The organism is Ruegeria sp. CDSB022, assembly GCF_059611145.1.
Map to the genome: position 1 here is coordinate 840,834 of NZ_JBXWOZ010000001.1, position 114,812 is coordinate 955,645.

Consider the following 114,812-nt stretch of genomic DNA (forward strand, 5'->3'; position numbering starts at 1 on the left):
AACCAGATGCGCAATATCGGCCTGGAAGTGCCATTCGCTGAACTTTTCGCCGGGCGCCTCTCTCAGGTCAAACTACAGAAACCCGCGGCCGAGGATCTGCGGTGGCGCATTCTGTTGCTGTCAGATCTATATGAAACAGCGGCGTTGTCGGCTCCGGACAATTCTGAAGAAAGTCAGTTTCTGGCTGCGCTGGCTCAGGGTGATCCGGGGCGCGCGCCCTCCCCTTCGCCGCTGGCGGATGCCATCGCAGAGGGGTTTGCATGGGCGGCGCCGGTGCCAACCGATATCAGCAACATGCTGGACGAAGGCCGCCTCGGTGAGGCGCTTCTGGAGACGATGGTCCTGTTTGCCCATGGATCGCGGGGAAATCTGGTCGACCTGACAGCAGCCATGGCAACCCTGCGCCGGGTCGGTCTAGAAGATACCGCGCGCCGCGCCGCGCTGAACCTGCTGATCCTGCAGGGCAGGTGACCATGACGTCTCCGGGCTCTGACGAAATCTGGATTTCGATCTTTCTGGAAGCACAGGCCGCCGAGTTAGGCGCTGCCCAAAATACGCTTGTTGCCTATGGCCGCGATCTCAAGGATTTTTCGGCCTGGCTGCGGCGCCGGAAAATTGGGTTTGCCGAGGCCGACGCCAAGCAGGTTGAGGATTACCTGATCAGTTGCGACGCACAGGGATTGGCTCAATCCACCCGCGCGCGCCGTTTGTCTGCTATAAAACAGATTTATCGGTTCGCATTCGAGGAAGGTTGGCGTTCGACAAACCCCGCGATCAAGATCAAAGGCCCAGGACGGCCAAAGCGGCTGCCGAAAACTCTGGATGTATCCGAGGTGGACCAGTTACTGGCTGCTGCGCGCGAAAGCGGGCGAAACAACATCGAAAAGCTGCGCAATACCTGTCTGATGGAAATCCTGTATGCCACCGGGATGCGTGTCACTGAACTGGTATCGTTGCCGGTGTCATCGGCGCGCGGCGATCCGAGGATGCTCTTGGTATTGGGAAAAGGTGGCAAAGAGCGGATGGTTCCACTGTCCCCACCGGCTCGACAGGCGCTTTCGGCATGGTTGGCGGCTCGGGATGAGACTGACGAAAAGCGTGTTTCAAAGGGTGGGCAGAGTTCCCGATTTCTTTTTCCCTCACGTGGCAAGGCCGGGCATCTGACTCGGCATATGTTCTATCATCTGATCAAGGAACTGGCGGTTCACGGTGGGGTCTCGCCCGAAAAGGTTACACCGCACACCTTGCGTCACGCTTTTGCGACACATCTTCTTGCCAACGGCGCCGATTTGCGATCGATTCAAACATTGCTTGGTCACGCGGATGTGGCGACCACAGAAATCTATACTCATGTCCTGGAAGAACGGCTGGCTGAACTGGTGTTGCAGCATCACCCATTAGCTAAAGATCCAGTTGAAAAGGGCTAACTCCTTGATCCAGTCAAGCCGCGCCCCCATAACAGACGCAGAAACACAAGCAGCTAAGGACCGATGGAACCCTCAACTTCTCTGATCGACGGCACATTCTGGCTTACGTCCGGTGCCATATTGCTATTGCTCTTCTTATCGGGGTTTTTCTCGGGTTCTGAAACGGCTCTGACGGCCTCGTCACGCGGCAAGCTGCGGGCGCAGGCGGACAAAGGGTCGCGCGGGGCGCAGAAGGCGCTGGACATCACCGACGACAACGAACGGCTGATCGGATCGGTTTTGCTGGGCAACAACCTGGTCAACATTCTTGCGGCCTCGTTGGCCACAGCGATGTTCACGCGCCTCTTTGGCGAAAGCGGCGTAGCATTGGCAACCCTGGTCATGACCTTGCTGGTTCTGATCTTTGCTGAAGTTTTGCCCAAGACCTATGCCATAACCAATTCGGAAAAAGCGGCATCCGCCGTTGCTCCGATCATCAGCGTGGTTGTCACCCTATTCTCACCGGTCGTTTCGGCCGTACGCCTATTGGTACGGGGAGTTTTACGCCTGTTCGGTGTACAGATCGACCCGGACAGCAACATTCTGGCCGTGCGCGACGAAATCGTTGGGGCCCTGCATCTGGGCCATTCCGAAGGCGTGGTCGAGAAGGAAGACCGTGACCGTATTCTGGGCGCCTTGGATCTGGGTGAACGTGCGGTTGAAGAGATCATGCTCCATCGTTCGAATATCGAGATGGTTGATGCGGATGACGCTCCCGAGGCGATCCTGAAACAATGCCTTGAAAGCCCCCATACACGCCTGCCTGTCTTTAGGGACGAACCAGAAAACATCGTTGGGGTTGTTCACGCCAAAGACCTGTTCCGCGCTATGTATGCTCATGCAGGAAGCAGCGAACGTGAAAACAACCGACTGAAAGAGTTCGATGTCTCAAAGGTAGCGAACGCCCCTTATTTTGTTCCTGAAACGACCACTCTGGACGATCAGATGCGGGAATTCCTGCGGATGCATAGCCATTTTGCGCTGGTGGTCGACGAATATGGTTCACTCAGGGGTCTAATCACGCTTGAAGATATCCTCGAAGAAATCGTCGGCGAGATTGCTGATGAGTTTGATATTGATGAGGACGTCCCGGTAACGCGAACCGAAGACGGCCAGTACCTTGTTGAAGGCGCCATGACGATCCGCGATGTAAACCGCGCGATGGAATGGTCTTTGCCCGACGAAGAGGCCAATACCGTGGCCGGTCTGGTCATCCACGAAGCGCAGATGATCCCGATCACGGGTCAGGTATTCTCGTTCCACGGTTTCAGATTCGAAGTCGTCGCGCGCGAAGGCAACAGGATCACAGAGCTGAAGATCCGTCCCCTCTGATCCTCTCGCCGCGACAGCCTATGTCGTGAACGGAACAGTATCCCTGGTTCTGCGATTGCAGGCTTTGACTATATCGCAAGGGGAGACTGTGACGTGAAGACAACAACTCAGGTAGCTGTAATCGGTGGCGGCGTTGTCGGGTGTTCGGTTCTTTATCACCTGACCAAGCTGGGCTGGTCGGATGTGATGCTGCTGGAGCGGTCCGAATTGACCAGTGGCTCGACCTGGCACGCGGCGGGTGGTTTCCACACATTGAACGGCGACACCAATATGGCCGCACTGCAAGGCTATACGATCCGGCTGTATAAAGAGCTGGAAGAGATCACCGGCATGTCCTGTGGCCTGCACCACGTTGGCGGCATAACGTTGGCCGACAACCGCGACCGGTTTGACATGCTCCTGGCCGAACGTGCCAAGCACCGCTTTATGGGGTTAGAGACCGAAATCGTAGGCCCTGAAGAGATAAGGAAAATCGCACCGATCACCAATACCGACGGCATCATCGGCGCGCTCTATGATCCGCTGGACGGGCATCTTGATCCGTCCGGAACCACCCATGCCTATGCCAAAGCGGCGCGGATGGGCGGCGCAACAATCGAAACCCATTGCATGGTGCACGAAACAAATCAGCGCGCCGATGGCACCTGGGATGTGGTCACCAACAAGAGCACGATTCATGCTGAACATGTGGTCAACGCTAGTGGGCTCTGGGCGCGCGAGGTTGGCGCCATGGCCGGTGTCTATTTCCCGCTGCATCCGATGGAACATCAGTACCTGGTCACCGACTCGATCCCCCAAATTGAGGCAATTATCGACGCAGGTGGCGAACATCCCCATGTCATGGATCCCGCCGGCGAAAGCTATCTGCGGCAAGAGGGACGCGGTCTGTGCATCGGCTTTTATGAACAAACCTGCAGGCCCTGGGCTGTCGACGGCACCCCGTGGGATTTCGGTCACGAGCTTCTTCCCGATGATTTCGACAAGATCACCGATAGTATTGAATTCGCTTATCGCCGCTTTCCTGTTCTGGCCGAGGCTGGTGTGAAATCGGTGATCCACGGGCCGTTTACCTTTGCACCGGACGGCAATCCTCTGGTCGGGCCGGTTCCGGGGTTGCGCAACTATTGGTCGGCCTGCGGCGTGATGGCCGGGTTCAGCCAGGGCGGCGGCGTTGGTCTGACACTGGCGCAATGGATGATTGAGGGCGAGCCAGAGCGCGACGTCTTTGCGATGGACGTGGCGCGGTTCGGGGATTGGATCAGCCCGGGCTATACCCGTCCAAAGGTCATCGAGAACTATCAGAAGCGGTTCAGCGTCTCTTATCCGAACGAGGAATTGCCGGCAGCCCGCCCAGCCCGCACAACGCCGATGTATGATATCTTTACCGATCTTGGTGCTGTGTGGGGTCAGCAATACGGGCTTGAGGTGCCCAATTACTTCGCCCAGGGGGATGAACCCGGCTATGAAACGCCCTCGTTCCGCCGATCCAACGCATTCGATGCCACCGGGCGCGAAGTTCGGGCCGTGCGATCAGGTGTTGGCATCAACGAAGTGCACAATTTTGGCAAATACCGCATTGCTGGACCTGCTGCCCGCGATTGGCTGGATCGGATCATGGCGGGTCGAATCCCGAAACCGGGCCGCGTGTCGCTAACCCCGATGCTATCACCAAAGGGCAAGCTGATCGGTGATTTTACCGTTTCCTGTCTTGATGAGACCGAGTTCCGTCTGACCGCCTCCTACGGCTCTCAGGCGTTTCACATGCGCTGGTTCCTGCAAAATGCGCAGAATGGCGTGACTGTCGAAAACATCAGCGATCGGCAGAACGGGTTCCAGATCGCAGGCCCAAAAGCCACGCAGGTTCTGGCGGCCTGCACCCGTGATGACCTGAGCGGATTTCGGTTCCTCGATCTGCGCCGCATGACCGTTGGGATGACCGACTGTATCGTCCAGCGCGTCAGCTATACCGGCGATTTGGGGTACGAGGTCTACTGCGATCCCATGGCACAAAGGCAGTTGTGGTGGACCTTATGGCAGGCCGGGCAAGAACGCGGCATCGTCCCCTTTGGTATGCGCGCGATGATGAGCCTGCGACTGGACAAATTCTTTGGCTCCTGGATGCGAGAGTTCTCGCCCGATTACACGGCCGCGGAAACCGGTCTGGATCGGTTCATTTCATTCTCTAAGAACGCCGATTTCATTGGCCGCGCAGCTGCCGAGGCTGAACGCGCCTCTGGCCCTGCCCGTCGACTGGTCGCGTTCGAGGTTGATGCCGAGGACGCTGATGTCAACGCGTATGAGCCGGTTTGGCTGGGCGGAAAGGTCGCCGGGTTTTGCACTTCGGGTGGCTATTCACACTATGCAGGCAAGTCCATTGCCATGGGGTTTCTGCCAACAGACCGCGCTGCGGACGGGCTGGAAGTAGAAATCGAAATACTTGGCCAGTTGTGCAAGGCACGCGTGATCTCAGAACCGTTATTCGACGCCGATGGCGCGCGTATGAGGGGATGACACTGCTTTCATACGTCTGCATTGTCGGCGCATGACGCAAATACCCATCATCCTTCTGGCCGCCGGACAATCCCGGCGTATGCGAGGCGCAGATAAGCTGCTGCAAGAAATTGATGGCTGCCCGCTGCTGCTCCGTTCCGCCCAGACGGCACGGGCTGCATCGTCGGTTATTGTTGCCCTGCCGTCCAAGCCTCATCCCAGGTACGACGTGTTGCAGGGGCTGGACCTGCATCTGGTCGAAATCGCAGATGCGGAAGAAGGTATGAATGCCAGCTTACGAGGGGCCCTGTCTGCTGTTGGGCAAGAGGCCGAAGCCGTCATGGTTCTGCTAGCTGACCTGCCTGAAATCACTCTGGATGACCTTCAGACGCTGATCAAGGCAACTAAGGCGTATCCGGATAAGCTGATCTGGCGCGGGTCGACCGCGTCAGGACAGCCTGGCCACCCTGTGATCTTCAGCCGTCTCCTGTTCGATCAGATCAGCCGCCTGACCGGAGACGAAGGCGCACAATCTGTGGTTCGGGACCATCCGGACAAGGTCCATCTATGTGTGCTCCCCGGCCAACATGCCGTGCTGGATCTGGACACGCCCGAAGCATGGGATATCTGGACCAAAAATCGCAACAGTTAAAACGAGTACGGCCCGGTCAATGAAGACCGGGCCGGTTACCCAATTAAGGACTACCACTTTTCACTGATCCTGAAAGCGCGTCCAGAACACACTAGGCATTCCGAATATTCCGCAACCGAACCTAAACAAGACCCCCTCGTTAACATGCCGCTCAGCGCTTCCAGAGACTGTGACAAGCCGTTGGCACCCCCTAGTGCCGCCGACTTCCCTTCGCTTGGGCAAGACCATCGTCACCTATCAGATGCTCTCAAACAACGTAAAATTGGCCTAAACTTGCATTTTCTGATGTATCAGTTTGGTTTTTACGCAACATTTCTCTCAATGTGTTTCTACTATAGGTTGTTCGTCCGAGAAAATCTAAATGCAAGTACACTCCATTTATCACAGACCATATATATAACATGTTCATAATATGATATGTTTCCGGCAAATTCAGCCTATGACATCAGATCTACTCACAACCAATGGCTGTGTCATAAATCCATCAATTTCTGAGCGCTCGCTTTGTTTATCAAACAGATTTAATTCAACTAAAATCATCATTTGACTGCCGAACAGGCAACAATCCACCGATTCTCACCTTATGATTCGGAAGAATTCCGCGAATCTTTGCCACCCGACGCCGGGATAGAGCCTCTCGTTTGTGGCAAAATTAAGATTTATTAACCAACCAATCAGGAAAGTCACAGACTGATGCAGCATCTCTTGATCCAAGGCGCGGCCAGTGTCGCGTGCTTCAATCAGGAGACCAAAATGAGCATCCGTAAATCCTCTCTTCTTATGCCACGCACATCAAACTGGATAGGCGTCTCAGCGCTGAGTGCGGCATTATTGGCGACGACCGCCCTGCCCTCGAAAGCTGACGAAGCGCTGGCTGATTTAGTTGAGAGCGTGTCACCTTCTGTCGTGACCATCATCGCGGAACAAAACGCCGCCAAGGGCCCGGAAAATGGACAGCAGTTTGATTTCGAAGGCCAACCATTCGGTGAATTCTTCAAACGCTTTGGCGTGCCTGAAGGGTTCGATGCCCCCCGTCGTGGTCCTTCTCAGGGTTTGGGGTCAGGTTTTGTACTGGATGAAGCCGGGTACATCATTACGAACCATCACGTGGTCGACGATGCAGCGACCGTGACCGTGCGCCTGAATGATGACCGAACTTTTGAGGCTGAGGTGATCGGTACCGACCCGTTGACCGATATCGCGGTTCTCAAGATCGACGCGGGCGAGCCACTTCAGGCCGTAAAGCTTGGCAATAGCGATGTGATCCGTGTGGGCGAGGATGTCGTCGCCATCGGGAACCCGTTTGGCCTCAGCTCGACCGTGACGACCGGGATTGTATCGGCCAAGGACCGCAATATTTCGCAGGGACCTTATGCCGAGTTCATCCAGACGGATGCGGCCATCAACAAAGGCAATTCCGGTGGCCCGCTGTTCAACATGGATGGTGAGGTTATCGGCGTGAACTCGGCCATCTATTCCCCGAGCGGTGGGTCGGTCGGGTTGGGTTTTGCCGTCACGTCGAACATTGTGGACCATATTGCCGCGGATCTGCGCGATGATGGCCAGGTCAGCCGCGGTTGGCTGGGTGTGTCAATCCAGAATGTCAGCCCTCAAATCGCAGCGGCGATGGGAATTGATGCCTCAAACGGCGCATTGGTTTCGGACGTTGTTGCCAACAGCCCTGCCGAAGGCATCCTGAAACAGGGCGACGTCATCCTGACCTTTAACGGCGAACCCGTCGCGTCCAGCAGCGACCTGCCGATCCTTGTCGGGACAACCAAGGTTGGAACAGAAAGCACGCTTACAGTTTTACGCAACGGCAGTGAGCAAGACATAAAGTTGACGATCGGACAGCATCAGTCCGCATCGGCCGAAATGGAAAAGTCAGTGGATGAAGGCATTTCGGGCACCGCCCTGGGCGTCACCGTTGCACCACTAACAGAAACCAACCGTGCGGAACTGGGCGTGGCCGAGAATATTGACGGTGTGATCGTCACGGACCTGAAACCGGACAGCCCTGCAGCCAAAGCCGGTCTTCAGCGTGGCGACGTGATCGTGAAGCTGGGCAACCAGGACACGGCCACTCCTGACGCGCTGAAAGACGCGCTGGACAGCGAAAAAACTGATCCCGCGCTTGTCCTGATCAACCGTGGCGGCAACCAGATCTTTGTTGCGGTGGAAATCGCCTGATCGAACACCTGCGCGCGCCACGTGATGGGGAGATCTGGCGGGCGCCTCTCTGGCATGATTGAATTGTCCGCAATCTGCCGGAGCAGCCGGGTGCGCAACGACGCACCCGGCATCTAAACCGGTCAAATCTTGTACTTTGTTTGAAAAATTGTGTTTAAGTTCCGGTAGAAAGGATTTCAGATCATGAGCCGACGCCTGTTGATCGTTGAAGATGATGAAGACACCCGGGAATTCATAGCAAAAGGGTTCAGCGAGGAAGGATATGTCGTCGAACAGGCCGCGGATGGGCGCGAAGGGCTGTATCACGCCACAGATGGTGGCTTTGACGCCATCGTTCTGGACCGAATGCTGCCCGGTCTAGACGGCCTGTCACTGATCAAATCCATGCGCGCCGCGGGTCTGAAAACTCCGGTTCTGATGTTAACCGCAATGAGCGCGGTCGATGAGAGAGTCAAAGGCCTGAGGGCCGGTGCAGATGATTATCTGGTCAAACCGTTCTCTTTTCAGGAACTGCATGCGCGGATCGAAGCTCTGTTAAGACGCCCGCAGGAATCTGAGGAAAACCCAACCCTGACCTGCCGCGATCTGGATATGGATTTGCTGACCCGCAAAGTCACCCGCAACGGGCGAGAGATTACCCTGACACCGCGTGAATTTCAGATTTTGGAATTCTTCCTGAGACGCAAGAACCGCGTAGTGTCACGCACCATGTTGCTGGAAGGTGTCTGGGATTATCATTTCGACCCGAACACCAATGTGGTTGACGTCCATATCTCGAAACTGCGCCGCCAATTGGATGAAGGCGGAGAGATCCCGTTGATTGAAACAGTCCGGGGCGCAGGTTACATGATATCTGATGGATAACCTACGGCTTTCGTTCAATAATTCCAGAACGCGTTTGGTTCTGGCCAGCATGGTTCTGAGCACATTGCTGACAGCCACCGTGCTGGCCCTTGTCTATGTCACCGCAAATCGCAGTATCGAAAGCGAAACCCGCTCGGTGGTTTCCGCGGAATTGACCGGTCTGGCCGATGAATACGAAAGGCGCGGGCTCATCGGTTTGCTGACAGCCATCGAACGCCGTATTCCCACCGCCTCTGAACGGGATGCCCTCTATTTGTTGACCGACCGCAACGGGACGAAATTGGCTGGCAACCTGAGACAATGGCCCGATGACATCACTGCCGGAAGTGGTTGGGTCCAACTAGAGCTGCGACGCTCGGACAGCGAACAGCTGGTGCCAATCTCGGCTGCATCCATTCGTCTGCCGGGCGGAGAACGCCTGCTTGTCGGGCGGGATGCGCTGGCACGACAGCAGTTTGACCGTGTTCTTTTACGCTCGGTCGGCTTCGCGCTGGCAATCGCGCTGGCGCTGAGCGTCCTGACAGGCTGGCTGTTTACCAGGCTCGTCTTTTCGCGCCTGTCTGACATCGCCTCGACCGCAGAAAATATCGTTTCAGGCGACCTGTCGCGCAGGATGCCCTTGCGCGGGACCGGTGATGAATTCGATCAGGTTTCAGGTACGCTCAATACGATGCTGGACCGGATCGAGGAGTTGGTCAGCAATCTAAGGACAACCTCGAATTCGATCGCGCATGATCTACGCTCTCCTTTGTCGCGGTTGAAACAGCGGGTCGAATCCCTGTCAGATAGCCGCAAATCCGAACAGGATCGCGAAATCGACATCGCGCGCGCGACGACCGAGGTTGATCATGTCCTGCGGGTTCTGGGCCAACTGACTGAGATTTCGCGTGCCGAAGCAGGTGTCGGGCGAGAGCAGTTCGAAGATGTCGACCTTAAGCAACTCGTGGCGGACGTGGTCGAGCTCTATGATCCGGTTGCCACGGATCAGGGCGTAACACTTGAAGTTACAGGGTCAACTGCCCCCCTTCCCGGCCACCGCCCCCTTTTGTCTCAGGCACTGTCCAACCTGTTAGAAAATGCTCTGCGATACGCGCCTGATGGTTCGACCATCACGATCAATATTTCGGATGACGGCCTGTATACCAACCTCAGCGTGCGGGATCACGGCCCCGGTGTACCACAGGACGATCTGGCCCGTCTGCAGATGCCATTTGTGACACTTGATCCCGCCCGGACCGAGCGCAATGCAGGTCTGGGCCTGGCTTTGGTCGCAGCTATATCGCATATGCACAAAGGCATGTTCCACGCCCGCAACTGTGATCCGGGCCTTGAAGCCACTATTCGTCTGTCGCGCAAACCCTGATCCGGTGATCATGAACCGCAAAGGTAAAAAAGGATCGGGTGACAGTAATTCTGACACCGGTTAAAACGTCGATTATGTCTGACCCGATCTCAACTATCCGTAACCTCGGCCCGGCCTATGAACAGGCTTGTGCGCGTGCCGGTATCCACTCGGCCCAGCAACTGCGCGAGATAGGCCCCGACGCGGCCTATGCAAAACTCTTGCAGGCTGGATCGCGCCCTCATTTCATCGGCTATTATGTTTTGGTGATGGGGCTGCAAGGCCGCCCCTGGAACGATTGCAAAGGCGAAGAGAAAAAAGCCCTGCGGCAAAGGTTCGACGCAATCAAAGCCAGCAACGGTACTGCGCCGCAGACGAAGATGATTGCCGACTTGGATGCGATCGGCGTCCGGGTATCTTCGGACGATTTGAAACCCGCATAGAAAAAGCCGCCCCCGACCCCGGGAGCGGCTTTATAGGCTTGATCTTAAAACAGATTAGCCGACCAGTTCGATGCCCGAGAAGAAATAGGCAATCTCAACCGCTGCTGTTTCCGGTGCGTCTGAACCGTGGACCGAGTTCTCGCCAACCGATTCAGCGAACTCGGCGCGGATGGTGCCGGGGGCCGCATCTGCAGGGTTGGTTGCGCCCATGACTTCGCGGTTCTTGGCAATGGCGCCTTCGCCTTCCAGAACCTGTACAATAACCGGCTCGGACGACATGAATTCGCACAGTTCGTCATAGAACGGGCGCTCGGCATGGACGTCATAGAACTTGCCAGCTTGTGCTTTGGTCATGTGAATGCGCTTTTGCGCAACGATGCGCAGACCGGCCTCTTCAAACTTGGCGTTGATCTTGCCAGTCAGGTTGCGGCGGGTTGCATCGGGTTTGATGATCGAGAATGTGCGTTCCAGTGCCATGTCGGCCTCTCCTTAAAAATAGGGCGCGGGGCCCGCGCCGAAATCCATCGCGGGCCGCGTATCATGGTCTGTAGCTTATGAAAAGTGTTATGATGCCCTGCTCCGGCGCTTTGCCGGTCACAATGTGCTGGGCAACGGGTCCAGACTGTCGATCCGACGAACATAGAGCACGGCCAGAAGGCCGATAAAGCTGCACCCGCACATCATGCCAAGCACAAGAAAAGGTCCGTTTTCAGGGCTGACAAAGGCGCCGGTGATCGTGGTCAGAACCGCCCCCAGCGCAACGATCATTGCACCTGACAGGCCCGCCGCGCTGCCTGCCAGTTTGGGACGAACCGACATCACGCCCGACGATGCATTGGCGTTGGTCAGTCCATTGCCGAAACCGACACAGATGGCCGAGCCGAAAAAGACCCAAACCGTACCAAGCCCGACCCAAAACAGAAGCAGCCCGCAAAGCGGCCCTGCCGTGGCCACATTCCGCCCTATCAGGATCATCGTTGTTAACTGCGTCCGCGCCGCCAATCGGCCAGTGACAAAATTCCCGACCATGAACCCGCCGGTGATAATGCCGATCCCAAGACCCAGCATCGCGGGGCTCAGATCAAACCAAGCAGCTGCAACCAACGGTGCACCGGTGATAAAACTGAAAAAACCGCCGATCGAAAATGCCGCGCATAGGGCATAACCCCAAAACCTGCGGGCGCGGAACAGATGCGGATATTCCTTCAGCTGCGCCGCGAATGTTGGGGCGCGGTTTATATTGGTCTCTCCCATATCAAACCACAGCAAAGCCAGCAGACCGGTGCCAAGTACGGAATACAGAACAAACCCCGAGCGCCAGCCAAACAGCATGTCCAACGCGCCGCCCAACATCGGTCCCAGCATTGGCGCCAACGCCATAGCCATTGCGACATAGCCCAGCTTGCTGGCCGCCTCGTTGGGGGGATAGCGGTCGCGGATTGAGGCGCTGGACAGCACAGACCCGGCGACGACCACAGCCTGAATGAGGCGAAAACCCAGAAACACCCAGATTGACCCAGCCAGCACGCAGCCGATGGATGCGACCACGAAGATCGACATGCAGATCAACAGGACCGGCCTGCGCCCATATCGATCCGACAGAGGACCCATAATCAGTTGCAGCACAGCAGAAACCGCCAGATATCCCGCAACCGCCAGATTCATAAGGCCGTAATCCACCTGAAAGTCCACGCTCATATGCGCCAGCGATGGCAGGAACATATTCAGCGTCAGCACCGACAACGCCGTGGCAAAGACCAGCGTGACCAACGACGGAGGTGTTCGGGCTGTATGCATGATGGAACCGTGTGAAAACTTCAGGCAAAACAGCGCTAACACATTGAATGCCGGTTGAACATGCAAGCTGCTGGCGGCGGCATAACGGCTCTGCTAAGAGCAGCATATGTTACGGATTCAAGACATCACCTATGCCGTTGAAGGCCGCCCTTTGTTCGAGGGCGCAAGCGCAACCATCCCCGATGGCCACAAGGTTGGACTAGTGGGGCGCAATGGCACCGGCAAGACCACCCTGTTTCGCTTGATCCGGGGGGAACTGGCGCTGGAATCGGGCAGTATTGCTGTCCCGAAACGGGCGCGTATTGGTGGCGTGGCGCAAGAGGTGCCCTCGTCCGATGCCTCACTGATCAATACCGTTCTGGCCGCCGATACCGAGCGCAGCGCACTGATGACTGAAGCCGATAGTGCCACGGACCCCGGACGCATCGCCGATATTCAGACCCGGCTGGCCGATATAGACGCCTGGTCGGCCGAAGCGCGCGCAGCCTCGATCCTCAAGGGGTTGGGGTTCGATGACGAGGATCAGCTGAAACCCTGTTCGGACTTTTCCGGCGGCTGGCGCATGCGCGTCGCGCTAGCAGCGGTACTGTTCTCGCAGCCTGATCTGTTGCTGCTGGACGAACCGACCAACTATCTGGATCTGGAAGGCGCTCTGTGGCTGGAAAGCTATCTGGCGAAATACCCGCACACAGTGATCATCATCAGCCATGACCGCGGATTGCTGAACCGCGCTGTGGGGTCGATCCTGCATCTGGAAGACCGCAAGCTGACATATTACGCGGTGCCTTACGATAAATTCGCGGAACGCCGCGCCGAACGTCTGGCACAGGCGGAATCGGAAAACACCAAGGCGAAGGCGCGCATCGCGCATCTGCAAAGCTTCGTGGATCGCTTTCGCTATAAGGCGTCCAAAGCAGTTCAGGCCCAGTCGCGCCTGAAGATGATCGAACGCATTCAGTTGGTCTCGACCCCGCAAGAGGCTGCTCTGCGCGCTTTTTCCTTCCCCGAACCCGAAGAACTGTCTCCCCCGATCATTCAGATCGAAGGCGGTGTAACGGGATACGGCGAGACCGAGGTGCTGCGCAGACTGAACCTGCGCATTGATCAGGATGACCGCATCGCGCTGCTGGGCAAGAACGGTCAGGGCAAATCGACCCTGTCCAAGCTGCTGTCTGATCGTCTGCCGTTGATGGCTGGCAAGATGAGCCGCAGCACTAAGCTGCGCATCGGCTATTTTGCACAGCATCAGGTGGATGAGCTGCATGTGGACGAGACGCCCTTGGATCATCTGCGCCGATTGCGCCCGAATGAAGCACCGGGCAAGTGGCGCTCGCGTTTGGCCGGGTTCGGATTGAATGCCGATCAGGCAGAAACCAAGGTCGGGCGGCTGTCCGGCGGACAAAAGGCGCGCCTGTCGCTGCTGCTTGCCACCATCGACGCCCCGCATATGCTGATTCTGGACGAACCGACCAACCATCTGGACATCGAAAGCCGCGAGGCGCTGGTTGAGGCATTGACCGCCTATTCCGGGGCTGTAGTGCTGGTCAGTCATGACATGCACCTGCTTTCGCTGGTGGCGGACCACCTCTGGCTGGTCTCGGACGGATCCGTCAAACAGTTTGACGGGGATCTGGAATCTTATCGGTCCCTACTGCTGGGCCGCGACAAACCTGTTAAGGAAAAGCCGCTGACGGCCAAGCCCAAACGCCCATCGCGCGAGGCGGTTCTGAACCTGCGCGCCGATCTGCGCAAATGCGAGGAACGGATCGAGAAATTGACGGATATGCACGAAAAGCTCTCGGCCAAACTGGCGGACCCCAGTTTGTATGAAGACGACAAGATCAACGACTTGGCAACCTGGAACCGGAAATTTGCCGAGGTGGTCGAGGCCATGCAAAAAGCCGAGGCGCTTTGGGTGGTTGCAGCAGAGCGGCTGGAACAGGCGGAGACCGCAGCATGATGGATACAGCCTTTCTCATAACCTCGTTTACAACATTGCTTGTGGTCATTGATCCGCCAGCACAAACGCCGATCTTTGTGGCCCTGACACAAGGCATGGATCGGCATGCGCGCTATACAATAGCGGTGCGCGCCTGTCTGACAGCGGCTGGGATTCTGGCCATGTTCGCCGCATTCGGCGAGGCGGTTCTGGGCTTTATTGGCATCTCGATGGAGGCGTTCCGCGTTGCCGGCGGCGTTCTGTTGTTCCTCACAGCGCTGGACATGCTGTTCGAACGGCGCACCAAGCGTCGCGAAAACAGCGCCGAAGAAGAAGAGCATCCCGATCCTTCGGTATTTCCGCTGGGTATTCCCCTGATTGCAGGACCCGGCGCGATTGCCACAATGATCCTGCTGGCCGGGCAGCATCCGGGCATAGAGGGTCTGGCCGTGGTGATCGGCATGATGCTGATCGTAGTGGCGATGGTGTTCGTCACCTACCTGTCTTCAGGCGCGGTGGCACGAATTCTGGGCAAGACCGGGCTGAATGTGCTGACCCGCCTGTTGGGCATGCTGCTGGCGGCCTTGTCAGTTCAGTTTATCTTGGATGGGCTAAAAGCCTTTGGATTTGCGTCATAAATCCCCATATTGGATTCGAGTGACGCAGTAAGGTAGCGGTATGGACGGCGACAGCATTGCAAATCTGGCCTATCTTGGATTGCTGGGCGCAGCGGTCGTGGCCTGGTTTATCTCTCAGAACCGGCAAAGCCTGAACAAAACGTTGCAACAGGCTCTGGCCTGGGTGTTTATTTTTATCGGCATCATTGCCGCCTATGGACTATGGGGCGATATCCGCAGCACTGTGGGCCCTGCCCCGCAGATGACCGTGACCGGCGAAAGCATCGAGGTGCCGCGCGCCTATGACGGGCACTACTATCTACCGGTTCTGGTCAACGGAGAGCCCATCACCTTTTTGGTCGATACCGGCGCCAGCCAGATTGTGTTGAACGAGGCGGATGCCAGACGCATCGGTGTTGACCCCGATCAGCTGAACTATTTCGGGCGGGCCCTGACGGCCAATGGCGAGGTGCGCACCGCCCCGATACGGCTGGACAGCCTTGAACTGGGGCCCATCACGGATCGCAATGTCTCGGCCTGGGTGAATGAAGGGGCGCTGGATCAGTCCTTGCTGGGCATGGATTACCTGCACCGGTTCTCGAATATACAATTCGCGGATGGGCGTCTGATCCTGTCGCGCTGATACCCTCTCGATATTGAGAACATAATAAGAACATGCTAGAGTAATAGCATGTCCACACACCTTCTTGGCCGCAAACCCGCACGACAAATGGCAGGGCTGAATCTCCATCCGCAGATCACCCTGCAACTGGCCCGCGTGCACGAGGCCTGCGGCCCCGCCCGGCGCAGCTTTGCCATGTGGTTGGCCGGTCAGGCACAGGGGCCGGTTCTGTGGATTTCCCCCGCGTGGGAGGCCAGCCAGTTGCACCCCGGTGGGATGATGGCCTTTGCCGATCCGGCCCGGTTCCTGTTTGCCCGCCCCAACCATGCCGAGGATCTGCTGTGGTGCATGGAAGAAGCGTTGCGCAGCGGGGCAACCCCACTGGTGATCTGCGATCTGCCCGAGGCGCCCGGCCTGACGCCGGTCCGACGGATGCATCTGGCCGCGGAACAAGGCGGCACGATGGGGCCAGCCCCGCTGGGCCTGTTACTGACCCCTGGCGATGGCGGCGCACAGGGGGTTGAAACCCGCTGGCACATGGCTGCGGATCATCACGCCGGGGTTCCCTGCTGGACCCTGACCCGCCGTCGCGCCCGCGCCCTGCCCCCGGTCAGCTGGCAGGCCACCCAGACCAAGACGCATGCCGGGCTGAACCTGACGCGGATCAAGGCCCAAGATGTGTATTGGGGGGAATAAGTTACGCGGCTCACGGCACTTGTGACTAGCCAAGTGCTACATCCAACCCTAGCGTTCCGGTATGAGCCATCCAATCCATGACAGCCGCTATTCTTGGCTTCGCCTTCTGATCACCCTCGCAATCGCTACGGTGGCGAATGTGGGCATGTGGGCGGTAATCGTCGTGATGCCCGCGATCGAGGCGCAATTCAGCGCCGGTCGGGCCGAAGCCTCATTTCCCTATGTCTTGTCGATGATCGGGTTTGCACTGGGGAACATGTGGCTGGGGCAACTGGTTGATCGGTTGGGCGTGACCAAGGCACTGATCGGTGCCGCCCTTCTGAGCGCGGTCAGCTATCTGTTGGCAACATGGGCGCCGAATATGCTGCTCTTGTCACTGGCCCATCTGCTGTTGGGGTTGGGCACGGCTGTTGGTTTTGGCCCTCTGATCGCGGATATCTCACACTGGTTCATGAAACGCCGCGGGATTGCGGTGGCGTTGGTTGCCAGCGGAAACTACCTGTCCGGGGCGATCTGGCCAACGCTTCTGTCAGGCATCCTTGCACGTGAGGGATGGCAGCAGGTCTATCTGACGCTGGCGGTCATAACGCTGCTCGTTGTCATCCCCCTGTCTCTGCTGTTGCGCCGGCAAGTCCCGATCGAGGCCCATCAAACCGCCGCCGCCAATGCGCAGATCAACGCGCGCAGCGTGGGAATATCGCCGCGCAGCTTGCAATACGTTCTTGGTCTGGCCGGAATCGGTTGTTGCGTGGCCATGTCGATGCCGCAGGTCCATATCGTGTCCTACTGCGTCGGGCTCGGATATGGCCCGGCGGTCGGGGCCGAGATGCTCTCGCTGATGTTGCTGGGCGGCGTGGTCAGCCGAGTGATCTCGGGGTTGGTCGCCGACAAGCTGGGCGGGTTGATGACATTGCTGGTCGGCTCTTTCCTGCAATGTATCGCCCTATTTCTGTTCCTTCCCTATGACGGGATGGCCTCACTTTACATTATCAGCCTCATGTTCGGTCTGGCGCAGGGCGGCATTGTCCCCAGCTATGCGCTCGTCGTACGTGAATATATGCCCCCGCAAGAGGCCGGAGCACGCGTTGGCTTTGTCATGATGATGACCATCATGGGCATGGCACTGGGCGGATGGATCTCCGGGTGGATATTCGACTTAACCGGAAATTATCAACTGGCCTTTATCAATGGCATCCTCTGGAACGGGCTGAACATCGCTATCCTGCTGATGTTGCTAAGGCGATCGCGGCCCCGCAGGCAGGAGGTCATGATATGACCCAACTGACAAGGCGCGCTGTACTGTCCGGGTTGACCGCCCTTCCATTTGCGCACCCGGCTCTGGCCGGGTTGCGTCCCTATGAACTGGTCCGCAATGGCACTTCCGTAGATTTTACGTTCGAGCTTTCCGGAATCACACAGTCCGGAACCATGCCGATACGATCTGCAGATATCCGAATTGACACGACCGACCTGGCCAACAGCCGGGTGGATGTTTCGCTGAACGTTGCCAAGGCGCGAACCAACCTGCCCTTTGCCCGCAAACCCATGCTCAGCGCTGGGGTTCTGGACGCCACAGGATTTCCCACAATTCATTTCACCTCGACCGATATTCAGCTTGGCGAAGGTGGACGTATCTCGAACGGGGCCGAGATCACAGGTGATCTGACCTTGCGTGGTGTAACGCGACCAATCACATTGCGCGCCAATATTTTTCGCCCGCCCGGCAGCGCCCGAGACAACTTGAATAACCTCTCCATCCAACTCAGCGGTTCACTGAACCGTCACGAATTTGGCGCCTCGGGTTATTCCGACCTCGTAAAGGAAACTGTTGGCCTTGATATCCGGGCCAAGATCAAAAAGACTGGATAGATCAAAAACGACGCCACAAAGTCGATAAGCCGCGCGCACCGCGCTGTAAATATCGCAATCTGAGCCCATCATGCGCACGATCATTTCCTTTGCCGCCCTATTTCTTTCCGTCATTCTGCTTCAACTGTCCACCGGTGGCGTTGGCCCGCTGGATGCGATTTCCGGCCTGACCCTGAATTTCACCACCGGGCAAATTGGTCTGTTGGGCTCGGCCCATTTCGTTGGCTTCTTTGTCGGATGCTGGTGGGCCCCGCGCCTGATGGGAAGCGTCGGCCATTCGCGGGCATTTGCCGTTTGCACAGCTTTGGGCGCAATGGGGTTGCTGGGGCACACCCTGACGGACAACGCTTATATCTGGGCGGCCCTTCGGATCGCGTCAGGCGCCTGTGTCGCCGGGTGCTACACAGTGATCGAGGCCTGGCTGAACGCAAAAGTCACGAATGAGACGCGCGGGCGCGCCATGGGCACCTATCGCATCGTCGATATGGGCGCGTCCCTCTGCGCCCAGCTGATCATCGCAGTTCTGCCACCAGCATCATATGTCTCGTATAACTTGCTGGCGATCCTGTGCTGCGCTGCCCTGTTGCCACTGACCCTGACGCGCGCCAGCCAGCCCGAAACGCCCGACGCCCCGCGGCTGCGCCCGAAACTGGCCTGGAACAGCTCTCCTCTGGCGGTGGCCGGGGTGGTGGTTGCCGCATTAAGCTCGGCGTCCTTTCGGATGGTCGGCCCTGTTTACGGGCAAGAGGTCGGGCTTGGCGTCGATCAGATCGCGTTTTTCCTCGCGTCTTTCGTGCTGGGCGGCGCGTTGGCGCAATATCCGATGGGATGGCTGGCCGATAAATACGACAGGCGCTGGGTACTGATCTGGCTTTCGGTTGCCGCCGTCCTGAGCTGTGGAGTGACCATGGCCGCCAGCAACACCGGAACCGTCGGCGTCATGCTGGCCGCGTGTTTGTTCGGCTTTACGACCTTCCCGATTTTCTCGGTTTCATCCGCGCACGCCAATGACTTTGCCACAACCGAACAACGGGTCGAGCTCTCTGCCGCGCTGATGTTCTGGTATGCGCTGGGTGCGATTGCCTCGCCTTACGTGTCATCCACTTTGATCCAATCCTTTGGACCCGGCGCGCTTTTTGCCTTTGTAGCGCTTGGCCACGTCTTCCTGATCATCTTTGGACTGGCGCGGATGCGCTCACGTCCGACCCCCGAAGAGCGCACCAACTATGTCTATTCGCCACGAACTTCTTTTACTATCGGGCGCCTGTTGAAACGGTCGCGCGAGAAGCAGTAAAAAGGGCCGGGAAATTCCCGGCCCATTCTTTTAGTGTTCGGTTCGTGGTTTCTGATCAACCACTTCTGCCTCATCGGCTGGTTTAACAGTGGGCTCTAGCGCGCCGTTGACGATGCCCCCGACCCCGTTTTCCATCGACAGGCCCAGCTCTTCGCCCAGCTTTTTCAACGCGGGCATCTGAACGGCCATGCCCATGATCGAATCCAGCGCCTGGTTCACCACCGGCTTGTCGCCATTGGCGCCTCCGCCACCACCGGCGGCACCGATCCCGCCAACCTGATGGATCTTGATCGAGTCGATCTTCTCCGCGGGCTTGACCATTTCCGCAATGATCGTCGGCATCGCCTCAATCCGGGCCAGATCAACCTTCAGACGGATCTGATCAACGGACAGGGCATTGTCAGACTCGACAATCGCGCGCTTACCTTCCGCTTCGGCCAGCATGTCGTTCTTCTTGGCCTCGGCGCGGATGTTCAGCGCATCCGCTTCGGCTTGCGCCTCTTCGCGGCGCGCCTCAGCACGGTCAGCGGCGGCCTCTTTCTCGGCCTGGGCGGCCAGACGGATGGCTGTGGCCTGACGTTCCGCCTCACGCGTCGCTTCGATCAGAACGATCTGCTTCTGTCGCTCGGCCTCGGCCACCTGACGGGCGGTAACCACCGCTTCGGTCGCTTTGGTCGCCTCAGCGCGGGCCAGATCGGCAGAGGCACGGGCGCGGCTTTCCTCTTCGGATTTCTGCGCGATGATGATCTGACGCTCTTGCTCGGCAACCTCCAACTCACGCTCTTTCGAGATCTCGGCCTCACGGATTTTACGCTCGCGTTCAATGTCAGCCGCTCGAATTGCTTCCTCGCGCGCAATCCGGGCACGCTCGGTTTCACGTACAGAATCCTCGGTCCGCGCGGCGATCTCGGCCTCTTGCGCCACGCGCAGGGTTTCGATCTGTTGCGTCTGTTCGATGCGCGCCTGCTCTTCGTCCTTGTCGATCAACAGCTTCTGACGCTGAGCTTCCATCGCTGCACGGCGCACTTCCACCTCGGCATCCGCATCAATCTGCGCGCGCTCTTTTTTCGAGGTCGCAATCACCTCGGCCAGCTTGCGCATACCCACGGCGTTAAAGGCGTTGTTTTCATCAAGTGCTTCGAACGGGGTCTGGTCCAGCGCGGTCAGCGAGACCGATTCCAGCGACAGGCCGTTTTTCAAAAGGTCTTCGGAGACCGCATTCTGCACCTCTTGCACAAAGTCAGCGCGGTTTTCGTGCAGACCGTCCATGGTCATCTGCGCGGCCACGGCGCGCAGACCGTCGATCAATTTGCCTTCGATCATTTCCCGCAGCTGTTCGACGTCGAATGTACGGTCGCCCAGGGTTTGGGCCGCGCGTGCGATGCCCTCTTCGGTGGCCATGACCGAGACATAGAACTCGACCCCCACGTCAACACGCATCCGGTCTTTGGTGATCAAAGCGGCCTCGGCGCTGCGCTGCACCTCAAGACGCAGGGTCTTCATGTTGACGGGGCTGACCTCATGCAACAGCGGCACGACGATGACGCCACCATCCATGATGACTTTCTTACCACCAGCACCGGTTTTCACCAGGCTCACCTCGCGGGTTGCGCGGCGGTAGAGTCGGGCCAGTACAAGGCCGATGAACATAACGACCGCTAAAATGGTCACAACTGTGACGGCTAGGAATGTAAGTTCCATGCAAATTCCTCCGAGATTGGGGTTTGAAATTTAGTTAGTTTGACAAGCCGACCAGAACGAACCGGTCTTGCCGTCGGTCGCGCAGGACAAGCACTTCAGTGCCCTGTTCCAGCGTATCCTTGTCCTGCAGGGGCTCAGCGCGCAGGTAATGCGCATTGCCAAAGCGATCCATGACCCGCACTTCGGCCGGGCGGCCACGCGATGCTGTCCCTTGCGAGATGAAACCGCGACGGCGGGCCAGCATCCGTTCGGACATAGCCTCGGTCTCGGTTTTCGGCAGCAGGCGGGCAAAGACCGCGCTAAAGCCACGCGCAAACCAGATGCCTAAGGCCCCAGCCGGGATCGCAGCCATCCATGAGGGCAGATCAAAGCCCATCACATCACGCAGGCCCAGCTGCAAGCCGATGCCAGACAGGCCGAAACCAGCCAGCAGAACCACCAGCCAGATCATGGACGGCACTTTTCCAAAGCCCAGCCAGCTTGCAGGACCGTCCGAGGTCACAACCGGCGTTTCCGCCGCAACCTCGGCCAGCTCGAACTCACCCAGATCGACATCCGCATCCAGATCAAGTTCGAAATCACCGATGTCCAATTCCGGAGCGTCAACCAGATCAAGGTCAACGTCGCCCTCGCCCGCCATCAGGCTTCCACCCAGCATCAGCGCCACCAGTTCCAGCCCCAAAAGGCCAAACAACAGAGCAATCGCGATGGTAAAGGGCACAAATGCACCCTCGAGTAGAAAACTGAACATCAGTGGGCCGTCTCCGTTATTGTATACGATGGTATGCAGTAAATATGGGGAGTCATGACAAAGTTTCAAGAGGTTGTGATTCTATATTTCAACCTATGGGTAATTGACACGGTGACACAGCGGCAGTCGGGAAACCCGTTCTTTGGGGATTTTTCCGTGCATGGGGCCGGAAAGTTGCATCCGTGCAAAAGCCGGGCTTTTGCTGGGCTGTGACATAAGATAGACGGGCCTGCAGTTACATACGCGGAAACGGAACATGGCTCGGATTCTCATCACCTCGGCGATCCCCTACATCAACGGGATCAAGCACCTCGGCAATCTGATCGGCTCGCAACTGCCCGCCGACCTGTATGCGCGGTATCAGCGCGGCCGGGGGAATGAGGTCATGTTTCTCTGCGCCACCGACGAACACGGCACCCCCGCCGAGCTGGCCGCCGCCAAGGCAGGCAAGCCGGTCGCCGAATACTGTGCCGAGATGCATGGCGTGCAGGCCGATATCGCACAGCGCTTTGGCCTGAGCTTTGATCACTTTGGCCGCTCATCCAGCCCCCAGAACAAGGCGCTGACCCAGCATTTCGCTGGCAAATTGGATGACGCCGGGTTGATCCGCGAAGTGAGCGAGAAACAGGTCTATTCCCACGCCGATGGGCGCTTTCTTCCTGACCGCTATATTGAAGGCACCTGCCCCAACTGCGGGTACGACCGTGCACGTGGCGACCAGTGCGAAAACTGCACCAAGCAACTGGATCCGACCGACCTGATCGAGCCGCGCTCGGCCATTTCCGGTTCGACCGACCTTGAGGTGCGCGAAACCAAGCACCTGTATTTGCGCCAGTCATCAATGAAGGATCAACTAAACGCCTGGATCGACTCCAAGACCGATTGGCCGATCCTGACCACCTCGATCGCCAAGAAATGGTTACATGACGGCGACGGCCTGCAAGACCGTGGCATTACCCGCGATCTGGACTGGGGCGTGCCGGTCAAGAAGGGCGATCAGGACTGGCCCGGCATGGAGGGCAAGGTCTTTTACGTCTGGTTCGACGCGCCGATCGAATACATCGCCTGCGCCAAGGAGTGGGCTGATGCGACCGGCAAGCCGGATGCCGAGTGGGAGCGCTGGTGGCGCACTGACAAAGGTGCCGATGACGTGCGCTATGTTCAATTCATGGGTAAGGACAACGTGCCTTTCCATACCCTGTCCTTCCCGGCGACCATTCTAGGTTCGGGTGAGCCGTGGAAGATGGTCGACCATCTGAAATCCTTCAACTACCTGAACTATGACGGCGGCCAGTTCTCAACCAGCCAAGGTCGCGGCGTGTTCATGGACCAGGCGCTGGACATCCTGCCTGCCGATTACTGGCGCTGGTGGCTGCTGAGCCATGCGCCCGAAAGCAGCGATAGCGAATTCACCTGGGAGAACTTCCAGCAATCGGTGAACAAGGATCTGGCCGATGTGTTGGGCAACTTCGTCAGCCGGATCACCAAGTTCTGCCGCTCAAAATTCGGCGAGGCGGTGCCCCAAGGCGGCACCTATGGCGACCGCGAGCAGGCCCTGATCGAAGAGCTGACCCGCCGCGTCCGCGCCTATGAAGGGTTCATGGAGGCAATGGAAGTTCGCAAATCCGCCCAGGAATTGCGCGCCATCTGGGTTGCCGGGAACGAGTATCTTCAATCCGCGGCACCCTGGTCGACCTTCAAGGAAGATCCAGAACAGGCCGCGGTACAGGTGCGTCTGGGTCTGAACTTGATCCGGCTCTATGCCGTGCTCAGTGCGCCGTTCATTCCCGAAACCACCGCCCGTATGCTGAGCGCGATGAACACGATGGATACCGCCTGGCCTGACGATGTTGCGGCGGCCCTGTCCGCCCTGCCCGCAGGCCACGACTTTGCCGTTCCCGATGTTCTGTTCGCCAAGATCACCGACGAACAGCGCGAAGACTGGCAGGACCGTTTTGCAGGTGTCCGCACCTAAGACACCCGACCGGGAAAAGAATACAGGGGGCTTTACGGCCCCCTTTTTTCATTTTGCGTTTGATCCAGATTGCCGGAAACGCCCTTGCCAGATCAGGAAACTAGCCCTGGCCGATTTGCGTAAACCTGCCGCCCTACAGAAAAATATCCTTGGGTAAGCGATTGCCTTACGGGCTAACACGCTTGAGAAACCTACCAAAACCAGCCATCCTCACAAAGAGTTTAGGCGACTCGGACCGCTGGCGGCGACCCGAGTTGTATCCAGTTTTTGTTTCAATGGGGCTTCTGCCATGATCCTTGCATCAACACTTTTCAGCTTTCGACCGAATGACCCCATAGCCAAATCCGTTTGGTATGCCGCAGCTTTGGCCCTGTGTGGGTTGGTGGTGCCAGCTGCCGCGCAGGATAAAAGTGACGCCCCACCGCCCAAAGTGTCCATCGCAGCGGCCTACACGCAAGAAATCACGGACGAGGCGACTTTCATCGGTCGAGCTGAGGCGCTGAACAAGGCCGATATTGTCGCCCGGGTCAGCGGATTTCTGGACAGTCAGAATGTTGAAGACGGCGCGATGGTGAATGAAGGCGACCTTATGTTCACGATCGAGCCGGACCTGTATCAGGCGACACTAGATGCACGGAATGCCGATCTGGACCGTGCCGAAGCAAATCTTGAGCTCGCCAAAGTTGACCTGGCCCGGAAGGAAGAACTTTACAAACGCGATGCCACTCCGGAAAGCGAACGGGATATCGCCCGTGCCAACGAACTTGTGGCCATTGCCGAAGTCAAAGCCGCGAAAGCCGCGATCCAACAGGCTGAACTTGATCTGAGCTATACTAAGGTCCACGCACCGTTCACCGGCCGTATCGGGCGGGTCGCTATCAGCGTCGGGGACGTTGTTGGCCCGAACAACCCACCATTGGTGAATATCGTCAGCGAGGCACCAGTGTATGTGAATTTCTCGTTGAACGAAAAACAGTTTACCTCGGTTCTTGAACAATATGGCGAGAATGCATCGTCGCTGGCCGAAAGCCCCAAAAGCCCGAATGTGCATGTAACGCTGCCCAATGGATCGGACTTGGGCGAAACAGGTTCGATTGTTTTCGTTGACAACCATATCGACCCGCTAACTGGAACGATTGCAATGCGGGCCGAATTCACAAATGCCGACCGGCTGATCCTCGATGGTCAGTTCCTGAGCGTTCATATCGAAGCCCTGGAGCCGACCTTGCAGGTTCTGATCCCGCAGGCGGCCTTGTCGCGTGATCAGCGCGGTGATTTCGTTCTGGTCGTTAACGATAAGCAAATGGTCGAACAGCGCTATATCACCACCGGCGACAATGTCGGAACTGCTGTGATCGTTCTAGACGGCCTGCGCGAAGGGGAAAGCGTGATCGTCGAGGGCCTCCAGCGCGTGCGCCCGGGTGTGGCAGTGGATGCTGTCACCGCATCCGAGCAGCCGGGAGAGTAACAGATGTTCTCATCCCTGTTCATCAGCCGGCCCAAGCTGGCCCTAGTTATTTCGCTTGTCCTGACGATCATGGGCGGGATCGGCTATATGGTTCTGCCGGTCGCCCAGTTTCCTGATATTACGCCACCGGTCGTCAGCGTTTCCGCCACCTATACCGGTGCCAATGCCGAAACGGTCGAGAACACTGTCGCCGCGCCGATCGAGGCGCAGGTCAACGGCGTGGATGACATGATCTACATGACGTCCACCTCTTCGGATAACGGATCGTATTCGTTGAATATTACCTTCGAAGTCGGCACCGATCCTGACATTGCATCCGTCAACGTGCAGAACCGCGTTGCGCAGGCCATGTCTTCGCTTCCGTCAGAGGTGACTTCGTCGGGTGTCGTTACGCAGAAGGCATCGACCAATATGCTGATGCTGGTCACGCTGACCTCACCCAAAAGCACCTATGACAGTGTATTCTTGTCGAACTACGCTTCGATCAACCTGAAAGATGCGTTGGCGCGGGTACAGGGTGTTGGTAAAGCCGACGTTCTGACTAACCTTGAATATGCAATGCGGATATGGATGGATCCCGACAAGATGACCGCCCTGTCGATTTCACCGGGTGATGTCATAAACGCTATCCGAGAACAGAATATCGAAGTGTCTGCCGGTTCGATAGGCTCGCCGCCGGTCCCTGAGGGACAGACATTTCAATATACGATCAAGACCAAGGGCCGGCTGACCTCGGCCGCTGAATTTGGCAATATTGTCATCCGTACTGGTGATGCAGGGGCAATCGTACGCATAAGGGACATTGCCAGAACCGAACTTGGAGCGCAGTTCTATTCGGCTTCGGGTTATTTCCAGGCAGAACCCGCAACGGTTATCGGTATCTATCAAGCCCCCGGTGCCAATGCGTTGGCTGTTTCAGATCGTGTTCAGGCCGAATTAGACCGGCTGTCGCGTTCGTTCCCAACAGATGTTGAATATCAGGTTCCGTTCAACACGACCGACTTCGTGGAACAATCTCTGAACGACGTGGTTTCCACCCTGATGCTGACGTTCGTTTTAGTGATTTCGGTCGTATTTGTCTTTTTGGGCAGTTGGCGTGCCACGATCATTCCGGCGGTTGCTATTCCTGTTTCGCTGATCGGGACGTTCGCGTTCCTGCTGGCGTTTGGGATGTCCCTGAACACAATTTCTTTGTTCGCGCTTGTACTGGCCATCGGGATCGTGGTCGATGATGCCATCGTGGTGGTTGAAAACGTTGAACGCATTATCGCCGACGAAGGGTTGTCCCCGCCTGAGGCGACACGGAAAGCGATGGGCCAAATCACCGGACCTGTCATCGCAACCACACTGGTTCTGCTGGCCGTTTTTGTGCCCGTAACCTTTATGCCTGGCATCTCGGGGCGACTGTATTCTCAGTTTGCAGTCACCATCTCGACTGCGGTCGTGATTTCGTCAATCAACGCTTTGACCTTGTCTCCGGCGCTTTGCGGATTGGTTCTGCGCGCACGCTCAGGTCCGCCCAAGGGTATTTTGGCCCTGTTTGAGCGTTTCATCGGAACGCTGCGTGACGGTTATGTTGTCATTGTCCGAAAACTGTTAATTCTGCCAGTCGCCGGACTGGGCGTCATCGTTGTTCTGGCCATGGGTACAGGGACGATCATGTCGAACACATCAAGCGGTTTTATTCCGCTTGAAGACAACGGCTATCTCTTTGTAGACATCCAGTTGCCAGATGCGGCAACACTGGAACGAACCGAGACTATCGCAGGTCGGGTCGACGACCAAATCCGCGATATCTCGGGGGTCGCCAGTACGGTTCTGATCAACGGGTTTTCGCTGCTGAACGGCACAACCACAAATGGAGCGACCGTTTTTGTGAACCTCGACAACTGGGACGAGCGGCAAGATCCCGACCTGTCTGCCGATGCCATTCTGGGCAAGGTTCTGGCGATTGCAAATGGCGAATCCGCAGCTTCGATCGTGGCCTTCAACCCGCCACCGATTCAGGGCCTCGGCATGTCAGCCGGTGTGGAAATGGAGGTTCAGCAAGTCGGGGGCGGTACGCCTCAGGATCTGGCCTCGGCCGTTGGGTCCTTCGTCTATGCTGCAAACCAGCGACCCGAGATTGGTCAGGCCTATACAACATTCCGGGCCAATGTTCCTCAGCTATTTGTCGATCTGGACCGTGAGAAAGCGAAAACCCTGGAAGTGTCTGTTGCTGAGATTTTCCAGACGATGCAAGCCCAGCTAGGCTCGTACTATGTGAACGATTTCAACCTGTTCGGCCGCGTCTACCGCGTGATGATTCAGGCCGAGGGGAGCTATCGGAACAAGGTCGAAGATATTTCGAACCTGTATGTGCGCTCGACCAAGGGCGATATGGTTCCATTGGGTACGTTGATCGACGTGGAAAACGTGTTGGGGCCAGTCCTGTTAAAACGGCATAACCTGTTCCGTTCGGCAACTGTTACAGCTGTACCTGCGCCAGGGCTGTCCAGTGGCGACGCTATCACTGTGATGACAGAAGAATCCGCCAACGCCCTACCCTCGGGATACGCGTTTGAATGGACAGGTACCGCGCAACAGCAGCTTGCATCCGGCAGCCTTGTGATCATTATCCTCGGGCTTGCTGTCCTGTTCGCCTATTTGTTCCTGGTGGGGCAATACGAAAGCTGGTCGATGCCGGTGTCCATTCTTCTATCGGTTATTGTTGCCCTATTCGGGGCGGTTGCGGCGGTGGCCATCGTGGGTAGCGACATAAACCTGTACACGCAGATCGGGATGATCATGCTGGTGGGGCTTGCGTCGAAGAACGGTATCCTCATCGTTGAATTCGCAATGGAACAGCGTGCCAATGGCCTTTCGATCAAAGATGCTGCAGCCGAAGCCGCCCATCAACGATTCCGCGCGGTGATGATGACCGCCCTCTCCTTCCTGTTGGGTGTTGTACCGTTGCTTGCCGCGAACGGCGCGGGAGCGGCTAGCCAGAAGGCCATCGGTGTCGCCGTCTTTGGCGGAATGCTGGCGGCGACTCTGGTTGGCGTTATCCTTGTGCCGGTACTTTACGCCCTGATGCAGGGGCTGAGGGAATGGCTCAAAGGGACAAAGAACGACCCCGACCCTTCGGAAGAAGCCGCATAAATCAAAAAAAGCCCCGCCAAAAACGCGGGGCTTTTCTTTAATGGGCCAGGCGCTTTTCGATCCAGCGCTGGATGGCAGCGATCTGATCGGCATCAAGTCTTAGGCCCAGCTTGTTTCTGCGCCAGATGGCATCTTCAGCGCAGCGCACATATTCCTTGGTGACCAGCCATTCCATTTCGCGTTCGGTCAGCGTCGCCCCGAACTCTTCCCCCAGATCCTCAGCGGTCTTTGCATCGGCCAGAATAGCGCGCGCCTCGGTTCCATAGGCGCGCACCAGCCGTTCCGCCCATGTGCGATTCAAAAAAGCATAGTCGAATTCCAGACCGGCAATAAGGTCTTGCACTGCGCTAACGGGGAAATCGCCACCCGGCAAAGAAACTCCAGCGGTCCATGGACCGGGCAAATCCGGGAAGTACTCAGCGATTTTCTCAAGCGCACTTTCGGCCAATCTGCGATAGGTCGTAATCTTGCCGCCGAAAACATTCAAAACCGGAGCACCGCCAAGCCCATTGACCTTCAGAGTATAGTCTCTGGTCGCGGCCGTTGCGCTGCTGGCCCCATCGTCATACAGAGGGCGCACACCGGAATAGGTCCAGACGATGTCTTCGCGGGTCACAGGCTGCTCAAAATATTTTGACGCAAACGCACACAGATATTCCTGTTCAGACTCGGTACAGACTGGAGGAACCGATGGGTCTGGGTGATCCTGATCAGTTGTTCCAATAAGGGTGAAATCTCTCTCATAGGGAATGGCAAAGATGATGCGCCCGTCTTCGCCCTGAAAGAAATAGCATTTGTCATGGTTGAATAACCTGTGGGTTACGATATGGCTGCCGCGGACCAACCGAACCCCCTCGCGCGAGTTCACGTGGATTTTTTCCTGGATGATATCGCCAACCCAGGGCCCACCGGCATTGATCAACATCTTTGCCAGGACGATACGGGTTTCGTCATTTTGGTTATCGCGGATCGTCACATGCCAAACATCATCCACCCGCTCGGCTGAAAGAACTTCGGTCCGAACCAGAATATCGGCGCCACGGGCCTCGGCATCACGGGCATTCAGAACTACCAGACGGGAATCTTCGATCCAGCAGTCGGAATACTCATACGCGGTCTCAAACCTATTTTGCAGCGGGACACCTTCAGGCGCGGAACGCAAATTCAGCGCAGAGGTCCCGGGTAGAATTTTCCGCCCTCCAAGGTGATCGTACATGAACAGGCCAAGACGGATCAGCCAGGCTGGACGACGACCACGCATCCAAGGCATCACTGTACTCAGCAGCCGTGAGGTCGGAGTGTCCGAGTCAAATCGCATCCCATCGTGGTAGGGAAGCACAAAGCGCATCGGCCAACTGATATGAGGCATTGCCCGCAGCAGCGTTTCCCGCTCAATCAGCGCCTCGCGGACCAACCTGAACTCAAAATATTCCAGATACCGTAGGCCGCCGTGGAACAATTTGGTCGAGGCCGAGGACGTGGCCGATGCCAAGTCGTTCATCTCGGCCAATGTCACCGACAATCCCCGCCCGGCCGCATCACGCGCGATCCCGCAACCGTTAATACCGCCACCGATGATGAATAGGTCAGTAACCTGGCCAGTCTGCTGTGCCATTTGCAGGTCAGTCCTTTTGCTGAAAACGTGCGGCAATTAACCCGCTCGATACTCGGTTCGTCAATGTAGATTTTCGTTTTTTTTCGCTTAACGAACAAGAATAGTGATTTTTTGTTGTTGTACAAACAATGCTTGATTTCTGCCGGTTGCAATATTGCGAAAAAAGGAACAAAAACGAAAGAACCCAATAACCGGAGCTTCCCTTGTCTCTTTCGTTCCGCCAGTCAGACATCATAGAAATCGCCAAGCAGAATGGTCGCGTCATGGTCGAGGATCTGGCGTTGCAGTTTGGTGTCACGGTCCAAACGATCCGGCGCGATCTTTCCGAGCTTGCGGAATTGGGCAAGCTGGACCGGGTTCATGGCGGCGCGGTCCTGCGATCCGGCGTTTCGAATATCGGTTACGAGGACCGGCGCGCCCTGAATGCTGAAATCAAGACCCGTATCGCACAGGTTTGCGCTGCCAACATACCGGATGGTGCATCGCTTTTTTTGAACATCGGTACATCGACCGAGGCTGTCGCGCATCAGTTGCTAAACCACAAAGATCTTATGGTGGTGACAAATAACATGAATGTCGCGCGTATCCTGGTGGAAAACACGAACTGCCAGATCGTCGTCGCCGGTGGTGTTCTGCGCCGGTCGGACGGTGGTCTGATCGGCAACCTGACAAATTCAACGATTGAACAATTCAAGTTCGATTATGCGGTAATCGGGTGTTCCGCACTGGACGCCGATGGTGATCTTCTGGATTTCGATTTCCAGGAGGTCCGTGTCAGCCAGACTATCATTGCACAGGCCAGACACAGCTTTCTGGTTGCCGATCATTCGAAATTTCAGCGCTCGGCCCCTGCCCGTATTGCCTCGATGTCCGAAGTTGACGTTTTCTTTACAGATCAACCTCTTCCAAGTGGGCTTGCACGTAAATGCAAGGAATGGGGAACGCGGGTCGTATACAGCGGCCGAACCACCGGAGATTCGCATTAAACGCGTAATTCCAAACGTGGTTCTTGTCATAGGCGACCGGCCCTGACAGTATCGCAACATATTGCAATCAGTGCACGGCAAGGGGGAGATCCGGGCCATGATCGCGCTTTTATTTGCGTTACTCACAGCCACTATGGGGCTGAATTATTATAGAAAAACCAAAGCGGCCAATGTTGTGTTCTTCATTACCATGGCCCTAAGTGTTTATTGGCTGAAGTTTCATGCCACCAGCCAACTGACCATTCAGCTGTAGGAGGCCACAATGACACCCGAGCTTTCCCGCACCCTGAACGCGTTGGGAACCCTGGCGGTCAGCCTCGTTCTTGTGCTGGCCTTCGGATACCAGCTGGCGCTGAACGAACTGCCCTGCCCGCTTTGCTTATTGCAACGGGTCGGGTTCGTAGCGGTGGGCGTTGGTTTGGGCCTGAACCTGCTATACGGAGCCCGGCCGCAGCATTATGCGTTGATGTTGCTTGCGGCACTGTTTGGGATCAGCGTTTCCGTTCGCCAGATCTTGCTGCATATCGTACCGGGTACCGGCCACTATGGTTCGCCTGTTTTTGGGTATCACTACTACACATGGGCCGCGATCTGCTTTTTTCTGATCCTGCTGGGCACGGCAAACATGCTGCTTTTCGACCGTCAATATCAGGACACAACCGACGATCAACCACGGTTCGGGGGCAATACGCTGGCCAAAACCGCGTTCTTTGTGATGCTAGGGCTGGCCGCGCTGAATGCGGGGTCGACCTTGTTGGAATGTGGCCCAGGTATCTGCGCTGACCCGCCGACAAGCTACAAATTGATTGACGAACTGGACACCAACAACTGAGGATGGATAAACCTTCCCTCATGGAGGCATCGGAATGGGACTACTGGGGCAGCCGCTAGGCTATTATGACTATCTGACATTTATCGCACTTATACTGCTGCTGGCCGCTGTAATGGCACTGTTTCTGTTCATAATGGGACTGCCCGGCCGCATCGCAATCAAACGCAACCATCCGCATGCTGAGGCAGTCAAGATCATGGGCTGGATGGGGTTTCTGGCTGTCGTTCCCTGGATTCACGCCTTTATGTGGGCTTTCCACGATGCAGCCACTGTCGATATCCGCCGTATGCCTGATGATGAACGCGATGCGATACGGAAGGATATCAAACGGTTAGGCGGTGATCTGACCGAAGAATATCGCGATCCACTGGACCCGGACGAAACACAAAAAAGCTAAGGCTAAAGGAAGTCCCACAATATGTTTGTCGCTCTTGGCATTACGCTTTTCTACATCATTTTTGTCTGGCTGATCTTCTTCAAACTACAATGGCTTAAGTTCAGCATCGCCTGGGGCATCGTTTCCTTCTGGGTGGGTGCTCATCTGTTATTGATCTTTATGGTTGCGCTGCGGTTCTTCCAGCCATTTTCGATCGACAGCCACGTGGTCCGCTCAACCATACAGATCGTACCGCGCCTGACTGAACCAACCATCCTTTCCGAGGTTCTGGTCGAGCCGAATACAGAGGTGAAGAAAGGGGATCCGCTGTATCGGTTCGACGACACCGTCTTTGCGCTTGAATTCGAAGAGGCATCCGCACAGTTGGTTGCAGCCCAGCAGAACGCCAAAATTCTGGAACAGGATGTGATCGTCGCGGGTGAAGCCGTCGAGCGAGCAAACGCGCAACTGGCATATGCACTGACCCAGCAGGCACGGTATGAAAACCTTGTCCCTGCGGGTGGTGCCCGAGAGGATGAGCTGGATCGCTGGAACGAGCAGGTCACGGAAGATCAGGCCAAGATAAAAGAGGCCGAAGCCAATCTGGAAAAGGCAAAGCTGGCGCTGGATTCGCAGATCGACGGGGTCAATACCGGAATCGTTCAAGCTCAGGCTCAGTTGGAAAAGGCCCGGTACTTTCTGGACAATACTACGATCTACGCGCCCGAAGATGGTATGATCGTTTCACAACAGGCACGCCCGGGTCTGGTTGTCGGTGACATCCGATTGGGCGCAATCGCCAGCTTTGTGACCAAGGAAAACCCCTATATTCTCGCCACTTACCGGCAGCAGAACCTGAAATTTGTGAAACCCGGGCAACAGGTTGAGGTCGCGCTGGACTTATATCCCGGAGAAATCCTGACCGGCAAAGTCGAGGCAATCTGGTGGGCAACCCGCCAGGGTCAATATCTGCCATCAGGCCGCCTGCCCGGATTTGAACTGCCAAAAATTCCTGGACATATTGCCGTGCAGATTTCGGTCGAAATTCCAGATGGCCACGTCTTTCCCGCCGGTGGACATGCCGCGGTGGCAATCTATACCGGCCAGGGCAAAAGCTTTGAGTTCCTGCGGCGCATCAATATCCGCCTCTATTCCTTCGCAAACTTCATCCGACCACTGGACATTTAAGGACACGCTGTATGACACGGGCCAGGCTAAACCGCAGTTTGATGGGCACAGCCCTGTGTGCCGCGCTGCTGGTGGGATGCGCACCTGTCGGTCCTGATTTTGTGCGACCGAACTCTCCGGTCGTGAAGGAATGGATCGAGGTAAACAACCCCTCAGTCGGTCCCAGCGGCCTCACCTCGCGTAGTGCCCCTGTGGCAAAATGGTGGGAGACCTTCAACGACGCCACTTTGAACCGGTTGATCGCCGAAGCCTATGCCCAGAACCTGGCGCTACAGGTGGCCGGTGCGCGCGTATTGCAGGCCCGCGCACAGCTTGGGATTGCCTTTGGTGAGCTTTACCCCCAATCGCAGGCCATCGGAGGTTCGATCGAGCGGCGCCAGATCAGCGACAATATCGGACCGATTTCCGATATCAATCGGATCATCCCTCTGGATACTGAATTCTCGACCTCGCAGGTTGGCTTCGACGCCCAATGGGAACTGGATGTGTGGGGGCAGCAACGCCGGGGTGTGCAGGCCGCACGATCCAATCTGGCACTTCAGGTCGCTAATTACGATGACGCTTTGGTCACGCTGACCGGCGATGTAGCAGCGTTATATGTAAGCTTCCGCGCGCTGCAAGAAACCCTGTTCGTGGCACGAGAGAATATCAAGCTGCAACAGGAATCGGTTGATCTGACGCAACTGCGTTTCAACAACGGCGTCACCACTGAACTGGATGTGCAAGAGGCCACCGCCCTGCTGAACAATACCATGGCGCTGGTGCCGGAGATTGAAAGCGATCTTCAGCAGACCAAGAATGCTTTGGCTGTTTTACTGGGAACAACACCCTCGCGCATGGCCGGGTTGCTGGGTAATTCCGGTCGTATCCCTTCGGCCCGATCCAACGTCGCCGTTGGAGTACCAGCGGAATTGCTGCGCCGACGCCCGGATGTACGCGCCGCAGAACTGGCCGCTGCCACACAGTCTGCGCAAGTTGGGATCGCGATTGCTGACCTGTATCCCCAGTTCATCCTGTCCGGTTCGATCGGCCTGCAGGCCTCGGGCAGTCAGGACCTGTTTTCATCCGCCAGCAATACTGGGCTGGCCAGTGCCGGAGTGGTCTGGAATGTGCTGAATTATGGGCGGATCAAGAATAATGTCCGCGCCCAGGACGCAGCTTATCAGGCCTTGATTGCGAACTATCAAAACACCGTCCTGACCGCCTATTCCGAGGTTGAAAGCGCCATGGTCGCCTATGCGCAATCACGCAAACAAGTGACATTCTACCAAAACAGCGTCACCGCATCGCGCAAAGCTGCCGAGATCGCGGTGAACCAATACCGGGATGGCATCGCCAGCTATTCCCGCGTTCTGAACACGCAAACCGCATTGCTGCGATCACAGGCCAATCTGATCGAAGCCCGCCAGCAGGTCTCGAGCAATCTGGTTGCAGTCTACAAAGGTTTAGGCGGTGGTTGGCAAATCCGGCAAAATCAGGAGTTCCTGCCGGAAACCGTGCTGGCCGAAATGGCCTATCGCACCGATTGGGGAGACCTGCTGCAACAGGCTCCGATCCAAGCCAGCCTGAACTGAGCGCTATTTCGTCAGACCGCGCAAGCCGCCCGAAATCAGAATGTTGACCTCGTAGAGAATACGCGGCGCGGCCAGTCCTCCGGGGCTGGCCAAATAGTTCGGGCTCCATTCTGGTTCGAATTTCTGCTTGAACGAGCGCAGCCCCTCGAAGTGATAAAACTGTTCGCCATGTTCATAGACAAAGCCGCCAATGCGGTTCCACAGTGATGCCAGTTGCCGGTTTTCGATCCCGGAAAACGGTGCCGCCCCCAGCGAGAACCAGTGGAACCCCTGCTCGGCGCCCCATGACATCATCTCGGCAAACAGCGCATCCATAACAAAACTTGGGCTATCTGGTTCATACCGCATCAGATCCAGCGACAGTTCTGATTTTTGCCCGCCCTGAAACAGGTTAGCAAACGCGACGATCTCACCTGTTTCGCCATTCCGCAGCACCGCGTGGTCGAAATAGGACAGATAGGTTTCATCAAATCCGCCAAGCGCAAAACCTTTCTCGGCCCCAGCCTTTTGCGCCAGCCAGTCATCCGAAATCTTGCGCAACTCGGGCAGGATCAGGGTTAGTTCCTGTTTTGGAATAATCTCGAAAACATACCCTTCGCGTTCGGCCCGGTTCTTGGCCTGACGGAACCGCTTGCGGGATTTTCCGTCCAGCGAAAAATCTTTCAGCGGCACCCGCGCTACTTCGCCAATTTTCAGGATCGACAGGCCAAGGTCTAGAAAGGTCGGCAGGTATTTGGTGGAAACGCTGTAGAAGGCACAAAGTTTACCCTCACGGTCCGCCATCTCGCGCAGCTGCCATATCAGCTGTTTACCGGCGGTTTCATCCCCTACTGGCTCACCTTTGGTGACCAGTGCGTTGCCGGTATCGGCATAAGCCAGAAAAGCGGTTTCATCCGGCGCGATCAGGAACTGCTTGTCCCCGGTCAGGGAAATCTGGGATTCTGTGTCTTCGCTTTCCATCACCAGACGTTCGACTACTTCGGGGATTTCTGTGCGGGCTGGAACAGGAATCTCGCGCCCGAACAGTGAGCTAACGGCAACCACTCCAAGGATGACCGCAACCACAAGGCTGGATCGTAGGAACCGCGAGGCGTCGCCGTTCCAGGCAAACTCCCACCACAGGGCATTTTGATATTCGACATGGGAATAAGAAAACAGACCCACCCAAAAGATCACGGCAAGCAATGCAAGAACGCTGACCAGCCAGGGTATGTTCAACCTGAAGATCGACGCGCCGCTAACCCGATAGAACGCATCCCGGAACATGGCCAGCAGAACGATGCTACCCACCATGCTGAGCGCTTCGTGCGTATCCAGCCCTTTGGTCAGCGAAGCGACAAAACCGGCCAGCATCAACAGCATGGCCACAACCCAAGCCCGGTAAAGCTTGCGAAACAGCCCCCGTGATACAAGGATCAGCAAGACCCCTACCGCGCTTCCGGCCAGGTGGGACGCTTCGACAAAGGACAGGGGCAGGAAATCCCGTAGCACACCCAGGTTACCGCTGCTTGCAGGCAACGCGCCGGAGACCAGAAGTATCACACCGGCCACTGCGGCCACACCTGCGGCCACCATGGGCACGATCGGACGGATCACTCGATAAACCCAAGTGGCTGCACCAGTAATATGTCGACGATGGGTCAATGCTGATGCCACAGCGATCGAGAGTGTGGCGATGAGGAAGGGAAGAAACGTATAAACAAGGCGATACAGCAACAGCGCGGCAATGACATCCGACCGGCCTGACGCGCCAAGTCCCGCGATCATAGTCGCCTCGAAGGCGCCAATTCCACCCGGCGCATGGCTGAGGATACCGACCGCAATCGCGCCAATAAAGATGGTGAAGAAATAGGGGTAGCCGATCCCAAGGTCTGTCGGCAGCAGCACATACAGAACCATCGACGCACCAAACACATCGCCCAAGGCCGCCAGCGTCAGCAACCCGGCCAGTTTGCCGCCGGGAAGGTTAAATCCAACCCCGCCATAGGCCAGCCTGCGCCCGCCTTTCGACAGCCAGATGAACAGCGTTGCCAGAGCGATCAAAAGGCCCAATCCTATGACCGTCTCGACCGTATCGCTGATTGGCAAAACCTTCGATATCCCGTCGGGATGAAAGGTCAGCAAAGCCCCTAACAGCAAGGTCATGCCGGACCAGAAAGCGATCCACGAGGTCGCAATAACCCCAGCGACACGCCCCAGATCCAGCCCCAAAGATGCGTAGATCCGATACCGGATCGCCGTGCCCGTGATGTAGGAAAACCCAAGGCAGTTTGACACCGCATAACCACAGGCCCCGGCCATGCCCGCAACCGGCAAAGGAACCTCACCGTCGGCAACGCTCTGGACTGCAAAGACGTCGTATAAAGACAGGGAAACAAAGCTAAAAGCGGTCCAGCACAAGGCGATGAACAACAGCGTCCAAGAGGTGTTCGCCACATCCGTCTGAACGGATGACCATTTCACATGTGCAGACAGTTCATGCAGCACGGTCAGGGCGACCAGCATGACGATTACGGGAATGGCGATTCTGACCAGGGGTCGTTCCAGAAAACCGGATACTCTTTCGGCAAGTCTGATGGCCCAGAGTTCTTTGCCTGTATCCTGATCAGTCATGTGATTTCCCTGTTTCAGGTTTGCAGCTGCCTTTGCGCGGGTGGCGAACGCATCGCAACTTTTACACATATTCCTTGCTGCTCAAAGCACTACAGCAATCAGACGCGGCCTTTCCGAGTAGAAAGAAGCAAGTTGGTTTCGGATCGCGTAATCCCTTCGATCCTGCGGATGCGAAACAGGATTTCATCCAGTTCGGCCAGGGTCTCGGTCCCAATCTCGGCAATCAAGTCCCAACCGCCATTTGTCGAATGGACAGCCCGCACCTGTGGCATGGCGGCAATTTGGGCCATGGTGCGCTCGGTGCCGCGCCCTTCGATTTCCAGCATCATCAACCCTCTGACCGGGCTTTGCGCCACATCCTGCCGTGTCAGAACCGTAAAGCCCACAATCTCGCCGGATTGCTTCAAACGTTGCAGACGGCTGCGCACTGTTGTGCGTGTGACTCCCAGTGTTTCAGCCAGTTCCGAGAGTGAAGCACGGGCATCCCGATGCAGAGCGCTGAGAAGCTTGCCATCCAAATCGTCCATTCAATACTTCCGTTATGTCACTTGCGGTTCCATTTTGAGCATTTTGATCCCTATCCGCAAGCCACATTGCCGGAGTAGTATTCCATATGGATACAAACAACGTAATTCTGGTTGGCGCCCCGATGGATTCGGGCAAGCGTCGACAGGGCTGCCGGATGGGCCCCGATGCCTATCGGGTTGCGGGGCTTCAATCAGCTCTTTCCGATCTCGGTCTTCACCTACGGGATCTCGGCGATATCACACCTGACATTCCGGATATGTCCGAACATTCGCATCTCTTCGCCCTGCCCGAGTGTATCGGCTGGACCAAGGCTCTCAGCCGTGTCGCGCAGGATATTGCCCCACAAGGCCTGCCAATTTTCATGGGCGGCGATCATGCGCTTTCGATGGGCACGGTTTTGGGCATGGCACAGCACGCCGAGCGGATCGAACGCCCACTGTTCGTTCTCTGGCTGGACGCGCATAGCGATTTCCACACACCCGAGAGCACCGATAGCGGCAACCTGCACGGGACACCCGTAGCCTATTTCACCGGACAGCCCGGATTTGACGACTTCCCACCGGTTTCATCGCCAGTTCCGACCGACCGGGTCGGCATGATCGGTCTGCGCTCGGTCGACCCAGCCGAACGGGCTCGGCTGGAACAGGATCGCGCAATGCTGGCCGATATGCGAAGCATCGACGAAAACGGCATCAAAGCACCGCTGATGGCCTTTCTGGAGCGGGTCCGGGCAGCGGATGGCATCCTTCATGTTTCGCTGGATGTGGATTTCCTTGATCCGTCCATTGCTCCTGCAGTTGGCACAACAGTTCCAGGTGGCGCGACCGAACGCGAGGCTCATCTAGTGATGGAACTGCTGCACGAAAGCGGTCTTGTCTGCTCGCTGGATCTGGTAGAATTGAACCCGTTTCTGGACGAACGCGGCCGCACTGCAAAATTGATGGTGGATCTGGCCGCCTCATTGCTGGGCCGCCGCATCTTTGACCGCCCCACCCGGAGCTTCTGATGCAATCTCTACAAGCCCCACCAGCCGTTGTGATGATCCGGCCCCATGCGTTTGCTTCGAACCCCGAGACACGCGACGACAATGCGTTCCAGACCTTGGCCAACCGCTCGGCAGCGGCCACGTCTGTCCAAGCACGCGATGAACATGATCAGGCGGTGGCGCTGCTGCGCGATGCGGGTATTAAGGTTCATGTCTTCGACGATTTCGGAGACCTCGACACACCAGACAGCGTATTTCCGAACAACTGGTTCTCGACCCATCCCGGCGGACATGTGGCAATCTATCCGATGTTTGTGCCGTCGCGCAGGCGCGAACGTCGCGCCGACGTCATAGAAATGTTGAAACAGGAGTATCGTGTTCAGGACGTGATCGATTATTCCGGGCTTGAACAGGACAGACTGGCGCTGGAAGGCACCGGAGCGATGGTTCTGGACCACATTGGCCGCGTGGCCTACACGGTCAAATCCAACCGCGCCGACCCCGTTCTGTTGGAGCGTTTCTGCACCCATTTCAACTATGAGCCCATCGCATTCGAGGCGCATGATGCCGCAGGACGTGATGTCTATCACACGAATGTTCTGATGGGCATCGGCTCCAAATACGCGCTGATCTGTCTTGATATGATCGCGGACCCCGAACGCCGCGCGACAGTGAAAGCCAGGCTGGAAGAATCCGGTCGCACGGTCATCGACCTGACCCATGATCAGATCGCTGAATTTGCTGGCAACGCCATCGAACTGAGCGGCCTGAATGGTCCCGTGCTGGCGCTGTCCAGCCGGGCACTTGCCGCCCTGACCCCGGAACAAATCGCTACAATCGAAGCCAGCGCGACACCTCTGCCGCTTTCGATTCCCACCATTGAAACTGCCGGTGGATCCGTGCGCTGCATGATTGCGGGCATCCACCTGTCCTGCCGATAGGAGCCCCTAATGCAACCATCTGAAAAGGCCCTGGTGCCGTTTGTGTCTGTCGACAATATGATGAGACTGGTCCACCACATCGGCGTCGAACGTATGATCACCGATATTGCGGCGCAAATCGAAGCTGATTTCAAACGGTGGGAAAGCTTTGACAAAACACCCCGCATCCCTGCCCACTCGCCGCATGGGGTGATTGAACTGATGCCAACCTCAGACGGTGAGGCCTATGGGTTTAAATACGTCAACGGCCACCCCAAGAACACCTCCGAAGGCCTACAGACCGTTACCGCATTTGGATTGCTGGCAGACGTCTACACAGGCTATCCGACCCTGCTGACCGAAATGACCATGCTGACTGCATTGCGCACCGCAGCAACCTCTGCTCTGGTCGGCAGCTATCTTGCGCCCAAATCGGCCTCGACCATGGCAATGATCGGGAATGGCGCGCAATCCGAATTTCAGTGCCTCGCCTTCAAGGCCATGTGCGGGATTGATACTGTTCGCTTGTACGATACCGACGCGGCTGCTACCGAAAAATGTGCGGCCAACTTGGCGGGCTCTGGCCTCTCGGTCGTGAAATGCAAATCCCCTGAGGACGCCATCGAAGGCGCGCATATCATCACGACCTGCACGGCGGACAAGAAAAATGCCACGATCCTGACCGATAACTTGGTCGGCCCAGGCGTCCACATCAACGCGATCGGCGGCGACTGTCCTGGCAAAACCGAACTGCACAGGGATATCCTGCTACGCTCTGAAATATTCGTCGAATACCCGGAGCAAACCCGTATTGAGGGCGAGATTCAGGCCCTTGAAGACGATCATCCCGTCACCGAGTTGTGGCAGGTCATGACGGGTCAGGCCGAGGGTCGCAAAGATGATCGTCAGATCACGTTGTTTGACAGCGTAGGCTTCGCGATCGAGGATTTTTCAGCCCTGCGCTACATCCAGTCCGCAGTCCGGGGCACAGATTACTACGAACCCTTGGACATGCTGGCAGACCCTGACGACCCGCGCGATCTGTACGGAATGCTGATGCGAGCGAAATAGAGATACTCTGCCCCCGTGCGCCAGCCGGGGGCAGGTATCACCAAAGATTGACTTCGCCAGATGCCAATTACCCGGCCAGCGAAGGCAGGTACAGAACGATGCCCGGAAAGGCGACCAGCAGCGCAATCGTCACGGCGTCGGCGATGAAAAACGGCGTCACGCCCTTGAACACGTCCTGAACGCTCAGATCAGGGCGGACGCCGGCAACGACAAAGCAATTCAAACCGATCGGTGGCGTGATCAGGCAGAACTCGGCCATTTTCACCACCAAAATACCAAACCAGATGGCGCACATCGGACCGGACATCCCAAACGTACTTTCCGCAACGGTGACGGCCTCGCCCCCGTTCAGCGCCATAACTGCCGGATAGACAACCGGCAGAGTCAGCAATAGCATCCCGATGGCATCCATGAACATGCCGAGCACCGCATAGGCCAGCAGGATGCAGATCAGGATCAGCATGGGTGACATTGTCAGCGACGTGATCCAGTCGGAAAACGCGCTTGGCAAATCGGCGAAACCCAGGAACCTGACATAGATCAGCACGCCCCAGATGATCGAAAAGATCATCGCGGTCAGTTTGGCGGTCTCAAGCAGTGCGGATTTCAACTCTGCCCATCTCATGCCGTGGAACAGCGCGAAGCAGAACACGATAAAGGCACCGATTGCCCCGCCTTCGGTTGGCGTGCCCCAGGCTTTTTCACCAAACGGGTTATAGACGAAGCAGATGATGATCAGGATCACCGCAACAATCGGTAGGGCACCAGGCAGCGCGGCAAAACGCTGTTTCCAAGTAAAGCCAGTGACCGGCGGGCCGACATTTTTGAACACAACGGCGATGCCGACGATCAGCAGACCATAGATAACCGCCGAAAACGCTCCCGGTATGAACCCGGCGAGCAGCAGTTTGCCCACATCCTGCTCTACGATGATCGCATAAATCACAAGGATCGCCGAGGGCGGGATCAGTGAGGCCAAAGTGCCACCTGCAGCAACTACGCCCGCCGCAAATTGTTTGTTGTACCCGACCTTCAGCATTTCCGGGATCGCGATCCGGGCAAATACCGCAGATGTCGCGACCGATGCCCCCGAGACCGCAGCAAAACCAGCGGTGGCGAACACGGTTGCGACCGCAAGCCCACCCGGAACCCATGCTACCCAGCGCTTGGCGGCCTCGAACAGCGCGCGCGTCAGGCCTGCGTAGTAGGCAAGGTAACCGATCAGGATAAAGGTCGGAATCAGGCTGAGCGTATGGGCTGCAACCTTGGAATGCGGCACTTGCCCTGCGGTTTTTACCGCAACGGTCAGCGCCTTGCCGAACCGGTCGGGATCATATCCGAATTTGGCCCAGAATATCCAAACCAGACCGATCAGCCCCGCCAAAGCCGCGGCAAAAGCCACACGCATTCCGGTGATAACCAGAACCAGCAGACCACCGGTGACCCAAAGGCCAATCTCAATCGAGTCCATTTACTAGTCCTGCCCTTCGAATTGTTCGGCTTCAGCGGCAGCCTGCGCAGCAGCGTCCTGTATCATCGGCACCGCAACTGGGTTTTGTAGGCCCAGCACAAAGGCCCATCCATAACCCCAGATTTGCAGCACAAGCCGCAAGCAAAGTACCGAAAACGCAATAGGTGCCAGTAACTTGGCAGGCCAGAGCGGGATGCCAATGTCGATCGAGCTGTCCCGGCTCCACAGAGGTGCGCCAAAGTCGAATGATCTGTCGAAATGGGACCAGCTGCCCCAGACCAATGCCAACATGAGCACCAGGATGAGAACGACCGAAATCAACTCGAACAGCCACAAAGCCCGTCCGTGTAGCCGCGAAATGACAATATCCATCCGGATATGGCCCCCATCGCGTTGTACGTAAGAGATACCTAGAAACGCAATCAAAGGCATGGCTTGCTCGATCCAATCGACATAGCCCGGCAATGGCGCGTTATAGGCGTTGCGCCCGCTCACCGAGACAACTGCCAGCACCATTAACCCGAACACGGCAATTCCGCTGATCAGTGCAAGCGTACGCTCGGCCCTTAACAGCAGCTGGTCCAGCCTGCTCAGACGGCTATCATCTGCAAGCACCGTCGCCTGTCCTGCCATTCCGCTGGCCCTTTCTGTATTGGAATCAGTGTCCGGGTACCGCGCTGGGTACCCGGAACGCGTGATCAGTTCCCGCCACGCTGTTGTTTCAGCGTCAGTTGAACAAGATCATATAGATCCTGCGCAGGCAGACCCTGCGCGGACATGTCAGCGATCCACTGCTCGCGGATCGGATCAGCAGCCTTGGTGCGGAATTCCTCCAGCACGGCTTCGTCGATCTGAACTTTCTGCACGCCTTTTTCGGTCAACACACCATCCCACTGCTCCAGCAGACCGCCGTAATTGGCGAGATAATGGGCAATGGCCTCGTCGACAGAACTGTTAAGCGCTTCACGATGTTCCGCAGGCAGCGCTTCGTAGGCGTCGATATTGACCACAACCGGACAGTTTACAGTGCCGGGGTTCAGGTTGGCCGTCCACCAGTCGGCTTCGTTGATAGTGCCGAAAGACAAATGTGCGTGCTGAGCAAAGGCCACTGTATCAACAACACCGGATTCCATCGCATTAAACGCCTCGGTCGCGGGCACCGATGTTGGAACACCGCCAACGGCCTCAAACGCCTTGCCCAGCCCGCCAGTCGCACGTACACGCATGCCGTCAAAATCGGCAAGCGTTGAGCGCGGATCACCGGTTCCAACGATATTATACTGGGGCATTGGCGACGTCATGATGATCCGGGCATTCCACTGAGCCATCTCATCCTTAACGGCGGGATGATCATATACAGCGTGGCTGACGGCCACCTCTTCTTCCAAATTGTTCACGCCCAGGAACGGCAGTTCAAGTACAGTGATCGCCCGATTTTTGTCGCGGTGATAGCCTGCGCAGAACTGCGCCATTTCGAATGCACCGATCTCAATCCCGTCCAGATTCTCTTTCGGCTTTGACAGCCCGCCATAGCTGACATTGATCGTGAATTCGCCACCGGTTTTTTCGCTGACCAGTTCAGCCAGTTTCTCGACATGTTCGGTAAAGGCCCGGCGTTTGCCCCAGACCGAAGCATTCCATTCTGTTGCTGCAGCTTCGGTAACGAATGCAACAGTCAGGGCGGCGACGGCGGCACCGCTCAACATTTTAGTCATAGTGATTTCTCCCATTGATGCGCCCCCTTTTTTGGGTCGCTTGAGCGTAAAGCTAGCGCCAACATCGATATGTGCCAACCCCTGCCAGACCACCCACCAAAATCTGCAATCCGCCCGCCAGCGCTAACAATCATAAGGTGTATATGAAATGTGTAAATTTCACGGGCGAGCACTTTGAAAACAGTTGAAATGTGGTTAACATCTATATTGCTGTTTTAAATATGTTTTTTTACTATCTTACGATTTCCTTTACAAATCCCCCAGACGGAATGAAATTTATTAACAAATAAACCCTGCTATTTCTGTAATTTATTTCTTTGTTTTCTGATCTCCGTATTATCCTGCATCGGGAGGAAACAGGTCGACATTGCCTGTTCAGCGGGCAAGATTGTCCCAGTGAATTTAAGTCCAGAGGGAGGAACCTCAGAATGACAACCGCTGCTCAGGCAGATGCCAAAGTTTATCCGCCATCCGCAGAAATTTCAGCGCGTGCGCATGTCGATGCCAAGAAATACGGCGAAATGTACACGGCTTCTATAAACGACCCCGTTGCATTCTGGGGCGAACAGGGCAAACGCGTTGACTGGATCAAACCCTATACCCAAGTGAAAGACGTCAGCTATGATTTGGGCTCGGTCGGGATCAACTGGTATGCGGATGGCACTCTGAACGTTTCAGCCAACTGCCTGGATCGTCATCTGAATACACGCGGCGATCAGACTGCGATCATCTGGGAACCTGATGACCCGAATGAACCCGCCCAACACATTACCTATGCCGAACTGCACCGCCGTACCTGCCGGATGGCAAATATCCTGGTTTCCATGGGCGTGCGCAAAGGCGACCGTGTGGTCATTTATCTTCCGATGATCCCCGAGGCTGCATATGCGATGCTGGCGTGCGCACGTATCGGCGCAATCCACTCGATTGTTTTTGCAGGGTTTTCCCCCGATGCCCTGGCTGCACGCGTCAACGGATGCGACGCCAAGGTTCTGATTACAGCTGATGAGGCCCCTCGCGGCGGCCGTAAGACACCTTTGAAGTCAAACGCAGACGCGGCCCTGCTGCACTGCAAGGACACGGTGAAATGCCTGGTGGTCAAGCGTACCAACGGCCAGACCACATGGATCGACGGGCGCGACTACGACTATAACGAGATGGCGCTCGAGGCGGATGACTATTGCGCGCCTGCGGAAATGGACGCCGAAGACCCTCTGTTCATTCTGTATACCTCCGGTTCGACCGGTCAGCCAAAAGGTGTCGTGCACACGACCGGCGGATATCTGGTCTATGCGGCAATGACGCATGAGATCACCTTCGATTACCATGAAGGCGACGTCTATTGGTGTACCGCCGATGTCGGCTGGGTGACCGGCCACAGCTATATTGTCTATGGCCCGCTTGCCAATGGCGCGACCACGCTGATGTTCGAAGGTGTTCCGACCTATCCGGATGCATCCCGCTTTTGGCAGGTCTGTGAAAAGCACAAGGTCAATCAATTCTACACGGCCCCTACCGCTTTGCGCGCCCTGATGGGGCAAGGCAATGAATGGGTCGAGAAATGCGATCTGAGCGATCTGCGCACGCTGGGCACTGTGGGTGAGCCGATCAACCCGGAAGCGTGGAACTGGTACAATGACGTTGTCGGCGGTGGGCGCTGCCCGATCGTGGACACCTGGTGGCAAACCGAAACCGGTGGTCACCTGATGACCCCCCTGCCCGGTGCCCACGCGATGAAGCCCGGCTCGGCCATGAAGCCGTTCTTTGGCATCCAGCCTGTGGTTCTGGACCCGCAATCCGGGGTCGAGATCGACGGCAACGGCGTCGAAGGCGTGCTGTGCATCAAGGACAGCTGGCCCGGCCAGATGCGTACGGTCTGGGGCGATCATGAACGGTTCGAGAAGACTTATTTCTCGGACTACAAAGGCTACTACTTCACCGGTGACGGCTGCCGCCGGGACGAGGATGGCGATTACTGGATCACCGGACGTGTGGACGATGTGATCAACGTCTCGGGGCACCGCATGGGTACGGCCGAGGTCGAAAGCGCTCTGGTGGCACATGCTGCCGTGGCCGAGGCCGCGGTTGTGGGCTATCCCCATGATATCAAGGGGCAAGGCATCTATTGCTATGTCACCTTGATGAATGATCGCGAACCCTCGGACGAGCTTGTGAAAGAGCTGCGCACCTGGGTTCGGACCGAGATCGGACCGATTGCCAGCCCGGATGTGATCCAATGGGCTCCTGGCCTGCCAAAAACCCGCTCGGGCAAGATCATGCGCCGTATCCTGCGTAAGATCGCCGAGAATGATTTTGGATCGCTCGGTGACACATCGACCTTGGCTGATCCGTCCGTGGTCGACAACTTGATCGAAAACCGCGCAAGCAAGTGAGGATGTGATGGACGCTGCCACGATCACTACACCCACCGTACTGATCCTTCTCGGCCCCCCGGGCGCCGGGAAGGGTACACAGGCCCGTATGCTCGAAGACAAGTTCGGGCTTGTCCAACTCAGCACGGGTGACCTGTTACGGGCGGCAGTTGCCGCGGGAACCGAAGCCGGAAAAGCCGCCAAAGCTGTCATGGAGGCGGGTGATCTGGTCAGTGACGATATCGTAATTGCAATCCTGCGGGATCGTCTGGCCGAACCGGACTGCGCCAAGGGCGTCATTCTGGACGGCTTCCCCCGCACCACGGTTCAGGCACAGGCGCTGGACGCGCTGCTGTCAGAGACCGGTCAGCAGATCAACGCAGCCATCAGTCTTGAGGTTGAAGACGCTGAAATGGTGATCCGTATTTCCGGCCGTTACACATGTGCCGGATGTGGCGAAGGGTTCCATGATCGGTTCAAAACGCCCGCAGTCGAAGGCAAATGCGACAAATGCGGCAAGACCGAGTTCAAGCGCCGCGCAGATGACAATGCTGAAACCGTCGCCTCACGGCTGGCTGCCTATCACGCGCAGACCGCGCCGCTGATCACTTATTACCAAGACCATGGCGTTCTGAAAGGTCTGAACGCCATGGGCAATATCGAAGACATCGCCGGCAATCTGGAACGGATCGTCAGCGACACAATGAACTAGGGGAATATGACCCGCCCTCAATAAGGGCCGAATTCCTAAAGGAAAACTTCAAAGGACCCGCTCTGGCGGACCAGAGAAGTCTTGCCTGATGCCACCTGGCATCAAGCATATCGAAAAGTGGCCCCGCGCGCTGGAGGGTTAGGACAACGGGCCGCTCAAAGAGGAAGCGAAGGAGGAACCCGCGATGGCGGATCAATCAACACACTCCGCGCAGACTGCCGAAGCCGATAAGGGCTATTGGCAGGCCAACCTGCGTCTTATCTACATCAGCCTGGTGATCTGGGCGCTGGTGTCGTTTGGATTCGGCATTTTGCTGCGTCCACTTCTGTCCGGCATTTCCGTCGGCGGAACCGATCTCGGCTTTTGGTTCGCGCAACAGGGATCCATCTTGGTCTTTCTGCTGCTGATCTTCAACTACGCCTGGCGGATGAACAAGCTAGACGCTGAATACGGCGTTGAGGAGGAGTAAGACCCTATGGACCAGTTTACCATCAACCTGCTGTTTGTGGGCGCGTCCTTTGCGCTTTACATCGGCATCGCGATCTGGGCCCGTGCTGGGTCCACATCAGAATTCTACGCCGCCGGTCGCGGCGTTCACCCGGTCACCAACGGTATGGCGACAGCGGCAGACTGGATGTCTGCAGCCTCGTTCATCTCGATGGCGGGCCTCATCGCCTTTACCGGCTATGACAACTCGTCCTTCCTGATGGGTTGGACCGGTGGTTATGTGCTGCTGGCGCTGCTTCTTGCCCCTTACCTGCGTAAGTTCGGCAAGTTCACCGTGTCAGAGTTCATCGGCGACCGCTTTTACAGCCAGACCGCGCGTATCGTGGCGGTGATCTGTCTGATCGTAGCGTCTGTGACCTACGTGATCGGCCAGATGACCGGCGTTGGCGTAGCTTTTGGCCGCTTCCTTGAAGTGTCAAACACCACCGGGTTGTTAATTGGTGCAGCCGTTGTTTTCGCCTACGCGGTGTTTGGGGGGATGAAGGGCGTGACCTACACACAGGTCGCTCAGTACTGCGTGCTGATCACCGCCTACACAATCCCAGCCATCTTTATTTCCCTGCAACTGACTGGCAATCCGGTTCCGGCTCTGGGTCTGTTTGGTGATACCGCCAGCGGTGAACCGCTGCTGACCAAGCTGGATGCGATCGTGACCGAGTTGGGCTTTAACGAATACACCGCCCACCACTCGGACACGCTGAACATGGTGCTGTTCACGCTGTCGCTGATGATCGGTACGGCCGGTCTGCCGCACGTAATCATGCGTTTCTTCACCGTGCCGAAAGTGGCTGATGCCCGCTGGTCTGCCGGTTGGGCGCTGGTGTTCATCGCACTGCTTTACCTGACCGCCCCTGCGGTTGGCGCAATGGCCCGTCTAAACATCAGTGACATGATGTGGCCAAATGGCGGCATCGAAGGTGGCGCCGTATCCGTCGAAGATATCGACAACGACGCCCGTTATGACTGGATGGCCACATGGAAGAAAACCGGCCTGCTGGACTGGGAAGACAAGAACGGCGACGGCAAGATCCAGTACTATAACGACAAGAATGCCGACATGCAGGCGCTTGCGGAAGAGAAGGGCTGGGTCGGAAACGAGCTGACCAAGTTCAACCGTGACATCCTGGTTCTGGCCAACCCCGAAATTGCCAACCTGCCGGGTTGGGTGATCGGTCTGGTCGCTGCCGGTGGTCTTGCGGCTGCTCTGTCGACCGCTGCGGGCCTGTTGCTGGCGATCTCGTCCGCTGTGTCACACGACCTGATCAAAGGCGCGATCAACCCGCAGATTTCGGAAAAATCCGAGCTTCTGTCGGCGCGGATCGCAATGGGCGTGGCCATTGTTGTGGCGACATATCTGGGCCTGAACCCTCCGGGTTTTGCAGCGCAGACCGTTGCCCTGGCGTTTGGTCTGGCAGCTGCCTCGATCTTCCCGGCGCTGATGATGGGGATCTTCTCGACCCGCATCAACAACACCGGTGCGGTTGCTGGTATGCTGGCTGGTCTGACTGTGACCCTGGTCTACATCTTCCTGCACAAGGGCTGGTTGTTCATTCCGGATACCAACTCGTTCACGGATGCTGATCCTCTGTTGGGTACGATCAAGTCGACTTCGTTCGGTGCGATCGGTGCATTGGTCAACTTCACTGTCGCCTATGTGGTGGCTGGCATGACCAAGGAAACCCCGCAAGAGATCAAGGATCTGGTCGAAAGCGTCCGCATTCCCCGTGGCGCGGGTGCCGCTCAGGATCACTGAGTAGAGATGCGGCCCCTGAGCACCTTGCCAAAGGCCGTGTCTTTCGACTGACTACTCCCGCCCGGCATTCCACCGGGCGGGATTTTTCGAATAGAAACCGAGGAGTATCCGATGCCCCTGCCCCAAGCCGAGATCACGCGGTTTCTGAAATCCGTTCACCCTTATGACGCCCTGCCCGCCGATGATCTGGCAACGCTGTCTGATCAGATCGAAGTTTGGGAGGTCGAAGAAGGATCCCCGGTGTATCAACTGGGCGCGCCCCTGCCCGGCGTATTCGTGATTTACGAAGGACAGGTTGAAATCACTGACAGGAACGGCGCGATTGTCTCTCATCTGGGGCTGCGCAATTCTTTCGGGGAACGCGGTTTACTGAAAGACGGTAAAGCCGCGACCAAAGCGCAGGCGCACGCAAACTCGGTTTTTCTGGTGATCCCGCCCAACCTGATCCGAGACCTCATTGACGAACATGAAATCGTCGCCAAATTCTTTGATCGGACCCGCACGGAACGCTCCAGCCCCCAAAGCCTTGCAACCAGCGCTATCGACGTTCTGATGGCACATAACCCCGCAACCTGCCCCCCTATTACCACCGTTCGCGAAGCGGCGCAGATGATGAGGGACAGACATATTTCCTCTCTCTGCATCACCGAGGGGGACATTCTTTTGGGGATCGCCACCTTACGAGATATCTCGGGCAAATACGTTGCCGATGGGATGTCTGTGGATACCCCTGTATCGGCAATAATGACGGCAAACCCGGTGACGCTGTCGCCGTCGGATATCGGATCGGATGTTCTTCACATCATGATGGAGCGCGGCATCGGCCATATTCCGGTATCCGAAGCTGGGCGTCTGGTCGGAATTGTCACCCAGACAGACCTGACCCACTATCAGGCGGTCAATTCCGCCGAGTTGGTGCGCCGGATAGCAAATGCGCAAACCGCGCAGCAGATGGCAGAAGTGACCGAAGAGATTCCCCAGCTTCTGGTCCAGCTTGTCGCTGCCGGAAATCGCCACGAGATCGTTACGCGCCTGATTACCGATATCGCCGACACAGCCACCAGACGTTTGCTGGCAATGGCGGAAAAACAGCTTGGACCACCACCTGTGCCTTACCTATGGCTGGCCTGTGGATCGCAGGGACGACAGGAACAAACCGGGGTGTCGGATCAGGACAACTGCTTGATGCTGGATGACAAAGTAACCGATGACGACCTGCTATATTTCCAGGCACTGGCAAAAATCGTGTCGGACGGGCTGGATAAATGTGGGTACTTTTATTGCCCGGGCGACATGATGGCGACAAATCCACGCTGGTGCCAACCGGTAAGTGTCTGGCGTGATTATTTTCGCGGGTGGATCGCCAAACCAAACCCCGAGGCGCAGATGCTGGCCTCGGTCATGTTCGACCTGCGCCCCATTGGCGGCGCATTTCACCTGTTCGATGACCTGCAGGCCGAAACGCTGGCCGCGGCCCAAGCGAATTCAATCTTTGTGGCACATATGATCTCGAACTCGTTAAAGCACACGCCGCCGCTGGGCCTGTTACGCGGGTTTGCCACGGTACGCTCGGGTGAGCATCGCAACACGCTGGATCTAAAGCATAATGGCGTGGTGCCTGTGGTTGACCTGGCCCGGATATACAGCCTTCAGGGGCAACTGTCCCAGGCCAATACACGTGCCCGCCTGAAAGCAGCTGGGGCGGCAGGCGTCCTCAGCCCCTCAGGTACCCGCGACCTGCTGGACGCTTACGATCTGATCGCCGAAACGCGGCTGGACCATCAGGCCCGTCTGGTGAAAGGCAACAAGAAGCCGGACAATTTCCTGCCCCCTTCCGATCTTTCGGACTTTGAGCGAAGTCATCTGCGAGATGCCTTTGTCGTGGTAAAAACAATGCAATCGGCGGTCGGCCACGGTAAAGGAATGCTGGGCTAAACCCTCAGGAACCTTGGAGAGTATTCATGTTCTTAGAACTGATCGGCACGATATTTGCAGGCGTCGCCCTAGCCGGCATCGTGATGGTGATCAACAAACTGACAGGTGGACGCCTGCCTCGTTGGTCCGCACCAGTCGCGGCGGGCATTGGCATGATCGGGATGACGATCAACAGCGAGTATTCATGGTTTGACCGCACGCGCGATACGCTTCCAGATGGTCTGATCATCATTCAAGAGGTCGAAAGCCGCGCTTTGTACCGTCCCTGGACCTATGCGATGCCCTTTGTTGATCGTTTTGCCGCAATCGACACCCTATCTGTGCGCACCAATGACCAAGTGCCTGAGCAACGCCTCGTTGAACTGTATTTCTTTGGTCGCTGGGCACCGGTTTCAAAATTGCCGGTCGCTGTGGATTGCGACAAGAACCAACGCGCCAATCTGGCGGATGGGGCAGAGTTTGGTGACAACGGCCAGTTGCTGAACGCCGATTGGGTAACAGGCTCTACCAACGATCCGATCATCGAGGCCACTTGCGGAGTGTAACATGCTGACCCGATTAAGCCTGCGCCTGCGGATTTTCCTGTTCTTCTGCCTACTGGCGGTCGGCGGGGTTGCCGTCAGCTCGGTTGCGCTTTGGGTCAGCTACAGGCGGGCGGCGGATCCGGCCCTTTTTGACGCGTTTATCTTTGCAGAGATCGTCATCGGGTTCGGTCTGCTGGCCCTGATCGCCGCTGTCTGGCTATTGTTCGACGATAATGTCGCCAAGCCGATCGAAAGGCTTTCCGCTGAACTGCGCGCACGAGCGCATGCCGGTGTCAGCCGCGACCTCGATCTGCAAGCCGCGCGGTATCTTGGCGACCTGGCCCCTGCGGCTGCCGGTCTGGCCAACCAACTGTCCGACAAGACCATGGGCGTGGCAGAGGCTGTCGCTGCTGAAACCGAGCATCTGGCTGCGGAACAGCAAAGGCTTAGGGCGCTTTTGACTGAAATTCCTGTAGCCATATTGCTGGCTAGCGCCTCTCACAGGCTCGTTTTGTATGACGGACAGGCGGCCGAGGTTCTGGCACAGATTTCGCATCCACGCCTGAATGCGCCACTGTTCGATTACTTCCAGCCAGACGCGCTGCAGAAAGCCTATGCTAAACTGACCAAGACCGGGATGGAGGCATCCTGTTCGCTGACCAGCATTGATGGGGCGCAGACCTATTCAGCCCGCATGAAACCGCTGGGGGAAACTTCCGGCTATATGCTAATCCTAGATGACAGCGCCGCCAATATAGCGCCTGAGGCTGCCAGACCTCTGGTCTATGACTTTGGTTTGCTGAACACATCCACCGACCAATCATTCGAGACATTGCCTCTGCGCGAGCTTTGTTTTGTTGTCTTCGACACCGAAACCACAGGCCTGCTGCCGCACAAAGACGAGATCGTCCAGATCGGCGCAGTCCGTGTGGTAAATGGACGGATGGTCGAAGGCGAAAGGTTGGATATGCTGGTGAACCCGGTCATGCCGATCCCTGCCGCCTCGACCAAGGTTCACAAGATTACGGATCGAATGGTCGAAGGCGCGCCGGAAATCGCCGAAGCCGGGCGTATCTTTCACGAATTCGCGCGAAATGCTGTAATCGTGGCTCATAATGCACCTTTTGATATGGCGTTTCTACGACGCCACGCCGACCGTATGAAAGTTGAGTGGACGCATCCCGTACTGGATACGGTCCTGCTATCAGCGGTCCTGTTCGGCGCCAGCGACACGCACACTTTGGACGCGCTGTGCGAACGGCTGGACATTACAATTCCGCATGAGCTGCGCCATACGGCATTGGGTGATGCAGTTGCCACCGCCGAGGCGCTGGTTCGGATGCTTCCGATGCTGCAAGCGCGCGGGATGAATACGTTTGGCGAGGTCATCGAAGCAACCCGCCGGCACGGTCGTCTGCTTGAGGACCTGAACTGAGGGCGAAATATGCACCTCAGGCGCAGCTTTTCATGGACAATCCCGACTTGCCGTGGCACCTGAGGCGCGGCCACAGAATGAGCGTGAGATGACGGACCGCACCTTCACCCCAACCCCGGACAACAGCACCGCGTTTCGCGAGGCATTGGGGTGTTTTGGAACCGGCGTCACCGTTGTCACCACCGAAACTGCGCTGGGGCCCCGCGCAATCACGGTCAATTCGTTTTCCTCGGTCTCGCTGACGCCTCCGCTGGTGCTGTGGTGCCTGGCGAAGGATTCAAACCGGTTCGACGCTTTCAAAGACTGCGATCACTATTCGATCCATGTGATGGCTGAGGAACAGCAGGAACAGGCCCTAAAATTCGCGCGCGAGGGTGCGGATTTTTCACATGCCAACTGGGCCGCAGATCACCGTGGTCGCCCTCGTCTGGCGGATTGTCTGGCGCGGTTCGACTGCCAGCTTCAAGCCCGGCACGAGGCAGGGGATCATCTGATCATCGTGGGTGAAGTCGAACAGGCCATGTACCGCACCGGCAAAGGCCTGATCTTCAAACGCGGTCAATTCGGCGGCTTTGCTGATCTGCTATAAGCCCTATTCGTCCAGCGATCCGTGGACCGCCAGCGCCTCAAGCTGGGTTTCCTGCGGTGTGATGATGCGAAACGCCTCAAGCACCCCGGTTTCAGACAGCTCGCGGGCGACGGTCAGCAGAGTATTGGCGGCGTGTTCATCACATAGCTCTGCCATATGCGCGATCTCTTCCTGCGCAACACCCAGGGCGGCCTCGACCGATGGGGCCCCGTAGAATTGCACGAAATGTTCCGCCAAATTCCGGGCAATCTGGTCGATCTCGGCCTGTTCAACCTGCGTCACCGCTACAAAGGTCACCCGGCCGAATGTCTCAACCCCTAACCAACCATTCGCAAAGGCCTGGCGGGCTTTACCCTCCAAATCGCCTTCGCCCCAATTCGAAAACTCGAACCCGCCTGAAATGCACCACTCACCCGTTCGCGCCGGAGAATGAAACACATTCGTGTCGCTTTCATCGAAATGGATCGCACGGGCCAGTTTCATCATCCGTTCTCCAGTAAGTCAGTCAGCGGGTGCAGGCGGGTGTCCGCACCATTGCGGATAAGCATGCCAAACCGTTCATCAGTGCCCAAAAAGACCCCGATCTCGCCGAAGGGTTCGCCAACACCACGCAACAAACCCAACCATTCGCTGTGCAACGGCGCGTTGCCGTCTTCTTGCCAACGGTTGAGCCAGGTCAGCATATGGCGTGACCAGCTTTCAATCAGCTGGACAGGCTGGACCTCGGCACACCCTTCATCATAGAGCGCTGTGATATCCGGGGTCTGGCCTGGCGCAGTGCTGGTCTGTATCAAGGCCAGCTCCCAGCCGACAATCAACCAGTCAGGCTCAATCTGAGGATCTGAAGTCGACGCAGCAACCTGAAACTTGCCGCAGGTCGCACCATTCACACAGATAGGGCCACCCCAGTCCAGATGAACGGCAACCTCGGGCGGGGCCAGAGCGCCCAGCGCATTCTGAAACCCAACTCCGCAAAGCGGCAACATCACCATGGCATCCTGCAATGGAACCTCAGGTGCAAATACAATGGCAACGCGCAAACGGTTGGCCTGAATGTTGTAGACCACCGTTCCGGCATCACAGCCCAGCGCTGCCATCGCCTGGGCGCGTTCGAACGGGTCTTCCCCGCCCTGAACGCCATGTCCAGTCAGCAACGGAGGAAAGACCGGCTGGGTCATGCATTGCCCTTGGTGATCATGTCGCGGGCAATCTTGCGGAAAGCTTCGGCCTGTGCGCTGTCCGGCTTGCTGACAACGATGGGCGCGCCCCCATCCGCCGCAACCCGGATATCCAGATGCAGCGGAATCTCACCAAGCAGCGGAATGCCCAGCGCCTCGGCCTCGGCGGCGACGCCGCCATGGCCGAACACATGTTCCTCATGCCCGCAATTCGAACAGATATGGGTCGACATATTCTCGATCATTCCAATAATCGGCGTCTTGAGCTGATTGAACATATCGATCCCTTTGCGCGCGTCGATCAGGGCCACGTCCTGCGGGGTCGACACCACGATGGCCCCGTCCACCTTGAACTTCTGGCTGAGCGTCAGTTGCACATCGCCGGTGCCCGGCGGTAGGTCGACAATCAATACATCCAATGCTCCCCACTGAACCTGCCCCATCATCTGCTGAAGCGCGCCCATCAGCATCGGACCACGCCAGACGACCGCCTGCCCTTCGTTGGTCATCAGTCCCATCGACATCATCGTGACGCCATGATTGCGCAGCGGCAGGATCGTTTTGCCATCCGGGCTGGCCGGGCGGCCAGAGACACCCAGCATCCGAGGCTGTGAAGGGCCATAGACATCAGCATCCAACAACCCGACACGCCGCCCTTCTGCAGCCAAAGCACAAGCCAGATTTGCGGATACGGTGGATTTACCGACTCCGCCCTTACCGGATGCAACGGCGATGATCCGATCGACACCCGGAACGGCCTGCGGACCTGTCTGAGATGGTTTCGGCTTGGGCTTCAGTTCAGGCGGGGCCTTTTCGGAATGCGCAGTCATCATGGCGGAAACCTTGTCGACCCCCTCCACCAACTGCGCAGCCTGCTCGGCGGCGGCGCGCACCGGCTCCATCCGCTCTGCCTGTTTCGGATCAATCTCAAGCACAAAGCGCACTGTATCGCCATCGACATTCAACGCGCGGACAACTCCGGCGCTGACGATATCCTGGCCTGAAACCGGATCGGTGATTTTCTTCAGGTTCGCCAGAACCGCGTCACGAACACTCATGCCATTACCCTTTTGGTTTGCCCGGTCGTTGGGATACGTTTCATTGCATGTGTCTCCGTCTTTTTTTCGTTCATTTGACGCATTCGGGCGCAGGCCGATAAGCTGCCTTTATGCGGGTTACCTTCTTTTGCCTGAGCTTGCTGCTCTCTGCTACCCCCTCTTGGTCGCAAGAGGCGCTGGGGCTTGCCGCCCCGGATGAGGTTACAGACTCTGGTCTGTTGCAACATATTCTTCCGCGTTTTTCTCTCAAGACCGGGATACGCGTCGTTGCAGACGATTCCGGCGCTATGGCTTTGGGCGGTTCACCGCCAGGTGATCCGGTATTCGAGCGTCATGGCGTCACCTATCACCTGCGCATTGTGGACGACCCAAGGCAGATTCGGTTTCGGGAGTGGCTGCTTTCTGACATCGGCAAACGCACCGTTGAAAGCTTTAGCCCCGATAGCGGCCCGTCCTATTCGGCCAGTTTCACTGTCGAAGCCGCAACAGAGGGTCCGAAGATCGAAGGCGACGCTGTCCTGGGTGCGGAATTGTCGATGACCCATTGCGGGCGGTGCCATGTGATCGGTCCAGAGAACCGAATGAACGGGCTTGGCTCCACCCCCTCTTTCGCCGTGCTGCGGGCTATGCCGGACTGGTCCGAACGGTTCGAGGCCTTCTTTGCCCTGAACCCTCATCCCGCTTTCACACAGATTGAGGACATAACCCCACCCTTCGATCCTCTGCGTCCCCCTCCAATCCACCCGGTCGAGATGACGCTAGAGGAGTTAGAGGCCATTCTGGCCTTTGTCTCGGCCATCAAGGCAGCAGATCTGGGCGCGCCGCTACAGCTTCAATGATCCTTTCTTTTCGAGAAATAGTCCTCGGTCGTGACGACTTTGGGTTTCGGGTTTGACTGAAACGGGTTGTCCTTGTGTTGGAACTGCGCGTTCACGCGACAGTTGTCACACATCTGGATCATGCGCGCCTGCTCGGATGTCGCAAACATCGGATGCGTACCAGACAACTTTTCCATGATACGTTCGACGGTCGATTTGACACCAAAGAGAGCACCGCATTCCACACATGCAAAAGGATCTTCTTCGTTCAACACGTCCTGAGACAGGGCCGCATCACTTAAATCCAGTTGCGGAACCAGAGTTATTGCATTCTCGGGACAGATTGTCCGGCACAGACCACATTGCAGACAGGCATCCTGTTGAAAGTTCAGCTGCGGCATATCCGGGTTGTCGGCCAAAGCGCCTGACGGACAAAGGGACACGCAGCTGAGGCACAATGTACAGGCGTCCGTATCCACCGCGATGGCCCCATAGGGTGCATTCTCGGGCAAGGGCAACGGGGCTGCGGCCTGCGGGTTCAGCGCCTGTGCGGCCAGTCGCGTAATCTGCCTGCGATTTCCCAGCGGCAGAACCGGGTCGGCCAAGGGGGGCGGCACCTCCTGCGCATATAGCAGGTCGGACAGCGCATCGGGATCAGCCTCATCGATCAGTGCCAGACCGCCCGCGCCAGCGATCGCCTGCGCCAGCGCCAGTTCGCGGTCCAAGGCATCCCTTTCGGTTGTTGGGGCTAGCAGCACATCAACCCGCGCAAACCCATGCGCCAGCGCGGCCAGCATCTCGGCATGGCCAAAGCCCGAGATCACGTTCAGCTCCAGCGGGATCACATCCGCTGGAATCCCGCGTCCGAAACGGGCGGACAGGCGGATCATTTCGGCCCCATGCGCGTCATGCACCAACAGCCGGGGTGCTTGCCCGCCTGCACGCCGGTAGGTGCGCGACAGAATGTGCATCCGTGACAGCAGCGCAGAAACGGGCGGATCCTCGTAAGTTATCGCGGTAGATGGGCAAACCGCCGCGCATTCTCCGCACCCTGCGCAAACCATAGGGTCGATGGCTACATGTTCGCCCGCAGGGGTGATCGCCCCCGTCGGGCAGATATCCAGGCAATTCGTACACCCGACCTGTTCGGCACGGGAATGCGCACAGAGGGATTCTTCCAACCGGACATAGAGAGGCTTTTCAAATGTCCCGACCAGTTGCATGGCCTCAAACGCCAGCCGTTCGACAGCGACCGCATCTTTGGGATCAGCTCGCAAATACCCTTCGCGCTTGGCTGGGGCCTGAACCAGAGGCGTGCCGCCGGTCAGATCCACAACCATATCGCATGAGGAGTTCGCCCCATCGCGCGGTTCGGTCCAGCCAAAGGCCCCGCGCCCACCGGGTTCAAGCTGTTGCAACGCATCCAGCTTTATCGAAAACCCGCCCAGCGCACCTTTCACAGTACGAACGCGCCCGCGCACCACATCAAAGCTGCGCGACATGGGGTCCATGTCATCAGTAGCCAAGACCGTCACGGCCAACTGGTCCGACAGGCGTTCTGCCACTTCAAAGCTCAGCGCGCCGGGCCCGACGATGAAACACGTCCCTTCGCTGACCACATCGACACTGGGTGTGATCGGCTGAGGCAACACCGCCTCAGCAGCCAGCGCGGCCATTTTGGGGGCAGCATCCTGCCCTTGTTCAGACCACCCAGCACGATCGCGAAGATCGACAAACCCTGGCACCTCGACACCTAACTCATCGGCCAATGCCAGAAAAACATCCTGCTCTTGTGTACAGGCTATTACGACTTTGCCCTCTTGCAGCGGCTGTGCGACGCTTTCCAGTTCTTTCGTACATAATGCGGTGTGAATTCTGGAACAGGCGACGTCGCAGGCTGACGATATTTTCTCGGCGTCAACGACTTGCGATCCCGCGCAGTCACATAGCAGCAATCTTGTTCCCATAACCTCCCCCGGATGTCCTCCCCAGTCCAAGGTAAGCTTAGAACCTCTGAAGAAAGTAGCAATGCCCGTGGGGGTCGGATCGCCGGAACAAAGCCCGATAAGAGCCGCGAGGACCGTAAACAATCGGTGAAGGGTGCATATTCGACCACCCAAGGACTTGGCAGGAAGCTACTTTGTGTACCATAGTAGACCCTGAGGAAGGCAGGGGAGAGCTTTCCAGGGAGGACTTAGTGGCCAAGGCCGCCAGCCAGATTGAAATGCCAATCGGCGTCGTCGTGCGCAAAACACCCGGGGTTACACGCTGGGCGCAATGGAACTGGCGCGCCGTCGCCGTGCTGCCCGGCGCTGGACCGGCCGATTGGCTGGAGATGCGGCGCGAGGGTGAAGCGGTCGAGTACCACGCGGCCACCCTACCCCTGACCCTTTGGTCAGATGAGGCCGAAGCCTACATGGTCAACCTGTCGGACGGGCAACCCTCGATCTATCTGGTCCTGCGCGATGCGCTGGATGGAACACAGCCGATGGACGCGGTGCTGGTGACCGCCTCACCCTTCGAAGGACAGGACTACGCCGATACCGGCGAAGAGCTTGTCGAGAAAATCCCAATGACTGATGGGCTGATCGCTTGGGTACGTGATTTCGCACTGGAGCATCATCGCAACGAAGTCTTCGTCAAGCGCCGCCGTGATAAGAAACGCACCGATCTGGTTGAGGACGGCAAAGGGGATGTACGCATCCGGCAAGACTCGGATGTTTTCCGCGCCCCGCGGAGGATTGTGCAATGACAGAAACCCGCGATTTCTGGTCGCGCCGCAAAGCCGCCGTTCAGGCTGAGGCCAAAGCCGAGGTTGTAGCAGCACAAGAACAGGCTTTCGCTGAACAGCGGGGCGAGCTGGAAGAAAAGACTGACGCTGAAATTCTGGCAGAATTCAATTTGCCCGATCCTGATCAGTTGCAAGTTGGTGACGACGTATCGGGCTTTATGGCCAAGGCAGTTCCTGACCGGTTGCGCCGCCGCGCCCTTCGGCAGCTCTGGCGTCTGAACCCGGTTCTGGCCAATGTCGATGGGCTGGTGGACTACGGCGAGGACTATACCGACGCCGCCTGCGTGATCGAAAATATCCAGACCGCCTATCAGGTCGGCAAGGGAATGCTGGCCCATATCGAGGCTTTGGCCGCTCAGACCGAAGAGGAAGACACTGACCAGATCCCTGAGGTTGAAGAAACCACGCAAGAGCCTGAGTTGCCCGAGGTAACCGAGATGCAATCGTCAGAGCCTGTAGTGATTTCTGAAATCGACGACCCGGAAGAGGCAGAGCTTACGCCTGCCCCACGCCGCATGAAGTTTGAATACGAAGGATAACCGTATGACCGCAAGCAACGCGCAAAACCTGGACGTCTCAGCCGAGGATCGTCTGCGCGCGGATTTCTATAACTTCCTTGGGCTGCTGCTTGCGGCGCCTCCGGATCAGATGCTGCTGTCTCAGGTTACTGGTCTGACCGGCGATGAAACCGATCTGGGTCAGGCTATCAAGGCCATGTCGCGGGTCGCCAAGGTGACCAAACCCGCGGCTGCCGAACGCGAATTCAATGCCCTGTTCATCGGGCTAGGACGCGGAGAACTGCTGCCCTATGCCAGTTTCTACCTGACTGGTTTCCTGAACGAAAAACCGCTGGCGCAACTGCGCAACGACATGGCGGTTCGTCAGATCACACGGGCGCAGAACGTGTTTGAACCCGAAGACAATATCGCCTCGTTGATGGAGATGATGGCGGGCATGATCGTCGGACGCTTTGGCGCGCCCGCCTCGCTGGAAGATCAAAAAGCGTTCTGGAACAAGCATATCGGTCCCTGGGCCGCACATTTCTATTCAGATTTGGAAGCCGCGGAAAACTCGGTTTTCTATGCCTCGGTCGGCACCGCGGGTCGGGTTTTCATGGAAATCGAGCGTGAAGCCTTTCGAATGACGGCGGGATGATCCCGCCATTCGCCAGCGCCCCAAAAGGCGCTAGATCGCAATTGGGAAAGGAGGATCCCATGAGCAAAACCAAGGAAGAAGGCGCCACGCGCCGTGACTTCTTGAAACTGGCCGGAACCGCAGCGCCCGCTGCAGTCGCCGCCGCCAGCCTGAGCGGACAAGCCGAAGCAGCCGAGCTACCGACGGATGAAACCCGCATTCAGGACACCGCGCATACGCGCGCATATCTGGACAGCGCCCGGTTCTGAACCCCGGACGTTGTCACCACCCGACTGACGGTTGCGATTGGCCCTGACGTCGGCACCAACAGGACCAAGCCAGCCATGGAAAACATGGCCAGCAAGGGAGGAAAGAAATGCTTAGGAAAAAGACCAACGGGGTTGCGAGACGCTCCCAGCGGACAAGTATCCTGTCCCAGGTCGGCGAGAAAACCGTCGATCGCCGCGCATTCCTGCGCGGATCGGGCCTGACGATCGGCGGGTTGGCCGCGATCAGCGCCACGGGTGGAACCGTGACGCCAGCCAGTGCCCAGTCAGCGGCCAATCAAGCCGTCGAAAACATCAAATCCATATGCACGCATTGCTCGGTCGGCTGTACCGTTGTGGCCGAGGTGCAGAACGGCGTCTGGATCGGGCAAGAACCCGGCTGGGACAGCCCTTTCAACCTGGGTGCGCACTGCGCCAAGGGGGCCTCGGTCCGTGAGCACGCCCATGGTGAACGCCGCCTGAAATATCCGATGAAAAAGGAAGGCGGCGAGTGGAAGCGCATCAGCTGGGAAGAGGCGATCAACGAGATCGGCGACGGCATGATGAACATCCGCGAGGAAAGCGGCCCGGACAGCGTCTATTGGCTGGGCTCTGCCAAGCACAATAACGAACAGGCCTATCTGTTCCGCAAATTCGCCGCCTATTGGGGCACGAACAACGTGGACCATCAGGCCCGTATCTGCCACTCGACCACTGTTGCAGGTGTTGCGAATACATGGGGCTACGGCGCCATGACCAACAGCTATAACGACATTCACAACTCCAAGGCTATCTTCATCATCGGTGGCAACCCCGCCGAGGCACACCCTGTCTCTCTGCTGCATGTTCTGCGCGCAAAAGAACAGAACAACGCGCCGCTGATCGTCTGCGACCCGCGCTTTACGCGCACCGCAGCGCATGCGGATGAATATGTCCGGTTCCGCCCCGGCTCTGACGTCGCACTGATCTGGGGTATCCTCTGGCACATCTTCGACAACGGCTGGGAGGACAAGGAGTTCATCCGCACCCGTGTCTGGGGCATGGATCAGATCCGTGAAGAGGTCGCCAACTGGAACCCGGAAGAAACTGAGCGTGTGACCGGCGTACCCGGATCACAGCTTAAGCGCGTGGCGCGCACCATGGCCAACAACCGTCCTGGCACGGTGATCTGGTGCATGGGCGGCACCCAGCATACCAATGGCAACAACAACACACGCGCCTATTGCGTGCTGCAGCTGGCGTTGGGCAACATGGGAACGTCGGGCGGTGGCACCAACATCTTCCGTGGCCACGACAACGTGCAGGGTGCGACGGACCTTGGTGTTCTGTCCCACACCCTACCCGGCTATTATGGGCTGTCCGCAGGGGCATGGGGCCATTGGGCGCGCGTTTGGGGTGAAGAGCCTGAATGGCTGTCCGGCCAGTTCGCCTCGATCAAAGACAAGGAGGGCAAGGATAAACCGCTACAGAACGAGCGCGGCATCCCGGTCTCTCGTTGGATCGACGGTGTTCTGGAAGACCCCGCCAACATGGATCAGGACAACAATGTCCGAGCCATGGTTCTGTGGGGGCACGCTCCGAACTCGCAAACCCGCGGGCCGGAAATGAAGACGGCGATGGAAAAGCTGGACATGCTGGTCGTGATCGACCCGTATCCCACCGTTTCCGCCGTTCTGCATGATCGGACCGATGGCGTTTACCTACTGCCGGCCTGTACGCAGTTCGAAACCCGTGGCTCGGTCACGGCCTCGAACCGCTCGTTGCAGTGGCGCGACAAGGTGGTCGAACCGCTGTTCGAAAGCCTGCCGGACGAGGTCATCATGGCCAAGTTCGCCAACAAATTCGGCTGGGCGGATCGGTTCTTCCGCAATATCGAGATGGAGGATGCCGAAACCCCGAATGTTGAAAGCATCACGCGTGAGTTCAACTCGGGCCTCTGGACCATCGGCTATACCGGCCAGTCGCCAGAGCGTTTGAAAAGCCACATGGCCAATCAGCACACGTTCGACAGAACCACGCTACAAGCTATAGGTGGACCAAACGACGGCGAATACTACGGTCTGCCCTGGCCGTGCTGGGGAACGCCAGAGATGGGTCATACGGGGACACCAAACCTCTATGACATGTCCAAACCGGTGGCCGAAGGTGGCCTGACCTTCCGCGCGCGCTTTGGCGTGGAGCGTGATGGCGACAACCTGCTGGCGGAAGGGGTCTATAGCGTTGGGTCGGAAATTCAGGACGGATATCCCGAATTCACGATGCAGATGCTAATGGATCTTGGTTGGGACGGCGATCTGACGGCCGAAGAACGTGCGGCCATCGACGCCGTTGCGGGGCCAAAGACCAACTGGAAAACCGACCTGTCGGGCGGCATCCAGCGGGTTGCGATTGCACATGGCTGTGCGCCCTTTGGCAACGCCAAGGCCCGCACCGTGGTCTGGACTTTCCCGGACCCGATCCCGCTGCATCGCGAGCCGCTCTATACCAACCGGCGTGATCTGGTAGAAGACTATCCGACCTATGAGGATCGTCAGTCCTATCGCCTGCCAACCCTGTATGCCTCGATCCAGAAGAACGATTTTTCAAAGGATTACCCGATAATCCTGACGTCAGGTCGTTTGGTCGAGTATGAGGGCGGAGGTGAGGAATCCCGGTCGAACCCGTGGCTGGCCGAACTGCAACAGGACATGTTCGTCGAGATCAACCCCCGTGATGCCAACAACCTGGGCATTCGCGACGGGGCTCAGGTCTGGGTCGAAGGGCCTGAGGGTGGTAAGGTCAAGGTGATGGCGATGCTGACCAACAGGGTTGGTGCCGGCGTGGCCTTTATGCCATTCCACTTTGGCGGCCATTTCCAGGGTCAGGATCTGCGGGACAAATACCCCTCAGGCGCTGATCCCTATGTGCTGGGAGAAAGTTCGAACACTGCCCAGACCTATGGCTATGATTCAGTAACCCAGATGCAGGAGACCAAAGCGACTCTCTGCAAGATCTCAGCAGCGTAAGGAGGACGACAATGGCTAGAGCAAAGTTTCTCTGCGACGCTGAACGCTGCATCGAATGCAACGCCTGCGTAACCGCGTGTAAGAACGAGCACGAGGTGCCTTGGGGCATCAACCGCCGCAGAGTGGTGACGATCAATGACGGCGACCCGGGCGAACGCTCGATCTCGGTTGCCTGTATGCATTGTTCGGATGCGCCCTGTATGGCGGTGTGCCCGGTTGACTGCTTCTATCAGAACGAAGAAGGGGTCGTCCTGCACTCCAAGGACCTGTGCATTGGCTGCGGCTATTGCTTCTATGCGTGCCCGTTCGGCGCGCCGCAATACCCACAGGCAGGCAACTTCGGATCACGCGGCAAGATGGACAAATGTACCTTCTGCGCCGGTGGCCCCGAGGAAACGCACTCGACCGCAGAGTTCGCCAAATACGGTCGCAACCGGATCGCAGAAGGCAAACTGCCCATCTGCGCCGAGATGTGTTCCACCAAGGCCCTGCTTGCCGGTGACGGCGACGTGGTATCGGCCATCTATCGCGAACGCGTCGTGGCGCGCGGTTTCGGGTCTGGCGCCTGGGGGTGGGGCACAGCCTACGACCAAAAAGACGGCTGATCCTTGGCCAAACCTTCCCCGGCGCGCAAACCGTGTGCCGGGGACCACTAAGATTTTTCGACGAAAAATCTCTGCCCGCCCGGAAAAGGGCCTACGCCAATGACCGCGTCACGAGGTTCATATGACTTTCCTGCGACTTCTGTTCTGTCTCATTGTTTTGACTGTTCCTGCCCTTGCTCAGGATGCTCCGGATCGCAATTCGACGGGTGGTGCGACCACGCTCGAGGATATCTTGGCCCGGCAGCGAGGTGAAGACGTGGACACCACATATCGCTCGGATAACACCGGCCAGGGCAATGCCGAAGGCCTGTTGGGCCAGTTGGGCACACGCGGCGTAGCATCTGACAGCGACGTCTATCGCGCTTTGCGCTATGGCTCGGCAGATGTGACCGTTTCGTCGAATGGCCCCGCCGCCAGCGTCTTGATACAGGACGGAGGCATGTGGTGGTTGAATTTCCGAACAGGCCCGTTGCGCGATTACGGCACGTATATTCTGGCCGGGATGCTTGGCATCCTGCTGCTGTTCTTCTTGGTCCGGGGTAAAATCCGCATTGATGGTGAAAAGACGGGACGCACGGTTACGCGTTTCTCAGGCTTTGAGCGGTTCGGACATTGGCTGTTCGCGGGCTCTTTCCTTATCCTTGGCCTGACCGGTTTGCTGACCCTTTATGGTCGAGACTTTCTGATCCCAATCTTCGGGAAAGAAGGCTTTGCAGCCATAGCGCAGGGCTGCAAATGGCTGCATAACAACCTCGCCTGGGCCTTCATGCTGGGTTTGATCATGGTCACTGTGAACTGGATCGCCCACAACATCCCCAACCGCACCGACCTGAAATGGCTGGCCGCCGGCGGCGGGTTGTTCACGAAAGGCAGCCATCCTCCGGCCAAAAAATTCAACGCGGGTCAAAAGATCATCTTCTGGGCCTGTATCCTGCTGGGCGTATCGATCAGCCTGTCTGGCCTGTCTCTGCTGTTCCCGTTTGAGATGCCGCTGTTTGCTAAGACCTTCTCAATCGCAAATGCCACCAGCATCCCGCAGATGTTGGGTCTGAACCTTCCGGTGCAGATGTCACCACAAGAAGAGATGCAATATGCTCAGGTTTGGCACGTGATGGTCGCCTATGTCTTCATCGCCATCATCATCGCGCATATCTACTTGGGCTCGGTGGGGATGGAGGGCGCTTTCGACGCGATGGGCACCGGCGAGGTCGAGGAACAATGGGCGCGTGAGCACCACTCGCTTTGGCTCGAAGAGGTACAGGAAAAAGAGGCCAATAAGGCAGCGGTCTCGCCTGCGGAATAGATGCGCAGTCTAATCCTTGCACTGGTGTTGACCCCCCTGCCCGCTTTGGCCGAGTTTTTCACGCTGAAAGGTCATGGCGGGCCGATCATGGGGATTGCCTCCGCGCCGGACGGCCGGATTGCGACGGCCAGCTTCGACAACTCCGTCGGCCTGTGGTCAGACCGCACGCCGCAATGGCTTGAAGGGCACGAGGCTGCCGTGAACAGCGTCGCCTTTGGCGGCACAGCGATCTATTCCGCGGGTGACGACTTTACCCTGCGCCGGTGGCCGGATGGCCAAATCCTCGGGCGGCACAAAGGCAAGATCGTCGATATTGCTGTTTCAAACTCCCACATCGCCACTGCCAGTTGGGACGGCACGATAGGGGTTTGGCCGCTTGACGGGTCAGAGCCAAGGATATTGGGGCCCACAGGCAGCGGTGTGAATGCTGTTGTGTTCACACCAAACGGGGATGCGCTGTATACCGGCGGGGTTGATGGGGCGGTTCGTCTTTGGGATGTCGCAACCGGTCAGGAAAAACTGCGACTGGTTGATAACGGGTTCGGCATCAACGAACTGGTCCTGAATCCCCATGAAAACTGGATTGCCTATGGGGCCGTCGATGGCGTCACGCGCATTCGTGATCTGACTACAGGCGACGAGCATGATTTCACCCTGGACCGCCGTCCAATCCTTGCGCTGGCTCTCAGCCCGGACCGCAGCTTGCTGGCGGTGGGGGATGGTGAGGGTCATATCATGTTGGTCGATACCATCGACTGGCGCATCGCACAGGATTTCCGGGCCACATTGCGCGGTCCGGTCTGGGCGCTGGCCTTCTCAACCGATGGTAAAAACATCTATGCAGGTGGTATAGATGAGGCGATGTATAGCTGGCCGGTATCTGACCTTGGCGACCAACAACAGATGGCCGCGACTGAACCTAGTTTTCTGAAGAACCCTGACCAGATGGACAATGGCGAGCGCCAATTCGTGCGCAAATGCTCGATCTGCCACAGCCTGACGGCGGACGGGCACAGACGTGCTGGACCTACGCTCTCTGGTGTGTTTGGTCGCCGGGCGGGCAGCTTACCGGGATATTTCTACTCGGACACGCTGCAAGACTCTGATATCATTTGGAATGGCGAGACGATAAATGCCCTTTTCGACCAAGGACCAGACCATTACATTCCGGGATCGAAGATGCCCATGCAACGGATTACACAAGCGGATGACCGCATAGATTTGATCGCCTTTCTGCGCCGCGTCACGGCACCGGAAAACTGAACCGGAGGTAAATATGAAAGCCTTTCTAGCCGCAGTTGCCACGATGGCTGTAATTGCCGTCGCTGCGCCATTTGCCTTAGGCCAATTCGGATTCAGCGCGGCGAATGCCAGCGCGGGTTCGGCCGTGCGCCTCGACTGAATGTCAGAATACCTGACCACCAAAGAACTGGCGGACCTGCTGCGCATTGGCGAGCGTAAAGCCTATGACCTTGCCTCATCCGGCGAGGTCCCCTGTGTCCGTGCCATGGGCAAACTCTTGTTTCCAAGGGCCGAAGTCATTGCCTGGCTGAACGCATCGCGCTGCGGACCGCAGGTCGCAGAACCGTCGCTGCCGCCGATCGTGGCGGGCAGTCATGATCCGCTGTTGGATTGGGCTCTGCGGGAAAGCGGGTCGGGCCTGGCAACTTATTATGACGGCTCATTTGACGGCTTGAATCGCCTGAAAGAACGATCAGCGCAGGCTGCGGCGCTGCATATCCACGAGACAGACGGATTCAACACGCAATCTCTGCAGGACCATCTGGGAGAGGCACCCGTCATTCTGTTCGAACTAGCAAAACGCCAGCGTGGGCTACTAATGGCCCCCGGTGTGACTGGGATATCGGACTTTTCTGACCTCAGGGGCCGTCGCATTCTTCTTCGTCAGGACAGTGCCGCCAGTCAACGGTTGTTCGACACGCAACTGCAGGCGCACGGCCTGAACCGAGACGATCTGGATACCCTGCCGACCTGCGCACGTACCGAAGAAGAGCTGGCCATAGCCCTGCATGACAGCAAAGCCGATGCCGGATTCGGCCTGGGTGCGCTTGCGGGGCTGTACAATCTGGGCTTTGCCCCGACCCATACCGAACGCCTGGACCTTGCCATCTGGAGGCGCGCCTATTTCGAAGGCCCGATGCTTCGGTTGCTCGGCTTTGTGCAATCCGACCGCTTTGCCACCCGGGCAGAAGAATTCGGCGGGTATGACTTGTCGGATCTGGGAACCATCCATCACAATGGAGCCAGCGGCTGACCCTATTGGGCGTTGGGAAAGAACAGCTGCTGGCCGTCCAGCGTGTAAGATGCGATGGCCGCCTGCCCTTCGGGCCCGGTCAACCAGTCAATAAAGCGCTGCCCCGAGGCCGCCCGCACTTTGGGATGCTTGTCAGGGTTCACAAGAATAATCCCATATTGATTGAACAGGCGCGGATCGCCCTCAACCATGGCCTCTAGGTTTCCCTTGTTGCCAAAGCTCTGCCAAGTCGCGCGATCCGTCAGCGCATAAGCCCCCATCCCGCTGGCCACATTCAGTGTCGCCCCCATCCCGGATCCGGTTTCCCGGTACCAGGTGCCCGAGGCGCCGATCGGGTCAATACCGGAGGTGGCCCAATGGCCCAGTTCCGCCTTATGCGTCCCGCTGTCATCCCCGCGCGAGGCGAAGGGCGCCTCGGCCTCAGCGACCGCAGTCAGCGCCGCGATAATGTCAGTCCCCCCTTTCACTTTGGCGGGATCGGATTTTGGCCCCACAAGGACGAAATCATTGTACATCACGTCCGACCGCTCAACGCCCCAACCGTCAGCCACAAATTTCTCCTCGGCAGGTTTGGCGTGAACCAGCAAGACGTCCCCGTCACCGTTGATCGCATTGCGGATCGCCTGCCCTGTACCAACAGCCACTACGCGGACATCAATCCCGCTTTCGGCTTCAAAGCCTGGCAGGATATGGTCGAACAAGCCCGAATTCTGCGTCGACGTGGTTGATTGGACTACAATAAATGGGGTTTCGGTCAATGCGGCTGTAGTGTTCAGGCCAAGCGCTATTACTGCAGCCCCGACGAATTTGCGGATCATTTGAACTCCATATTCTGATTAGGTTACCAGACCACCGGCAACAAACCGGCGCGCGGCGTCACTTGTCGGGGCATCCAGCACTTGTTTGGCAGCACCGTGTTCGACCACGTGCCCGGCCTGCATCATGACGATATCCGCTGCCAGACGGCGTGCCTGACCGATATCGTGAGATACCATGACAATGCGCACCCCTCGGTTCGAAGCGCGCAAGATCATCCGTTCGATCATCTGCGTAGCACCGGGATCAAGCGAACTGGTTGGTTCGTCCAGGAACAAAGTCTCCGGGTCCAGCGCCAGCGCGCGCAGGATGGCCAGCCGTTGCGCTTCGCCCCCGGACAGCGATCTGGCGGACTGGCGTGCCTTACCTTCTAGCCCACCTTCGGCCAGCAATTCGTCGATCCGGGATTTGCGAATTGCACGGGACATGCCCTGACGCTTTAGCACAAAATCAAGATTGGCTGACACGGACCGGCGCAACAGAACCGGTCTTTGAAACACCATCGCCTGTCGTGATTTGTGATACGCATTCAGGGCAATCCCGTCCTGCTGAACCCTGCCGCTATCCGGGACGATAAGCCCGTGCAAACAGCGCAAAAGCAGGCTCTTGCCCGCTCCGTTCGGCCCAAGGATCAAAGTTGGTCCCAGCCCCATCAGGGATAACTCTGGCACTTGAAGCAGTGTCTTTCCCTTGCGGGAAATCTGTAAACTGTGAACAGAAAGACATTTCACCATCTCGGGCACCAGATCACGCATGGCGCAACCCTTCCTTCTCGGCCCGCAGGCTAAGCGTGCTGACCATGGCGTTTACTGCGATGGCTATGGCAATCAGGATGGCCCCAAGCGCAAGCGCCAAGGCCAAATTACCCTTGGACGTTTCAAGGGCGATTGTCGTCGTCATCACCCGCGTGACGTGGTTGATATTGCCGCCAACGATTATAACCGCTCCAACTTCGGCAATCCCACGGCCAAACCCTGCCAACAATGCAGTAACAAGAGACAGCCGCGCATCCCACAATAGCACCGGAATCGATGCCATCCGCGACACGCCGAGTGAGCGGAGTTGCTCGGAATATTCCTCGGCCAGCATTTCGACCACTTGACGTGTCAGTGCGGCAACGATCGGGGTCACCAGAACGACCTGAGCAATAATCATCGCCGTCGGTGTGTAGAGCAATTCAAGGACCCCCAACGGACCGGAACGCGACAGCATCAGATAGACCAGCAAACCTACCACAACCGGGGGCAAGCCCATCAAGGCATTCATCAAGACGATCAGAATCCGCCGCCCTGGAAAACGCGCAACGGCCAAAGCCGCGCCCATGGGCATCCCGATAACGGCAGAAATCAGAACGGCAAAAACAGAGACTTTCAGGGACAACAGAACAATCGCCCACAGCTCCGGATCCCAATGAAGGATCAAAGCAAGCGCCGACCTGAATTCTGTTGTGAAATCCTGCATTATCTACCTAATACTCCACATATTGAACAGTTTGCTATAATTTACAGGTAATTACTATGACAAACGCGCTACAAGTGCAGTCACATTTTCGACGCTTCCAACAAAAAACGCGGCCCCGTTTGGGACCGCGCCATATTCCATCGTGAACCTGTCTCAGTTCAGTGCTGCATCCGAAATCTGATGCGTCCAGGCACCTTCGGGTTGTTTGGTGATAACCGGATCAGAACCACCGGCAAGCAGCGTCCCTACAGTGCGCTCAAAATCCGCCGGATCAAGCGATCCGTTTGAGCCCGCAGTCAGCTTGGCAATCTCACCCATCATACGTTTCTGATGCGCTTCGGTTTGGGCACCAGTCGCGTCATTTTCAAGCACGATATCGGCCGCTTCATCTGGGTTCTCTTCGGCATATTTCCACCCCTTCATCGACGCCCGTACGAAACGTTCCATCTTGTCGACAAATGCCGCGTCGCTCAGGTTCTCTTCAAGAACGTACAGGCCGTCTTCCAGCGTCGCGACGCCCTGATCTTCGTATTTGAATGTGACCAGTTCGTCGGGGCTGACGCCGGAATCTATGACCTGCCAGTATTCGTTATAGGTCATGGTGCTGATGCAATCAGCCTGACGCTGCAGCAGCGGGTCGACATTAAAGCCCTGCTTCAGAACCTCGACGCCATTTTCGCTCTTGCCACCGGTATCAATGCCCAGCTGGCTCATCCAGCTCATGAAGGGGAATTCGTTGCCAAAGAACCAGACGCCCAGTGTCCGGTTCTTAAGGTCTTCTGGTGCGGAAATACCGGCATCTTTCCAGCAGGTCAGCATCATACCCGAGCTTTTGAAAGGCTGGGCAATATTCACCAGCGGCAGGCCCTTTTCGCGCGCGGCCAACGCAGCTGGCATCCACTCGACCGTCACGTCAGCGCCGCCACCGGCAATGACCTGTGTCGGCGCTATGTCCGGGCCGCCTGGCAGAATGGTGACATCAAGACCTTCTTCTTCGTAGAACCCTTTGTCTTTGGCCACGTAATAACCTGCGAACTGAGCTTGCGTGACCCATTTCAACTGCAATGTCACCTCATCCGCTGACCAGGCTGCACTGGCGGCCAGGCTAAAGGCGGCAACCGCCCCGCTGAGTATCTTTTTCATCTTCACATCTCCTAGTTTCAGTTGGCGCCCCATTTTTCATTTTTGGGGTCTGTTGAATTTTTATCCGCGCTGCGATGGGTGCCAGAAAGTCACCGCCTTTTCGATCATGGCAACCAGACCATAAAATGATGTCCCGGCCAAAGCCGCCACTACGATCTCGGCCCAGACCATATCCAGTGAGAGCTGCCCCACGCTGGTTGATATCCGAAAACCCATGCCAAGCGTCGGTGAGCCAAAGAACTCGGCCACGATAGCGCCGATCAATGCAAGGGTGGTGGATATCTTGAGACCATTGAAAACAAATGGCATCGCGGCAGGCAAGCGCAGCTTCAGAAAGCTTTGCCAATAGGTGGCGGCATAGGTCTCCATCAGGTCGCGCTGCATTGCTGTCGCCTCGCGCAGCCCGGCGACGGTGTTCACCAGCATTGGGAAAAAGACCATCACGACAACCACCGCCGCTTTGGAGTGCCAGTCGAACCCGAACCACATGACCAGAATCGGCGCGGTGCCAACAATCGGCAGAGCGGCCACGAAGTTGCCCACGGGCAAAAGCCCGAGGCGCAGAAAATCCCACCGGTCCACTGCAATCGCCATCAGGAAGGCGGCTCCACAGCCGATGATGTAACCGCTCAGCGCGCCCTTGATGATGGTTTGCACGAAATCCATCCAAAGCGTTGGCAAACTGTCCCAGAACCGAATCCAGATAACCGATGGAGCGGGCAGAATGACCAAAGACACCTCAAGGCCGCGCACTAAAAGCTCCCAGATGATGATGATAGTCAGACCAAAGATCAGCGGAGCCAGAAACCGGACCATCCGCGTATCAGCATAAGGCCCGCTGGCCAAGCGGCTGTTCAACCACCATCCCAACAGCCACACACCGAGTGCGCCCAGAATTGGTATCATTGCGCAATCCCCATCCGTTTCAGGACCGACTTTTCAATCAGCCCCAGAAGCCCCACAAGACAGGCCGCAAGAATCGCCGCCGCAAACAGGGCCGACCAGATTTGCACGGTCTGACCATAATAGCTGCCTGCCAGCAGGCGCGCGCCCAGTCCCGCAACTGCCCCGGTGGGCAATTCCCCCACGATGGCCCCTACCAATGAAGCCGCAATGCCTATCTTCAGCGATGTGAACAGATACGGCATCGAGGCCGGCAAACGCAGTTTCCAGAACCCCTGCGCGTGGCTCGCGCTATAGGTACGCAGCAAATCCAGTTGCATCGCATCCGGGCTGCGCAAACCTTTGACCATGCCCACCACGACAGGAAAAAAGCTGAGATAGGCCGATATGACTGCCTTGGGGATGATCCCCTGCACGCCAACGGAATAGAGGACCACAATGATCATCGGGGCCAGAGCGATGATCGGGATGGTCTGGCTGACTATCGCCCAGGGCATGACCGACAGGTCCATGACCCGGCTATGTACGATCCCAACAGCCAGCAGAATTCCCAGACCGGTGCCAATGGCAAAACCCAATATCGTCGCACTCAGCGTCACCCAGCCGTGATAAACCAGCGAGCGCTTTGAGGTGATTTTCTTCTGAACTGTTGTCTTCCATATCTCAACGGCCACCTGATGCGGAGCGGGCAACCGAGGACGATCCTGTTCCCACGTGGCTGGAATGGCAAAGCTATTGTCCAGAACCAGGCTGAATTCGGACAGATCGCGACGATCTTTTGCCGAGGGTGGCTGAACTGTGGCCCCGGCCCGTTCTTGTTCGGTCAGAACGCCTTTGATATTCATCGGAATACAAGCGGCGTACCAAAAGGCTACTATGACGGCCAGTACCGTCAATACAGCCCAGAATGCCTTGAACCCGCTGCTATTCATCCGAATGCCCCGCGCGCAACCCTTCTCGCACCCTATGGGCAACTTCGATGAATTCCGGCGTGTCGCGAATATCGAGCGGCCGCTCTTTCGGCAACGGACTGTCGATCACGTCAGTGATCCGTCCGGGCCGAGGGCTCATTACAACGATCTTGGTGCTCAGATAGACGGCCTCAGGGATGGAATGGGTGACAAACCCAATGGTCTTTTCAGTCCGCGCCCAAAGTGCCAGAAGCTGCTCGTTCAGGTGATCGCGGACAATCTCATCCAACGCGCCAAAAGGTTCGTCCATAAGCAGGATATCCGCATCAAAGGCCAGCGCCCGTGCAATGCTGGCCCGTTGCTGCATTCCCCCCGACAACTGCCAAGGAAACTTTCCACCAAACCCTTCAAGATCAACAAGTTCCAAAACCTTTTTTACGCGTTCTTCCTGCTCGGCAGCTGTAAACCCCATGATTTCAAGCGGGAGCTTGATGTTCTTGGAAATGGTGCGCCAAGGGTACAGACCCGCGGCCTGAAATACATAACCATAGGCCCGTTTCCGCCGCGCCTCATCCGGGGTCATACCGTTGACGGTCAATGTCCCGCCAGTCGGTGTTTCCAACGCAGCGATGCACCGCAAAAAGGTGGTCTTACCACAGCCGGAGGGTCCGATGAAGCTGACGAATTCTCCCTTTTCGATGGTCAGGTTCACATCCTTCAAAGCGTGGACCGGCCCGTCATTGGTCTGAAAGGTCAGATCCAGTTGCCGCGCCTCGATTACAGGCGGTGCAGCGGTTTCAATATTCATTCCATCCCCTTGAACTTAAACCGTAATAAGACGTGATATCTGCCACATATTCTGTCATACACCGGTTGCTGGAATACCGGTGCGCACCACCGGTCGCGGCGCTGTCAGCTCTTTCCAAGTACTCAGCGCCTTGTTGACGGTAGTATTGGCCTCGCGTTCAACAAATTGGCCATGGCCTTCCTGAGTCCTGATCTCTCCGTCATGCACTGCAACCTGCCCACGGGTCAGAGTAAAGCGCGGCAAGCCTTTGACCTCTTTGCCCTCAAACACGTTGTAGTCGATCGAAGATTGCTGCGATTTCGCGCTGATCGTCTTGCCTTTCTCAGGATCCCACACCACCAAATCGGCATCGGCACCTACAAGAACTGCGCCCTTTTTTGGATAACAATTCAATATCTTGGCGATGTTTGTTGAAGTGACTGCCACAAATTCATTTGGCGTCAGCCGACCAGTATTCACCCCATGAGTCCACAGCATCGGCATCCGGTCTTCCAACCCTCCGGTACCGTTCGGGATCTTGGTGAAATCCCCCACGCCAAAGCGTTTCTGATCCGTCGTAAAGGCGCAATGGTCGGTGGCCACGACACTCAACGAACCAGATTGTAATCCGTTCCACAGGCTATCCTGATGCTGCTTGTTTCGGAACGGAGGGCTCATGACCCGCCGCGCCGCGTGGTCCCAATCCTGGTTGAAATACTCGCTCTCATCCAAGGTCAGATGCTGGATCAAAGGTTCCCCCCACACCCGCTTGCCCTGCATCTTTGCACGCCGAATGGCCTCATGCGCCTCTTCGCACGAGGTGTGCACCACATACAGGGGCACTCCGGCCATATCCGCGATCATGATCGCGCGGTTGGTCGCTTCGCCCTCGACCTGCGGCGGACGGGAATAGGCATGTGCCTCGGGACCTGTATTGCCTTCGGCCAACAGCTTGGCGCTGAGCTCGGCAACAACATCGCCATTCTCGGCATGCACCATGGCCGTTCCACCCAGCTCGGCAAGACGCTTGAACGAAGCATACATTTCATCGTCATTGACCATCAACGCGCCCTTATAGGCCATGAAATGCTTGAACGTGTTGATGCCGCGTGTCTCGATCACCGTCTTGAGGTCATCAAACACCTGCTCGCCCCACCAGGTCACCGCCATGTGGAAAGAATAGTCGCAATTTGCACGTGTCGACTTGTTATCCCAGCGCTTGAGCGCATCCAGCAGGCTTTCACCTGGGTTGGGCAGCGCGAAATCAACCACCATCGTGGTTCCTCCAGCCAATGCCGCCCGGGTTCCGCTCTCAAAATCATCGCTGGAATAGGTGCCCATGAACGGCATTTCCAAATGCGTATGCGGGTCGATCCCGCCAGGCATCACATAGCAGCCTGTCGCATCCAGTTCCGTGTCACCTTTTAGGTCCGGCCCAATCTCGGTGATCACCCCATGCTCGACCCTCACATCCGCATGGTAAGACAAATCCGCGGTTATGACGGTCCCGTTCTTGATAACAGTGCTCATATCAATCTCCCTGATGCGGTCTGCGCCGCTTGCTTCATCTGGCTACAAATACCTCGGGGGGAGTCGCCCAACGGACGACGGGGGCAGAGCCCCCTATTCCACAATTCCAGCCGTCTCTACGACCGCATGAAACAGAACATCCGCCCCGGCGGCAGCCCAATCCTTGCTGATTTCTTCGGCTTCGTTATGGCTTAGCCCATCCACACAAGGGCACATCACCATCGCTGTTGGTGCAACCCGGTTGATCCAGCAGGCATCATGACCGGCGCCCGAAATGATATCTGTATGAGAATAACCCAACCGTTCAGCCGCATCGCGCACGGCTGCCACGCAGCCTTCATCAAATTGCACCGGATCAAATCCGCCGACCTTCTCGAATTCGATCTGTAGGCCCATCCCATCCACGATATCTTCGGCCGCTACGCGCAGACGATTTTCCATATCGGTGATCACGTTCAGATCGGGCGAACGGAGATCGACAGTAAACACAACTTTCCCCGGGATCACGTTACGCGAATTCGGAAACACATCAATATGCCCCGCCGCACCCACCGCGTGGGGCGCATGGGACCAAGCAATCTCGTCAACCTTTTCAAGGATACGCGCCATCGCCAATCCGGCATTCTTGCGCATCGGCATCGGCGTAGACCCGGTATGGGCGTCCTTTCCGGTAACGGTAATCTGGGTCCAGCTGAGACCCTGACCATGGGTGACAACGCCGATATCCTTCCCCTCGGCCTCAAGAATGGGGCCCTGTTCGATATGCAGCTCAAAAAAGGCGTGCATCTTTCGGGCGCCAACCTCTTCGTCACCGCGCCAGCCAATGCGGCTCAGCTCATCTCCGAACTTCTTACCATCGGCATCCTCACGGTCATAAGCCCAATCCTGCGTATGCATCCCGGCAAAAACCCCCGAGGACAGCATCGCAGGTGCATAGCGCGTGCCTTCTTCATTCGTCCAGTTCGTCGCAACGATTGGATGTTTGGTCTTGATTCCCAAATCATTGAGCGTGCGGATGATTTCCAGCCCGCCCAATACACCCAGAACACCGTCAAATTTGCCGCCTGTCGGCTGCGTATCCAGATGTGAACCCACATAGACCGGCAATGCCTCGGGGTACGTGCCCTCTCGATGCGCAAACATATTGCCCATTTGGTCCAGCCCCATGGTGCACCCGGCCTCTTCGCACCATTTCTGAAACAGCGCGCGGCCTGCCGCATCTTCATCCGTCAGGGTCTGACGATTATTGCCCCCCGCAACACCCGGGCCAATCTTGGCCATCTCCATCAGGCTGTCCCACAACCTGTCGCCATTGATCCTGAGGTTCTGCGCCGGAGCTGCCATCCTAGTCTTCCCTGTTGCTTGCGATTTGCTCGCTTTTGGTGTCTTGATTTGACCATCTGGTCAAACTCACGCTATCACGGGTTCGACATCAGTCAAGAAATAGCAGAGCTCGGTGGGAATTTTTGGCATATTCCGCACTTGCGAGCCCAAAAATCAGACAGGCAAAGACATGTCCAAAGACCGCGCACCAACACGAATTCAGAAAAAAAACCGCGCTGCAATTCTAGAAGCCGCTTTGAACGTGTTTTCTGCCTACGGTTTCCGCGGTGCCACCGTCGACCAGATTGCTGCCGAGGCCGGGTTGAGCAAGCCGAATCTTCTATATTATTTCCCCTCAAAAGAAGCGATTCACACGGCCCTTCTATCTGGCCTTCTCGAGATTTGGCTGGCCCCTCTCCATGATCTCGACGCCGACGGGGACCCATTGGAAGAGATACGCGCTTATATCCATCGCAAACTGCAAATGAGCCGGGAACTTCCGCGCGAAAGCCGTCTGTTTGCCAATGAACTGGTCCAGGGTGCGCCACGCATACACGATGCATTGTCCAATGATCTCAAAACTTTGATGGATGAGAAGACCGCAATCCTTACGGCCTGGATGGAGCAGGGTAAAATCGCGCGCCTCCATCCCTACCACCTTATTTTCTCCATCTGGGCTTTGACACAGCATTATGCGGATTTCGATGTCCAGGTTCGGGCCATTCTTGGCGACGAAGACCCGTATGAAGGTGCTGAACCGTTCATCGACACGCTCTACCGCAAATTGCTGGCGCCTTAGGTTTTCGTTAGCCGGAACCCGCTCACCCTCAGCCTAGGATGACGCTACTCTTTTCTTCCCTGTCCACACACAAGTGCCGTGGTAAGGCTTTCGTTGGGTGGGTAGAGCGAGAAGTGGGACATAAGGCGTTCCAAGACGAAGTGAGGAGGCGCGGATATCATCTGATCCGCACCGCCACCCAATAGTTCGCAAACTGCCACAACGCCCCCTCATTGACATCCTGCTCTAAGAAAATTCGACGAGTTTTCTTGGACTACTCGGCGGCTTTCGCCATTGGATTGTTGGGATGGGTTGTCCAGTTGCCATATTCGGGCTGCACTTCTTGTCCCGTGCGCGGGTCGATTTCGCCAGCGGCCATCGGCACCATCGAAATACATCCTTCAACCGGGCACACATCCACGCACAGGTTACAGGCCACACATTCGTCATCCATAACCTCGAACACGCGCTCTTCGGACATTGAAATGGCCTGGTGGCTGGTGTCTTCGCAGGCGGCATAGCATCGGCCACACTTGATGCACTGATCCTGATCAATCTTGGCCTTGGCGACATAATTCAGGTTCAGATATTGCCAGTCGGTCACGTTTGGAACCGCAAGACCGACAATTTCCGAGACGTCCTGATACCCTTTTTCATCCATCCATTTCGACAGACCCGCCGTCAGTTCGTCAATGATCTTGAACCCATAGGTCATCGCTGCCGTGCAGACCTGAACATTGCCGCAACCCAATGCCATAAACTCTGCAGCATCGCGCCAGGTAGTCACACCGCCAATACCCGAGATCGGCATTCCGTTCGTTGCCTGTCCACGCGAAATCTCGGACACCATCGACAGGGCAATCGGTTTCACCGCAGGGCCACAATAGCCACCGTGGCTGCCTTTGCCGTCAATCGAGGGTTCAGGGCTGAAGCTATCCAGATTGACACTGGTAATCGAATTAATCGTGTTGATCAGCGATACCGCATCCGCACCACCATTCTTTGCGGCTTCGGCAGGCTTGCGGATATCAGTGATATTCGGCGTCAGTTTCACGATGACCGGTCGGTCATAGTATTTCTTGCACCAGCGCGTCACCATCTCGATATATTCCGGCACCTGCCCTACGGCCGCCCCCATCCCGCGCTCGCTCATCCCGTGTGGACAGCCAAAGTTCAGTTCGATCCCGTCGGCACCGGTTTCGGCAACACGCGGCAGGATAGCCTTCCAGGCCTCTTCCTCGCACGGCACCATGATCGAGGCGATCAGGGCGCGATCTGGATAATCAGCCTTAACCCGCGCCATTTCTTCAAGGTTTACCTCTAATGGGCGGTCTGTAATCAGCTCGATGTTGTTCAGACCCAACAACCGACGGTCTGCGCCGTAGATCGCCCCATAGCGGGGGCCATTAACATTGACGACCGGTGGACCTTCGGACCCGAGTGTTTTCCACACCACACCGCCCCATCCGGCCTCAAAGGCGCGGCGGACGTTATATTCCTTGTCCGTCGGCGGCGCAGATGCCAGCCAATATGGGTTGGGGCTTTCAATTCCCAGAAAGTTCGATTTCAAATCAGCCATTTATCCGGCCTCCCTGATGCTTGCAGGCATCTTGATCATTGAGTTTCACGCAATCAGACTTGCGTGGATATCCATCGCGGCATCGCGCCCCTCGGCCACTGCGGTCACGGTCAGGTCATCCCCGCCTGCGGCGCAGTCGCCTCCGGCCCAGACCGCTTGTACCGATGTGCGCCCGGCGCCCGTGACGGCGATCTTGTTCCCGTCCAACGTCAGCCCTTCGGGCGCTCCTTCCAGCGTCTGACCTATTGCCTTCAGCACCTGATCGGCAGGCAGGCGGGTTTTCTCGCCGGTGCCCTTCAACTGACCGTCATGGCTGGCAGTATACTCCAATTCGATCTCGGCGGCTGCCCCGTTGCCGTGTACGGCTATGGGCTGAACATTGGTCATGATCCTGACACCGTGCGATGCGGCCAGATCCTGCTCATAGCGGCTGGCACCCATCGCCTCGCGTCCGCGCCGGTAGGCGATGGTGACGTTTTCCGCGCCCAGCAATTTCGACTTTACAGCTGCGTCAACCGCGGTCATGCCGCCTCCGATGACGACGACATTCCGCCCAACGGGCAGCTCAGCCAGATCGGCCGCCTGACGCACATCCGAGATAAAGTCGACCGCGTCGCGCACGCCGGTCAGATCCTCGCCGCCCGCTCGCAATGCATTCACACCTGTCAGACCGATGGACAGGAAAACCGCATCATAGTTGTCAACAAGGCCATCCAGCGACAGGCCCTCGCCCAGCACCGATCCGGTCTCGATGGTGATGCCGCCGATCCTCAGCAACCAATCGATCTCAGCCTGAGCGAAATCATTGGTCGATTTATAGGCGGCAATTCCATATTCATTCAGACCGCCGGGTTTTGGGCGGCTTTCGTGAATGACCACATCATGCCCCAGCATCGCCAGCCGATGCGCACAGGCTAGCCCTGCGGGCCCTGCCCCGATCACGGCCACCGTTTTGCCGGTGAATGCGGCGCGCTGGAACGGATGGTCGCCCGATGCCATAACGCTGTCAGTAGCAAACCGCTGCAAACGCCCGATCTCGACTGGCGATCCTTCGGCGGTTTCGCGTACGCAGACTTCCTCGCACAGCGTTTCGGTCGGACAAACACGGGCGCACATGCCACCCAAGATATTCTGGCCAAGGATGGTTTCACCCGCAGCTTCAGGCTGACCGGCCTGAATCTGGCGCATGAACAATGGAATATCAATGTCTGTCGGACAGGCCGTCACACACGGCGCGTCATAGCAGAAATAGCACCGATCCGCGGCCACTGCGGCCTCATGCGGGGCAAGTGGTGGATGCAGATCCGTGAAATTCGAGGTCAGCTCATCGCTGGAAAGCCTCCCGGAGACTATGCCGGGGACCATCTGGCCCTGTGCCATCGCTCTACTCCCTGTAGATATGTTGTTATGGCCTCAGCTTGGCACAATCTGATTTTTTATCAAATGGTAAATTTTGCCAAATGGTCAAAAAATGAATAACCAGGCCGAAACACCCGGTTTTTTACTGTACATTGCTGGTTTTTTGGGCCGGAACCGCTCAGATCATCTGTGACAGGTGCCCGGATTTGATCCAAATTCGCGCGCCCTCTGCTCCTGCCAAAGCAGTGGAACGCGCACCTGGCGGTAATCTCAACCAGTCCCAGACCGAAAATTCTTCGTCGGATTCCTGCACCGAACCTGCGATGACAAACAACTCCAACCCATCGACTGCATCCAGATCCAGCTTTTCGCCAGGTGACAGATTCAATACGCGAACATCTTCGCGTGAGCCCTTGAAAAGCTGAAGATTCGAATCCCCGGTAATCGACCGACGAATTTCGGTCCTGTCCTCAGGGTCAAACTGGTGCAGTTTGACTAGTATCGTCGCGCCTTCTTGTGCCGAAGGCGTATGGGAAGATGTCGGAGGATTGCGCACATAACTACCTGCAGGAAAATCACCGGTCTCGTCCTGAAACACACCGTCCAGCACCAGATACTCCTCTCCTCCATCATGCGTATGGGCGGCAAAGGCGCTTCCTGGGGCAAAGCGGACAATCGTGGTGGCGCGGGCGACCTCTTCCCCGATCCGGTCCAACATCTTGCGCTCGACCCCTGCGGCAGGTGACGCAATCCAGTCATTCCGGTCGAAATGCACAGCAACACGTTTTGTGAAATCTGCGTTAACTCTCATGCGGCTTCTCCTGTTGGGTCTGGTCTCTAGATGGTTGCGCAAGTCCTGAATTCAAAATTCAGATGCATGATCTATGATCACATCTGGTTTTGTGCCACGTCTCTACCTAGTGTACGCCCAACCAAAATTCGAGCAGTGCTGGACCAACGCCACGAACCCGAGAGACGCCCGATGCAGACCGCCAACAATAAATTCAATATCGTGGTCATCGGCCAAAACAACCGGCTGCAATACGAGGCACTGCTGTTTGCAGCCTCGTTACGACACAGCTGTCCCGATTTCGCTGGCCGCCTGTTTGTAGCCGTTCCTCAACCGGGGGCCCGATGGTCACAGGATCCCAGCATTCAGGATGAGGATGTCCTGAAAGCGCTACATCAGCTTGGGGCCAAAATTCTACCGTTTGAAAACCGGGCTTTCGGTGGAAGCTATCCCTATGGAAACAAGATCGAGGCGCTCTTGGCCCTGCCCGAGGGGGAACCGTTTGTCTTTTTCGACAGCGATACGCTTGTCACCGGAGACCTGAATAGTGTGCCCTTCGATTTTGACCGCCCCGGTGCCTCGCTGAAAGTCGAGGGAACATGGCCGCGCCCGACCCTGTATGGTCCGGGGTATGACGGTATCTGGCGCGCCCTGTATGAGCGGTTCGAACTGGATTTCGACAGCTCATTGGACAAGGCCCAACCGGCCGAATACTGGCGGCGCTACCTGTATTTCAATGCGGGTTATTTCTTTTACAGATGCCCACGCCAGTTCGGCGAACGGTTCCTGGAATATGCCTGCACCATCCGGGATGAGGATATCCTGGAACTCGCGGGCCAAACACTGGACCCATGGCTGGATCAGGTCGCATTGCCGCTGGTTATCCATGCCCTTGGCGGCGGCCGCGACGCACTGCCCACTGGCCTGCTGGACGGGTCGGTCACGTGCCACTACCGTCTGTTTCCGCTGCTGTATGCCCGCGAAAGCGACCATGTGATCGAGGTTCTGGAAACTGTGGTTGCGCCCAACAAGTTCAAGAAAGTGCTCAAGGGCTATGACCCAATAAAGAAACTGGTGCTCCAGCGCAAAGGGCACAAAATACGCGAGATGTTCGATCGCGAAAACCTGCCTCAGCGCGAGCAGGTCATTCGCAACAAGATCAAAAGCAAAGGTCTATGGATGCGCTGACAGCAATGTTGTGCGCACGCGTCCAATCGCCTAGAGATTCTGCAACACATAGCCCAACAGGAGATTTTTACCATGTCTGACGGCCCCACCTACGGTTTCGACACGCTTCAAATTCACGCAGGCGCGCGCCCTGATCCGGCAACAGGTGCCCGTCAGACGCCGATTTATCAAACAACGGCATATGTGTTTCGCGATGCAGACCACGCGGCGGCTCTGTTCAACCTGCAGGAAGTCGGCTTTATCTATTCCCGCCTGACCAATCCCACCGTGGCGGTTCTGCAGGAACGCGTGGCAACGCTTGAGGGTGGCGTTGGAGCAGTTTGCTGCTCGTCCGGTCATGCCGCCCAAATCATGGCACTGTTCCCGCTGATGGGACCTGGCTGCAACGTGGTGGCCTCGACCCGGCTGTATGGCGGCACGATCACTCAGTTTAGCCAGACGATCAAACGGTTCGGCTGGTCTGCCAAGTTTGTGGATACTGACGATCTGGATGCTGTGAAGGACGCGATCGACGAAAATACACGAGCGGTGTTCTGCGAATCCATCGCCAACCCGGGCGGCTATGTCACCGATATCCGCGCACTGGCGGATGTGACGGATGGCGCCGGCATTCCGCTGATCGTCGACAACACCTCGGCCACACCCTATCTGTGCCGCCCGATTGAGCACGGCGCGACGCTGGTTGTGCATTCAACCACCAAATACCTGACCGGCAACGGCACTGTCACCGGCGGCTGTATCGTGGATTCGGGCAAGTTCGATTGGTCCGCGAATGACAAATTTTCCTCGCTCAGCCAGCCGGAACCGGCCTATCACGGGCTGAAATTCCACGAGACATTCGGTCCGCTGGCCTTCACATTCCACGGCATCGCCATCGGCCTGCGTGATCTGGGCATGACGATGAACCCACAGGCGGCGCATTACACGCTGATGGGGATCGAGACCCTGTCTCTGCGAATGGAGCGTCATGTAGAGAACGCGCAAAAGATCGCAGCCTGGCTAGAGGCCGATGACCGCGTGGAATATGTGACCTATGCGGGCTTGCCGTCCTCGCCCTATCACGACCGGGTCAAGACGCATTACCCTAAAGGGGCCGGTGCGCTATTCACGTTTGCGGTCAAAGGCGGCTATGACGCCTGTGTCAAACTGGTGAACGCGCTGGAGATCTTCAGCCATGTGGCCAACCTGGGCGACGCGCGATCGTTGATCATTCATTCGGCCTCGACCACCCACCGTCAGCTGACCCCGGAACAGCAAGAGGCCGCAGGCGCCGGTCCCGGCGTTGTTCGGGTTTCCATTGGCATCGAAGACGCCAACGATCTGATTGCCGATCTTGATCAGGCGCTGGCCAAGGCAACGGCCTGACAAATGGCCGGGCACGACATCAACGATCTTGGCCAACCCATCGGCCGGCCGGTTTCGGGCAATTTTCCGCGCCCGACGCCGCCTTATACGCCGATGGAAGGTCACTATTGCTCGGTCGTGCCCCTTGATGTGAACAGGCATGCGCCCGGTCTGTACCGGGCGTTTGCCAATGACACTGATGGGCGGAACTGGACTTATCTGCCCTATGGCCCATTCGAAAGCGAAGAAGATTTCGCCGCCTGGACCCGCGCGTCCTGTATGGATGCCGATCCCATGTTCCACACAGTGCTAGACGGTGATGGCACCCCGATTGGCATGGCCTCGTTCCTGCGGATTGAACCTGCGGCCGGTGTGGTCGAGGTTGGGCACATCCATTTCTCACCGCTGCTGCAGCGCAGCCCGAAATCCACCGAGACGATGTACTTGATGATGCGCCGCGTGTTCGATGAACTGGGTTATCGCCGTTATGAATGGAAATGCGACGCGCTGAATGCCCCGTCCTGCAGCGCGGCCCAAAGGCTGGGCTTTACCTTCGAGGGCATCTTTCGGCAGGCCACCCATTATAAGGGGCGCAACCGCGATACGGCCTGGTACTCGATCCTCGATACAGAATGGCCGCGCATCCGCTCGGCTTTCGAGGCCTGGCTGTCGCCGGACAATTTTGATCAATCGGGCCAGCAGCGGCAATCCCTGATGGCCCGAACCAGCGACACATCCTAGTCGGAAATCAGAAATTCCATCGACACGTTGACCGAGACCGAAATCTCGCCCCCGGAAACCGGAACGCCGCCCTCAGCCGCCATGTTCATTGCACGCATTTGAGGCATGGGATTGAACCCTCCGGCCTGTTCGCGGATCATCTGAACCGGTCCCAGCGTGACTTCGGCCGCCTGTGCCAGTTGGTTGGCCTTTGCCCGCGCCTCACCGACAGCTTTGGCCCGCGCCTGTGCCTCAAGCGGTGCAGGGTCCTGAATTCCGAAACTCAGCCCGCCGAAATTGTTGGCCCCGTCGTCAATGACCGCATCCATGATGGTACCCAGCTGCGACAGATCGCGAACACGCACCACGACGCTGTTGGATGCGACAAAGCCGGAAATCTCGGGCCGCTCTCCGCTAGAACTGTTCCGCCCAGACCATACCGGCGACAAAGACAGATCACGTGTTTGCACATCACGGGTTTCGATCCCCATCTCATCCAGTCGAGTCAGAATTTTGGCCACCGCGTCCGAAGTCGCTTGCATCGCATTTGATGCCTGTGCATCTTCGTTTGTTACACCCAGGGTAATGGTGGCCATATCCGGGGCCACATGCACCATGCCTACCGCATCAACAATGATGCGACGTTCTTCCGCAGTTGCCATCCCTACCGACGTCATGGCCAGCACAGCGGCCAGAAAAGCGATTTTCTTCAATATCTTCCCTCCAATTATCCTGATTTCAACATGGGGCTGCACCGGGTCACGGGGCAAGAGGAGACGCAGGCTTTTTCTTTCCCTCGGCGAGATCCTGCTTTAATGTCGGTCTGCGGACGAGGCATCGTTTGCATTGCAACTGACAATTATGGTTCCTCCGGATTATGAAACCCGCTTTTGCGCTGTCCATTTCTACAACCGGAATTTCTTTGCACCACAATTCCGATGGCGACTGGTTCGCCATAGGTGAGGTGTCGTTGGATGCCTCCAACTTGGAAGAGCAGTTGAAAGCGCTTCGGGACAAGGGGTTTGCGCTTGAAAATGACCTGAGCTGCAAGGTCATCATCCCAAGGGATCAGGTCAAATTCATCAAGGTTGAGGCCGCCGGATCATCCTTCGAAGACACCGAACAGGCTGTGCAAAACGCTGTATCCGATGCCACCCCTTATGATCTGACAGAGCTGGTATATGTCACGGCACATGACGGGGCGACCACATGCGTCGCCGTCGTTCCACGCGATACACTGGAGGAATCTCGGGGGTTTGTGCTGGGATACGGATTCGTTCCGGTCGCGTTCAGCGCTGCATATGAAACAGATGACTTTCCGACCGAACCGTTTTTCCCGCTTGGGGACGCGCCTGCGACCACAAACGCGCCCAAAGCGATCGCCACAGACCCCGCGCAGGATAGTCCGGTTGTTCACGCGATCGCCGATTCTACCGCTCCGACCAGCTTTTGGCCTGTCCAAAAAGTGGCCGCACCTAACTGGGCCTCTCTGCCATCAGTGCGAATTGCAGCGGCGGTGGCTTTGATGTTGGTAGCCGGTGGCATATGGAGCCTTTTCGGAGAAGACAGCCCTGCCCCTGTCGATTCAGAACTGGCCCTGCTGGACGAAACAATATCCCAACCCGAACCGAGTTCTGGACCTGTCGAGCCTGCAGAGACACCCGCAGCACAGGCCGAAGTCACAGTGCCTGAGACCGCAGAGCCAGAAATGGCACCGACCTCTGAATCAGAGCCCGAGCTGTCTGCAACCGACCAGGCCATTCTTGAGGCGCTGAACGTTGCGCCCGCGTTGGTAGACGAAATCGAGCTTGAGCCTGAACCTCAGTTAGTTCCGACACAGCCGGAGATCGAAATCACGTCACCGGGCCTTTTGATAGCGCCAGCGCAGGATCCGCAAATTGAGCTGTATCTGGCCTCCAAAGACGACTCGAATCTGTCGCGTGATGCAATCGCATTGCCGCCAGTACACACATACGACACCGACCTGCCATTTGATTTCGAACCACTTTCAACCGCTGCCGGGGCTAGGTTCAGCCTTGACGAGCGCGGGCTGGTAATACCAACCAAAGAAGGCGTCTTGAACCCGGACGGGGTGGTTGTCTATTTGGGAACACCTTCTAAAACTCCCCCTCCATCGGCTTTGGTCCGGCTGGAAAAGGCACCTGTTGAGGAAGTGGTCGACAACAGGCTGGCGACATTGCGACCAAAACCAAGGCCCGAGAACCTGGCCGAAAATTTTGAACGGCAACGGCTTCAAGGGCGTACATTGAAGGAATTGTCCGGAATTCGCCCGAAACCGCGCCCGGAATCCCTGTTGCGTGCCCCGCCGCCCCCGGAATCGACTGAGCCCCTTGCGGAAATGAGGGTGCCGCGCCCCAAACTCCGACCGGCCGGACTGACTCGGCAGGCCAGTGCAGGTACTGCGACTTTGGGTTCGGCAGCTGGAATTGAACAGCTCAACAATGAGGTTGGAACGTTCCAGCCCAAAACCACAGCGCCCAAAATCCCATCCTCGGCTTCGGTTGCACGGCAGGCCACAATCGACAATGCAATCAACCTGCGGAAACTGAACCTGATCGGGGTTTACGGCAGCCCATCCAATCGCCGCGCATTGGTTCGGCTGCCCAGTGGCAGGTACAAAAAGCTTAAGATCGGGGACAGGCTTGACGGCGGCAATGTCATTGCTATCAGCGACAATGAATTGCGCTATCAGAAACGCGGGCGAAACGTGGTTCTCAAGATGCCACGTGGTTAAGGGGCGGCCTGCGCGAGTGACCACGCAGGATTACCTTCTTGCATCAAGCTGCTGAAATTTCTCCACTTTCAATCTGCTCTCGCTCGATGGATTCGAACAGCGCCTTAAAGTTTCCCTCGCCAAACCCATCGTCGCCTTTGCGCTGAATGAACTCGAAGAAAATCGGTCCGATGACCGTTTTCGAGAAGATTTGCAGCAGAATCCGGGTCTCACCACCGTCCAGAACGCCCTCTCCATCAATCAGAATGCCGTGCTTCATCATCCGGTCCAACGGCTCTTCATGATCGACCACGCGGGTTTTAGACAACTCATAATAGGCTTCGTTCGGGCCGGGCATGAACTTCAGCCCCTTTTCGGCAATCGCATCGGTCGAGGCATAGATATCCTCGCTGCCCACAGCGATATGCTGGATGCCCTCGCCCTTGTATTTCTTCAGGTAGGAAACGATCTGCCCGGTTTCACCGCGATCTTCGTTGATCGGAATGCGGATACGCCCGCATGGAGACGTCAGCGCGCGACTAAAAAGACCGGTGAATTTGCCCTGAATGTCAAAAAAACGGATTTCACGGAAGTTGAACAAATCACCATAGAACTTGAACCACTTGTCCATATTGCCCTTGTAAACATTGTGGGTCAGGTGATCGAGATAATAGAACCCATCCCCCCGGGGCTTGGACTGTTCGGTCCATGTGAATTCCTGATTATAGGGCGATGTTTCGTAATATTGATCAATGAAATAGATCAACGATCCGCCAATCCCCTTGATTGCAGGCACATTCAGTGTCTTGTCTGCCGCGTCATAAGGTTCAGCCCCTTTCGCTACAGCGTGCTCATAGGCTTTCTGCGCATCCACGACGCGCCATCCCATCGCCGGAGCACAAGGGCCATGCTCGCCCACGAACCGGGCAGAATAGCTGTCGGGATCTGCATTCAGGATGTAAGTCACATCACCCTGTTGCCACAACTCAATCGCAGGCTTGTCCTTGTGGTGACCTACCAGCGCGAATCCCATCTTTGCGAACAGATCGCGCAGCTCTTGCGGCTCGGGATGTGCGAACTCGACAAACTCGAACCCATCGGTTCCGGCGGGGTTTTCATCCGATATGATTGATTTCGGGGCGTTGTGAGGGAAAGGACCCATGGCGCGTCTCCGTTAATACAGGAATTTATTTGCTGATTTCAAAATACGTCTTAATCGGCACTTTTTTCGCGCATAGTTTTCCAATAACTTAAAGGGGCGCGCGTAATTTGCGCATAAGAATGGCCAATCACGGAGTTTTTCCGCACATGCTTGATTCCACTGATACGCGCCTGCTGTCAGCGCTGCAGAAAAACGCCCACCTAACAGCACACCAACTTGGAGAGATGTTGAACCTGTCGCCCAGTCAGGCTGGTCGCCGACGCCAACGGCTGGAAGCTGAAGGGTATATCACCAGCTATGTCGCACGCCTCGATCCTCTAAAGTTAGGGTTGCAGGTGCAGGGTTTTGTTCAGGTTCATCTGAGTACGCACGGCCCCGAGCAATCTGAAGGCTTTGCCCGTATGGTCGAAACACGCGCCGAAATCACCAGCGCATGGACAATGACAGGTGAGGCCGATTATTTACTACATGTCTATTGCGACGATCTATCCGCGCTTAATCGCTTGCTTCATCAGGTAATCCTTCCACATCCTGCAGTGGCTCGGATACAAAGCCAAATCGTTATGGATCAGCTCAAACGCGACGCCCCCCTGCCCACCTGAGCGCATTGAAAGGACGATCATGGACAACTTCCTTTACCAGGCGACGATCTATCTGGCTGCGGCTGTGATCGCCGTGCCGCTTTCGGCGCGTCTGGGACTGGGCTCTGTACTGGGATATCTGGCCGCGGGCCTTGTCATAGGGCCGTTGTTCGGATTGGTGGGTGCGGAAACGGAAAACCTGCAGCATGTGGCTGAATTCGGCGTAGTCATGATGCTGTTCCTGATTGGACTTGAACTGGAACCGCGCGCTCTTTGGGATATGCGGGACAGGCTTTTGGGGCTTGGCGGCCTCCAGGTGCTTTTATCGACCGCAGTGATCGCCAGCGTCGCCATGTATGCAAATCATCCATGGTCCGTAGCCCTGGCAGTGGGGCTGACGCTTTCCTTGTCATCAACTGCGATTGTTTTGCAGACCCTGTCGGAAAAGGGCTTGATGAAAACGAACGGAGGACGGGCGACCTTTTCAGTACTGCTGACTCAGGACATCGCGGTCATACCAATCCTGGCACTGCTTCCACTGCTGGCTCTGCCTGCCATTCCCCAGATTGCAAATGACGGATCTATCAACCGCATATCCACGGGGCACCACGGCGCGGCGCATCATAGCTTGTCATTGGTCGAGGGGTTGCCAGGGTGGGCGGTAACGCTTGTCACCATTGCCGCGATCGGTTTCGTCATTCTCGCAGGAGTGTACCTGACCAGGCCCTTGTTCCGCTTTATTCATGCGACCCGCCTCCGCGAGATGTATACGGCGCTGGCGTTGATGATTGTGGTTGGCATTTCCTTCCTGATGACGTTGGTTGGCCTGTCACCCGCTCTGGGCGCGTTTCTTGCGGGTGTGGTGCTGGCCAGTTCCGAGTTCCGGCATGAAATGGAGAGCGACCTAGAGCCGTTCAAAGGCCTTTTCCTTGGTCTGTTTTTCATCACCGTTGGCGCGGGCATCGATGTCGCCTATTTCTTTGACGACCCCTTCGACCTGATCGGACTGGCCCTGTTGGTAATCTTGGTCAAAGGGATCATTCTGTTCCTGGTTGGCCGCGCCTTTAAACTGCGCGGACGCGATCACTGGCTGTTTACACTGGGGCTGGCGCAAGCAGGTGAGTTCGGCTTTGTCCTGCTGGCGTTTTCGACCCAGCAGAATGTGATTCCAGGGGATCTGTCACAAAAACTTCTGATGATCATTGCGCTGACCATGCTGATCACGCCGCTATTGTTCATCATTTATGATCTTCTCTCGCGCCGGATGGGAGATGGCACACCGGCACCCGAACCGGATGAGATCGACGAGAAAGGCCCGGTCATCATCGCCGGGATCGGGCGATTTGGTCAGATCGTCAATCGTCTGGTGCAGGCAAGCGGGTTCAAAACCATCGTTCTTGACCATAACATCGAAACCATCCAGCTGATGCGTCGCTTTGGCGTAAAAGGGTTCCTGGGGGATCCGACCCGTCCGGAACTGTTGCGCGCGGCCGGCCTTGAAAAAGCATCTGTTCTGGTGGCTGCGATGGATGATCGCAAGAAGGTGACGCGTCTTGTCGGCTATGCGCGCCGCCAGCGCCCAGACCTACACATCGTCGCGCGGGCACGAGATCGGACCCATGTGTACGAGCTGTATCAAGCCGGCGCGAACGACATTGTGCGCGAGACATTCGATGGCTCATTGCGGGCCGGGCGATATGTGCTCGAGAATGTGGGTCTCAGCGAATACGAGGCAGCGCAGGCCGAACAGACTTTCTACCACCATGATCGCATGTCGGTTCGTGAACTGGCAGAGCTCTGGATTCCCGGGCTGCCCACCGCCGAAAACAAAAAATACATCGAGCGTGCGCAGCAGCTGGAAAAAGACCTTGAGACCGAACTGCTGGAATTGGCGGAAGAAAACGACAAAAAATCGGCCTGACCTTCAACTGACGGTCAGGCCGCGCGGATCAACTGTCCGAGACGCCAGCTTCGGCAAAGGTCGCCATGCCGGAATGACAGGCAACAGCGCTTTTGAGGATATTGATCGCCAGCGCCCCGCCAGAGCCCTCACCCAGTCGCAGCCCCAGCTTCAGCAAAGGCTCTTTACCGAGCTTGGCCAACACAGCGCCATGCGCACCTTCCGCGCTCTGGTGCCCGGCGATCGTGTGATCCAGCGCGCTCTCTGAAAGGTCAGACAGACACGCGGCGGCCGCTGAGCAGATAAAGCCATCCAGAATAACCGGAATGTGCAGCGCGCGTGCGGCGGCAATGGCTCCGGCCATAGCGGCGATCTCGCGTCCGCCCAGACGGCGCAGAATCTCTAGCCCATCGCCCGAACCGCCATGTAGCGTAACACCTTCGGCCACCACACGGGTTTTGTTTGCTAATCCCGCATCATCGACACCTGTTCCGCGACCAGTCCAATCGCCCGCCTGACCTCCGAACAAGGCGCAAGCAATCGCCGCTGCGGGGGTTGTGTTGCCGATACCCATTTCACCAACAACAAGAAGATCGGCGTCTGGTCTGACCGCAGTCCACCCGGTGCGCAGCGCCTGCAACAGGTCGTCCTCTGACATAGCTGGACCTGATGTGAAATCCGCGGTCGGTCGTTCAAGCTCCAGCGCGTGGACATCCATCGTTGCCCCAGCCGCCTTGGCCAGCTGGTTGATGGCCGCCCCGCCATGTTCAAAGTTCAACACCATCTGCACGGTCACTTCCGGCGGAAAGGCCGAAACACCCTGTGCTGTGACACCGTGGTTTCCGGCAAACACGATAACCTGCGGCGAGGTGATCTGCGGGCGGGCATCCCCGCGCCAGCCTGCATACCAGATTGCCAGGTCTTCCAACCGACCAAGCGCGCCCGGAGGTTTGGTCAGCTGCCCATTACGGTCAGTCGCCCCTTGCGCAGCGGCATCATCGGGCCCGGAGGCTTGCCGGACAGCTTCGCGGAAAGAATTCAGATTGTTAATTTCGGGCAGCATCCAAAGCCTCGTTGCATCAGAGTGGTCCTGCGTGTTTAACCGAAGCGATCAAACCGACAAGACCCTGAAAGGCGCAGGAGTGCTAAAAAACGACACCAAGCTCATTTCTGCCTGGGATATTCCGCTGGCTTTGGTCCTGTTGACGCGTTTGCCCGTGCCGCGGCTGCCTGACAGAGTGTTCTCGCGTCAGGCCAGCGCCGTTTGGGCCTTTCCATTGGCGGGGCTTGTTGTCGGCATGTTGGCCGGTGCCGTGGGATGGATGGCGACGGCTATGGGGCTGCCGTCGATAGCGTGTGCCATACTTGTCGTTCTTGTCCTGACCATCACCACCGGCGCGATGCACGAGGATGGGCTTGCAGATACCGCTGACGGGCTGTGGGGCGGTTTCACGCCTGAACGGCGGCTAGAGATTATGAAGGACAGCCACATCGGCACCTATGGCGTCCTTGCCCTGATTTCTTCGCAACTGCTGCGCGTGTCGTTGATTGCTGCGATCCTTTCGAATGCGGGTTTTGCCACCATATTGGCCGCATGCATCGTTTCGCGGGCTATGATGCCTGTTGTTATGTCCGTCCTTCCAAATGCCCGCCAATCGGGCCTTAGCCATTCAGTGGGCGCACCCGGATCGACCGCGGTGATACTCGGCGGGGCCATGGCGCTGCTGCTCACTCTGCCAATGATCGGGTTGCAGGTGGTTTTCCCTGCGCTGATTGCCGCTTTGTCTGCGGTGGCAATGGCGATGCTAGCCAAGGCCAAGATCGAGGGTCAGACCGGTGACATACTGGGCGCCACTCAACAACTGGCCGAGATAGGGTTTCTTATGGCCGTAGCTACGCAGGTTTAGTGGCCCCGATTTCAATAGGTGACTGCAATATAAAAAGGCCACCTCCTTGCGGGGATGGCCTTAAAACTTTGATTTTAGCAGGTTCAGGCCGCCGCTGCCGCGCGCGAGGTCAGAACCTCATCCACCTGCCTGGCCGCAGACACTTCGCCTGCGCCGGATACTGCCGCGACTTCGCGGGTCAGACGCTCAAGCGCGGCTTCATAAAGCTGACGTTCGGAATAGCTCTGTTCGCGCTGATCATCGGTGCGGTGCAGATCGCGGACAACTTCGGCAATCGAGATCAGATCACCCGAGTTGATCTTTTGTTCATATTCCTGTGCCCGGCGGGACCACATGGCACGCTTGACCTTGGCCTTGCCCTTCAGTGTCTTCATGGCCTGGCTGATGACATCTGGCGAGCTGAGCGAGCGCAAACCGGACTCGGTCGCCTTGTTGGTCGGCACGCGCAGGGTCATTTTGTCTTTCTCAAAGGAAATGACGAACAGCTCGAGCGAGTATCCCGCAACTTCCTGTTCTTCGATCGAAATGATCTGACCGACACCATGGGCCGGATAAACAACATAGTCGTTGGGGCGAAACTCAAGCTTCTTCGACTTAGACATACAGGTTCTTCCTTGGTTACGAGAGCGCGGGACAGACAACAAAACGACCCACCCCGTGCCAGTACGGCCCGGTCAGGTTGCTGTGTTTTCAACTAATCAGAACTCCAAAGCGAGCATACTTACGGAGTCATCCCCATCTCAATCAACGTTCAATTTCCGAGTATATCACAAAATTGAGACACTCGAAAGGCTGCCCCTTTCCACTTGAAAGAAAGGTGTTAAGAAACAGATAGATAAGGCGCCATCCCACTGCTGAACTGACAAGTTCAGAGCGCGAATCGCTTAGCCGCCTTCGCCGGGGGCCTCAGAGAAGTATTTCTCCATCTTACCCTCTTCGCCATCACGCTCTTCTGCATCAGGCAGCGGGTCTTTCTTGGTCACGATCACCGGCCACTGCTCGGAGAACTTGCGATTAAACTCGACCCATTGATCCATGCCCGGCTCAGTATCCGGACGGATCGCATCAGCGGGACATTCAGGTTCACATACTCCGCAATCGATGCATTCATCGGGATGGATGACCAGTGTATTCTCACCTTCATAGAAACAATCCACCGGACACACTTCGACACAGTCGGTGTATTTGCAGGCGATGCAGTTTTCAGTGACAACATAGGTCATGGTGAATTTCCCGTTTGCGGTTTGGGCGTCTAGCTAAATCAGTATGGCGTCAGCTTCAAGATATGTTCAGCTATCTTGATTGCGAGAAAGATCAAGTAGACGCCGATCCTTCTTGGTGGGACGACCTTTTCCCTCAAACCCTGGATTTCGCGGCTGCGTGTCCTGCTTTTCGGTCAAATCGGTATACAGTGTCTGCGCCTCGGTTGCCGGTCCGCGCCGATCACCCAGTTTTTCGATACGCACAACGCGCACAATCCGCCCCTGAGGGAAGGTCAGAACATCACTGGGGGCCACAGGCTGCGCCGGTTTCAGGATCCGGTTTCCGTTGACGCGGACATGGCCGCCACTGACCTGTTTGGCGGACAGGCTGCGGGTCTTGAAGAACCGAGCCAGCCACAGCCATTTATCGATCCGAAGCCGGGCCTCGGTCATAAGGCGTTAATTGCCTTCCTTCAAACCCATAAGCGCGGCCGCGAACGGGTTATCGGGATCAATGGGCTTTTCCTTTTTCGGCGGACGAGACGAGAAGGTCTTGGCACCCTGCGGCTTGCCACCTTTCTTGCCCTGCGGCTTGCCCCGGCCATCCTGAGGCTTACCGCGCGGCTTACCTTTGCCCTGCCCCTGCCGCTGTTCACGGCGTGGGCCTTGGTTGGCCTGACGCTGACGGCCCCAGGTGAAGGTATAGAAGACCTCAACCTCGGGTTCATCTGTTGCTGCTGTCGGCGCGGTGGCCTCGGCTGCTGCCTCGGTGCTTTCGGTGGCCTCGGCTGACGCCTCGGTTGGTGCGGCGACCTCTTCGGGGGTTCCCTCTGGTGCGGGTACTTCCTCGGAGGCAGCTACTTCCGTGGCCTCTGCGGCAGGTAGCTCTGCCGGTGCGGGCTTAACCTTTTCACGCTCGGCGCGTTCGGCCTTGTAGCCCAGCCCCTGCATCAGGTCAGCGAATTGTTCCAGCGTCATACCGGTGATCGACAGCATGTCAGGCTTGGCCTCGAACCCACCACGGCTGTCTTCAGCGCGCAGCATGTCGGCCAGACGTTCCAGCATGTCGATCCGGATCGAGCGTTCGCCCGCATCGCGATAACCACACATAGTGTCATAACCGTCAGGTGCGCCTTTGGCGATGGGCACAGTAACAAGACCCGGAGGCGGCGCGTCGGGAAATTCCTGCAGGCCATTTGCCAATGCCCACAGAACAAGACGCAGACGCGTTGGGGCCGGTTTCAGCAGCAGCGGCATGAAAATGGTGAACTGACCAAAGCGGATACCGTGTTTGCGCAGCGCGCCACGGGCGTCCTGATCCAGATCCTTGACGTCTTGCGTGACACCTGCGCGCGGCAATACGCCTAGCGCCTCAACCATGCGGAAGGCAAAGCCCCTGGCCAGCCCATTGAGTTCTTCATCGCGCGACAGGTTCAGCAGCGGCTCGAACAGTGCGGCCACTTTGCGGTCGATGAAATGCTGCAGGCGACGCTGAACTTTCTGTTCAACATCGGGGCCCGCGGCCTCGTCCACAAAAACCTCGACCAGCGGCTTGAGAGGCTCTGCCCCGGCAACCAGCTTGCCAACGGCATATTCACCCCACATCAGGCCACCCTGATCGGTAAAATCAATTTCGGTATCGGGTGCATTATAGAAGCGATCGGCACGCAGATGGAATTGCGGCGCGAGGGCTTGCAAGGACGCCGATTTCAAGGCTTTCGCCTCGGCTCCTTGCGCGCTTTTGTCCGGACTGAACCGGAACCCTTCCAGACGACCGACGAATTCACCTTCGACGGTCACTTCACCCTTGTCATTTACTTCGGCCAAAAGGGCCTCCTTCTGTTTGAGCCGGCGCAACAAAACGGATGTGCGCCGGTCCACAAATCTCTGAGTCAAACGGTCATGCAGAGCGTCTGACAGCCTGTCTTCTACAATGCGCGTCTCATCACGCCAATGGGATTCGTCACGCACCCAACCATTTCGTTGCGCAACGTAAGTCCAGGTGCGAATATATGCCAACCTTTTTGACAGTGCATCTATATCGCCATCCGTTCGGTCGATCCGGCGGATTTGCCGCGCCATAAAGTCATCCGGGATCGAACCACCTTCATGCAGGTGGCCAAAAATCACTTCGAGCAGGCTGGCATGTTCGGCATGGCTGATGCCGCGAAAATCGGGGATTCGGCACACATTCCATAACGAACGAACGGATTGCGGATCACTGGCACGGGCCGCAATTTCGGCAACTTGCGACAAGGATTTAAGCACATTCAGATCATCTGCCGGACGGGCTTTGATCAGGTGTTCGCTATCCGGGCTAATCTCGAGCGTGTGGATCAGAGCGTCAATCGAACCAAACTGCAAGGCGGCATTCCGCCAGTTCAGTTTTTTCATCGGCGCAAAGCGGCTGTCCATAATGGCCTGCGCGACACCGTCGTCCAGAGGCGGCGCCTCGCCGGTCACGCCGAAGGTTCCATCGGACATACCGCGCCCAGCGCGGCCAGCAATTTGGGCAAGCTCATTCGGGGCCAGGGGCCGCATGCGCCGGCCATCGAATTTGGTCAGGGACGAGAACGCAACATGGTTCACATCCAGGTTCAACCCCATCCCGATGGCATCGGTGGCAACCAAATAGTCGACCTCACCATTCTGATAGAGCTCAACCTGCGCATTCCGTGTACGTGGGCTGAGCGCCCCCATGACCACAGCCGCCCCACCCTTTTGACGGCGTAGCAGCTCGGCGATGGCATAGACGTTGTCGACCGAAAACCCGACGATGGCGCTGCGCGGTGGCATGCGGCTGATTTTCTTGGAACCGGCATAGACCAATTGCGACATCCGCTCTCGCCGGACGAATTGTGCTTCGGGCACAAGTGCCGCGATGGGGCCGCGCATGGTATCGGATCCCAGAAACAGGGTTTCATTAGTGCCGCGCGCGCGCAGCAACCTGTCGGTGAAGACGTGGCCGCGTTCCGGGTCGGCGCAGAGTTGGATTTCGTCGATAGCCACAAAATCGGCACCCATGCCTTCGGGCATCGCCTCGACCGTACAGACCCAATATTTAGCACGTGGCGGTACGATACGTTCTTCCCCGGTGATCAGCGCCACCACCGACGGTCCGCGAATGGCGACGATTTTGTCGTATACCTCGCGCGCAAGCAGGCGCAGCGGCAGGCCGATCACCCCCGTGCGGTACCCCAGCATACGTTCGATTGCGTAATGGGTTTTGCCTGTATTGGTTGGGCCAAGTACGGCCACGATTCGGGATGACCCGCTCACCTTTGCCCCCTGCCCCCGGTTCTCAGAGGGCCGAGCCCTCGACCTGGGCTTTCAGTCGATTCACTGCATTGGTTACTTCTTCGTAATGGGGATGTATAGCCAAGGCATGGGAATAGGCCGCAAATGCTTTTTCGGGCTGACCCAGAATCTCAAATATCAATCCAAGCCCGTAGATGGCCTCATAGTTGTTCGGGTTCAGCGTCAGGGCATGTTCCAGATCTGCGGCAGCCATCCCGAACTTTTCGATCCCAAAAAACGCAGAGGCCCGCGCGTGCCAGCCTTCGGCGAAATCAGGCGCGTGGTCTGTCAGGGCCGTCAAATGCTCGATCGCGGCATAGGTGTCACCATCATCCAGTGCTTCGCGCCCACGCTCCAGCAGCAGATCGGCGGAGGCCGAACCCGATTGCGACCAGAGCGCCCGTAACTGGCGGTCGATTCCAGTCGCCTGGTCCGGTGCGGCCTGTGCAAGGTTCTGCAACAACTCGGCCTCGTCGCGGGAATCCTCCTGCTGCGCAAGGCAAGTGGAGGAAAACATGACTAGGACAAAAAGTGCCGCAACGGTACCTTTGAGATTGTTGATTGCATTGCTCATAACAAGTGTCAGTGTAGCGTTGCGACCGAGGATGTCCATTCACGGCGTACTAACAAAATGAGGAAGATCATGAGCGATTCATTGGAAAAAGCCGCAGCAGTGCTGAATGAGAAACTGTCGGGCGGCGATTTCGACGCATCGGCTAAATTTGCCATCGCGGATTTGGGCGCGATCGTAGTTGATGCAAGCGGCGCGCGCATCAGCGATGAAGAAACGGACGTGACTTTGAACGCTGATGCGGACACGTTCGAGCAAATTCTCAATGGTGATCTGGACCCGACAAGCGCCTTCATGGCCGGAAAACTGAGCATCGACGGCGACATGGGCGCGGCAATGAAACTCGCCTCGGCCCTGGCCTGATGGAATACCCGTCGGCCCCTTTGTTCGAAGACGTGGCTGGCGGCCCCGCTGGCGGTGTTGCACATTGGTTGAACACCGCCGACGGTACCCGAATTCGCGTGGCGCATTGGCGCCCCGAAGGTACAGCGAACGGGACTGTCATGCTGTTTCCCGGTCGCACTGAATACATCGAAAAATACGGTGATGCGGCGAGTGAATTCGTCAAGCGTGGCTTTGCCGTGTTGGTGATCGACTGGCGGGGTCAGGGATTGGCAGACCGGTTGCTTGACGATCCGCGGGTTGGCCATGTCGATAAATTCACTGACTATCAGCAAGACGTAGATGTGTCGCTAGAGCTGGCTACAAAGCTTGATCTGCCCAGGCCCTGGCATGTTATTGGCCACTCTATGGGCGGTGCCATTGGATTGCGGGCAGTTTTGGAAAACGATTGTTTTTCTACCTGTGTTTTTACCGGTCCGATGTGGGGGATTTTCTTTACGCCCCTTATGAAACCCATCAGCCGGTTGACCGCAAATTGGGCCCCACGACTGGGGTTTGGCGAAAAGACGCCCCCGACCACATCACTGGACAGCTATGTTCTGACACAGCCTTTCGAAGGCAATAGCCTGACGCGCGATCCTGCCATGTACAAAATGATGCAGGATCATCTGGCCAAGTATCCTGAACTGTCTCTTGGTGCACCGTCGACGATCTGGCTGCGCGAGGCATTAGATGAATGCGACTGGTTGATGGTGCAGACTGCCCCAGCCATCCCATGCCTGACATATCTTGGCTCCCACGAGCAGATTGTGGACCGCAAGGCCATCCGCGCACGCATGGCAAACTGGCCCAACAGCACGTTGATCGAAATTCCAGACGGTGAACACGAAGTCCTGATGGAACCGCCAGAGGTGCGCGACCCAGCATTTGACCAAATCGCCGCGCATTTCAAAGCTGCATAGACGGATCACCCCCTGGAACCGGCGCTTTCCCTTTGACTGTCCGCTTGTGATCCTCGCCGGTCGCGCCTAGATGTTTGCCAAAGCAGATTTTCGAGGTGATCCATGCGCGACCTTCCTTTTCCAGTACGTGACGCAAACGCAGTCGGCGGGGCCGATAATCTTGGCAACCTGCCGGAATGGGATCTGACGGATCTCTATGCTTCGGAAGACGCGGCCGAGCTTGCGCGTGACCTGGACTGGTTGGAAACCGAATGCGCCGCCTTTGCCGCAGATTACGAAGGCAATTTGGCGGATCTTGATGCCCAGGGCTTGCTGACCTGCGTGTTGCGGAACGAAAAGATCAACTCGATCGCCGGGCGTATCATGTCCTTTGCCGGACTGCGCTATTATCAGCTGACAACCGACGCCGAGCGCGCCAAGTTCCTCTCGGACATGCAGGAAAAGATCACTGTCTTTACCACGCCGCTGGTGTTCTTCACGCTGGAAATCAATCGCCTCGACGACGACGCGCTAAAAGCGCATTTCGACGCCAACACCGATCTGGCCCGTTACGAGCCCGTATTCCGCCGCATCCGCGCGATGAAACCCTATCAGCTATCTGACGAGCTTGAAAAATTCCTGCACGATCTGGGTGTTGTTGGCGATGCCTGGGAACGCCTTTTCGACGAGACCATCGCAGGCTTGACCTTTGATGTTGACGGAGAAGAGTTGAACATCGAAGGCACACTCAACCTACTGACCGAGCAGGACCGCAGCAAACGCGAAGCGGCTTCTCGCGAATTGGCCCGCGTGTTTCAGGACAACGTCAAGACCTTCGCGCGCGTTCACAACACGCAGGCCAAGGAAAAGGAAATCGTCGACCGCTGGCGCAATATGCCGACCGCGCAAACTGGTCGTCACCTGTCGAATGACGTCGAGCCCGAAGTCGTCGAGGCCCTGCGCGAGGCGGTCGTGGCCGCCTACCCCAAGCTGAGCCACCGCTATTACGAGCTGAAACGCAAATGGCTAGGTCTGGATGTGATGCAGGTCTGGGACCGCAACGCGCCCCTGCCGATGGAAGACACGCAGATTGTCGGCTGGGATGACGCCGAGAAAACCGTGATGGATGCCTATGAGGCCTTTGATCCCCGTATGGGTGAAATCGCCGCGCCGTTCTTCTCGAAGGGTTGGATTGATGCGGCGGTGAAGCCGGGCAAGGCACCAGGCGCATTTGCGCATCCCACTGTTACCGACGTGCATCCTTACGTGATGCTGAACTATCTGGGCAAGCCGCGCGACGTGATGACCCTGGCGCATGAGCTGGGCCACGGCGTCCATCAGGTGCTGGCCGCCGATCAGGGCGAGATGCTGTCATCCACCCCGCTGACGCTTGCCGAAACCGCTTCGGTTTTTGGTGAAATGCTGACCTTCCGCAAAATGCTGGACAAGGCCGAAACCCCTGAGCAGCGCAAGATTCTGCTGGCTGGCAAGGTCGAGGACATGATCAACACGGTCGTGCGCCAAATCGCCTTCTATGACTTCGAATGCAAATTGCACGCCGCACGCCGCGAGGGCGAGTTGACCCCGGACGACATCAACGCCCTGTGGATGAGCGTTCAGGCCGAAAGCCTCGGCCCCGCATTTGAATTCATGGAAGGGTATGAGACGTTCTGGGCCTATATCCCACATTTCGTGCACTCGCCCTTCTACGTCTACGCCTATGCCTTTGGCGACGGCCTCGTGAACGCGCTCTATTCCGTCTACGAAAGCGGCGCCGACGGGTTCGAGGACAAATACTTCGACATGCTGCGCGCCGGTGGATCAAAACACCACAAAGAGCTGCTGGCCCCGTTCGGTCTGGACGCCAGCGATCCCAAGTTCTGGGACAAAGGCCTGTCGATGATCTCGGGCTTTATTGATGAATTGGAAGCGATGGAGGGCTGAAGTCGCCTGAAGCGGAGACGGTGATGTCTGCTTTGCGGACAAAGCGGACTTTGTCATCCGCAACAACTATCGCCATTCTGGATCGGGGGGCAAGGCACCGTGGCATAGGAGCAGTAGACACAACAGTCCCCTTCCAATGGCTTCAAGACCGCTGCGCAAGACTTGCATTCATAGAACCACTGGCAAGCATCCGTCGGCATTATTTCGCTTTCGCTGTGACCGCATTTCGGGCACGTCAGGGTGCTTTCAAGCACTACAGTTTGCTCTGTCATTGTTTCACATCTGCATTATCAGGTAATCGTTGATACGGGCCTCGTTATAGACGACGACCCAAGCTGACGCGGTGATTGCGGTAGTCCCCGAAAGCCACCATTTCAACTTTGTTAGGGAACCGCGCTGATAAGATACAAGCCACGATATAGCGACAAGCGCCGTCGATATCGCCAATACGTAGTAGCTTGCCGCCGCGATCTTTCCGAAAATGGCTAGCCAACTGCCCCCCAGTCCCAGCAACATCATTGTCATGGGCAATACACAGCAAGTCGCGACGCCAAGTGCTGTCAGTGATCCCAGATAACTAACGCTAAGGTACTTCTGCATCTCATTCCCTTGATTAGTTGGAGTTGTCAAAGTGACTGCTTCTCGTATAACTTCTGTAGTCGCTACAGGATCAAGACGGGAAAACTCACATGTTTGCGATTGGGGAAGCATCCCGGCAAAGCGGTGTCGGCATTGAAACGATCCGCTACTATGAACGCGAAGGGATCGTGCCCAAACCAGAACGAGCACCTAATAACCGGCGGATGTACTCCGCGCACGATGTTGGAAGGCTTCGTTTCCTGAAAAAATGCCGTAATTTGGGCTTTCCACTAGCCGATACAAAGACGCTTCTAACCCTGTCCGAAGGCGACGGAGAAGATTGCCGATCCGTAAAAGAACTGGCTGAGCTTCATATCTTCAATGTGCGTGAAAAGATAAACGAGCTGAAGCGATTGGAAGCAGCGCTGAACGAACTCACAGCCAACTGCGACAGCGGGAATGTCTCTTGCCCCATGCTCTCAAAACTGCGTACCGACTAGTGAAACTTTGGGCTCAAAGCAAACATAATAAACTCACCTCAACTGACTGTCCTTCGACCCGCGCCGGTTGATACCGCCGCGCATTTTGTGCTGACGTCACGTTCTTGCTGGCACTCGAGGCACAGTTTCACGCCCGGCAGTGCTGTGCGGCGGTTTTCTGGGATTGGTTCTTCGCATTCGGCACAATGGGTCAGGCTTTCGCCTACGGGCCGTTTCTGGGCCTGCATTCGGGCCAACTCATCCGAAATGGATGCCTCGATCTGTTCGCTTACTGCGCCGTCGCGCGCCCAGCCACCTGCCATCGGGATGCCTCCTGTTAAGGTGTTAGCCGATTTTGCGGCGATTCAAGAAGCGTGGCAAGTCATGGCAGCGCCAGTGCATTCTCCAGCACACGGTCAATCACTTCCTGCGTGCCGCGTGAAAACTCCAGCGGGCAGGGATATTCGGCACCCTCACGGACCGACCGACAAAAAGCTTCGACCTGCAGCTTATAGTGATCGTCCGCGGGGAAACGTGTGACTTGTATTTCCAGGCCGGGGCGGTGCAATTCGACACGCGCCTCTCCGAACACACGCGGATTGAACGGCGCAGTCAGCCGGATCATGCCGCGGTCGCCATGAAACACCATCTCTTGATGCGGATGCATTCGGATCGAGACATAGCTGGAATAGGTGAAATCCGGGAACTGAGCGCGAATCTCGGTAAAAGCGTCGACCCCATCCTCCCACCGGATGGCGGATTCGACCTGAACAGGCTCCTGCCCGGTGACAAAGCGCGCGCTGCCAATCACATAGACGCCAATATCACGCAGCCCACCTCCGCCGGTCTCAGCCCGGTTGCGAATGTTTGCCGTATCCGCCCGGCTGTCAAAGCTGAACGCACCCGTCACATGGGCCAAATTCCCGATCGCCTTGTCGGCGATCAGCTTGCGTACAAACTTCCATTGAGGGTGTTGGACGATCATATAAGCCTCGGCCGCCAACAATCCGGTCTCATCCCGTTTGTTGATCAATGGGGCAAATTCGGACACGGTCATAGCCATCGGCTTTTCACACAGCACATGTTTACCGGCGTCCAGTGCCTTAAGGCTCCATTCGACATGCAAATGGTTGGGCAGCGGGATGTAAACGGCCTCAATCTGTGGGTCGTTCAGCAACGCATCATAACTGTCATAAACCGTCAAATCCGGGCAAAAGGCCTGAAACGGTTCGGCTTTGGCGGGATCGGACGTCGCAAGGCCTGCCAGACGCGCGCCCTCAGCTGCGTGGATTGCAGGGGCCATATATTGCCGCGCGAATTTCGCCGCTCCCAATACACCCCAATTCACCGGATTCTGCATCATGGACACCCCCTATGGCTTTGATCCGGTCTGTTGTAATCGCCCTCAGTCCGAGTGTCATTAGCGCTAACACAAATAGAAAACCCGGCGCGACCAATGTCGCACCGGGCCCGTTCAAATAACGAAGAGGTCAGGCTGTGGCCAGCATCCCTTTTTCGCGGGCAAGCTCACGCATCTTCTTCTGAAGTTTCTCAAAAGCGCGGACTTCAATCTGGCGAATGCGTTCGCGACTGACATTATACTGCGTACTCAGCTCTTCCAGTGTGACGGCCTGATCCATCAGGCGGCGTTGGGTCAGAATGTCTTTTTCCCGGTCATTCAAAACTTCAAGAGCAGCCGCCAACAGCTCGCGGCGGGCGTCGAGCTCATCGCGGGCCTCATAATCGCCCGCCTGATCGGCATCCTCGTCCTCAAGCCAGTCCTGCCATTGCATGGTGCCTTCGCCCTCGGACCCGACGGTCGCATTCAGAGAGGCGTCGCCACCGGACATCCGGCGGTTCATGCTGATCACTTCTGCTTCGGTCACACCAAGGTCATTTGCGATCCGGGCCACGTTTTCCGGACGTAGGTCGCCCTCTTCAAGCGCACCGATGCGTGCCTTTGCTTTGCGCAAGTTGAAAAACAGCTTTTTCTGCGCCGAGGTTGTACCCAGTTTGACCAAAGACCATGACCGCAGAATGTATTCCTGAATCGAGGCGCGAATCCACCACATGGCATAGGTCGCCAGCCGGAATCCTTTTTCCGGGTCAAACCGTTTCACGGCCTGCATAAGACCGACATTGGCCTCGGAGATCACTTCGGCCTGTGGCAGCCCATAACCGCGATAACCCATAGCGATCTTGGCCGCCAACCGTAGGTGGGAAGTCACCATTTTATGTGCAGCTTCAGTATCTTGCTTCTCAACCCAGCTTTTGGCCAGCATGTATTCTTCTTCTGGCTCCAGCAGGGGAAACTTCCGAATTTCCTGCATATAGCGGTTCAGCCCGCCTTCCGGCGTCGGCGCGGGGAGATTTGCGTAATTGGCCATGTTTCTTGTCCCTCCGACAAATGTTTAAGTCGTTAACATGGATATGGGAGGTCGTCCCGATCCGTTCAAGAGGTACCGTTAACAGTTTGAAATTAACGTTTGATAAAGGAAACCTAAGAAAACGTTATTCACGTAACTTTGCTTATTATGTCAGCGGTGTGCGCAGCTGTTCAATCAGATTTTCCATATCATCCGGCAACACAGCCTCGAAGCGAAGGTTTTCACCCGATATCGGGTGCTCAAAACCCAAAACCGCAGCATGAAGCGCCTGACGAGGAAAGTCTCGTACGGCCTCTGCGGCAGCCGCGCTAAAGGCTTTGGCTGCGAGTTTCCGCTTGCCCCCATAAACCGGATCACCGACCAGACCATGACCGGCATGGGTCATGTGAACCCGAATCTGGTGTGTGCGGCCTGTTTCCAGCCAGCATTCGATCAGAGCCAGCCCCTGCGGCGCCCCAAACGTTTCGACCAGGCGGGCGCGCGTGACAGCGTGGCGACCACCGTGAAACAGCACAGCCTGTCGTTGCCGGTCTGTCTTGTGACGGGCCAGCTGAGTGGTGATCCGCATGATGTTTCCGGGCTCAAAGCTGACACCTTTGACGCCGCGCAGCCGGGGATCATTGGCATCCGGGACACCGTAACAGATGGCGCGATAATAGCGTTCGACACTATGCGCCTCGAACTGCGCGGCAAGCCCGTGATGGGCCGCGTCGGATTTGGCCACCACCAGCAACCCGCTGGTTTCCTTGTCGATACGATGCACGATGCCGGGGCGCTTTACGCCGCCTACGCCAGACAGGTCATCACCGCAGTGATGCAGCAACGCATTGACCAATGTCCCGTTCGGAGAGCCGGGCGCAGGATGCACGACCATACCCGCAGGTTTATTGACCACGATCAGGTCGGTATCCTCGAATACGACCTCCAGCGGGATGTCTTCCGGGCCGATATGGCTGTCTTCGGCCTCGGCCACAGTGATCGCCACCACTGCGCCTTCGGCCACCTTGGCCTTGGGGTCGCGGGCGGCGGTTCCGTTGATCATCACGGCCCCCTCTTCGATCAGCTTCCCCAATCGGGTCCGCGACAGGCTTTCCCCCGCTGGCACATCGCGGGAAAGCGCCTTATCAAGGCGGGGCGGCGGATCGGCCGCGATTTGAAACTCAATCTGGCGAGTGCCCATGACTGTCCCTTCCGAACCCCAAGAACCGCAGGAAACGCCGCAGCTTCGCCTGCTGCGGAGAATGGTCATGCTGCTGACCGCGGTGATGATTGGCGGGGTTCTAGTGACATTCGCACTGATTGTCATCCGGCTATCGGACCGGACCCCCACCCTGCCCGATCAGGTTGAGTTGCCCGATGGCGCAACAGCGCAGGCGGTCACCATTGGAAACAACTGGTTTGCGGTTGTGACTGATGACAATCGCATCCTGATCTTTGACAAAACCACTGGCCGGCAGCGCCAGGAAATTACCGTCGAATAAGGGCTTAACCCTCTAGCGCCATGCGAAACACGATCTCGGATGCCTGGCGCAGCGCCTGATATTCCGCAGCTGTGTCCCGGCGAAACGACTGATCATGCATGCTCAACCTGACAGGGGCAAAAAGCTGCGTCCGGTCGGGAAAAAACTCTTGATGAAAACTCACATCTTCATTTGCCATAAACGCGTCCAGCCAGGCGCGTTCATCCGGTTCAAGCACATCATTCTTACGCATCATCACGGGATCATCGACAGCCCGACGTCGCAACTGGCGACTTTTCTTGCGTCCCATAGCCCTAGTGACCACACCAAACGCCTCACACGCGGCTCTTGAATGCGAAGGATTGGACGATGTTTCGGTCTTGCTGTCCAAGGGCAGTTGGACGCCGATGCGATTCAGAAAATCATCGATAATGTTGCCATTAGCCATTTCAGAGCGCTCATACAGCATAGGCACCAACGAGACGCCCGGAAAAGCCGACCTTATCCGAGCCGCAGCACTGGCAAAGCTGAAACGCTCAGGATGCGCACGTATCTCGTCCAGCTGGGTACGAATATATTCAGAACCGCCCCCGGCAAGCCTGCCGTTCTTTGCCCTTTGTTTGTAGTCGGCTTCGAAAAAGTCAGAATATCTACGGCAGTAGAAAGCAATCCTCATCTCACGCGCGGGGATCTCAGCGAAAATCTCGGCCAGTTTGTGCAGATCGACTGAATACAACATCTCAGACGATACCAAGCATGCCTTATCCTCATGCTCAGCATATTCCCTTGCCATCGCTTCGCGCAGGGCGGTGACCGGCTGTTCGGTTTGGTTCATGTGGAAGGCAATCAGGTTATGACTGCTGGCCAGACGCCCCTGCCCCTCGGTTCGCCTGCGGCCCGTTTCCATATAGTGTAATCCGGCCCCAGCCATCACTTGACCGTTTTTGCGAACAAACCCCTGTAACGCAGTCGACCCAGTCTTGGGCATTCCTATGTGTAGCCAGAGCATGAAACGTTCCTATTCGCCAAGCGACCTCAGGTCTCGGCCTTGGCTGAGAACCCGGCGGTCATCTGACGCATGAGGTCTTGCATCTCGGGTTGTTCGCGCAACTGGGCAACCTGTTGGCGATGCAGATCGCAGGTCATATGGTGCAGGCGGGCCGTCTCAGCGTCTGACAGCATTTCGTAATACAAAGCCCGTTTCCGATCGAGGATTGTGTCGATCGAGGTCTCAGTTTCGGCGTTTTGGTTCATCATGTTCCAATATTCCATCCCAAGGCTTTCCCCCAGATGATGGGCCCGACCACGCATTTTCTTGACCAGATAACTTTCACAGGATTTCAAAGCATAGTGATTGATCTGAACATGCTCGTACCCGACGGAGTCCCGCGCCGATCGCCAACTGGCAGTAAAATACCTTTCGGGCATCGGTTGACCGGATCCGTTGTACCAATGGCATTCTTCCATCGTTTCAACGGTCGGCCTTTTCGGTCGATGGACACCGAGCGCATCCCACAGGCCGCGTTGGAACATGGTCTTAAAGCCCCAAGCTTGCGGCGGTCGAAAAATACGCTCAGGTGCAGCTTGGCGAAACTGATCCGACAGGAAACGGTCCTCGTACCGAACAATGCCGGCGTTTCCGAATAGACGCCAAGTCATTGAAATCGTTTTTGCATCCGGCATGGCACCTGTCAGCGCACGCAATGTATGGTCGCCGGTTCTGACGTTAATATGTTCATCCGCGTCGATAACGATCACCCAATCCTGTGGACGGGCCACTTCCATTTTCAGAAAGGCGTTATAGGCGCGTTTTTGCGGGCTGGTCTGACGTCTCGAGTTGTTGTCGACATGTGTGACAATGCCAAGGTCATGCAATCGCTGCAGCAAGGCATCTGTACCATCGGTACAGTCATTGGTCATGACCACAATCTGGTCCACACCAATGGCACGATTATGGGCGATCCATTCAAGAACGAATGGTCCTTCGTTCTTCATAGGGGTAACGCTGATATATCGAGGATCCTGTTCGGCCATACCTGACTGCCCTGCTTGTTTTCATTGCCCCGATGGTATCGGAGATTTGTTTAAGATTTTGACCGCAAACTACCGGTATTCAAGCTGGTCACCAAGAGAAATCCGTCTATTTTCCACCTGCACGTTTCAGCTGATTGGAATATCGTTTAAGGGTTGGGCACAGCGCGTGGGCCTTGGAAAGATGAACGCGCGCATTCTGCTTTTCACCTCGTTGCAGATATATCCTGCCGGCCTCGCCTTGGATCGCCGCTGTATTGTCATCCAGTTCCCCAGCCTGAATAATTTGGTTTTGCCCCTGTTCTTCAGCCCCGTTCCTTTCAAGGTACTGCCCCATCGCAAAGACCAGAAATGGGTTTCCCGGATCACAGGCCAACGCATCTGCCATGGCCAGCCTTCCGTTTACAAAATCTCCATCTTTCTCATACAGTTCGGCCAGTCGCTTTAAGTATAACGGGTTATCCGGAAGGCGCTTGGCCACTTTCCGCGCAATATCCAAAGACTGCGCCAAAGATGTATCTCCCAAATGCAAACGCAGCAAAGATTGCACCCCTTCAAAGCGCGGGTCTTCGCGGGAAATACGAACGTCCTCGGGCAACTGAGTTGAGCTTTCTAGCCCGTCAGCCAAAGTCTGCAAACGGGATCGGTTGGAGGTTAGACGGCGCGCCCTTTGATCTACGGACAGACTAGCCCAATCCAATAGGATCAGGTCGAAATTACAGGGCAAGCGCACCAGAACTTTTCTTTGGGCAACGTGGGAATTATAGTTGAACCAAGGCCTCCGAATAATCTTTTGCATTGCCCAATCTATCGGCGGCATAGCGCGATGGGCGATTTGATCGCGATACAAAAGCCGAGAGCCAAATATGATGACATCCGGCCGCATTGGTTTGGTCCAGAACGCCCGGCTAAGCACTTGCGCTGCCATCCAGCGCTTTTTCTGCCCCCCCAAGATTGCTGCCTTTAGTGCCGTAGCGACTGCAAAATCTTCCGGCCAGATATGTGGGTTCTTCAGGGCCTCTTCCGTCAATTCCAACGCTTCAGCCCATCGGGTCAGGTAAAAGTAATTCAATGCCTGAAGCAGCGGCACAAAGGCATTATCAGAACCCGCATCCATCAGCGGCTGAACGAGTTCCAATGCCTCTTCGGCCCTATCTCCAGCGCCCAAACCATGAAGGTAAAAGGACGCTTTGGAATAGATATGAGCGGCTTCTGAGAGATTTAGAAATTCTTCCGGACCAAGGCGCAACCGTTCAATCATCTGTTCGTTGGCCTGGTTGATGTCCTTTTCCGCTAAAACATCCCGAAAAACCTTCCTTTGTTGCCCGGAAATCCGCGCTGCTGCCATGGAAAACGCCGAGATAAACGGTGCAATCACCTGATCCGCGCGCGACATGGTATAGAGTTCCAGAAAGTCTCGTTGTGCGCGGGTCAGACTGGAAAGATCCGCGATATCTGACATTTGCATAAGGTGCGGAAACTGCACTTGGAATCGAGCCACAAGCTCGGGCTGATCTGAAAACATGATCGCGGCACACCCTGCGTTTTTTTCAAGATGTGCCGCATACAGTTCTTCCGGTTCGATCTTTGCCGGCCAGGTCGTATGCTTCCACGGCAGACCATTCAGGATGTCGCCACGGCGAATGTGATAGGCCGACACCCCCTTGCCACTTAGTTTGGCATCTGCCTTTTCCATAATGTTCCGGATTTCATCCGTGAACCCGATCTTATGGATGAACTCTCGGTACCGGGGACGGATCTGCTCGACATCTTCCCATTGAAAGGCCAGAACCTCAAAGCCTTCCTCGACGACAACAGAGCGGCCGGAATTCAGATGGGATATCAGCCGATCCGGTGTCGCATCGCCCTGAAACGACCATATCGGTAGGGAGTTCTCGCCTAGAGCATCAAAGGATTCGGTGCTCAGGAAATGCTCATCCATCCACTCTTGTGAGAACAATTCTTGCGGCTGGTCCAGCTCTGGCGCATCCGCACCTTTGGGAAACCAGTTGACCCGATAGCTGGTGTCAAAATCCTCGGCCAACCGGATGCAGGTCAGCATCATCAGCAACCGGGCACCCATCCGGTCTTTGCGCTGGCCGATAAAGACCCCCTTTTCGGGCTTCATGAGGCTGCTTCGGCCAAGGCTGCGCGCCGCAGCCGTCGGAACCTCTGCCTTGCTTGCGCAACAAGCTGTGGGTGACGTTCGCCGCCAATCGCCTCGATCCCACGCATATACAAAGGCAGTCGCCGCCGCACCCGCATCATCCGGTAATAGGCCTGAGGTTCCAGTGTGCCGTCCATCGCCTCGAGCATAACCGGCTTCAGTATATCCAATTTGCGCAGCATCGGGGCCGCGAAATGGTTTGAAAACCATGTCTTAAGCAGCAAAACGTTATCGCCCTTCAATCGCGACACCTGCTGACGATCGAGATCAAAAAAGGGATCATAGAAAACGTAGGCTTTCCCCACATTCTCAACGGTTTGCGCGGCATCGCTAAAGGGAAGATCCCAGTCTTGCACCTGCCCGAACCGATACCGGGTCTCCCACGGGACCAGCCGTTCATCCAGCGTTGTCTGCGGATTGAAAGCGATGACATTGGCGCCGGGAACAAGGGCCGAGAATGTCAGCGCTCCAAATCCGCCCATCGAAGCGCCCGCAAACACAACCTGATCAAACTGTGCAAAAAAACCCTGATCCGCTTGGGCCTGAAAATACGAGATGATCTCGGGATCGCGGTACCAGGCTTTGGTCCGCGCAAATATCCCCATATGGGACCAGCCTTCGTCACGGAAGAACTTCCAGCCCCAGGGTTCGCGGGAAAAAGACAGGTCGTTGGCATTGGCAATGTTGTCAAAGCTGACCACAAGCCGGGACGCAGACCTTTGGTGAAACAAAACCGAGTGTCTGTTCAGCTTTTGCAGAAACCCGGTCCCGTCCCCACCTGGATACAGCTCGACAAACCAAGGGGGCGCAGGGTCTGTCAGAATCCGTTCATACCCCGTCTTACGATCGGGGTGATCAGGCTTGAGCTGCTCTTTTGAAAGGTCTTCTGCCATGGTGATCAGACCAGATTTTCCGCAAGCCAGAGGCGGAAATCCACCCAGTCAGGCCGCAACTTGATCTCTGATATCTTGGCGCGATGCCAGTCACATGCCTGCGCGTGCAGGCGGCCGAGTTCTTCATCGGCTTTCAGTTCGGCCAGCAATGGGGCCGCGCGATGCGCCGCTGGCAGTATCGAGTGATCTGTTTCTTTGTTGGCATTCATGTCCTGCCAATAGGCTTGCCCTTGGTCTACGCGGATATGATTGGTCCGGCCCCGATCCCTTTTGACCAGAAACCCATCCAAAGACCGGACGGAATAGTGATGAATCCGCCCCAGAGAATGATCAAATTTCCTCCATGCGCGCCACCCGACCTTCTCGGACGGAAACAGCCTGCCACCGGCATCGGACCAAGCGATTTCGCTTTCTTTCCCTTCTTCGACCCCTTTCGGGCGATGCGGGCCGAACCGCGTAAATTTTCCGTTGTTACGAAACAGGGTTTTCAGACCATAGGCCCGGCCGGAATGATACGGGAATTCCTGATCCCCCATCGAAAAGGACTCGGTCACAGGTTTGTCTTCAAAGCTGATATTCCCCGAACTACCAAACAATTTCCACGCGAATGAGATCGCATCCACCGGCTTTCCGGCCCGCTGTTCGGTTTCTGCGATCAGCGCCGCAAAGCTGTTGTCCCCGCAGCGGATGTTCCAGAATTCATCAACATCCAGACACATCAGCCAGTCGGCCTCTTTCACTTTGGGCTGACGCCGCGCGCGCCGTAGCATCTGATGCTGCGGGTTTCCCCCTTCTTTGACCTCGTTCGGGACATGTGTGGCAAGACCCAATTCCTGCAGCCTGCGGGCAATGGCATCCGTGCCGTCTTCACAGCTATTGGTGAAGATCACAAAGTGATCGACTCCCAGTGTTTTGTGGAATGCTACCCATTCCAGCATATAGGGGCCTTCGTTCTTCATCGTCGTGAATACGGTGAGCGCCTGAGACATGTATTTCCTGCCATAACTTCTTTGCCCAAGTCATACACAACCCGGCAAGCACGAGCGAGATGGGATTTGGGTGCAAAAGAAATACTGCGCGAAACTGGTGCAAAGCTACACCCACTGGATAGGGATCATACTATTTCGAATGAATATCCAAGCGGTTGAAGCGGCTAACCTTAATCACGCCAAAATGCGCCCACTCTTTCTTTGGTTGCAGCAGGACGCATTTGGCTGGTTCAAGGTTAGTCGGTTCTGAATCGTCGTGAATCAGGTCAGAATCTCAGCGACAGACATGACATTCCGCCATCCAGTTTGGCGCATTCCACATTGTCGATTTCAACCACATCATAGCCGTTCTGGCGCAACATCTCGGTGGTACGCGGGAAGCCGGCCGGAGCCAGGACAAATTGGTTGAACCGGATCGAGTTTGCAGCGGCTTCTTCGCCTTCTGCCACATGCAGAACCCGATATCCTTCGAAGCACCCGGATGCGTCCAGCCGTTTCGTGGACAGGATGGTTTCCCCATCCAGCAACGAACAATCCGTTTTGAAGTGCAACACGCCCGGTGGTGTAAAAACCTCGCGTACGGTGTGGCCCCAGTCGGAAACGATTTCGGTCAGCTCTGCGACACCGGCCGCATCGGTCCGATCTGACCGGCCAACCAGAATTTCGCGACCCGTTACCAGAATGTCCCCGCCTTCAATATGGCCGGGCCCAGCGATCTGCCGAACCTCGTCATAAACGCCGCGGATTGTCGGCTCCATCTCGGCCACCTCACCCATGCGGCTGGGTGCACCGGGGCGCATCATCACCGCACCCTGAGGAAGACACAGTGTGGTATCTTCGACAAAGACGGCATCCGGATACGTCTCAAGGGGAGCCAGTTCGATAACCTCTGCTCCGGTTTTCTTGAGGGTTTCGACATAGTGCGCATGAGATGCAAGCATTCGGTCTAGGTCCGGCGTACCGATATCTTCTGCACGCAGACCATCGGTGATGGACGCTGCTGGGCGACGGGTGATCGCGCGCGAGAATTCATAGGTCGGGTCAGTCATTTTCGGTCTCACTTTTCATCAAGAGTGTGATTGGTTGGGCGCGCGGATTTCAACAAGCCGCGGGCCATCTTGGGATTGTGCAGACAACAAAGCTTGGGCCACGTCCAACGGGTCGGGGCCAGTGCGCCAGAACGGCATGCCGCAAGATCGGGCGACGCTTTCAAAATCCGGCGGGGTCGGATCACATCCCAGCACGGTCACGCCGACCGCCTGCATTGATGTGGCGATTTCCTGATAGCCGTGGTTGTTCCAGATCACGAAGGTGATCGGCAGTTTTTCATCAACGGCGCACATCAGCTCAGGAAGGCTGAACTGCGCCCCGCCGTCGCCTGCGATACAAATGACCGGAGCGTCAGGGTCCGCCAATGCAGCGCCGATCGCGGCGGGTATGCCATATCCAAGCGCTCCGAACCCGGTCGCGGCGTTGAACCACCCGCCGGGCCGATCATGATCGTAGTACAGGTTTCCTGCATAGATCGGATAAGCAGAATCGCCCACCATGATCGCGTTAGGGACTGCATCGCGCATGGCGTTCAGCACAGCCAGTAACGCCTGCATTTCCGGCCCGATTTCTTCGACCGCGTTCCGCCGCGAGGTAGCCGCGCGCGCGGCACCGTTTGCCGACTTGGGCGATGCGGCAAACCGATCCACAAGCTCGGCCGCTGCCATCGCCGCATCACAAACAATGGCAATGTCCGTCGCGTGGCGCTTCAGCTGATCGGGGCATAGGTCCACACGGATCAGGTATGGCATTTCAGCCATCGTGCCGGTGGCGTACATAT

Annotated in this window: 107 protein-coding genes and 1 pseudogene (2 of these 108 cut by a window edge); 61 read left to right on the plus strand and 47 right to left on the minus strand. The window is 57.0% G+C overall.

Annotation, left to right across the window (positions count from 1 at the left end; genetic code table 11):
* The 9 genes from AC2FIZ_RS04230 to AC2FIZ_RS04270 all read left to right on the plus strand — a co-directional run.
* Positions 1–471, plus strand: partial view of a hypothetical protein gene (locus tag AC2FIZ_RS04230; RefSeq protein ID WP_271946686.1) — the end only. 1,053 nt of this gene lie to the left of the window's left edge; 471 of the gene's 1,524 nt are visible here — the last part of the coding sequence; its start codon lies off the left edge, out of view; it ends in the stop codon at positions 469–471.
* A gap of 2 nt (positions 472–473) precedes the next feature.
* Complete coding sequence (locus AC2FIZ_RS04235) at positions 474–1,427, plus strand: site-specific tyrosine recombinase XerD (protein WP_271946685.1); 954 nt, start codon at positions 474–476, stop codon at positions 1,425–1,427.
* A gap of 63 nt (positions 1,428–1,490) precedes the next feature.
* On the plus strand, positions 1,491–2,798 hold the full coding sequence (locus tag AC2FIZ_RS04240; RefSeq protein WP_142634257.1) for an HlyC/CorC family transporter: 1,308 nt from the start codon (positions 1,491–1,493) through the stop codon (positions 2,796–2,798).
* A gap of 93 nt (positions 2,799–2,891) precedes the next feature.
* Entirely contained in the window at positions 2,892–5,309 is a 2,418-nt protein-coding gene (locus AC2FIZ_RS04245; protein ID WP_281994725.1) for a GcvT family protein, read from the plus strand.
* A 31-nt stretch (positions 5,310–5,340) separates the two neighbouring features.
* Entirely contained in the window at positions 5,341–5,940 is a 600-nt protein-coding gene (locus AC2FIZ_RS04250; RefSeq protein ID WP_142634260.1) for a nucleotidyltransferase family protein, read from the plus strand.
* A 753-nt stretch (positions 5,941–6,693) separates the two neighbouring features.
* Entirely contained in the window at positions 6,694–8,130 is a 1,437-nt protein-coding gene (locus tag AC2FIZ_RS04255; protein ID WP_281972220.1) for a Do family serine endopeptidase, read from the plus strand.
* 183 nt (positions 8,131–8,313) lie between these two features.
* The gene (locus AC2FIZ_RS04260; RefSeq protein WP_142634264.1) at positions 8,314–8,994 is read left to right on the plus strand and encodes a response regulator transcription factor; all 681 of its coding nucleotides are present in this window, start codon (positions 8,314–8,316) and stop codon (positions 8,992–8,994) included.
* On the plus strand, positions 8,987–10,357 hold the full coding sequence (locus AC2FIZ_RS04265; protein ID WP_496790637.1) for a sensor histidine kinase: 1,371 nt from the start codon (positions 8,987–8,989) through the stop codon (positions 10,355–10,357). Before AC2FIZ_RS04260 ends, AC2FIZ_RS04265 begins: the two co-directional genes overlap by 8 nt.
* Before the next feature lie 74 nt (positions 10,358–10,431).
* Positions 10,432–10,779, plus strand: a complete 348-nt coding sequence (locus AC2FIZ_RS04270; protein ID WP_496677805.1) for a TfoX/Sxy family protein — start codon at positions 10,432–10,434, stop codon at positions 10,777–10,779.
* A gap of 54 nt (positions 10,780–10,833) precedes the next feature.
* Here the strand turns inward: AC2FIZ_RS04270 and ndk are convergent, their stop codons facing one another.
* Both ndk and AC2FIZ_RS04280 read right to left on the minus strand, forming a co-directional pair.
* The gene (gene ndk, locus AC2FIZ_RS04275) at positions 10,834–11,256 is read right to left on the minus strand and encodes a nucleoside-diphosphate kinase (RefSeq protein WP_142634270.1); all 423 of its coding nucleotides are present in this window, start codon (positions 11,254–11,256) and stop codon (positions 10,834–10,836) included.
* Between the two features lie 117 nt (positions 11,257–11,373).
* Positions 11,374–12,576 (minus strand): multidrug effflux MFS transporter, encoded by a 1,203-nt coding sequence (locus AC2FIZ_RS04280; protein WP_281994728.1) that lies wholly within the window; start codon positions 12,574–12,576, stop codon positions 11,374–11,376.
* Positions 12,577–12,682: 106 nt separating this feature from the next.
* On the opposite strand from AC2FIZ_RS04280, the gene AC2FIZ_RS04285 reads away from it, so the two are divergent.
* The 7 genes from AC2FIZ_RS04285 to AC2FIZ_RS04315 all read left to right on the plus strand — a co-directional run bounded on the left by AC2FIZ_RS04285 (position 12,683) and on the right by AC2FIZ_RS04315 (position 19,613).
* Positions 12,683–14,536: an ABC-F family ATP-binding cassette domain-containing protein gene (locus tag AC2FIZ_RS04285; protein WP_281994729.1), complete on the plus strand. Its 1,854-nt coding sequence runs from the start codon at positions 12,683–12,685 to the stop codon at positions 14,534–14,536.
* Positions 14,533–15,153: a MarC family protein gene (locus tag AC2FIZ_RS04290; protein WP_142634274.1), complete on the plus strand. Its 621-nt coding sequence runs from the start codon at positions 14,533–14,535 to the stop codon at positions 15,151–15,153. Before AC2FIZ_RS04285 ends, AC2FIZ_RS04290 begins: the two co-directional genes overlap by 4 nt.
* Positions 15,154–15,193: 40 nt before the next feature.
* On the plus strand, positions 15,194–15,775 hold the full coding sequence (locus tag AC2FIZ_RS04295) for a retropepsin-like aspartic protease family protein (RefSeq protein WP_142634277.1): 582 nt from the start codon (positions 15,194–15,196) through the stop codon (positions 15,773–15,775).
* 48 nt (positions 15,776–15,823) lie between these two features.
* A complete protein-coding gene (locus AC2FIZ_RS04300) occupies positions 15,824–16,450 on the plus strand; it encodes an ImuA family protein (protein ID WP_142634279.1) in 627 nt (208 codons plus the stop codon).
* A 61-nt stretch (positions 16,451–16,511) separates the two neighbouring features.
* Entirely contained in the window at positions 16,512–17,726 is a 1,215-nt protein-coding gene (locus tag AC2FIZ_RS04305; RefSeq protein WP_496790639.1) for an MFS transporter, read from the plus strand.
* Positions 17,723–18,319, plus strand: coding sequence for a YceI family protein (locus AC2FIZ_RS04310; protein ID WP_142634283.1), 597 nt, complete (start codon positions 17,723–17,725; stop codon positions 18,317–18,319). The genes AC2FIZ_RS04305 and AC2FIZ_RS04310 overlap by 4 nt, the downstream gene beginning before the upstream one ends.
* 70 nt (positions 18,320–18,389) lie before the next feature.
* Complete coding sequence (locus tag AC2FIZ_RS04315; RefSeq protein WP_142634285.1) at positions 18,390–19,613, plus strand: MFS transporter; 1,224 nt, start codon at positions 18,390–18,392, stop codon at positions 19,611–19,613.
* Between the two features lie 30 nt (positions 19,614–19,643).
* Here the strand turns inward: AC2FIZ_RS04315 and AC2FIZ_RS04320 are convergent, their stop codons facing one another.
* On the minus strand, positions 19,644–21,314 hold the full coding sequence (locus AC2FIZ_RS04320; protein ID WP_142634287.1) for a flotillin family protein: 1,671 nt from the start codon (positions 21,312–21,314) through the stop codon (positions 19,644–19,646).
* A gap of 34 nt (positions 21,315–21,348) precedes the next feature.
* On the minus strand, positions 21,349–22,065 hold the full coding sequence (locus tag AC2FIZ_RS04325) for an OB-fold-containig protein (RefSeq protein WP_496790640.1): 717 nt from the start codon (positions 22,063–22,065) through the stop codon (positions 21,349–21,351).
* 54 nt (positions 22,066–22,119) lie between these two features.
* Here AC2FIZ_RS04325 and AC2FIZ_RS04330 point away from each other — a divergent pair, with 54 nt between their 5' ends.
* From AC2FIZ_RS04330 to AC2FIZ_RS04345, 4 genes are all read left to right on the plus strand, one after another.
* Positions 22,120–22,278 carry a hypothetical protein gene (locus AC2FIZ_RS04330; protein ID WP_496677781.1) on the plus strand — a complete coding sequence of 53 codons (159 nt, stop codon included), beginning with the start codon at positions 22,120–22,122 and terminating at the stop codon, positions 22,276–22,278.
* A gap of 43 nt (positions 22,279–22,321) precedes the next feature.
* On the plus strand, positions 22,322–24,040 hold the full coding sequence (gene metG / locus AC2FIZ_RS04335) for a methionine--tRNA ligase (protein WP_496750541.1): 1,719 nt from the start codon (positions 22,322–22,324) through the stop codon (positions 24,038–24,040).
* 289 nt (positions 24,041–24,329) lie between these two features.
* The gene (locus AC2FIZ_RS04340; protein ID WP_142634293.1) at positions 24,330–25,508 is read left to right on the plus strand and encodes an efflux RND transporter periplasmic adaptor subunit; all 1,179 of its coding nucleotides are present in this window, start codon (positions 24,330–24,332) and stop codon (positions 25,506–25,508) included.
* Between the two features lie 3 nt (positions 25,509–25,511).
* On the plus strand, positions 25,512–28,649 hold the full coding sequence (locus AC2FIZ_RS04345) for an efflux RND transporter permease subunit (RefSeq protein ID WP_142634295.1): 3,138 nt from the start codon (positions 25,512–25,514) through the stop codon (positions 28,647–28,649).
* Positions 28,650–28,686: 37 nt separating this feature from the next.
* On the opposite strand, the gene glpD is transcribed toward AC2FIZ_RS04345, so the two are convergent.
* On the minus strand, positions 28,687–30,264 hold the full coding sequence (gene glpD, locus AC2FIZ_RS04350; RefSeq protein ID WP_271946636.1) for a glycerol-3-phosphate dehydrogenase: 1,578 nt from the start codon (positions 30,262–30,264) through the stop codon (positions 28,687–28,689).
* Between the two features lie 203 nt (positions 30,265–30,467).
* Between glpD and AC2FIZ_RS04355 the strand changes: the two genes are divergently transcribed.
* The 6 genes from AC2FIZ_RS04355 to AC2FIZ_RS04380 all read left to right on the plus strand — a co-directional run bounded on the left by AC2FIZ_RS04355 (position 30,468) and on the right by AC2FIZ_RS04380 (position 35,220).
* Positions 30,468–31,250, plus strand: coding sequence for a DeoR/GlpR family DNA-binding transcription regulator (locus AC2FIZ_RS04355; RefSeq protein WP_271946633.1), 783 nt, complete (start codon positions 30,468–30,470; stop codon positions 31,248–31,250).
* 97 nt (positions 31,251–31,347) lie between these two features.
* Positions 31,348–31,503, plus strand: coding sequence for a DUF5993 family protein (locus tag AC2FIZ_RS04360; protein ID WP_271946630.1), 156 nt, complete (start codon positions 31,348–31,350; stop codon positions 31,501–31,503).
* Between the two features lie 9 nt (positions 31,504–31,512).
* Positions 31,513–32,082 carry a disulfide bond formation protein B gene (locus AC2FIZ_RS04365; RefSeq protein ID WP_496790641.1) on the plus strand — a complete coding sequence of 190 codons (570 nt, stop codon included), beginning with the start codon at positions 31,513–31,515 and terminating at the stop codon, positions 32,080–32,082.
* A gap of 34 nt (positions 32,083–32,116) precedes the next feature.
* Positions 32,117–32,479: a DUF3302 domain-containing protein gene (locus AC2FIZ_RS04370; protein ID WP_142634304.1), complete on the plus strand. Its 363-nt coding sequence runs from the start codon at positions 32,117–32,119 to the stop codon at positions 32,477–32,479.
* A gap of 21 nt (positions 32,480–32,500) precedes the next feature.
* Entirely contained in the window at positions 32,501–33,646 is a 1,146-nt protein-coding gene (locus AC2FIZ_RS04375; RefSeq protein ID WP_281994737.1) for an HlyD family secretion protein, read from the plus strand.
* Positions 33,647–33,657: 11 nt separating this feature from the next.
* Positions 33,658–35,220, plus strand: coding sequence for an efflux transporter outer membrane subunit (locus AC2FIZ_RS04380; RefSeq protein WP_281994738.1), 1,563 nt, complete (start codon positions 33,658–33,660; stop codon positions 35,218–35,220).
* 3 nt (positions 35,221–35,223) lie between these two features.
* On the opposite strand, the gene mprF is transcribed toward AC2FIZ_RS04380, so the two are convergent.
* Both mprF and AC2FIZ_RS04390 read right to left on the minus strand, forming a co-directional pair.
* Positions 35,224–37,833 carry a bifunctional lysylphosphatidylglycerol flippase/synthetase MprF gene (gene mprF / locus AC2FIZ_RS04385; protein ID WP_281994739.1) on the minus strand — a complete coding sequence of 870 codons (2,610 nt, stop codon included), beginning with the start codon at positions 37,831–37,833 and terminating at the stop codon, positions 35,224–35,226.
* 98 nt (positions 37,834–37,931) lie between these two features.
* Entirely contained in the window at positions 37,932–38,360 is a 429-nt protein-coding gene (locus AC2FIZ_RS04390) for an Lrp/AsnC family transcriptional regulator (protein WP_142634311.1), read from the minus strand.
* 86 nt (positions 38,361–38,446) lie between these two features.
* Here AC2FIZ_RS04390 and rocF point away from each other — a divergent pair, with 86 nt between their 5' ends.
* The 3 genes from rocF to ocd are packed head-to-tail and all read left to right on the plus strand — an operon-like array spanning position 38,447 to position 41,337.
* A complete protein-coding gene (gene rocF / locus AC2FIZ_RS04395) occupies positions 38,447–39,367 on the plus strand; it encodes an arginase (protein ID WP_496790642.1) in 921 nt (306 codons plus the stop codon).
* Positions 39,367–40,287 (plus strand): citrulline utilization hydrolase CtlX, encoded by a 921-nt coding sequence (gene ctlX / locus AC2FIZ_RS04400; RefSeq protein ID WP_496790643.1) that lies wholly within the window; start codon positions 39,367–39,369, stop codon positions 40,285–40,287. The genes rocF and ctlX overlap by 1 nt, the downstream gene beginning before the upstream one ends.
* A gap of 9 nt (positions 40,288–40,296) precedes the next feature.
* Positions 40,297–41,337 carry an ornithine cyclodeaminase gene (gene ocd / locus AC2FIZ_RS04405; protein WP_142634317.1) on the plus strand — a complete coding sequence of 347 codons (1,041 nt, stop codon included), beginning with the start codon at positions 40,297–40,299 and terminating at the stop codon, positions 41,335–41,337.
* 67 nt (positions 41,338–41,404) lie between these two features.
* Here the strand turns inward: ocd and AC2FIZ_RS04410 are convergent, their stop codons facing one another.
* The 3 genes from AC2FIZ_RS04410 to AC2FIZ_RS04420 all read right to left on the minus strand — a co-directional run bounded on the left by AC2FIZ_RS04410 (position 41,405) and on the right by AC2FIZ_RS04420 (position 44,523).
* A complete protein-coding gene (locus tag AC2FIZ_RS04410; protein WP_281972234.1) occupies positions 41,405–42,808 on the minus strand; it encodes a TRAP transporter large permease in 1,404 nt (467 codons plus the stop codon).
* Between the two features lie 3 nt (positions 42,809–42,811).
* Positions 42,812–43,441 (minus strand): TRAP transporter small permease subunit, encoded by a 630-nt coding sequence (locus tag AC2FIZ_RS04415; RefSeq protein WP_281972235.1) that lies wholly within the window; start codon positions 43,439–43,441, stop codon positions 42,812–42,814.
* Between the two features lie 65 nt (positions 43,442–43,506).
* On the minus strand, positions 43,507–44,523 hold the full coding sequence (locus tag AC2FIZ_RS04420; protein WP_496695146.1) for a C4-dicarboxylate TRAP transporter substrate-binding protein: 1,017 nt from the start codon (positions 44,521–44,523) through the stop codon (positions 43,507–43,509).
* A gap of 428 nt (positions 44,524–44,951) precedes the next feature.
* Here AC2FIZ_RS04420 and acs point away from each other — a divergent pair, with 428 nt between their 5' ends.
* The 8 genes from acs to AC2FIZ_RS04460 all read left to right on the plus strand — a co-directional run bounded on the left by acs (position 44,952) and on the right by AC2FIZ_RS04460 (position 54,350).
* The gene (acs, locus tag AC2FIZ_RS04425; RefSeq protein ID WP_142634325.1) at positions 44,952–46,916 is read left to right on the plus strand and encodes an acetate--CoA ligase; all 1,965 of its coding nucleotides are present in this window, start codon (positions 44,952–44,954) and stop codon (positions 46,914–46,916) included.
* A 7-nt stretch (positions 46,917–46,923) separates the two neighbouring features.
* A complete protein-coding gene (locus AC2FIZ_RS04430; RefSeq protein ID WP_142634327.1) occupies positions 46,924–47,607 on the plus strand; it encodes an adenylate kinase in 684 nt (227 codons plus the stop codon).
* 184 nt (positions 47,608–47,791) lie between these two features.
* Positions 47,792–48,076 carry a DUF4212 domain-containing protein gene (locus AC2FIZ_RS04435; protein ID WP_142634329.1) on the plus strand — a complete coding sequence of 95 codons (285 nt, stop codon included), beginning with the start codon at positions 47,792–47,794 and terminating at the stop codon, positions 48,074–48,076.
* A 6-nt stretch (positions 48,077–48,082) separates the two neighbouring features.
* Entirely contained in the window at positions 48,083–49,867 is a 1,785-nt protein-coding gene (locus tag AC2FIZ_RS04440) for a sodium:solute symporter family protein (protein ID WP_142634331.1), read from the plus strand.
* 111 nt (positions 49,868–49,978) lie between these two features.
* Complete coding sequence (locus AC2FIZ_RS04445) at positions 49,979–51,802, plus strand: DUF294 nucleotidyltransferase-like domain-containing protein (RefSeq protein WP_271946600.1); 1,824 nt, start codon at positions 49,979–49,981, stop codon at positions 51,800–51,802.
* A 26-nt stretch (positions 51,803–51,828) separates the two neighbouring features.
* On the plus strand, positions 51,829–52,347 hold the full coding sequence (locus AC2FIZ_RS04450; RefSeq protein WP_142634335.1) for a hypothetical protein: 519 nt from the start codon (positions 51,829–51,831) through the stop codon (positions 52,345–52,347).
* A 1-nt stretch (position 52,348) separates the two neighbouring features.
* A complete protein-coding gene (locus tag AC2FIZ_RS04455) occupies positions 52,349–53,761 on the plus strand; it encodes a 3'-5' exonuclease (RefSeq protein ID WP_271946595.1) in 1,413 nt (470 codons plus the stop codon).
* A gap of 88 nt (positions 53,762–53,849) precedes the next feature.
* Positions 53,850–54,350, plus strand: a complete 501-nt coding sequence (locus tag AC2FIZ_RS04460; protein ID WP_496790645.1) for a flavin reductase family protein — start codon at positions 53,850–53,852, stop codon at positions 54,348–54,350.
* Between the two features lie 3 nt (positions 54,351–54,353).
* Here AC2FIZ_RS04460 and AC2FIZ_RS04465 read toward each other — a convergent pair whose 3' ends face one another.
* From AC2FIZ_RS04465 to AC2FIZ_RS04475, 3 genes are read right to left on the minus strand one after another with little or no spacing between them, the layout of a single operon-like run.
* Positions 54,354–54,833 (minus strand): DUF6505 family protein, encoded by a 480-nt coding sequence (locus AC2FIZ_RS04465; RefSeq protein ID WP_281994741.1) that lies wholly within the window; start codon positions 54,831–54,833, stop codon positions 54,354–54,356.
* Entirely contained in the window at positions 54,833–55,528 is a 696-nt protein-coding gene (locus AC2FIZ_RS04470) for a biotin/lipoate--protein ligase family protein (RefSeq protein ID WP_281972240.1), read from the minus strand. Before AC2FIZ_RS04470 ends, AC2FIZ_RS04465 begins: the two co-directional genes overlap by 1 nt.
* Complete coding sequence (locus tag AC2FIZ_RS04475) at positions 55,525–56,586, minus strand: Mrp/NBP35 family ATP-binding protein (RefSeq protein WP_142634347.1); 1,062 nt, start codon at positions 56,584–56,586, stop codon at positions 55,525–55,527. Before AC2FIZ_RS04475 ends, AC2FIZ_RS04470 begins: the two co-directional genes overlap by 4 nt.
* 110 nt (positions 56,587–56,696) lie before the next feature.
* Between AC2FIZ_RS04475 and AC2FIZ_RS04480 the strand changes: the two genes are divergently transcribed.
* Positions 56,697–57,425 carry a hypothetical protein gene (locus AC2FIZ_RS04480; RefSeq protein ID WP_496687667.1) on the plus strand — a complete coding sequence of 243 codons (729 nt, stop codon included), beginning with the start codon at positions 56,697–56,699 and terminating at the stop codon, positions 57,423–57,425.
* On the opposite strand, the gene AC2FIZ_RS04485 is transcribed toward AC2FIZ_RS04480, so the two are convergent.
* The gene (locus AC2FIZ_RS04485) at positions 57,419–59,371 is read right to left on the minus strand and encodes a 4Fe-4S binding protein (RefSeq protein WP_496790646.1); all 1,953 of its coding nucleotides are present in this window, start codon (positions 59,369–59,371) and stop codon (positions 57,419–57,421) included. The genes AC2FIZ_RS04480 and AC2FIZ_RS04485 overlap by 7 nt on opposite strands.
* Positions 59,372–59,601: 230 nt before the next feature.
* On the opposite strand from AC2FIZ_RS04485, the gene AC2FIZ_RS04490 reads away from it, so the two are divergent.
* From AC2FIZ_RS04490 to AC2FIZ_RS04535, 10 genes are all read left to right on the plus strand, one after another.
* Positions 59,602–60,156, plus strand: a complete 555-nt coding sequence (locus tag AC2FIZ_RS04490; RefSeq protein WP_142634353.1) for a DUF3305 domain-containing protein — start codon at positions 59,602–59,604, stop codon at positions 60,154–60,156.
* Complete coding sequence (locus AC2FIZ_RS04495) at positions 60,153–60,734, plus strand: DUF3306 domain-containing protein (protein ID WP_281994742.1); 582 nt, start codon at positions 60,153–60,155, stop codon at positions 60,732–60,734. Before AC2FIZ_RS04490 ends, AC2FIZ_RS04495 begins: the two co-directional genes overlap by 4 nt.
* A 4-nt stretch (positions 60,735–60,738) precedes the next feature.
* Complete coding sequence (locus tag AC2FIZ_RS04500) at positions 60,739–61,350, plus strand: TorD/DmsD family molecular chaperone (RefSeq protein WP_271946579.1); 612 nt, start codon at positions 60,739–60,741, stop codon at positions 61,348–61,350.
* 59 nt (positions 61,351–61,409) lie between these two features.
* Positions 61,410–61,598 (plus strand): ubiquinol-cytochrome c reductase iron-sulfur subunit N-terminal domain-containing protein, encoded by a 189-nt coding sequence (locus AC2FIZ_RS04505; protein ID WP_281994743.1) that lies wholly within the window; start codon positions 61,410–61,412, stop codon positions 61,596–61,598.
* 107 nt (positions 61,599–61,705) lie between these two features.
* The gene (locus tag AC2FIZ_RS04510) at positions 61,706–64,600 is read left to right on the plus strand and encodes a formate dehydrogenase subunit alpha (RefSeq protein ID WP_281994744.1); all 2,895 of its coding nucleotides are present in this window, start codon (positions 61,706–61,708) and stop codon (positions 64,598–64,600) included.
* 11 nt (positions 64,601–64,611) lie between these two features.
* Positions 64,612–65,205: a formate dehydrogenase FDH3 subunit beta gene (fdh3B, locus tag AC2FIZ_RS04515; protein ID WP_085821701.1), complete on the plus strand. Its 594-nt coding sequence runs from the start codon at positions 64,612–64,614 to the stop codon at positions 65,203–65,205.
* A 121-nt stretch (positions 65,206–65,326) separates the two neighbouring features.
* On the plus strand, positions 65,327–66,508 hold the full coding sequence (locus AC2FIZ_RS04520) for a formate dehydrogenase subunit gamma (RefSeq protein ID WP_496790647.1): 1,182 nt from the start codon (positions 65,327–65,329) through the stop codon (positions 66,506–66,508).
* Positions 66,509–67,771, plus strand: a complete 1,263-nt coding sequence (locus tag AC2FIZ_RS04525) for a c-type cytochrome (protein WP_496728146.1) — start codon at positions 66,509–66,511, stop codon at positions 67,769–67,771.
* A 13-nt stretch (positions 67,772–67,784) separates the two neighbouring features.
* Positions 67,785–67,910 (plus strand): hypothetical protein, encoded by a 126-nt coding sequence (locus tag AC2FIZ_RS04530; RefSeq protein ID WP_271946568.1) that lies wholly within the window; start codon positions 67,785–67,787, stop codon positions 67,908–67,910.
* Complete coding sequence (locus tag AC2FIZ_RS04535; protein ID WP_281994747.1) at positions 67,911–68,783, plus strand: substrate-binding domain-containing protein; 873 nt, start codon at positions 67,911–67,913, stop codon at positions 68,781–68,783.
* A 2-nt stretch (positions 68,784–68,785) separates the two neighbouring features.
* On the opposite strand, the gene AC2FIZ_RS04540 is transcribed toward AC2FIZ_RS04535, so the two are convergent.
* The 9 genes from AC2FIZ_RS04540 to AC2FIZ_RS04580 all read right to left on the minus strand — a co-directional run bounded on the left by AC2FIZ_RS04540 (position 68,786) and on the right by AC2FIZ_RS04580 (position 77,678).
* Entirely contained in the window at positions 68,786–69,601 is an 816-nt protein-coding gene (locus tag AC2FIZ_RS04540; protein WP_281994748.1) for an ABC transporter substrate-binding protein, read from the minus strand.
* An 18-nt stretch (positions 69,602–69,619) separates the two neighbouring features.
* Complete coding sequence (locus AC2FIZ_RS04545; RefSeq protein WP_142634372.1) at positions 69,620–70,354, minus strand: ATP-binding cassette domain-containing protein; 735 nt, start codon at positions 70,352–70,354, stop codon at positions 69,620–69,622.
* On the minus strand, positions 70,347–71,060 hold the full coding sequence (locus AC2FIZ_RS04550) for an ABC transporter permease (protein ID WP_282027452.1): 714 nt from the start codon (positions 71,058–71,060) through the stop codon (positions 70,347–70,349). The genes AC2FIZ_RS04545 and AC2FIZ_RS04550 overlap by 8 nt, the downstream gene beginning before the upstream one ends.
* 153 nt (positions 71,061–71,213) lie before the next feature.
* Entirely contained in the window at positions 71,214–72,203 is a 990-nt protein-coding gene (locus AC2FIZ_RS04555) for an ABC transporter substrate-binding protein (RefSeq protein ID WP_271946556.1), read from the minus strand.
* Between the two features lie 60 nt (positions 72,204–72,263).
* On the minus strand, positions 72,264–73,109 hold the full coding sequence (locus AC2FIZ_RS04560; protein ID WP_142634378.1) for an ABC transporter permease: 846 nt from the start codon (positions 73,107–73,109) through the stop codon (positions 72,264–72,266).
* Entirely contained in the window at positions 73,106–74,038 is a 933-nt protein-coding gene (locus tag AC2FIZ_RS04565; protein ID WP_142634380.1) for an ABC transporter permease, read from the minus strand. Before AC2FIZ_RS04565 ends, AC2FIZ_RS04560 begins: the two co-directional genes overlap by 4 nt.
* Entirely contained in the window at positions 74,031–74,825 is a 795-nt protein-coding gene (locus AC2FIZ_RS04570; RefSeq protein ID WP_142634382.1) for an ABC transporter ATP-binding protein, read from the minus strand. Before AC2FIZ_RS04570 ends, AC2FIZ_RS04565 begins: the two co-directional genes overlap by 8 nt.
* Before the next feature lie 54 nt (positions 74,826–74,879).
* Positions 74,880–76,334 carry a dihydropyrimidinase gene (gene hydA / locus AC2FIZ_RS04575; protein WP_142634384.1) on the minus strand — a complete coding sequence of 485 codons (1,455 nt, stop codon included), beginning with the start codon at positions 76,332–76,334 and terminating at the stop codon, positions 74,880–74,882.
* Between the two features lie 93 nt (positions 76,335–76,427).
* The gene (locus tag AC2FIZ_RS04580; RefSeq protein ID WP_496790648.1) at positions 76,428–77,678 is read right to left on the minus strand and encodes a Zn-dependent hydrolase; all 1,251 of its coding nucleotides are present in this window, start codon (positions 77,676–77,678) and stop codon (positions 76,428–76,430) included.
* Between the two features lie 169 nt (positions 77,679–77,847).
* On the opposite strand from AC2FIZ_RS04580, the gene AC2FIZ_RS04585 reads away from it, so the two are divergent.
* Positions 77,848–78,456 (plus strand): TetR family transcriptional regulator C-terminal domain-containing protein, encoded by a 609-nt coding sequence (locus AC2FIZ_RS04585; protein ID WP_142634388.1) that lies wholly within the window; start codon positions 77,848–77,850, stop codon positions 78,454–78,456.
* A 253-nt stretch (positions 78,457–78,709) separates the two neighbouring features.
* Here the strand turns inward: AC2FIZ_RS04585 and preA are convergent, their stop codons facing one another.
* From preA to AC2FIZ_RS04600, 3 genes are all read right to left on the minus strand, one after another.
* Complete coding sequence (gene preA, locus AC2FIZ_RS04590; protein WP_282021347.1) at positions 78,710–80,014, minus strand: NAD-dependent dihydropyrimidine dehydrogenase subunit PreA; 1,305 nt, start codon at positions 80,012–80,014, stop codon at positions 78,710–78,712.
* Between the two features lie 45 nt (positions 80,015–80,059).
* Entirely contained in the window at positions 80,060–81,394 is a 1,335-nt protein-coding gene (locus AC2FIZ_RS04595) for an NAD(P)-dependent oxidoreductase (RefSeq protein WP_496677798.1), read from the minus strand.
* 157 nt (positions 81,395–81,551) lie between these two features.
* Entirely contained in the window at positions 81,552–82,184 is a 633-nt protein-coding gene (locus tag AC2FIZ_RS04600) for a cupin domain-containing protein (protein WP_281994754.1), read from the minus strand.
* 171 nt (positions 82,185–82,355) lie between these two features.
* Here AC2FIZ_RS04600 and AC2FIZ_RS04605 point away from each other — a divergent pair, with 171 nt between their 5' ends.
* From AC2FIZ_RS04605 to AC2FIZ_RS04615, 3 genes are all read left to right on the plus strand, one after another.
* A complete protein-coding gene (locus AC2FIZ_RS04605; protein WP_281972260.1) occupies positions 82,356–83,351 on the plus strand; it encodes a GT-B fold glycosyltransferase domain-containing protein in 996 nt (331 codons plus the stop codon).
* Positions 83,352–83,423: 72 nt separating this feature from the next.
* Positions 83,424–84,716 (plus strand): O-acetylhomoserine aminocarboxypropyltransferase/cysteine synthase family protein, encoded by a 1,293-nt coding sequence (locus AC2FIZ_RS04610; RefSeq protein WP_271946534.1) that lies wholly within the window; start codon positions 83,424–83,426, stop codon positions 84,714–84,716.
* Between the two features lie 3 nt (positions 84,717–84,719).
* Positions 84,720–85,436, plus strand: coding sequence for a GNAT family N-acetyltransferase (locus tag AC2FIZ_RS04615; protein WP_496700758.1), 717 nt, complete (start codon positions 84,720–84,722; stop codon positions 85,434–85,436).
* Here the strand turns inward: AC2FIZ_RS04615 and AC2FIZ_RS04620 are convergent.
* Complete coding sequence (locus tag AC2FIZ_RS04620; protein WP_282021349.1) at positions 85,433–86,128, minus strand: SIMPL domain-containing protein; 696 nt, start codon at positions 86,126–86,128, stop codon at positions 85,433–85,435. The genes AC2FIZ_RS04615 and AC2FIZ_RS04620 overlap by 4 nt on opposite strands.
* Before the next feature lie 164 nt (positions 86,129–86,292).
* Here AC2FIZ_RS04620 and AC2FIZ_RS04625 point away from each other — a divergent pair, with 164 nt between their 5' ends.
* Positions 86,293–88,170, plus strand: coding sequence for a hypothetical protein (locus AC2FIZ_RS04625; protein ID WP_496790650.1), 1,878 nt, complete (start codon positions 86,293–86,295; stop codon positions 88,168–88,170).
* Positions 88,171–88,213: 43 nt separating this feature from the next.
* On the opposite strand, the gene hppD is transcribed toward AC2FIZ_RS04625, so the two are convergent.
* Positions 88,214–89,311, minus strand: coding sequence for a 4-hydroxyphenylpyruvate dioxygenase (gene hppD / locus AC2FIZ_RS04630; protein ID WP_281994757.1), 1,098 nt, complete (start codon positions 89,309–89,311; stop codon positions 88,214–88,216).
* 146 nt (positions 89,312–89,457) lie between these two features.
* Between hppD and AC2FIZ_RS04635 the strand changes: the two genes are divergently transcribed.
* Entirely contained in the window at positions 89,458–89,913 is a 456-nt protein-coding gene (locus tag AC2FIZ_RS04635; RefSeq protein ID WP_142634408.1) for an Lrp/AsnC family transcriptional regulator, read from the plus strand.
* A 19-nt stretch (positions 89,914–89,932) separates the two neighbouring features.
* Positions 89,933–91,813 (plus strand): monovalent cation:proton antiporter-2 (CPA2) family protein, encoded by a 1,881-nt coding sequence (locus AC2FIZ_RS04640; protein ID WP_142634410.1) that lies wholly within the window; start codon positions 89,933–89,935, stop codon positions 91,811–91,813.
* 28 nt (positions 91,814–91,841) lie between these two features.
* Here the strand turns inward: AC2FIZ_RS04640 and cobT are convergent, their stop codons facing one another.
* Entirely contained in the window at positions 91,842–92,855 is a 1,014-nt protein-coding gene (cobT, locus tag AC2FIZ_RS04645) for a nicotinate-nucleotide--dimethylbenzimidazole phosphoribosyltransferase (RefSeq protein WP_281972264.1), read from the minus strand.
* A 79-nt stretch (positions 92,856–92,934) separates the two neighbouring features.
* Here cobT and cobS point away from each other — a divergent pair, with 79 nt between their 5' ends.
* Entirely contained in the window at positions 92,935–93,699 is a 765-nt protein-coding gene (gene cobS / locus AC2FIZ_RS04650) for an adenosylcobinamide-GDP ribazoletransferase (RefSeq protein ID WP_281972265.1), read from the plus strand.
* Positions 93,700–93,782: 83 nt separating this feature from the next.
* Here the strand turns inward: cobS and AC2FIZ_RS04655 are convergent, their stop codons facing one another.
* From AC2FIZ_RS04655 to AC2FIZ_RS04675, 5 genes are all read right to left on the minus strand, one after another.
* Entirely contained in the window at positions 93,783–94,301 is a 519-nt protein-coding gene (locus AC2FIZ_RS04655) for a CarD family transcriptional regulator (RefSeq protein WP_142634416.1), read from the minus strand.
* Positions 94,302–94,583: 282 nt separating this feature from the next.
* On the minus strand, positions 94,584–94,922 hold the full coding sequence (fdxA, locus tag AC2FIZ_RS04660) for a ferredoxin FdxA (protein ID WP_085821728.1): 339 nt from the start codon (positions 94,920–94,922) through the stop codon (positions 94,584–94,586).
* A gap of 66 nt (positions 94,923–94,988) precedes the next feature.
* The gene (locus AC2FIZ_RS04665) at positions 94,989–95,354 is read right to left on the minus strand and encodes an RNA-binding S4 domain-containing protein (protein WP_496790651.1); all 366 of its coding nucleotides are present in this window, start codon (positions 95,352–95,354) and stop codon (positions 94,989–94,991) included.
* Positions 95,355–95,360: 6 nt separating this feature from the next.
* Positions 95,361–98,180 (minus strand): helicase-related protein, encoded by a 2,820-nt coding sequence (locus AC2FIZ_RS04670; protein ID WP_496790652.1) that lies wholly within the window; start codon positions 98,178–98,180, stop codon positions 95,361–95,363.
* A gap of 22 nt (positions 98,181–98,202) precedes the next feature.
* Positions 98,203–98,811, minus strand: coding sequence for a tetratricopeptide repeat protein (locus AC2FIZ_RS04675; protein ID WP_496790653.1), 609 nt, complete (start codon positions 98,809–98,811; stop codon positions 98,203–98,205).
* A gap of 30 nt (positions 98,812–98,841) precedes the next feature.
* On the opposite strand from AC2FIZ_RS04675, the gene AC2FIZ_RS04680 reads away from it, so the two are divergent.
* The 3 genes from AC2FIZ_RS04680 to AC2FIZ_RS04690 all read left to right on the plus strand — a co-directional run bounded on the left by AC2FIZ_RS04680 (position 98,842) and on the right by AC2FIZ_RS04690 (position 101,996).
* Positions 98,842–99,132 carry an SCP2 sterol-binding domain-containing protein gene (locus tag AC2FIZ_RS04680; RefSeq protein ID WP_142634424.1) on the plus strand — a complete coding sequence of 97 codons (291 nt, stop codon included), beginning with the start codon at positions 98,842–98,844 and terminating at the stop codon, positions 99,130–99,132.
* Entirely contained in the window at positions 99,132–100,073 is a 942-nt protein-coding gene (locus tag AC2FIZ_RS04685; protein WP_271946500.1) for an alpha/beta fold hydrolase, read from the plus strand. Before AC2FIZ_RS04680 ends, AC2FIZ_RS04685 begins: the two co-directional genes overlap by 1 nt.
* A gap of 102 nt (positions 100,074–100,175) precedes the next feature.
* Positions 100,176–101,996 carry a M3 family oligoendopeptidase gene (locus AC2FIZ_RS04690; RefSeq protein WP_281994761.1) on the plus strand — a complete coding sequence of 607 codons (1,821 nt, stop codon included), beginning with the start codon at positions 100,176–100,178 and terminating at the stop codon, positions 101,994–101,996.
* A 53-nt stretch (positions 101,997–102,049) separates the two neighbouring features.
* Here the strand turns inward: AC2FIZ_RS04690 and AC2FIZ_RS04695 are convergent, their stop codons facing one another.
* Both AC2FIZ_RS04695 and AC2FIZ_RS04700 read right to left on the minus strand, forming a co-directional pair.
* On the minus strand, positions 102,050–102,268 hold the full coding sequence (locus AC2FIZ_RS04695; protein WP_271946496.1) for a GDCCVxC domain-containing (seleno)protein: 219 nt from the start codon (positions 102,266–102,268) through the stop codon (positions 102,050–102,052).
* Between the two features lie 4 nt (positions 102,269–102,272).
* Positions 102,273–102,596: a hypothetical protein gene (locus tag AC2FIZ_RS04700; RefSeq protein ID WP_271946493.1), complete on the minus strand. Its 324-nt coding sequence runs from the start codon at positions 102,594–102,596 to the stop codon at positions 102,273–102,275.
* 89 nt (positions 102,597–102,685) lie between these two features.
* Between AC2FIZ_RS04700 and AC2FIZ_RS04705 the strand changes: the two genes are divergently transcribed.
* Positions 102,686–103,075: a MerR family transcriptional regulator gene (locus tag AC2FIZ_RS04705; RefSeq protein ID WP_281994762.1), complete on the plus strand. Its 390-nt coding sequence runs from the start codon at positions 102,686–102,688 to the stop codon at positions 103,073–103,075.
* Between the two features lie 33 nt (positions 103,076–103,108).
* Here the strand turns inward: AC2FIZ_RS04705 and AC2FIZ_RS04710 are convergent.
* From AC2FIZ_RS04710 to AC2FIZ_RS04725, 4 genes and pseudogenes are all read right to left on the minus strand, one after another.
* Positions 103,109–103,377 (minus strand): annotated as a pseudogene (locus AC2FIZ_RS04710) (DksA/TraR family C4-type zinc finger protein).
* Between the two features lie 59 nt (positions 103,378–103,436).
* The gene (locus AC2FIZ_RS04715) at positions 103,437–104,414 is read right to left on the minus strand and encodes a Gfo/Idh/MocA family protein (RefSeq protein WP_281995004.1); all 978 of its coding nucleotides are present in this window, start codon (positions 104,412–104,414) and stop codon (positions 103,437–103,439) included.
* 130 nt (positions 104,415–104,544) lie between these two features.
* On the minus strand, positions 104,545–105,441 hold the full coding sequence (rpoH, locus tag AC2FIZ_RS04720; protein WP_142634432.1) for an RNA polymerase sigma factor RpoH: 897 nt from the start codon (positions 105,439–105,441) through the stop codon (positions 104,545–104,547).
* A 145-nt stretch (positions 105,442–105,586) separates the two neighbouring features.
* Positions 105,587–106,621: an RluA family pseudouridine synthase gene (locus AC2FIZ_RS04725; RefSeq protein ID WP_271946488.1), complete on the minus strand. Its 1,035-nt coding sequence runs from the start codon at positions 106,619–106,621 to the stop codon at positions 105,587–105,589.
* Here AC2FIZ_RS04725 and AC2FIZ_RS04730 point away from each other — a divergent pair.
* Complete coding sequence (locus tag AC2FIZ_RS04730) at positions 106,620–106,922, plus strand: DUF6476 family protein (protein ID WP_496700097.1); 303 nt, start codon at positions 106,620–106,622, stop codon at positions 106,920–106,922. The two genes, AC2FIZ_RS04725 and AC2FIZ_RS04730, sit on opposite strands and share 2 nt — an antisense overlap.
* Positions 106,923–106,926: 4 nt before the next feature.
* On the opposite strand, the gene AC2FIZ_RS04735 is transcribed toward AC2FIZ_RS04730, so the two are convergent.
* The 7 genes from AC2FIZ_RS04735 to AC2FIZ_RS04765 all read right to left on the minus strand — a co-directional run.
* On the minus strand, positions 106,927–107,889 hold the full coding sequence (locus AC2FIZ_RS04735; protein ID WP_496700095.1) for a hypothetical protein: 963 nt from the start codon (positions 107,887–107,889) through the stop codon (positions 106,927–106,929).
* A 47-nt stretch (positions 107,890–107,936) separates the two neighbouring features.
* Positions 107,937–108,935, minus strand: coding sequence for a glycosyltransferase family 2 protein (locus AC2FIZ_RS04740; RefSeq protein ID WP_271946483.1), 999 nt, complete (start codon positions 108,933–108,935; stop codon positions 107,937–107,939).
* 106 nt (positions 108,936–109,041) lie between these two features.
* Positions 109,042–111,060 carry a hypothetical protein gene (locus AC2FIZ_RS04745; protein WP_496790654.1) on the minus strand — a complete coding sequence of 673 codons (2,019 nt, stop codon included), beginning with the start codon at positions 111,058–111,060 and terminating at the stop codon, positions 109,042–109,044.
* Positions 111,057–111,992 (minus strand): hypothetical protein, encoded by a 936-nt coding sequence (locus tag AC2FIZ_RS04750; RefSeq protein ID WP_496790655.1) that lies wholly within the window; start codon positions 111,990–111,992, stop codon positions 111,057–111,059. The genes AC2FIZ_RS04745 and AC2FIZ_RS04750 overlap by 4 nt, the downstream gene beginning before the upstream one ends.
* Before the next feature lie 5 nt (positions 111,993–111,997).
* Entirely contained in the window at positions 111,998–112,981 is a 984-nt protein-coding gene (locus AC2FIZ_RS04755; protein WP_142634447.1) for a glycosyltransferase family 2 protein, read from the minus strand.
* A 266-nt stretch (positions 112,982–113,247) separates the two neighbouring features.
* Entirely contained in the window at positions 113,248–114,030 is a 783-nt protein-coding gene (locus AC2FIZ_RS04760) for a dimethylarginine dimethylaminohydrolase family protein (RefSeq protein ID WP_281972275.1), read from the minus strand.
* Between the two features lie 18 nt (positions 114,031–114,048).
* On the minus strand, positions 114,049–114,812 hold the end of the coding sequence (locus tag AC2FIZ_RS04765) for a 5-guanidino-2-oxopentanoate decarboxylase (protein ID WP_496790656.1). 832 nt of this gene lie beyond the right edge of the window; the window shows 764 of its 1,596 coding nt (coding positions 833–1,596); its start codon lies beyond the right edge, outside the window; the stop codon is at positions 114,049–114,051.

Excerpts from the sequence above, each read along its gene's own strand:
- AC2FIZ_RS04300 (WP_142634279.1), top strand. The coding sequence starts at position 15,824 with ATGTCCACACACCTTCTTGGCCGCAAACCCGCACGACAAATGGCAGGG.
- AC2FIZ_RS04760 (WP_281972275.1), bottom strand. The coding sequence starts at position 114,030 with ATGACTGACCCGACCTATGAATTCTCGCGCGCGATCACCCGTCGCCCA.
- metG (WP_496750541.1), top strand. The coding sequence starts at position 22,322 with ATGGCTCGGATTCTCATCACCTCGGCGATCCCCTACATCAACGGGATC.
- AC2FIZ_RS04430 (WP_142634327.1), top strand. The coding sequence starts at position 46,924 with ATGGACGCTGCCACGATCACTACACCCACCGTACTGATCCTTCTCGGC.
- AC2FIZ_RS04255 (WP_281972220.1), top strand. The coding sequence starts at position 6,694 with ATGAGCATCCGTAAATCCTCTCTTCTTATGCCACGCACATCAAACTGG.
- AC2FIZ_RS04600 (WP_281994754.1), bottom strand. The coding sequence starts at position 82,184 with ATGAGAGTTAACGCAGATTTCACAAAACGTGTTGCTGTGCATTTCGAC.
- AC2FIZ_RS04410 (WP_281972234.1), bottom strand. The coding sequence starts at position 42,808 with ATGGACTCGATTGAGATTGGCCTTTGGGTCACCGGTGGTCTGCTGGTT.
- AC2FIZ_RS04510 (WP_281994744.1), top strand. The coding sequence starts at position 61,706 with ATGCTTAGGAAAAAGACCAACGGGGTTGCGAGACGCTCCCAGCGGACA.
- AC2FIZ_RS04470 (WP_281972240.1), bottom strand. The coding sequence starts at position 55,528 with ATGACCCAGCCGGTCTTTCCTCCGTTGCTGACTGGACATGGCGTTCAG.
- AC2FIZ_RS04450 (WP_142634335.1), top strand. The coding sequence starts at position 51,829 with ATGTTCTTAGAACTGATCGGCACGATATTTGCAGGCGTCGCCCTAGCC.
- AC2FIZ_RS04495 (WP_281994742.1), top strand. The coding sequence starts at position 60,153 with ATGACAGAAACCCGCGATTTCTGGTCGCGCCGCAAAGCCGCCGTTCAG.
- AC2FIZ_RS04605 (WP_281972260.1), top strand. The coding sequence starts at position 82,356 with ATGCAGACCGCCAACAATAAATTCAATATCGTGGTCATCGGCCAAAAC.
- AC2FIZ_RS04560 (WP_142634378.1), bottom strand. The coding sequence starts at position 73,109 with ATGATACCAATTCTGGGCGCACTCGGTGTGTGGCTGTTGGGATGGTGG.
- AC2FIZ_RS04465 (WP_281994741.1), bottom strand. The coding sequence starts at position 54,833 with ATGAAACTGGCCCGTGCGATCCATTTCGATGAAAGCGACACGAATGTG.
- AC2FIZ_RS04330 (WP_496677781.1), top strand. The coding sequence starts at position 22,120 with ATGACAAAGTTTCAAGAGGTTGTGATTCTATATTTCAACCTATGGGTA.
- fdh3B (WP_085821701.1), top strand. The coding sequence starts at position 64,612 with ATGGCTAGAGCAAAGTTTCTCTGCGACGCTGAACGCTGCATCGAATGC.
- AC2FIZ_RS04305 (WP_496790639.1), top strand. The coding sequence starts at position 16,512 with ATGAGCCATCCAATCCATGACAGCCGCTATTCTTGGCTTCGCCTTCTG.
- AC2FIZ_RS04290 (WP_142634274.1), top strand. The coding sequence starts at position 14,533 with ATGATGGATACAGCCTTTCTCATAACCTCGTTTACAACATTGCTTGTG.
- AC2FIZ_RS04365 (WP_496790641.1), top strand. The coding sequence starts at position 31,513 with ATGACACCCGAGCTTTCCCGCACCCTGAACGCGTTGGGAACCCTGGCG.
- AC2FIZ_RS04240 (WP_142634257.1), top strand. The coding sequence starts at position 1,491 with ATGGAACCCTCAACTTCTCTGATCGACGGCACATTCTGGCTTACGTCC.
- AC2FIZ_RS04360 (WP_271946630.1), top strand. The coding sequence starts at position 31,348 with ATGATCGCGCTTTTATTTGCGTTACTCACAGCCACTATGGGGCTGAAT.
- AC2FIZ_RS04735 (WP_496700095.1), bottom strand. The coding sequence starts at position 107,889 with ATGCCCAAGACTGGGTCGACTGCGTTACAGGGGTTTGTTCGCAAAAAC.
- AC2FIZ_RS04740 (WP_271946483.1), bottom strand. The coding sequence starts at position 108,935 with ATGGCCGAACAGGATCCTCGATATATCAGCGTTACCCCTATGAAGAAC.
- acs (WP_142634325.1), top strand. The coding sequence starts at position 44,952 with ATGACAACCGCTGCTCAGGCAGATGCCAAAGTTTATCCGCCATCCGCA.
- AC2FIZ_RS04370 (WP_142634304.1), top strand. The coding sequence starts at position 32,117 with ATGGGACTACTGGGGCAGCCGCTAGGCTATTATGACTATCTGACATTT.
- AC2FIZ_RS04260 (WP_142634264.1), top strand. The coding sequence starts at position 8,314 with ATGAGCCGACGCCTGTTGATCGTTGAAGATGATGAAGACACCCGGGAA.
- AC2FIZ_RS04700 (WP_271946493.1), bottom strand. The coding sequence starts at position 102,596 with ATGCAGAAGTACCTTAGCGTTAGTTATCTGGGATCACTGACAGCACTT.
- AC2FIZ_RS04285 (WP_281994729.1), top strand. The coding sequence starts at position 12,683 with ATGTTACGGATTCAAGACATCACCTATGCCGTTGAAGGCCGCCCTTTG.
- hppD (WP_281994757.1), bottom strand. The coding sequence starts at position 89,311 with ATGGGTCCTTTCCCTCACAACGCCCCGAAATCAATCATATCGGATGAA.
- AC2FIZ_RS04535 (WP_281994747.1), top strand. The coding sequence starts at position 67,911 with ATGTCAGAATACCTGACCACCAAAGAACTGGCGGACCTGCTGCGCATT.
- ocd (WP_142634317.1), top strand. The coding sequence starts at position 40,297 with ATGCAACCATCTGAAAAGGCCCTGGTGCCGTTTGTGTCTGTCGACAAT.
- AC2FIZ_RS04235 (WP_271946685.1), top strand. The coding sequence starts at position 474 with ATGACGTCTCCGGGCTCTGACGAAATCTGGATTTCGATCTTTCTGGAA.
- ndk (WP_142634270.1), bottom strand. The coding sequence starts at position 11,256 with ATGGCACTGGAACGCACATTCTCGATCATCAAACCCGATGCAACCCGC.
- AC2FIZ_RS04460 (WP_496790645.1), top strand. The coding sequence starts at position 53,850 with ATGACGGACCGCACCTTCACCCCAACCCCGGACAACAGCACCGCGTTT.
- AC2FIZ_RS04665 (WP_496790651.1), bottom strand. The coding sequence starts at position 95,354 with ATGACCGAGGCCCGGCTTCGGATCGATAAATGGCTGTGGCTGGCTCGG.
- AC2FIZ_RS04420 (WP_496695146.1), bottom strand. The coding sequence starts at position 44,523 with ATGACTAAAATGTTGAGCGGTGCCGCCGTCGCCGCCCTGACTGTTGCA.
- AC2FIZ_RS04565 (WP_142634380.1), bottom strand. The coding sequence starts at position 74,038 with ATGAATAGCAGCGGGTTCAAGGCATTCTGGGCTGTATTGACGGTACTG.
- AC2FIZ_RS04475 (WP_142634347.1), bottom strand. The coding sequence starts at position 56,586 with ATGAGTGTTCGTGACGCGGTTCTGGCGAACCTGAAGAAAATCACCGAT.
- mprF (WP_281994739.1), bottom strand. The coding sequence starts at position 37,833 with ATGACTGATCAGGATACAGGCAAAGAACTCTGGGCCATCAGACTTGCC.
- AC2FIZ_RS04635 (WP_142634408.1), top strand. The coding sequence starts at position 89,458 with ATGCTTGATTCCACTGATACGCGCCTGCTGTCAGCGCTGCAGAAAAAC.
- AC2FIZ_RS04550 (WP_282027452.1), bottom strand. The coding sequence starts at position 71,060 with ATGCAGGATTTCACAACAGAATTCAGGTCGGCGCTTGCTTTGATCCTT.
- AC2FIZ_RS04730 (WP_496700097.1), top strand. The coding sequence starts at position 106,620 with ATGACTGTCCCTTCCGAACCCCAAGAACCGCAGGAAACGCCGCAGCTT.
- AC2FIZ_RS04615 (WP_496700758.1), top strand. The coding sequence starts at position 84,720 with ATGGCCGGGCACGACATCAACGATCTTGGCCAACCCATCGGCCGGCCG.
- AC2FIZ_RS04375 (WP_281994737.1), top strand. The coding sequence starts at position 32,501 with ATGTTTGTCGCTCTTGGCATTACGCTTTTCTACATCATTTTTGTCTGG.
- AC2FIZ_RS04625 (WP_496790650.1), top strand. The coding sequence starts at position 86,293 with ATGAAACCCGCTTTTGCGCTGTCCATTTCTACAACCGGAATTTCTTTG.
- cobT (WP_281972264.1), bottom strand. The coding sequence starts at position 92,855 with ATGCTGCCCGAAATTAACAATCTGAATTCTTTCCGCGAAGCTGTCCGG.
- AC2FIZ_RS04325 (WP_496790640.1), bottom strand. The coding sequence starts at position 22,065 with ATGTTCAGTTTTCTACTCGAGGGTGCATTTGTGCCCTTTACCATCGCG.
- AC2FIZ_RS04695 (WP_271946496.1), bottom strand. The coding sequence starts at position 102,268 with ATGACAGAGCAAACTGTAGTGCTTGAAAGCACCCTGACGTGCCCGAAA.
- glpD (WP_271946636.1), bottom strand. The coding sequence starts at position 30,264 with ATGGCACAGCAGACTGGCCAGGTTACTGACCTATTCATCATCGGTGGC.
- ctlX (WP_496790643.1), top strand. The coding sequence starts at position 39,367 with ATGCAATCTCTACAAGCCCCACCAGCCGTTGTGATGATCCGGCCCCAT.
- AC2FIZ_RS04755 (WP_142634447.1), bottom strand. The coding sequence starts at position 112,981 with ATGTCTCAGGCGCTCACCGTATTCACGACGATGAAGAACGAAGGCCCC.
- AC2FIZ_RS04505 (WP_281994743.1), top strand. The coding sequence starts at position 61,410 with ATGAGCAAAACCAAGGAAGAAGGCGCCACGCGCCGTGACTTCTTGAAA.
- rocF (WP_496790642.1), top strand. The coding sequence starts at position 38,447 with ATGGATACAAACAACGTAATTCTGGTTGGCGCCCCGATGGATTCGGGC.
- AC2FIZ_RS04750 (WP_496790655.1), bottom strand. The coding sequence starts at position 111,992 with ATGGCAGAAGACCTTTCAAAAGAGCAGCTCAAGCCTGATCACCCCGAT.
- AC2FIZ_RS04480 (WP_496687667.1), top strand. The coding sequence starts at position 56,697 with ATGCGGGTTACCTTCTTTTGCCTGAGCTTGCTGCTCTCTGCTACCCCC.
- AC2FIZ_RS04580 (WP_496790648.1), bottom strand. The coding sequence starts at position 77,678 with ATGGCAGCTCCGGCGCAGAACCTCAGGATCAATGGCGACAGGTTGTGG.
- AC2FIZ_RS04655 (WP_142634416.1), bottom strand. The coding sequence starts at position 94,301 with ATGTCTAAGTCGAAGAAGCTTGAGTTTCGCCCCAACGACTATGTTGTT.
- AC2FIZ_RS04675 (WP_496790653.1), bottom strand. The coding sequence starts at position 98,811 with ATGGACATCCTCGGTCGCAACGCTACACTGACACTTGTTATGAGCAAT.
- AC2FIZ_RS04500 (WP_271946579.1), top strand. The coding sequence starts at position 60,739 with ATGACCGCAAGCAACGCGCAAAACCTGGACGTCTCAGCCGAGGATCGT.
- AC2FIZ_RS04485 (WP_496790646.1), bottom strand. The coding sequence starts at position 59,371 with ATGGGAACAAGATTGCTGCTATGTGACTGCGCGGGATCGCAAGTCGTT.
- AC2FIZ_RS04725 (WP_271946488.1), bottom strand. The coding sequence starts at position 106,621 with ATGGGCACTCGCCAGATTGAGTTTCAAATCGCGGCCGATCCGCCGCCC.
- AC2FIZ_RS04265 (WP_496790637.1), top strand. The coding sequence starts at position 8,987 with ATGGATAACCTACGGCTTTCGTTCAATAATTCCAGAACGCGTTTGGTT.
- AC2FIZ_RS04320 (WP_142634287.1), bottom strand. The coding sequence starts at position 21,314 with ATGGAACTTACATTCCTAGCCGTCACAGTTGTGACCATTTTAGCGGTC.
- fdxA (WP_085821728.1), bottom strand. The coding sequence starts at position 94,922 with ATGACCTATGTTGTCACTGAAAACTGCATCGCCTGCAAATACACCGAC.
- AC2FIZ_RS04530 (WP_271946568.1), top strand. The coding sequence starts at position 67,785 with ATGAAAGCCTTTCTAGCCGCAGTTGCCACGATGGCTGTAATTGCCGTC.
- AC2FIZ_RS04715 (WP_281995004.1), bottom strand. The coding sequence starts at position 104,414 with ATGCAGAATCCGGTGAATTGGGGTGTATTGGGAGCGGCGAAATTCGCG.
- AC2FIZ_RS04250 (WP_142634260.1), top strand. The coding sequence starts at position 5,341 with ATGACGCAAATACCCATCATCCTTCTGGCCGCCGGACAATCCCGGCGT.
- AC2FIZ_RS04555 (WP_271946556.1), bottom strand. The coding sequence starts at position 72,203 with ATGAAAAAGATACTCAGCGGGGCGGTTGCCGCCTTTAGCCTGGCCGCC.
- AC2FIZ_RS04745 (WP_496790654.1), bottom strand. The coding sequence starts at position 111,060 with ATGAAGCCCGAAAAGGGGGTCTTTATCGGCCAGCGCAAAGACCGGATG.
- AC2FIZ_RS04685 (WP_271946500.1), top strand. The coding sequence starts at position 99,132 with ATGGAATACCCGTCGGCCCCTTTGTTCGAAGACGTGGCTGGCGGCCCC.
- AC2FIZ_RS04525 (WP_496728146.1), top strand. The coding sequence starts at position 66,509 with ATGCGCAGTCTAATCCTTGCACTGGTGTTGACCCCCCTGCCCGCTTTG.
- AC2FIZ_RS04380 (WP_281994738.1), top strand. The coding sequence starts at position 33,658 with ATGACACGGGCCAGGCTAAACCGCAGTTTGATGGGCACAGCCCTGTGT.
- AC2FIZ_RS04310 (WP_142634283.1), top strand. The coding sequence starts at position 17,723 with ATGACCCAACTGACAAGGCGCGCTGTACTGTCCGGGTTGACCGCCCTT.
- AC2FIZ_RS04390 (WP_142634311.1), bottom strand. The coding sequence starts at position 38,360 with ATGGACGATTTGGATGGCAAGCTTCTCAGCGCTCTGCATCGGGATGCC.
- AC2FIZ_RS04295 (WP_142634277.1), top strand. The coding sequence starts at position 15,194 with ATGGACGGCGACAGCATTGCAAATCTGGCCTATCTTGGATTGCTGGGC.
- AC2FIZ_RS04445 (WP_271946600.1), top strand. The coding sequence starts at position 49,979 with ATGCCCCTGCCCCAAGCCGAGATCACGCGGTTTCTGAAATCCGTTCAC.
- AC2FIZ_RS04585 (WP_142634388.1), top strand. The coding sequence starts at position 77,848 with ATGTCCAAAGACCGCGCACCAACACGAATTCAGAAAAAAAACCGCGCT.
- AC2FIZ_RS04610 (WP_271946534.1), top strand. The coding sequence starts at position 83,424 with ATGTCTGACGGCCCCACCTACGGTTTCGACACGCTTCAAATTCACGCA.
- AC2FIZ_RS04440 (WP_142634331.1), top strand. The coding sequence starts at position 48,083 with ATGGACCAGTTTACCATCAACCTGCTGTTTGTGGGCGCGTCCTTTGCG.
- AC2FIZ_RS04640 (WP_142634410.1), top strand. The coding sequence starts at position 89,933 with ATGGACAACTTCCTTTACCAGGCGACGATCTATCTGGCTGCGGCTGTG.
- AC2FIZ_RS04545 (WP_142634372.1), bottom strand. The coding sequence starts at position 70,354 with ATGCGTGATCTGGTGCCCGAGATGGTGAAATGTCTTTCTGTTCACAGT.
- rpoH (WP_142634432.1), bottom strand. The coding sequence starts at position 105,441 with ATGGCCAATTACGCAAATCTCCCCGCGCCGACGCCGGAAGGCGGGCTG.
- AC2FIZ_RS04595 (WP_496677798.1), bottom strand. The coding sequence starts at position 81,394 with ATGGCACAGGGCCAGATGGTCCCCGGCATAGTCTCCGGGAGGCTTTCC.
- AC2FIZ_RS04570 (WP_142634382.1), bottom strand. The coding sequence starts at position 74,825 with ATGAATATTGAAACCGCTGCACCGCCTGTAATCGAGGCGCGGCAACTG.
- AC2FIZ_RS04280 (WP_281994728.1), bottom strand. The coding sequence starts at position 12,576 with ATGCATACAGCCCGAACACCTCCGTCGTTGGTCACGCTGGTCTTTGCC.
- AC2FIZ_RS04705 (WP_281994762.1), top strand. The coding sequence starts at position 102,686 with ATGTTTGCGATTGGGGAAGCATCCCGGCAAAGCGGTGTCGGCATTGAA.
- hydA (WP_142634384.1), bottom strand. The coding sequence starts at position 76,334 with ATGAGCACTGTTATCAAGAACGGGACCGTCATAACCGCGGATTTGTCT.
- AC2FIZ_RS04415 (WP_281972235.1), bottom strand. The coding sequence starts at position 43,441 with ATGGCAGGACAGGCGACGGTGCTTGCAGATGATAGCCGTCTGAGCAGG.
- AC2FIZ_RS04520 (WP_496790647.1), top strand. The coding sequence starts at position 65,327 with ATGACTTTCCTGCGACTTCTGTTCTGTCTCATTGTTTTGACTGTTCCT.
- AC2FIZ_RS04455 (WP_271946595.1), top strand. The coding sequence starts at position 52,349 with ATGCTGACCCGATTAAGCCTGCGCCTGCGGATTTTCCTGTTCTTCTGC.
- AC2FIZ_RS04540 (WP_281994748.1), bottom strand. The coding sequence starts at position 69,601 with ATGATCCGCAAATTCGTCGGGGCTGCAGTAATAGCGCTTGGCCTGAAC.
- AC2FIZ_RS04270 (WP_496677805.1), top strand. The coding sequence starts at position 10,432 with ATGTCTGACCCGATCTCAACTATCCGTAACCTCGGCCCGGCCTATGAA.
- AC2FIZ_RS04340 (WP_142634293.1), top strand. The coding sequence starts at position 24,330 with ATGATCCTTGCATCAACACTTTTCAGCTTTCGACCGAATGACCCCATA.
- AC2FIZ_RS04315 (WP_142634285.1), top strand. The coding sequence starts at position 18,390 with ATGCGCACGATCATTTCCTTTGCCGCCCTATTTCTTTCCGTCATTCTG.
- AC2FIZ_RS04345 (WP_142634295.1), top strand. The coding sequence starts at position 25,512 with ATGTTCTCATCCCTGTTCATCAGCCGGCCCAAGCTGGCCCTAGTTATT.
- AC2FIZ_RS04435 (WP_142634329.1), top strand. The coding sequence starts at position 47,792 with ATGGCGGATCAATCAACACACTCCGCGCAGACTGCCGAAGCCGATAAG.
- preA (WP_282021347.1), bottom strand. The coding sequence starts at position 80,014 with ATGGCTGATTTGAAATCGAACTTTCTGGGAATTGAAAGCCCCAACCCA.
- AC2FIZ_RS04680 (WP_142634424.1), top strand. The coding sequence starts at position 98,842 with ATGAGCGATTCATTGGAAAAAGCCGCAGCAGTGCTGAATGAGAAACTG.
- AC2FIZ_RS04690 (WP_281994761.1), top strand. The coding sequence starts at position 100,176 with ATGCGCGACCTTCCTTTTCCAGTACGTGACGCAAACGCAGTCGGCGGG.